The organism is Microbacterium sp. CBA3102 (genome assembly GCF_007954505.1).
GTDB classification, from domain to species: domain Bacteria; phylum Actinomycetota; class Actinomycetes; order Actinomycetales; family Microbacteriaceae; genus Microbacterium; species Microbacterium aurugineum.
The window spans coordinates 390,297-500,973 of record NZ_CP042412.1 but is presented as its reverse complement, the minus strand read 5'-3'; the positions used below and the strand labels follow the sequence as shown (position 1 = coordinate 500,973).

107 protein-coding genes and 1 pseudogene (2 of these 108 only partly in view) are annotated in these 110,677 nt (G+C 69.0%); 58 read left to right on the top strand and 50 right to left on the bottom strand.

All coding sequences use genetic code 11. The features are described from left to right. The 4 genes in view from FGL91_RS02540 to FGL91_RS02525 are tightly spaced (at most 56 nt apart) and all read right to left on the bottom strand, a layout consistent with a single transcriptional unit that may run on beyond the window. Positions 1-46 carry the start of a carbohydrate ABC transporter permease gene (locus FGL91_RS02540; protein WP_197055632.1) on the bottom strand. It extends 875 nt beyond the left edge of the window, so 46 of the gene's 921 nt are visible here — the first part of the coding sequence; it begins with the start codon at positions 44-46; the stop codon falls past the left edge of the window. Then, the gene (locus FGL91_RS02535; RefSeq protein WP_047522105.1) at positions 43-1,008 is read right to left on the bottom strand and encodes a carbohydrate ABC transporter permease; all 966 of its coding nucleotides are present in this window, start codon (positions 1,006-1,008) and stop codon (positions 43-45) included. Before FGL91_RS02535 ends, FGL91_RS02540 begins: the two co-directional genes overlap by 4 nt. A gap of 3 nt (positions 1,009-1,011) precedes the next feature. After that, entirely contained in the window at positions 1,012-2,322 is a 1,311-nt protein-coding gene (locus FGL91_RS02530; RefSeq protein ID WP_047522103.1) for an ABC transporter substrate-binding protein, read from the bottom strand. 56 nt (positions 2,323-2,378) lie between these two features. Then, positions 2,379-3,614 (bottom strand): aminotransferase class V-fold PLP-dependent enzyme, encoded by a 1,236-nt coding sequence (locus tag FGL91_RS02525; RefSeq protein ID WP_153242976.1) that lies wholly within the window; start codon positions 3,612-3,614, stop codon positions 2,379-2,381. Between the two features lie 165 nt (positions 3,615-3,779). Here FGL91_RS02525 and FGL91_RS02520 point away from each other — a divergent pair, with 165 nt between their 5' ends. Next, positions 3,780-4,463 (top strand): FadR/GntR family transcriptional regulator, encoded by a 684-nt coding sequence (locus tag FGL91_RS02520; protein ID WP_134352329.1) that lies wholly within the window; start codon positions 3,780-3,782, stop codon positions 4,461-4,463. Positions 4,464-4,593: 130 nt separating this feature from the next. On the opposite strand, the gene FGL91_RS02515 is transcribed toward FGL91_RS02520, so the two are convergent. Beyond that, complete coding sequence (locus tag FGL91_RS02515) at positions 4,594-5,109, bottom strand: glycine cleavage system protein R (protein WP_153242975.1); 516 nt, start codon at positions 5,107-5,109, stop codon at positions 4,594-4,596. Between the two features lie 109 nt (positions 5,110-5,218). Between FGL91_RS02515 and FGL91_RS02510 the strand changes: the two genes are divergently transcribed. Continuing rightward, positions 5,219-5,743: a DUF1992 domain-containing protein gene (locus FGL91_RS02510; RefSeq protein ID WP_153242974.1), complete on the top strand. Its 525-nt coding sequence runs from the start codon at positions 5,219-5,221 to the stop codon at positions 5,741-5,743. 4 nt (positions 5,744-5,747) lie between these two features. On the opposite strand, the gene FGL91_RS02505 is transcribed toward FGL91_RS02510, so the two are convergent. Genes FGL91_RS02505 through FGL91_RS02490 form a run of 4 tightly spaced genes read right to left on the bottom strand, consistent with a single transcriptional unit; the run spans position 5,748 to position 9,045 of the window. Beyond that, positions 5,748-6,806, bottom strand: coding sequence for a PLP-dependent cysteine synthase family protein (locus tag FGL91_RS02505; RefSeq protein ID WP_153242973.1), 1,059 nt, complete (start codon positions 6,804-6,806; stop codon positions 5,748-5,750). A gap of 22 nt (positions 6,807-6,828) precedes the next feature. Continuing rightward, the gene (locus tag FGL91_RS02500) at positions 6,829-7,641 is read right to left on the bottom strand and encodes a GntR family transcriptional regulator (protein WP_047522094.1); all 813 of its coding nucleotides are present in this window, start codon (positions 7,639-7,641) and stop codon (positions 6,829-6,831) included. After that, on the bottom strand, positions 7,641-8,045 hold the full coding sequence (rbsD, locus tag FGL91_RS02495) for a D-ribose pyranase (protein WP_047522092.1): 405 nt from the start codon (positions 8,043-8,045) through the stop codon (positions 7,641-7,643). Before rbsD ends, FGL91_RS02500 begins: the two co-directional genes overlap by 1 nt. 37 nt (positions 8,046-8,082) lie before the next feature. Beyond that, complete coding sequence (locus tag FGL91_RS02490) at positions 8,083-9,045, bottom strand: ribokinase (RefSeq protein ID WP_153242972.1); 963 nt, start codon at positions 9,043-9,045, stop codon at positions 8,083-8,085. Between the two features lie 118 nt (positions 9,046-9,163). Between FGL91_RS02490 and FGL91_RS02485 the strand changes: the two genes are divergently transcribed. Continuing rightward, positions 9,164-9,826 carry a transaldolase family protein gene (locus tag FGL91_RS02485; RefSeq protein ID WP_153242971.1) on the top strand — a complete coding sequence of 221 codons (663 nt, stop codon included), beginning with the start codon at positions 9,164-9,166 and terminating at the stop codon, positions 9,824-9,826. Between the two features lie 19 nt (positions 9,827-9,845). Here FGL91_RS02485 and FGL91_RS02480 read toward each other — a convergent pair whose 3' ends face one another. After that, positions 9,846-10,523 carry a FadR/GntR family transcriptional regulator gene (locus FGL91_RS02480; protein ID WP_131493407.1) on the bottom strand — a complete coding sequence of 226 codons (678 nt, stop codon included), beginning with the start codon at positions 10,521-10,523 and terminating at the stop codon, positions 9,846-9,848. 47 nt (positions 10,524-10,570) lie between these two features. Between FGL91_RS02480 and FGL91_RS02475 the strand changes: the two genes are divergently transcribed. Continuing rightward, entirely contained in the window at positions 10,571-11,431 is an 861-nt protein-coding gene (locus tag FGL91_RS02475) for an amidohydrolase family protein (protein WP_153242970.1), read from the top strand. A gap of 122 nt (positions 11,432-11,553) precedes the next feature. On the opposite strand, the gene FGL91_RS02470 is transcribed toward FGL91_RS02475, so the two are convergent. Together FGL91_RS02470 and FGL91_RS02465 are read right to left on the bottom strand one after the other, a co-directional pair. Next, positions 11,554-12,303, bottom strand: a complete 750-nt coding sequence (locus tag FGL91_RS02470; protein WP_131493931.1) for an SDR family NAD(P)-dependent oxidoreductase — start codon at positions 12,301-12,303, stop codon at positions 11,554-11,556. Next, positions 12,300-13,160 carry a fumarylacetoacetate hydrolase family protein gene (locus tag FGL91_RS02465; RefSeq protein WP_153242969.1) on the bottom strand — a complete coding sequence of 287 codons (861 nt, stop codon included), beginning with the start codon at positions 13,158-13,160 and terminating at the stop codon, positions 12,300-12,302. The genes FGL91_RS02470 and FGL91_RS02465 overlap by 4 nt, the downstream gene beginning before the upstream one ends. A 124-nt stretch (positions 13,161-13,284) precedes the next feature. Between FGL91_RS02465 and FGL91_RS02460 the strand changes: the two genes are divergently transcribed. Together FGL91_RS02460 and FGL91_RS02455 are read left to right on the top strand one after the other, a co-directional pair. Next, positions 13,285-14,580, top strand: coding sequence for an L-fuconate dehydratase (locus tag FGL91_RS02460; protein WP_153242968.1), 1,296 nt, complete (start codon positions 13,285-13,287; stop codon positions 14,578-14,580). Continuing rightward, positions 14,567-15,553, top strand: coding sequence for an aldo/keto reductase (locus FGL91_RS02455; RefSeq protein WP_153242967.1), 987 nt, complete (start codon positions 14,567-14,569; stop codon positions 15,551-15,553). The genes FGL91_RS02460 and FGL91_RS02455 overlap by 14 nt, the downstream gene beginning before the upstream one ends. Positions 15,554-15,671: 118 nt before the next feature. On the opposite strand, the gene FGL91_RS02450 is transcribed toward FGL91_RS02455, so the two are convergent. Continuing rightward, positions 15,672-16,673, bottom strand: coding sequence for a LacI family DNA-binding transcriptional regulator (locus tag FGL91_RS02450; RefSeq protein WP_047521602.1), 1,002 nt, complete (start codon positions 16,671-16,673; stop codon positions 15,672-15,674). A gap of 195 nt (positions 16,674-16,868) precedes the next feature. Between FGL91_RS02450 and FGL91_RS02445 the strand changes: the two genes are divergently transcribed. The 4 genes from FGL91_RS02445 to FGL91_RS02430 all read left to right on the top strand — a co-directional run bounded on the left by FGL91_RS02445 (position 16,869) and on the right by FGL91_RS02430 (position 21,528). Then, positions 16,869-17,738 carry a sugar phosphate isomerase/epimerase family protein gene (locus FGL91_RS02445; protein ID WP_153242966.1) on the top strand — a complete coding sequence of 290 codons (870 nt, stop codon included), beginning with the start codon at positions 16,869-16,871 and terminating at the stop codon, positions 17,736-17,738. A 189-nt stretch (positions 17,739-17,927) separates the two neighbouring features. Then, positions 17,928-19,430 carry a sugar ABC transporter ATP-binding protein gene (locus tag FGL91_RS02440; protein ID WP_153242965.1) on the top strand — a complete coding sequence of 501 codons (1,503 nt, stop codon included), beginning with the start codon at positions 17,928-17,930 and terminating at the stop codon, positions 19,428-19,430. Then, on the top strand, positions 19,430-20,464 hold the full coding sequence (locus tag FGL91_RS02435) for an ABC transporter permease (RefSeq protein WP_194239293.1): 1,035 nt from the start codon (positions 19,430-19,432) through the stop codon (positions 20,462-20,464). Before FGL91_RS02440 ends, FGL91_RS02435 begins: the two co-directional genes overlap by 1 nt. Before the next feature lie 62 nt (positions 20,465-20,526). Next, the gene (locus tag FGL91_RS02430) at positions 20,527-21,528 is read left to right on the top strand and encodes an ABC transporter substrate-binding protein (protein ID WP_134352317.1); all 1,002 of its coding nucleotides are present in this window, start codon (positions 20,527-20,529) and stop codon (positions 21,526-21,528) included. 172 nt (positions 21,529-21,700) lie between these two features. On the opposite strand, the gene FGL91_RS02425 is transcribed toward FGL91_RS02430, so the two are convergent. From FGL91_RS02425 to FGL91_RS02405, 5 genes are read right to left on the bottom strand one after another with little or no spacing between them, the layout of a single operon-like run. Then, complete coding sequence (locus FGL91_RS02425; protein ID WP_153242964.1) at positions 21,701-22,672, bottom strand: phosphotriesterase family protein; 972 nt, start codon at positions 22,670-22,672, stop codon at positions 21,701-21,703. Continuing rightward, positions 22,672-23,637 (bottom strand): shikimate dehydrogenase, encoded by a 966-nt coding sequence (locus FGL91_RS02420; RefSeq protein ID WP_131493946.1) that lies wholly within the window; start codon positions 23,635-23,637, stop codon positions 22,672-22,674. Before FGL91_RS02420 ends, FGL91_RS02425 begins: the two co-directional genes overlap by 1 nt. Further along, on the bottom strand, positions 23,634-24,629 hold the full coding sequence (locus FGL91_RS02415; RefSeq protein WP_153242963.1) for a phosphoglycerate dehydrogenase: 996 nt from the start codon (positions 24,627-24,629) through the stop codon (positions 23,634-23,636). The genes FGL91_RS02420 and FGL91_RS02415 overlap by 4 nt, the downstream gene beginning before the upstream one ends. After that, the gene (xylB, locus tag FGL91_RS02410; RefSeq protein WP_153242962.1) at positions 24,605-26,095 is read right to left on the bottom strand and encodes a xylulokinase; all 1,491 of its coding nucleotides are present in this window, start codon (positions 26,093-26,095) and stop codon (positions 24,605-24,607) included. The genes FGL91_RS02415 and xylB overlap by 25 nt, the downstream gene beginning before the upstream one ends. 9 nt (positions 26,096-26,104) lie before the next feature. Beyond that, positions 26,105-26,680 carry a glucose-6-phosphate isomerase family protein gene (locus FGL91_RS02405; protein WP_153242961.1) on the bottom strand — a complete coding sequence of 192 codons (576 nt, stop codon included), beginning with the start codon at positions 26,678-26,680 and terminating at the stop codon, positions 26,105-26,107. A 186-nt stretch (positions 26,681-26,866) separates the two neighbouring features. Here FGL91_RS02405 and FGL91_RS02400 point away from each other — a divergent pair, with 186 nt between their 5' ends. The 5 genes from FGL91_RS02400 (at position 26,867) to FGL91_RS02380 (ending at position 32,277) form a co-directional block, all read left to right on the top strand. Then, positions 26,867-27,832, top strand: a complete 966-nt coding sequence (locus FGL91_RS02400; protein ID WP_153242960.1) for an EamA family transporter — start codon at positions 26,867-26,869, stop codon at positions 27,830-27,832. Positions 27,833-27,913: 81 nt separating this feature from the next. After that, on the top strand, positions 27,914-28,600 hold the full coding sequence (locus FGL91_RS02395; RefSeq protein WP_047521621.1) for a GntR family transcriptional regulator: 687 nt from the start codon (positions 27,914-27,916) through the stop codon (positions 28,598-28,600). Continuing rightward, positions 28,597-30,123 carry an MmgE/PrpD family protein gene (locus tag FGL91_RS02390; RefSeq protein WP_153242959.1) on the top strand — a complete coding sequence of 509 codons (1,527 nt, stop codon included), beginning with the start codon at positions 28,597-28,599 and terminating at the stop codon, positions 30,121-30,123. The genes FGL91_RS02395 and FGL91_RS02390 overlap by 4 nt, the downstream gene beginning before the upstream one ends. Before the next feature lie 115 nt (positions 30,124-30,238). Further along, on the top strand, positions 30,239-31,141 hold the full coding sequence (prpB, locus tag FGL91_RS02385; protein ID WP_153242958.1) for a methylisocitrate lyase: 903 nt from the start codon (positions 30,239-30,241) through the stop codon (positions 31,139-31,141). A gap of 2 nt (positions 31,142-31,143) precedes the next feature. Further along, positions 31,144-32,277: a bifunctional 2-methylcitrate synthase/citrate synthase gene (locus tag FGL91_RS02380; RefSeq protein ID WP_047521627.1), complete on the top strand. Its 1,134-nt coding sequence runs from the start codon at positions 31,144-31,146 to the stop codon at positions 32,275-32,277. Positions 32,278-32,314: 37 nt separating this feature from the next. Here FGL91_RS02380 and FGL91_RS02375 read toward each other — a convergent pair whose 3' ends face one another. The 4 genes from FGL91_RS02375 to FGL91_RS02360 all read right to left on the bottom strand — a co-directional run bounded on the left by FGL91_RS02375 (position 32,315) and on the right by FGL91_RS02360 (position 36,640). Next, a complete protein-coding gene (locus tag FGL91_RS02375) occupies positions 32,315-33,364 on the bottom strand; it encodes a LacI family DNA-binding transcriptional regulator (protein WP_153242957.1) in 1,050 nt (349 codons plus the stop codon). A gap of 114 nt (positions 33,365-33,478) precedes the next feature. Then, positions 33,479-34,819 (bottom strand): ABC transporter substrate-binding protein, encoded by a 1,341-nt coding sequence (locus tag FGL91_RS02370; protein WP_227991811.1) that lies wholly within the window; start codon positions 34,817-34,819, stop codon positions 33,479-33,481. 43 nt (positions 34,820-34,862) lie between these two features. Further along, positions 34,863-35,744, bottom strand: a complete 882-nt coding sequence (locus tag FGL91_RS02365; RefSeq protein WP_131493961.1) for a carbohydrate ABC transporter permease — start codon at positions 35,742-35,744, stop codon at positions 34,863-34,865. Beyond that, a complete protein-coding gene (locus FGL91_RS02360) occupies positions 35,741-36,640 on the bottom strand; it encodes a carbohydrate ABC transporter permease (protein ID WP_153242956.1) in 900 nt (299 codons plus the stop codon). Before FGL91_RS02360 ends, FGL91_RS02365 begins: the two co-directional genes overlap by 4 nt. A 328-nt stretch (positions 36,641-36,968) precedes the next feature. Between FGL91_RS02360 and FGL91_RS02355 the strand changes: the two genes are divergently transcribed. Further along, positions 36,969-38,480, top strand: a complete 1,512-nt coding sequence (locus FGL91_RS02355; protein WP_153242955.1) for an alpha-N-arabinofuranosidase — start codon at positions 36,969-36,971, stop codon at positions 38,478-38,480. 58 nt (positions 38,481-38,538) lie between these two features. Here FGL91_RS02355 and FGL91_RS02350 read toward each other — a convergent pair whose 3' ends face one another. Beyond that, positions 38,539-39,123 carry an antibiotic biosynthesis monooxygenase gene (locus FGL91_RS02350; protein ID WP_134352303.1) on the bottom strand — a complete coding sequence of 195 codons (585 nt, stop codon included), beginning with the start codon at positions 39,121-39,123 and terminating at the stop codon, positions 38,539-38,541. 406 nt (positions 39,124-39,529) lie between these two features. On the opposite strand from FGL91_RS02350, the gene FGL91_RS02345 reads away from it, so the two are divergent. The 5 genes from FGL91_RS02345 to FGL91_RS02325 all read left to right on the top strand — a co-directional run bounded on the left by FGL91_RS02345 (position 39,530) and on the right by FGL91_RS02325 (position 44,515). Further along, positions 39,530-41,032: a CoA-acylating methylmalonate-semialdehyde dehydrogenase gene (locus tag FGL91_RS02345; protein ID WP_131493969.1), complete on the top strand. Its 1,503-nt coding sequence runs from the start codon at positions 39,530-39,532 to the stop codon at positions 41,030-41,032. Between the two features lie 39 nt (positions 41,033-41,071). Next, positions 41,072-42,277: an acyl-CoA dehydrogenase family protein gene (locus FGL91_RS02340; RefSeq protein WP_153242954.1), complete on the top strand. Its 1,206-nt coding sequence runs from the start codon at positions 41,072-41,074 to the stop codon at positions 42,275-42,277. Next, positions 42,274-43,161: a 3-hydroxyisobutyrate dehydrogenase gene (gene mmsB / locus FGL91_RS02335; RefSeq protein WP_153242953.1), complete on the top strand. Its 888-nt coding sequence runs from the start codon at positions 42,274-42,276 to the stop codon at positions 43,159-43,161. The genes FGL91_RS02340 and mmsB overlap by 4 nt, the downstream gene beginning before the upstream one ends. A 109-nt stretch (positions 43,162-43,270) precedes the next feature. Continuing rightward, the gene (locus tag FGL91_RS02330) at positions 43,271-44,047 is read left to right on the top strand and encodes an enoyl-CoA hydratase-related protein (RefSeq protein WP_153242952.1); all 777 of its coding nucleotides are present in this window, start codon (positions 43,271-43,273) and stop codon (positions 44,045-44,047) included. 231 nt (positions 44,048-44,278) lie between these two features. Further along, a complete protein-coding gene (locus FGL91_RS02325) occupies positions 44,279-44,515 on the top strand; it encodes a hypothetical protein (RefSeq protein WP_153242951.1) in 237 nt (78 codons plus the stop codon). Between the two features lie 150 nt (positions 44,516-44,665). Here FGL91_RS02325 and FGL91_RS02320 read toward each other — a convergent pair whose 3' ends face one another. The 3 genes from FGL91_RS02320 to FGL91_RS02310 are packed head-to-tail and all read right to left on the bottom strand — an operon-like array spanning position 44,666 to position 46,114. After that, positions 44,666-45,109: a YdeI/OmpD-associated family protein gene (locus FGL91_RS02320; protein ID WP_153242950.1), complete on the bottom strand. Its 444-nt coding sequence runs from the start codon at positions 45,107-45,109 to the stop codon at positions 44,666-44,668. Further along, a complete protein-coding gene (locus FGL91_RS02315; protein ID WP_153242949.1) occupies positions 45,106-45,576 on the bottom strand; it encodes an SRPBCC family protein in 471 nt (156 codons plus the stop codon). Before FGL91_RS02315 ends, FGL91_RS02320 begins: the two co-directional genes overlap by 4 nt. A 1-nt stretch (position 45,577) precedes the next feature. After that, positions 45,578-46,114, bottom strand: coding sequence for a MarR family winged helix-turn-helix transcriptional regulator (locus tag FGL91_RS02310; RefSeq protein ID WP_047522251.1), 537 nt, complete (start codon positions 46,112-46,114; stop codon positions 45,578-45,580). A gap of 177 nt (positions 46,115-46,291) precedes the next feature. Here FGL91_RS02310 and FGL91_RS02305 point away from each other — a divergent pair, with 177 nt between their 5' ends. Genes FGL91_RS02305 through FGL91_RS02290 form a run of 4 tightly spaced genes read left to right on the top strand, consistent with a single transcriptional unit; the run spans position 46,292 to position 50,947 of the window. Next, positions 46,292-47,068: an electron transfer flavoprotein subunit beta/FixA family protein gene (locus tag FGL91_RS02305; RefSeq protein ID WP_153242948.1), complete on the top strand. Its 777-nt coding sequence runs from the start codon at positions 46,292-46,294 to the stop codon at positions 47,066-47,068. Position 47,069: 1 nt separating this feature from the next. Continuing rightward, the gene (locus FGL91_RS02300; RefSeq protein WP_131493985.1) at positions 47,070-48,041 is read left to right on the top strand and encodes an electron transfer flavoprotein subunit alpha/FixB family protein; all 972 of its coding nucleotides are present in this window, start codon (positions 47,070-47,072) and stop codon (positions 48,039-48,041) included. Between the two features lie 2 nt (positions 48,042-48,043). Then, complete coding sequence (locus FGL91_RS02295; protein ID WP_194239292.1) at positions 48,044-49,747, top strand: cytochrome b/b6 domain-containing protein; 1,704 nt, start codon at positions 48,044-48,046, stop codon at positions 49,745-49,747. A 48-nt stretch (positions 49,748-49,795) separates the two neighbouring features. Continuing rightward, complete coding sequence (locus tag FGL91_RS02290) at positions 49,796-50,947, top strand: acetyl-CoA C-acetyltransferase (protein ID WP_131493986.1); 1,152 nt, start codon at positions 49,796-49,798, stop codon at positions 50,945-50,947. A gap of 78 nt (positions 50,948-51,025) precedes the next feature. Here the strand turns inward: FGL91_RS02290 and FGL91_RS02285 are convergent, their stop codons facing one another. Then, positions 51,026-51,535: a GNAT family N-acetyltransferase gene (locus FGL91_RS02285; protein WP_165875492.1), complete on the bottom strand. Its 510-nt coding sequence runs from the start codon at positions 51,533-51,535 to the stop codon at positions 51,026-51,028. Between the two features lie 131 nt (positions 51,536-51,666). On the opposite strand from FGL91_RS02285, the gene FGL91_RS02280 reads away from it, so the two are divergent. The 9 genes from FGL91_RS02280 to rocD all read left to right on the top strand — a co-directional run bounded on the left by FGL91_RS02280 (position 51,667) and on the right by rocD (position 63,242). After that, on the top strand, positions 51,667-52,227 hold the full coding sequence (locus FGL91_RS02280) for an acyl-CoA thioesterase (RefSeq protein ID WP_047523568.1): 561 nt from the start codon (positions 51,667-51,669) through the stop codon (positions 52,225-52,227). A 172-nt stretch (positions 52,228-52,399) separates the two neighbouring features. Beyond that, positions 52,400-53,953, top strand: a complete 1,554-nt coding sequence (locus FGL91_RS02275) for a Re/Si-specific NAD(P)(+) transhydrogenase subunit alpha (RefSeq protein ID WP_153242947.1) — start codon at positions 52,400-52,402, stop codon at positions 53,951-53,953. Then, on the top strand, positions 53,950-55,347 hold the full coding sequence (gene pntB, locus FGL91_RS02270) for a Re/Si-specific NAD(P)(+) transhydrogenase subunit beta (RefSeq protein WP_131493992.1): 1,398 nt from the start codon (positions 53,950-53,952) through the stop codon (positions 55,345-55,347). Before FGL91_RS02275 ends, pntB begins: the two co-directional genes overlap by 4 nt. A 105-nt stretch (positions 55,348-55,452) precedes the next feature. Continuing rightward, a complete protein-coding gene (locus tag FGL91_RS02265) occupies positions 55,453-59,103 on the top strand; it encodes a proline dehydrogenase family protein (protein ID WP_153242946.1) in 3,651 nt (1,216 codons plus the stop codon). A 237-nt stretch (positions 59,104-59,340) separates the two neighbouring features. Continuing rightward, positions 59,341-59,775 carry a hypothetical protein gene (locus tag FGL91_RS02260; protein ID WP_047520337.1) on the top strand — a complete coding sequence of 145 codons (435 nt, stop codon included), beginning with the start codon at positions 59,341-59,343 and terminating at the stop codon, positions 59,773-59,775. Further along, positions 59,775-60,005, top strand: coding sequence for a helix-turn-helix transcriptional regulator (locus FGL91_RS02255; RefSeq protein ID WP_047520335.1), 231 nt, complete (start codon positions 59,775-59,777; stop codon positions 60,003-60,005). Before FGL91_RS02260 ends, FGL91_RS02255 begins: the two co-directional genes overlap by 1 nt. Continuing rightward, entirely contained in the window at positions 60,002-60,997 is a 996-nt protein-coding gene (locus FGL91_RS02250) for an NAD(P)-dependent alcohol dehydrogenase (protein WP_153242945.1), read from the top strand. The genes FGL91_RS02255 and FGL91_RS02250 overlap by 4 nt, the downstream gene beginning before the upstream one ends. A 233-nt stretch (positions 60,998-61,230) precedes the next feature. After that, a complete protein-coding gene (gene ddaH / locus FGL91_RS02245; protein ID WP_153242944.1) occupies positions 61,231-62,043 on the top strand; it encodes a dimethylargininase in 813 nt (270 codons plus the stop codon). Continuing rightward, positions 62,040-63,242: an ornithine--oxo-acid transaminase gene (gene rocD / locus FGL91_RS02240; RefSeq protein ID WP_153242943.1), complete on the top strand. Its 1,203-nt coding sequence runs from the start codon at positions 62,040-62,042 to the stop codon at positions 63,240-63,242. Before ddaH ends, rocD begins: the two co-directional genes overlap by 4 nt. A 13-nt stretch (positions 63,243-63,255) precedes the next feature. Here the strand turns inward: rocD and FGL91_RS02235 are convergent, their stop codons facing one another. From FGL91_RS02235 to FGL91_RS02225, 3 genes are all read right to left on the bottom strand, one after another. Continuing rightward, the gene (locus tag FGL91_RS02235) at positions 63,256-63,543 is read right to left on the bottom strand and encodes a hypothetical protein (protein WP_047520327.1); all 288 of its coding nucleotides are present in this window, start codon (positions 63,541-63,543) and stop codon (positions 63,256-63,258) included. 62 nt (positions 63,544-63,605) lie between these two features. Beyond that, positions 63,606-64,940, bottom strand: a complete 1,335-nt coding sequence (locus FGL91_RS02230) for an MFS transporter (protein WP_052193302.1) — start codon at positions 64,938-64,940, stop codon at positions 63,606-63,608. A 5-nt stretch (positions 64,941-64,945) separates the two neighbouring features. Next, positions 64,946-65,386 (bottom strand): MarR family winged helix-turn-helix transcriptional regulator, encoded by a 441-nt coding sequence (locus FGL91_RS02225; RefSeq protein WP_153242942.1) that lies wholly within the window; start codon positions 65,384-65,386, stop codon positions 64,946-64,948. A 64-nt stretch (positions 65,387-65,450) separates the two neighbouring features. Here FGL91_RS02225 and FGL91_RS02220 point away from each other — a divergent pair, with 64 nt between their 5' ends. The 4 genes from FGL91_RS02220 to FGL91_RS02205 all read left to right on the top strand — a co-directional run bounded on the left by FGL91_RS02220 (position 65,451) and on the right by FGL91_RS02205 (position 69,237). Continuing rightward, entirely contained in the window at positions 65,451-66,188 is a 738-nt protein-coding gene (locus FGL91_RS02220) for a copper homeostasis protein CutC (protein WP_153242941.1), read from the top strand. A gap of 35 nt (positions 66,189-66,223) precedes the next feature. Next, the gene (locus FGL91_RS02215; protein ID WP_131494368.1) at positions 66,224-67,075 is read left to right on the top strand and encodes an alpha/beta fold hydrolase; all 852 of its coding nucleotides are present in this window, start codon (positions 66,224-66,226) and stop codon (positions 67,073-67,075) included. Positions 67,076-67,189: 114 nt separating this feature from the next. Continuing rightward, positions 67,190-68,239, top strand: coding sequence for a lipoate--protein ligase family protein (locus FGL91_RS02210; protein ID WP_153242940.1), 1,050 nt, complete (start codon positions 67,190-67,192; stop codon positions 68,237-68,239). Then, on the top strand, positions 68,218-69,237 hold the full coding sequence (locus FGL91_RS02205; RefSeq protein WP_131494362.1) for a DNA-methyltransferase: 1,020 nt from the start codon (positions 68,218-68,220) through the stop codon (positions 69,235-69,237). Before FGL91_RS02210 ends, FGL91_RS02205 begins: the two co-directional genes overlap by 22 nt. On the opposite strand, the gene FGL91_RS02200 is transcribed toward FGL91_RS02205, so the two are convergent. Beyond that, positions 69,223-69,792, bottom strand: coding sequence for a TetR/AcrR family transcriptional regulator (locus tag FGL91_RS02200; protein ID WP_131494361.1), 570 nt, complete (start codon positions 69,790-69,792; stop codon positions 69,223-69,225). The genes FGL91_RS02205 and FGL91_RS02200 overlap by 15 nt on opposite strands. A 148-nt stretch (positions 69,793-69,940) precedes the next feature. On the opposite strand from FGL91_RS02200, the gene FGL91_RS02195 reads away from it, so the two are divergent. Both FGL91_RS02195 and FGL91_RS02190 read left to right on the top strand, forming a co-directional pair. Then, positions 69,941-71,248 carry an MFS transporter gene (locus FGL91_RS02195; RefSeq protein ID WP_131494360.1) on the top strand — a complete coding sequence of 436 codons (1,308 nt, stop codon included), beginning with the start codon at positions 69,941-69,943 and terminating at the stop codon, positions 71,246-71,248. A 29-nt stretch (positions 71,249-71,277) separates the two neighbouring features. Further along, complete coding sequence (locus FGL91_RS02190) at positions 71,278-72,780, top strand: carboxylesterase/lipase family protein (protein ID WP_153242939.1); 1,503 nt, start codon at positions 71,278-71,280, stop codon at positions 72,778-72,780. Between the two features lie 22 nt (positions 72,781-72,802). Here the strand turns inward: FGL91_RS02190 and FGL91_RS02185 are convergent, their stop codons facing one another. The 3 genes from FGL91_RS02185 to FGL91_RS02175 are packed head-to-tail and all read right to left on the bottom strand — an operon-like array spanning position 72,803 to position 75,046. Continuing rightward, positions 72,803-73,150: a cupin domain-containing protein gene (locus tag FGL91_RS02185; protein WP_153242938.1), complete on the bottom strand. Its 348-nt coding sequence runs from the start codon at positions 73,148-73,150 to the stop codon at positions 72,803-72,805. Beyond that, a complete protein-coding gene (locus FGL91_RS02180) occupies positions 73,147-74,550 on the bottom strand; it encodes an NAD(P)/FAD-dependent oxidoreductase (RefSeq protein WP_153242937.1) in 1,404 nt (467 codons plus the stop codon). Before FGL91_RS02180 ends, FGL91_RS02185 begins: the two co-directional genes overlap by 4 nt. Positions 74,551-74,578: 28 nt before the next feature. Next, entirely contained in the window at positions 74,579-75,046 is a 468-nt protein-coding gene (locus FGL91_RS02175; RefSeq protein WP_047520308.1) for an Lrp/AsnC family transcriptional regulator, read from the bottom strand. Positions 75,047-75,145: 99 nt separating this feature from the next. Here FGL91_RS02175 and FGL91_RS02170 point away from each other — a divergent pair, with 99 nt between their 5' ends. Next, complete coding sequence (locus FGL91_RS02170; RefSeq protein ID WP_153242936.1) at positions 75,146-76,597, top strand: gamma-aminobutyraldehyde dehydrogenase; 1,452 nt, start codon at positions 75,146-75,148, stop codon at positions 76,595-76,597. A 27-nt stretch (positions 76,598-76,624) separates the two neighbouring features. Here the strand turns inward: FGL91_RS02170 and FGL91_RS02165 are convergent, their stop codons facing one another. Then, positions 76,625-77,149, bottom strand: a complete 525-nt coding sequence (locus FGL91_RS02165) for a GNAT family N-acetyltransferase (RefSeq protein WP_131494356.1) — start codon at positions 77,147-77,149, stop codon at positions 76,625-76,627. 50 nt (positions 77,150-77,199) lie between these two features. Continuing rightward, the gene (locus tag FGL91_RS02160; RefSeq protein WP_227991809.1) at positions 77,200-77,892 is read right to left on the bottom strand and encodes a M23 family metallopeptidase; all 693 of its coding nucleotides are present in this window, start codon (positions 77,890-77,892) and stop codon (positions 77,200-77,202) included. 580 nt (positions 77,893-78,472) lie between these two features. On the opposite strand from FGL91_RS02160, the gene FGL91_RS02155 reads away from it, so the two are divergent. From FGL91_RS02155 to FGL91_RS02145, 3 genes are read left to right on the top strand one after another with little or no spacing between them, the layout of a single operon-like run. Beyond that, positions 78,473-79,621, top strand: a complete 1,149-nt coding sequence (locus FGL91_RS02155; protein ID WP_153242934.1) for an ROK family transcriptional regulator — start codon at positions 78,473-78,475, stop codon at positions 79,619-79,621. A gap of 44 nt (positions 79,622-79,665) precedes the next feature. Further along, on the top strand, positions 79,666-80,595 hold the full coding sequence (locus tag FGL91_RS02150; RefSeq protein WP_131494353.1) for a polysaccharide deacetylase family protein: 930 nt from the start codon (positions 79,666-79,668) through the stop codon (positions 80,593-80,595). Then, the gene (locus FGL91_RS02145) at positions 80,592-81,917 is read left to right on the top strand and encodes an MFS transporter (RefSeq protein ID WP_153242933.1); all 1,326 of its coding nucleotides are present in this window, start codon (positions 80,592-80,594) and stop codon (positions 81,915-81,917) included. Before FGL91_RS02150 ends, FGL91_RS02145 begins: the two co-directional genes overlap by 4 nt. Positions 81,918-81,920: 3 nt before the next feature. On the opposite strand, the gene galE is transcribed toward FGL91_RS02145, so the two are convergent. The 3 genes from galE to galT are packed head-to-tail and all read right to left on the bottom strand — an operon-like array spanning position 81,921 to position 85,342. After that, positions 81,921-82,901: a UDP-glucose 4-epimerase GalE gene (gene galE, locus FGL91_RS02140; RefSeq protein WP_153242932.1), complete on the bottom strand. Its 981-nt coding sequence runs from the start codon at positions 82,899-82,901 to the stop codon at positions 81,921-81,923. A gap of 48 nt (positions 82,902-82,949) precedes the next feature. Continuing rightward, positions 82,950-84,143, bottom strand: a complete 1,194-nt coding sequence (gene galK, locus FGL91_RS02135) for a galactokinase (RefSeq protein ID WP_153242931.1) — start codon at positions 84,141-84,143, stop codon at positions 82,950-82,952. Beyond that, on the bottom strand, positions 84,140-85,342 hold the full coding sequence (galT, locus tag FGL91_RS02130; RefSeq protein WP_153242930.1) for a galactose-1-phosphate uridylyltransferase: 1,203 nt from the start codon (positions 85,340-85,342) through the stop codon (positions 84,140-84,142). Before galT ends, galK begins: the two co-directional genes overlap by 4 nt. A 142-nt stretch (positions 85,343-85,484) precedes the next feature. On the opposite strand from galT, the gene FGL91_RS02125 reads away from it, so the two are divergent. The 6 genes and pseudogenes from FGL91_RS02125 (at position 85,485) to FGL91_RS02100 (ending at position 92,353) form a co-directional block, all read left to right on the top strand. Then, a complete protein-coding gene (locus FGL91_RS02125) occupies positions 85,485-86,441 on the top strand; it encodes a LacI family DNA-binding transcriptional regulator (RefSeq protein ID WP_153244646.1) in 957 nt (318 codons plus the stop codon). A 348-nt stretch (positions 86,442-86,789) separates the two neighbouring features. Then, positions 86,790-87,953, top strand: coding sequence for a Gfo/Idh/MocA family protein (locus FGL91_RS02120; protein WP_131492225.1), 1,164 nt, complete (start codon positions 86,790-86,792; stop codon positions 87,951-87,953). Between the two features lie 8 nt (positions 87,954-87,961). After that, positions 87,962-89,143 carry a dihydrodipicolinate synthase family protein gene (locus FGL91_RS02115; protein WP_131492226.1) on the top strand — a complete coding sequence of 394 codons (1,182 nt, stop codon included), beginning with the start codon at positions 87,962-87,964 and terminating at the stop codon, positions 89,141-89,143. Further along, entirely contained in the window at positions 89,140-90,018 is an 879-nt protein-coding gene (locus FGL91_RS02110; RefSeq protein WP_153242929.1) for a sugar phosphate isomerase/epimerase family protein, read from the top strand. Before FGL91_RS02115 ends, FGL91_RS02110 begins: the two co-directional genes overlap by 4 nt. A 159-nt stretch (positions 90,019-90,177) precedes the next feature. Continuing rightward, positions 90,178-91,119: pseudogene (locus tag FGL91_RS02105) on the top strand (LacI family DNA-binding transcriptional regulator); the annotation flags it as partial. Positions 91,120-91,243: 124 nt separating this feature from the next. Beyond that, entirely contained in the window at positions 91,244-92,353 is a 1,110-nt protein-coding gene (locus FGL91_RS02100) for a glycerate kinase (RefSeq protein WP_131492228.1), read from the top strand. Positions 92,354-92,370: 17 nt separating this feature from the next. On the opposite strand, the gene pgm is transcribed toward FGL91_RS02100, so the two are convergent. Next, complete coding sequence (gene pgm / locus FGL91_RS02095; RefSeq protein WP_153242928.1) at positions 92,371-94,014, bottom strand: phosphoglucomutase (alpha-D-glucose-1,6-bisphosphate-dependent); 1,644 nt, start codon at positions 94,012-94,014, stop codon at positions 92,371-92,373. Between the two features lie 45 nt (positions 94,015-94,059). On the opposite strand from pgm, the gene pheA reads away from it, so the two are divergent. Continuing rightward, positions 94,060-95,043, top strand: coding sequence for a prephenate dehydratase (gene pheA / locus FGL91_RS02090; protein WP_052193296.1), 984 nt, complete (start codon positions 94,060-94,062; stop codon positions 95,041-95,043). A 121-nt stretch (positions 95,044-95,164) separates the two neighbouring features. Here the strand turns inward: pheA and FGL91_RS02085 are convergent, their stop codons facing one another. The 3 genes from FGL91_RS02085 to FGL91_RS02075 form a co-directional block, all read right to left on the bottom strand. Continuing rightward, positions 95,165-95,374, bottom strand: a complete 210-nt coding sequence (locus tag FGL91_RS02085; RefSeq protein ID WP_047520283.1) for a hypothetical protein — start codon at positions 95,372-95,374, stop codon at positions 95,165-95,167. 151 nt (positions 95,375-95,525) lie between these two features. Beyond that, on the bottom strand, positions 95,526-96,446 hold the full coding sequence (locus tag FGL91_RS02080) for an endonuclease domain-containing protein (RefSeq protein WP_153242927.1): 921 nt from the start codon (positions 96,444-96,446) through the stop codon (positions 95,526-95,528). Positions 96,447-96,627: 181 nt separating this feature from the next. Further along, a complete protein-coding gene (locus FGL91_RS02075) occupies positions 96,628-97,668 on the bottom strand; it encodes an LLM class flavin-dependent oxidoreductase (RefSeq protein ID WP_131492231.1) in 1,041 nt (346 codons plus the stop codon). A gap of 54 nt (positions 97,669-97,722) precedes the next feature. Here FGL91_RS02075 and FGL91_RS02070 point away from each other — a divergent pair, with 54 nt between their 5' ends. Continuing rightward, the gene (locus tag FGL91_RS02070; RefSeq protein WP_153242926.1) at positions 97,723-99,453 is read left to right on the top strand and encodes a cation:proton antiporter; all 1,731 of its coding nucleotides are present in this window, start codon (positions 97,723-97,725) and stop codon (positions 99,451-99,453) included. 66 nt (positions 99,454-99,519) lie between these two features. Here the strand turns inward: FGL91_RS02070 and FGL91_RS02065 are convergent, their stop codons facing one another. The 6 genes from FGL91_RS02065 to FGL91_RS02040 form a co-directional block, all read right to left on the bottom strand. Continuing rightward, on the bottom strand, positions 99,520-100,959 hold the full coding sequence (locus FGL91_RS02065; protein WP_194239291.1) for a dicarboxylate/amino acid:cation symporter: 1,440 nt from the start codon (positions 100,957-100,959) through the stop codon (positions 99,520-99,522). A gap of 125 nt (positions 100,960-101,084) precedes the next feature. Continuing rightward, complete coding sequence (locus tag FGL91_RS02060) at positions 101,085-101,537, bottom strand: TA system VapC family ribonuclease toxin (RefSeq protein WP_153242925.1); 453 nt, start codon at positions 101,535-101,537, stop codon at positions 101,085-101,087. Then, positions 101,534-101,779 carry a CopG family transcriptional regulator gene (locus tag FGL91_RS02055; protein WP_153242924.1) on the bottom strand — a complete coding sequence of 82 codons (246 nt, stop codon included), beginning with the start codon at positions 101,777-101,779 and terminating at the stop codon, positions 101,534-101,536. Before FGL91_RS02055 ends, FGL91_RS02060 begins: the two co-directional genes overlap by 4 nt. Before the next feature lie 39 nt (positions 101,780-101,818). Further along, entirely contained in the window at positions 101,819-102,055 is a 237-nt protein-coding gene (locus FGL91_RS02050; protein ID WP_131492233.1) for a helix-turn-helix domain-containing protein, read from the bottom strand. Next, on the bottom strand, positions 102,052-102,825 hold the full coding sequence (locus FGL91_RS02045) for a hypothetical protein (RefSeq protein ID WP_131492234.1): 774 nt from the start codon (positions 102,823-102,825) through the stop codon (positions 102,052-102,054). Before FGL91_RS02045 ends, FGL91_RS02050 begins: the two co-directional genes overlap by 4 nt. Further along, positions 102,825-103,448 carry a hypothetical protein gene (locus FGL91_RS02040; RefSeq protein WP_134352261.1) on the bottom strand — a complete coding sequence of 208 codons (624 nt, stop codon included), beginning with the start codon at positions 103,446-103,448 and terminating at the stop codon, positions 102,825-102,827. The genes FGL91_RS02045 and FGL91_RS02040 overlap by 1 nt, the downstream gene beginning before the upstream one ends. 176 nt (positions 103,449-103,624) lie before the next feature. Here FGL91_RS02040 and FGL91_RS02035 point away from each other — a divergent pair, with 176 nt between their 5' ends. From FGL91_RS02035 to FGL91_RS02020, 4 genes are all read left to right on the top strand, one after another. After that, complete coding sequence (locus FGL91_RS02035) at positions 103,625-106,156, top strand: ATP-dependent Clp protease ATP-binding subunit (protein ID WP_047520266.1); 2,532 nt, start codon at positions 103,625-103,627, stop codon at positions 106,154-106,156. A 175-nt stretch (positions 106,157-106,331) separates the two neighbouring features. Next, the gene (locus FGL91_RS02030; protein ID WP_047520264.1) at positions 106,332-106,832 is read left to right on the top strand and encodes an amino-acid N-acetyltransferase; all 501 of its coding nucleotides are present in this window, start codon (positions 106,332-106,334) and stop codon (positions 106,830-106,832) included. A 70-nt stretch (positions 106,833-106,902) separates the two neighbouring features. Next, a complete protein-coding gene (locus FGL91_RS02025; RefSeq protein ID WP_131492236.1) occupies positions 106,903-107,547 on the top strand; it encodes a hypothetical protein in 645 nt (214 codons plus the stop codon). 338 nt (positions 107,548-107,885) lie between these two features. Then, entirely contained in the window at positions 107,886-108,296 is a 411-nt protein-coding gene (locus tag FGL91_RS02020) for a dehydrogenase (RefSeq protein WP_134352260.1), read from the top strand. Positions 108,297-108,353: 57 nt separating this feature from the next. Here the strand turns inward: FGL91_RS02020 and radA are convergent, their stop codons facing one another. Then, complete coding sequence (gene radA / locus FGL91_RS02015; protein ID WP_047520255.1) at positions 108,354-109,721, bottom strand: DNA repair protein RadA; 1,368 nt, start codon at positions 109,719-109,721, stop codon at positions 108,354-108,356. Between the two features lie 101 nt (positions 109,722-109,822). Between radA and FGL91_RS02010 the strand changes: the two genes are divergently transcribed. After that, positions 109,823-110,497, top strand: a complete 675-nt coding sequence (locus FGL91_RS02010; protein WP_047520253.1) for a helix-turn-helix domain-containing protein — start codon at positions 109,823-109,825, stop codon at positions 110,495-110,497. After that, a protein-coding gene (locus FGL91_RS02005) for a cytochrome ubiquinol oxidase subunit I (protein ID WP_134352258.1) crosses the window boundary here: on the top strand, positions 110,484-110,677 show its start. The gene runs 1,222 nt beyond the window's last position; the window shows 194 of its 1,416 coding nt (coding positions 1-194); its start codon is at positions 110,484-110,486; the stop codon falls past the right edge of the window. Before FGL91_RS02010 ends, FGL91_RS02005 begins: the two co-directional genes overlap by 14 nt.

Sequence of the window (110,677 nt, the reverse complement as noted above, 5' to 3'; positions counted from 1 at the left end):
TCTCGGTGACCGAGGAGCCCGTGCGGGAGGTGTCTGTCATGGTCATCGCTGCACTCTCCGCATCGCCATCAGGTAGAACGCGCAGAACACGAACAGGACGGCCATCACGATGAGGCCGATCGCGCTCGCGAAGCCGTAATTGCCCTGCTGGGTGTAGTTGATCATCCAGGTCGTAATGATGTGCGTCTGGTTGGCGGGTCCGCCGTTGGTCATCGCGTAGATGATGTCGGGGAAGTTGAAGATCCAGATCACTCGCAGCAGGATCGTCAGCAGCAGCGTCATCGAGATGTACGGGATGATGATCGAGAAGAGCTGACGGACCTTGCCGGCGCCGTCGAGGCTCGCAGCCTCCAGCATCTCGTCGGGCACCGACTGCAGAGCGGCGAGGATCATGATCGCGAAGAACGTGACCCCGTACCAGACGTTGGCGACGATCACCGCGAACATCGCGAGCTTCGGATCCGCCAGCCAGGGGAGGGGGGCATCGATCAGTCCTGCCTTCATGAGCAGGTCGTTGACCACACCGAACTCCGCGTTGAACATCCACCGGAACAGCATGCCGATCAGGAAGCCGGATACCGCCCAGGGGAAGAACACGAGCGCCTGGTAGACGCCGCGGAACCGGAACCGCTTGCGCAGGGCGAGCGCGATCAGGAATCCGATCACGAGCTGCGGCACGAGCGAGCCGACGACCCAGAGTACGGAGTTCCCTGCCACCGTCGGGAACGCGGGGTCACGGAACACTGCGAGGAAGTTGTCGAAGCCAACGAACGGCGTCGACGTGAGGTCCCAAAGGTTCCAGTCGTGGAAGGCCATGCGCGCGCCCTGCAGCATCGGCCAGTAGGTGAACCAGCACACGAAGACGACTGCGGGGGCGAGGAACGCCAGCAGCGTCCATGCCTGGCGCCCTCGGAACGGACGACGTCGACGCGATGCCGGGGAGGCCCCGACGGCTGCCTGCTGCGAAGCAGTGCCGACGGAGCCTCCCTTCTGAGCGGTGCGGGCCACAGGTCAGCCCTTTTCCGCGGCGTACTTCTCGGTCCAGAACGCGTCCCACGAGGCCAGCAGGTCGCTGGTCGACATGTTGCCCAGCAGCACGTTCTGCACATCCTGGTCGGACTTCTGGATCCACTCGGTCCACCAGCTGACCCCGCGCGGCTGGCGCACGTTGACGTACGTCTCCGGGTCTTCCGTCATGGTGACGTAGCTGGTCCAGGGGCCTGACGAGTAGAAGTCGTCATCCGCTGCAGCCGTGATGATCGGCACCAGGCTGTTGGCCTGGGCGAACTCGGTGGCGGGCTCGGCCGACGAGAGGAACTCGACCAGCTTGACGGCCGCCTCCTTGTTCTCGCTGTTCTCGGCAACACCCCACCCGGCCACGGCGAGCGGCTGCGCGGCCTTGCCCGAGGGGCCGACGAGCAGCGGAGCGGTGTCCCACTGGTCTTCGGTGAGGGAGGAGTCCTGCACGGTCGCGATGACCTCGGGGTCCTGCAGCAGGAACGCGGTGGTGCCGTTCGTGAAGCCGGCGACCATCTCGGGGTAGCCCCACGAGACGGCGGAAGGCGGGGAGGCCTCCGTGAACAGGTCGAAGTAGTCGTCGACGGCATCCTGCGCCTCGGGTGCGGCGAAGATCGTCGAGCCGTCCTCCATCAGGAAGGCGTCCTCGGTGTCGAGACCGTCGATCGTGTAGGCCTCGATGGCCGCGACGACGTTGCTGTTCGCGTTCTGGCCGCCGCGGAACGCGTAGCCGTAGATGTTGTTCGAGGGGTCCTGGATCGCGGACGCCTGCTCGAGCAGGTCCTTCCAGCTGTGCGGGGGTCCGTCGAAGCCGGCGTCCTTCACGAGGTCGGTGCGGTAGAACAGCGACAGCCCGTAGAAGCCGTACGGAACGAAGTAGCTCTTGCCGTCGGCGGCCACGGACGCGGACTGCGCGTTGTCGGTCAGGGCGTCCCAGCCGTCCCACTTCTCGAGGTCGGGGCCGAGGTCGTACAGCCAGCCGTTGTTCGCGAACGGTCCGACGGTGATGTCGCGCACCTCCAGCACGTCCACGCCCTTGCCGGACTGCAGCATCTGCTGGATCTTCGCGTCGGCCTGCTCGGTGGGAGGGGAGACCAGGTTGACCGTGATCTTCGGGTTGTCCTTCTCGAACTCGTCGAGGAGTCCGCGGATGAGCTCGGTGCGGGCCGGGTTGGTCAGGCTCTCGACCATCTGCAGGGTGACCGTGCCGTCGGCCGACGGGCCGGAGCTCGCGGAACAGCCGGTGAGAGCGAGGACGGCGACGGTGCCGAATCCCGCTGCTGTCGTCAAGATCTTGTTCTTCACGAAGTGCCTCTCGGTTGGGGTGGGTGGGTGTTGCGGTCGGGTGAACGGTGGGCGGATCAGGGCAGGACGAGGGAGTCGGCGCGGCGGATGCCCGCACGGCTCAGGATCTGCGGGACACACCGCTCCACGAAGGCCTCGTAGTCGGAGGCCTCGTTGTAGAGGTGCGCAGAGAGTCGGAAGTAGCCGATACCGCGGAAGCTGGTGAAGGCCGTCTCGACGCCGACCTCATCGAGGAGATCCATGCGCAGGGCGTCGGCCTCTTCCCGTGTCGCCCCCAGCCCGAGCGGCAGACGCACGAGTCGCATCGACGGCACAGGGGAGGGGAGCGGGGTGAGCGGGTCCTCGTCGCCGTAGGGGCGCAGGGCTTCCGCGATCAGCTCGGCGCCGGCATCCGCGATCTCCGTCATCGCTGCGCGTGCGGCAGCCCAACCGAACTCGTTTTCGATGAAGTCGATGGCGGTCGGGGTGGCCAGGTAGGTCGTGGCGTCGATCGTGCCCTGGGTGTCGAAGCGGGAGGGGTACGGTTCGCGCGCCGCCCACGAGTCGATGAGTGGCCACAGTTCGTCGCGGTCGGGGGCGGAGGTGACCAGCAGTGCGGAGCCGCGGGGCGCGCAGGGCCACTTGTGGAGGTTTCCGAACCACCAGTCGCCGCCCGCGACGGCAGCCGCGTCCGGGACGAGGCCGGGGGCGTGAGCGCCGTCGACGAGCGTGCGCACCCCGCGCTCGGCCGCCGCCTCGGCGATGCGGCGTGTGGGCAGCATCCGTGCGGTCGGCGACGTGATCTGGTCGACCACGATCAGACGGGTGCGGGGGGAGAGATGATCGGCGAAGAGCTGCACGATCTCGTCGTCGGAGGAGAGCAGCGGGAGGGCGACCGTGCGGACGCGGGCGCCGAACCGGCGGGCGAGGCGCTCGGCCCCCATGGTGATGGCACCGTAGCCCTGGTCGGTGACGAGGATCTCGTCCCCGGCTTCCAACTGCAGCGCGTTGTAGACCACGGTGGCAGCGGCGGAGGCGTTGGGGACGAAGACACTGTCCTCCGTCCGGGCACCCACGAAGGGCGCGGTGCGTTCGCGGGCATCCTGCACACGCTCCGCGATGCGGGGGAACCACTCGACCGGGCTGAGATCCGCGCGGCGGCGAAGAGCGTCCTGATGCGCGACGACGGCGGAGGGGACCGCGCCGAAGGATCCGTGGTTGAGGTGGATCACCGACGGGTCGAGGGGCCAGGCGTCACGGGCGCGCACGCCGGAGTTCAGCGTGAGCGGTGCGGGGAACAACGGTGCGGGCATCAGTCCTCATCGATGAGTGGGGCGAGTTGTTGCACAACTTTGCCACACGAGCGCGAAAACTGCCACGAAAACAGGAAGGATGAAACATAGTTGTCATACGAGTTCCCTGCGAAGGGGAGTTCCGCCAGACTTCACGAGGGGTGGGGAGTGTCAGAGAGGATCACGATGAGCGCACTCGACACGGCGCTGCACGGGTTGCGGGCGCTGATCGCCGACGGTGCGCTGCGGCCGGGGGACCGGCTGCCGAGTGAAGGGGAACTGTGTGAACGGCTCGGTGTCTCCCGCGGCTCTCTCCGCGAGGCGATCCGGATGCTGGCCGCACTCGGTGTGCTCGACACCCGGCACGGATCGGGGAGCTATGTCAGCGAACTGCGCGCGGCCGACCTGATCGGCAGCCTGTCACTCACGGTCGGACTGCTGCCGATGGCGGGGGTGCTCGAACTCACCGAGCTGCGCCGGGTGCTCGAACCGCATGCCGCCGCGCTCGCCGCCGCCCGCATCGACGACGAGACCGTGGAGTCCCTGGACCGCGTGCTCGACGAGATCGAGGCGACCACCGACTTCGAGGTGCAGTCGCGCCTCGACCATGAGTTCCACATGGCGATCTCCGGGGTGGCGGGGAACGAGGCGCTGACCAGCCTGATCGACGTGTTGCGTTCGCGTTCGCGGGCGTATCGCATCTCCGATCCCGAGGATGCGGCCGAGCTCAAGATCCACTCGGATGCGGGGCACCGCGCGATCCTGCGCGGCCTGGCGGCGGCGGATCCTGTCGCCGCGAGCGCCGCGGCCTCGGCGCATGTCGCGTACACGGAGTACTGGGTCCGGCGCTACTCCGGCCTCGAGGACTGAGTCTGCGCGTCGACACCCCCTCTGCGCGTCGAGACCCCGTCTCGGGAGGCCGACACCCCCTCTGCGCGTCGACACCCCCGCGGAGTGACGTGTGCTGGCGGGGGCGTCGGCGAGGTGCGGGGGTCTCGGGTCAGCTGACGGTGATGTCGACCTGGATCTCGGTGGCCAGGCGCTCGAGGTCGGCGCGCAGGACGTCGAGGTCGACGGTCGCGGGGACCTTCGCGACCACCGAGGCTTCGAACAGACGGCCGCCCGCCATCGCGGCATCCCGGGTCTCGGTGGCCAGCTCCTCGATGCTCAGTGCGTGCGTGCTCAACACGGTCGAGATCTCCCGCACGATGCCGGGGCGGTCGTTGCCGAGCACCTGGATCTCGAGCAGCCGATCGTCCGCGGCGACGGTCTCCGGGGTGCCGGTGAGCACGGCCAGGGTCAGCAGCCCCTGACCCTGCAGGCCGCGCAGGGCGGAGGTCAGCTCGGCCTCCTTGTCGTCGGCGACCGAGACCTCGATGACACCGGCGAACGTGCCGGCGAGTTCGGCCAGCGAGCTGTTCTCCCAGTTTCCGCCGTACGCGTCCACGACATCGGCGACGGCGGCGACGAGGCCCGGACGGTCTGCACCCGCGACGGTGAGGATCAGAGTAGTCATGCGGCCAGCGTACGGGGGAGTCCGGGGATGGTCGGCGAACTTACCGAGTGCCCCCGTGATTCGGGTAGCCTCCACAGTGAATCGAGCACGCCATCGAAGGGGGCTGCTGATGCATGACGCCGAGGAAGACGAGGGTGACACCGCCGGTGCCGGGGGCCCGCCGCGATGGTCGACGACCGAGGAACGCTGGGCCGCGGTCGAGCTGAACATCCAGATGGCGATCCGTCGCGGCGAGTTCGACGATCTGCCCGGTGCGGGAAAGCCCATCGAGAATCTCGGCCGCACGCACGACCCCGACTGGTGGATCCGGCAGAAGATCGAGCGGGAGAACCTCACGGGTCTGGCGCCGCCGGTGTTCCAGCTGCGCACGGAGGACGCGAACCTTCGAGCCGTCCTCGACACCTACTCTCAGGAAGAAGACGTGCGTCGGCACGTGGAGGACTTCAACTCCCGCATCCGTGTGGCGCGGATGCAGTTGACGGGCGGGCCCCCGGTCGTCACGCCGCTCCGAGACGTGGATGCGGAGGTCGACGAGTGGCGCCGTCGGCGGCGGAAGCCCGATGGCGCGACCGCGCCGACGCCGTCGACTCCAGCGGCCCCTCGGCGGCGGTGGTGGCGCCGCTCGTCGAGCTGAACCGTCACTCTGCCCAGTCGCCGGTCTCCAGGAAGCCTTCCAGCCGTGCGCGGTGCGGGGCGAGGTCCCACCCCTGCTGCGCCACCCACTCGTCCGAATAGTAGGTGCCGGCGTAGCGGATGCCGCTGTCGCAGATCAGGGTCACGACGCTGCCGGTCTCACCCGCGGCGCGCATCCGGGCGATCAGCTGGAACGCGCCGTAGAGGTTCGTGCCGGTCGACCCGCCCGCCCAGTGCAGGGTGCGCTCGCGCAACAGGCGGATCGCGGCGATCGAGCCGGCATCGGGGACACGGATCATCTCGTCGATCACGGTGGGCACGAACGAGGCCTCTACCCGCGGGCGACCGATCCCCTCGATGCGGCTCGGGCGGCCGGCGGGCGGATCCACGGTGCCGGCCCATCCGTCGTAGAAGGCGGAACCCTCGGGGTCCACGACCGCGACCTTGGTGTCATGCCGACGGTACTTCACGTAGCGTCCGAAGGTCGCGCTCGTGCCGCCGGTGCCTGCACCCGTGACGATCCACGTGGGGATCGGATGCCGCTCCTGGGCGAGCTGGCTGAACACGCTCTCGGCGATGTTGTTGTTGCCGCGCCAGTCGGTCGCGCGCTCGGCGAACGTGAACTGGTCGAGGTAGTGGCCGGTGCAGTCGGACGCGAGGCGCTGCGCCTCGGAAGACATGTCCTCGGCGCGGTCGACGAAGTGGCAGGTGCCGCCGTAGAACTCGATGAGGTCGATCTTCTCCTGCACCGTCGAGCGCGGCACGACCGTGATGAACTTCAGCCCGAGCATCCGAGCGAAGTAGGCCTCGGAGACGGCGGTCGATCCGCTCGAGGACTCCACGAGCGTGGTGTCTTCGCGGATGCGTCCGTTGACCAGGCCGTAGAGGATGAGCGAGCGCGCGAGGCGGTGCTTGAGGGAGCCGGTGGGGTGCACGGACTCATCCTTGAGATACAGGTCGATGCCCCATTCGGGCGGGAGCGGGAAGAGGTGCAGATGCGTGTCGGCGCTGCGGTTGGCATCGGCTTCCAGCAGGGCGATCGCGGTGCTGGTCCAGTCGCTCATGCCCTCGACACTACCGGGCGACTCAGCCCACCGTCCCGGCGCGCGAGGCCCCGCCATCGCCGTCGACGTGCAGCAGGGAGGCCTGCGACTGCTCTTGCTGGAGTTGGAACTCGAAGCGCGACCGATCACCGCGGTGATAGGCGACGAAGTACTCGATCGGTGCACCGTCGGCGCTGCGGCTGATGCTGCGCAGACGCAGCAGGGCCGAGCCGGCGCTGACGCCCAGGAACTGCGCCTGTTCGTGCGTCGCCACCGTCGCCTCCGCCGAGCGCACGCCGTGCGTCGCGACGATGTCGTGTTCGGCGAGGAGCCGGTACAGCGACCCCTCGGTCAGGTCGGCGCCGAGCGTCACGGAGCCCGTGGCCTCCGGCATCCACGTCGTCGACAGCGACCACGGCTCGCCGTCGACGTGCCGCAGGCGCTCCAAGACGACGACGGGGGAGTCGACGGGGAGCTCGAGCGCGAGCGCGACCTCCTCGTCGGCTGTCGTCCGTTCGTGTCGCAGGACGTCGCTGTGCACGTGTCCGCCGCGGCGCTCGACGTCGTCGTACAGGCCCACCAGTGTGTGCACGAGACTCTCGCTCGTGCGAGGGCGGGAGACGAACGTGCCCTTGCCCTTCACGCGCTCCACGAGCCCTTCGTGCTCCAGCTGGGCGAGCGCTTGGCGGACGACGGTGCGCGAGATGCCGTACCGCTCGCAGAGGCGGTGCTCTCCCGGCAGCGGGTCGCCGGGCTGCAGGCCGTCGCGGGCGATGCCGTCGATGATCAGCTGGCGCAGCTGGTCATACATTGGGGCGGCGGAGTGGCGGTCGATCGCGTCGTCGACGGTGACCATCAGTACGCCACCCCCGCGTGCAGGATCACGTTGGCGTAGGGGGTGAACTCCCCGGAGCGCACGAACGCGCGAGCGCCCTGGCTGAGCTTCTTGAACTCGACGTGGGGGATGAGCTCGATCTCGAACCCCATGCCGGCGAACCGCTCCCGCAGTGCGGCCAGCACCTCCGGGCTCTTCTCGGCGACCTCGGCCGAGACCGTCGCCCCCTCGACCACCATCTCGGCGAGCACGGTGTCGAGCACATCGAGGAACTCCGGAGCGCCCGGGCGGTACGCCAGGTCGATGCGCTCGGAGCCGGGAGGGATGGGCAGCCCGGCGTCGGTGACCACGACGAGGTCCGTGTGCCCGGTCTCGCTGATCACGCGGGAGAGCGCGGGATTGATGGTGGTGGCCGTCTTGCGCATGTGTGTCCTCGGTTCTCCGCAGGTCCGGTACAGGAAGTCAGTTCGCGACGGGCGCGGCCAGGCGTGCGGTCAGGAACGCGTCGACCTCGGCACGGTGCGGAAGGCTGGGCGATGCGCCCTGCTTCGTGACCGTCAGCGCACCGGCGGCCGTGGCCAGGCGCACGGCGTCCGCCAGGGTGCTGCCGTTGGCGAGCGCGGCACCGAGGTACCCCGCGTACGCATCTCCCGCCGCGGTCGTGTCGACCGCCTCCACCGGGAACGGCGGGATCACGGACGCGCCTTCCGCGGTGACGACGCACGATCCCTGGCCCGCGAGGGTGATCACCGCCGCGCCGACTCCCTGCGCGAGGAACCAGCGTCCGGCGCGTTCGGCCGATGCGGCATCCGTCACCTCGATGCCGCTGATCAGCGTCGCCTCGGTCTCGTTGGGGGTCACGATGTCGATGCTCCGCCAGATCTCGGCGTCCAGCTCGGCGGCCGGGGCCGGATCGAGGATGACGGTCATGCCGAGTTCACGTCCCCGCGCGGTGATGTGCGCGGTGAGCGCGGAAGGGGTCTCGAGCTGGGTGAGCAGCACCGAGGTCGTGGGGGCGAGAGCCGTGAGGGCCTCGTCGATCTGCGGGGCGCTGAGGGCGGCGTTGGCGAGCGGCACCATCACGATGTCGTTCTGCGCGGAGGAGTCGACACGGATGTGCGCGATGCCGGTGGGGCCGGGAACCGTGCGCAGATGCGTGAGGTCGACCCCGGCCGCGGTGAGCCCGTCGACCACGAGGTCGTGGAACAGGTCGTCTCCGACACAGCCGACGAAGCTCGTGCGCGCACCCGAGCGTCCGGCCGCGACGGCCTGGTTCGCTCCCTTGCCACCCAGCATGAGGGTGAACTCGTCTCCCAGGATCGTCTCGCCCCGTGCGGGCAAGCGCCCGGAGAACGTGGTGACGTCGGCCGTGACGCTGCCGACGATGACGACACCGGAGCGGTCTTCGGAGTGTGCGGGGGTCATCTTGCTCCTGATCTTCCTCGACGGCAGGTGTAGCCGACGCTTTGACAGATCGCGGTGGCTGTCATTACATTAGCCGAATCCGTACCTGTAACGACAGGTTGTCCGCGAGGAGACCCCGATGACCCCGATCGCGCCACGCCTGTACGTCGACAGTGCCGATGTCGACCGCGTCTCCCGGCTGCTCGCCGCGGGCGTGGTGCACGGCGTGACCACGAACCCGACCATCCTGGAACGGGGAGGCCGCACCGCCGCCGAGATCCCCGAGCTCTACGCCCGCTGGGAGTCGGAGGGGGCGAAGGAGATCTTCTTCCAGACCTGGGGCGGCGACACCGCGTCCTTCCTCCGCAACGCCGAGGGTATCCGCGCGCTGGGGGACCGGGTCGCCGTGAAGGTGCCCGCGACGTCTGCGGGGTTCGCCGCGGCATCCGCGCTCGTGCGCGACGGCGCGACCGTTCTGGTGACCGCCGTGTATTCGGTCGCGCAGGCGCTCGCGTGCGCGTCGACCGGGGTGCAGTACATCGCTCCGTACCTCGGACGGATGCGCGATGCCGGGCTCGACGGCGATGCGACGATCGCGCGGATGCAGGAGGTGTGCGCGGGCAGCGACTCGAACGTCCTCGCCGCGTCGCTGCGCTCGCCGGATGACATCACGGGCTTGCGCCTGGCCGGCGTCCCGTACTTCACCGCCGCCCCCGACGTGCTCGACCGCGTGCTCTTCCATGAGGTGAGCGACAGCTCCGCGGCGGAGTTCGACGCCGCGATGGTGCGTCTGGGGGCATGAGCGGCGCCCGCCGCTGCTGTCAGCTCGCCGCGGCCTGACGCAGCCAGCGCTCGACGCCTGCGATGTGCGCGGTGGCCAGCGAGGTCGCGAGAGCCGAGTCGTGCTGGGCGATCGCATCGGCGATGGCCCGGTGCTCCGACAGGGTGCGCTCGACGGCGCCCCCCTCGGTGAGGCCTCGCCACACGCGCGCGCGCACGGTCTGGCTGCTCAGGTGCTCGATGAGGCTCGCGAGGTACGCGTTGCCGGACATCGCGACGATCTCCCGATGGAACCGGATGTCGTGATCGACGAGCGCCTCGATCGTGACCGCCGCATCGACCGAATCGACCTCGGCCTGCAGCTCGGAGATCTTCTCGTCGGTGCCCAGGGTCGCCGCGAGTCCGGTCGCCTGTGACTCCAGCATCCGGCGCACCGCGAAGATCTCGAGCATCGAGTCGTCATCGTGCATGTCGACGACGAACGAGATGGCCTCCAGCAGCAGGTGGGGTTCGAGGCTCGTGACGTAGGTGCCGTCCCCCCGACGCACATCGAGGACGCGGATGACCTCGAGCGCCTTGACCGCTTCGCGCATGGAGTTGCGGGAGAGTCCCAGCCGCTCGGAGAGCTCTTTCTCGGGGGGAAGCCGGTCGCCGGGGGCGAGCTCGCCTGCCACGATCATCGCCTTGATCTTCTCGATCGCCTCGTCGGTGACTGCCATGAGCGTCATCCTAGCGATTGATCGGATGTCTCCGGCAGGATGGAGGCATGCGCGTTCTCGATTCACATCTGCACCTCTGGGATCCCGAGGTTCTGACCTACGCCTGGCTCGAAGGCCCTCTCGCCGGAAGGTTCGGCGGCGGCGAGCTCGAGCGAGCTCGGATCGAGGATGCCTCCGAGGAGACGGCCGTGTTCGTGCAGGCCGGGGCGCGGGAGGACGAGTCCCTCGACGAGGTGCGCTGGGTCGCGGGCCAGGCGGGGGAGCTCGGGGTGGTCGGGATCGTGGCGGGCGTGCGACTGGACGGCGGCACGGACACGACCGTGCACCTGGAGGAACTCTCGTCCGAGCCTCTCGTGGTCGGCGTGCGACACCTCCTGCAGGATGAGCCCGACGGCACGGCCCTGTCCACCGCGTTCGTGACGGGCGCGCGCGAGGTCGCCGCCAGGGGCTGGACCTTCGATGCATGCGTGCGGCACTCGCAGCTCCCGGATGTGGCACGCCTGGCCGGAGCGATCCCGGAACTGCGGATCGTGCTCGACCACCTCGGCAAGCCCGCGGTCGGAACGGCATCGGCTCCGCTCGCGCCGCCGTCGGAGTGGGAGCGGGATCTGGCCGAACTCGCCCGGCATCCCCTCACCTTCTGCAAGATCTCCGGTCTGCCCGCCGAGGCCGGCGGCGAGTGGAGCGCTGAGCAGCTGATCCCGTTCCTGGACGTTGCGGCCGACCTGTTCGGGCCGGAGCGGATGATGTGGGGAAGCGACTGGCCGGTCTCCGCCGTCAGCGGCGCGGGTTACGGATCATCGTCGCGTGCCCGGTGGTTCGACACGGTCGCCGCGTGGGCGCACTCGCGCGGCCTCGACCAGACCGCCCTCTTCCACGACACCGCCGCCGCCTTCTACTCCCTCTGACCCCGCCCCGCCCGCCCCGCCGTCCCGCCCCCGTCCCGCGCGGGGCGGGTGCGGGATCGAAATCGCACCTCCGTGGGCGTGTTCAGGTGCGTTTTTGATCCCGCACGGGAACGAAGGGGGGGCTACTCCGCGCGGAGGCGCAGCTGGGCCATGCCGCCGTCGACCTCGATGAAGGTGCCGGTGGTCGAACCCGCGGCAGGGCTCACGAGGTATGCGACGGCGGCGGCGACTTCCTCGGGGCTCACCAGACGTCCGTGGGGTTGGCGGGCTTCCAGTGCCGCGCGCTCGGCCGCGGGATCGACCGCCGAGTCGAGCAGGCGTCCGACCCACGGGGTGTCGGCGGTGCCCGGGTTGACCGCGTTCACGCGGATGCCCTCGCGCAGGTGGTCGGCGGCCATCGCGCGGGTGAGGGCGGAGACGGCACCCTTCGAGGCGCTGTACAGGGCGCGCTGCGGCAGTCCGGTGGTCGAGGCGATGGATGCCGTGTTGCACACCGAGGCCGACGGGGACTTCCGCAGCCAGGGGAGTGCCGCCGCGGTGACGCGGGCGATGCCGGTGACGTTGACCGAGAGCACGCGGGCCCACTCGTCGTCGTCGTTCGCGGCGATGTCGCCCTGCGCGCCGATCCCGGCGTTGTTGACGACGATGTCGATGCGTCCGAACTCTTCGGCGACGGCGGCCACCGCCGCGTCGACACTCGCTCGATCCGAGACATCGGCCGTGAAGGCGGCGAAGGCGGGGTCAGCCGCCGCGGTGTCCCGGTCGAGGACCGCGATGGTCGCGCCGTCGGCGTGCAGGCGCTGCGCGATCGCCGCGCCGATGCCGGATGCTCCACCGGTGACGATCGCCACCAGTCCGTTCAGTGCACTCATCCCCGGGCCTCCCATGCCACGAACTCCTGCCGTTGGCGGCCGAGGCCGTCGATCTCGATCTCGACCACGTCGCCCGCGGCGAGGTAGGGGTACTTCCCCGAGAGGGCCACGCCCTGCGGGGTGCCGGTGAGGATGAGGTCGCCGGGCTCGAGCGTCACGTACTGCGACAGGTGGTGCACGATGTGCTCGACCGTGAAGATCATGTCGCTCGTGTTCGAGTCCTGCCGCGGCTCGCCGTTCACGAAGCTGCGTAGGCCGAGCGCCTGATGGTCGACCTCGTCGGGAGTGACCAGCCAGGGCCCGGTGGGGTTGAAGCCCGCCGCGATCTTGCCCTTGGACCACTGTCCTCCGGAGACGGTCATCTGGAAGTCGCGCTCGGACACGTCATTCGCTGCGACGAAGCCGGCGACGTGCGTCATGGACTCCTCGGGGCTGTCGAGGTAGGCGGCGCGGGTGCCGATCACGATGCCGAGCTCGACCTCCCAGTCGGTCTTGACGCTGCCGCGGGGGATCGTGACCGTGTCGTTCGGACCGACGACGGTGTTCGGGGTCTTGAGGAAGAGGATCGGGATGGTGGGCGGCTCCGACCCCGACTCCGCCGCGTGGGCGGCGTAGTTCATGCCGATGCAGATCACGGCGCTCGGACGGGCGATCGGGGCGCCGATGCGCATCGACGCGGCGTCCGCGAGTTCGGGGAGCTCACCGGCATCGCGAGCGGCCGCGACGCGGGAGGCGAAGTCGCTCTCGAGGAACGCTCCATCCACATCGGATGTTACGGGGCGGAGGTCGAGGTATCGGTCACCCTCCACCAGGACGGGGATCTCAGTGCCAGGGGTGCCGAGCCGCGCGAACTTCATGTTTCTCCTGATCGGTCGGGAAGCCGCGACAACGCGGCTGGTCTCGTTGACAGTATAGACATCGGATGTTTACACTCCAAGAGATCCGCGCGGAAGAAATCAGCCGCGCATGGAGAGGAATCCCGTGAGCCGTATCGTCGCCCTCGACACCACCGACATCCGCTTCCCCACGTCCCTGAGCCTGGACGGGTCGGATGCGATGAACCCCGACCCGGACTACTCGGCGGCGTACGTCATCGTGCGCACCGATGCCGATGATGACATCGACGGTCATGCCTTCGTCTTCACGATCGGCCGTGGCAACGACGTGCAGGTCGCGGCGATCGATGCGCTCGCCGGGCACCTCGTCGGGCGCGAGATCGAGCCGCTGCTCGATGACATGGGCGGCACCTTCCGCGAGATCATCGGCGACTCGCAGCTGCGCTGGCTCGGGCCCGAGAAGGGCGTCATGCACATGGCGATCGGCGCGGTCATCAACGCGCTGTGGGACATCAAGGCCAAGCGCGCCGGGCTTCCGCTCTGGCAGCTGCTCGCCCGCATGACGCCGGAGGAACTCGTCGATCTCGTCGACTTCCGCTACCTCACCAACGCGCTCACCCGCGAGGACGCCCTCGAGATCCTGCGCGCCGCCGAACCCGGCCGCGCCGAGCGGGAGCAGCAGCTCCTCGCCAGCGGGTACCCGGGCTACACCACGAGCCCCGGATGGCTCGGATACTCCGACGAGAAGCTCGAACGCCTCGCCCGCGAGGCCATGGCCGACGGCTTCACCCAGATCAAGCTCAAGGTCGGCGCCGACCTCGACGACGACATCCGCCGCTTCCGCAAAGCACGCGAGGTGTGCGGGCCCGACTTCCCCATCGCGATCGACGCCAACCAGCGCTGGGAGGTGTCGGAGGCCATCGAATGGGTGAACGCGCTCGCCGAGTTCCACCCCGCCTGGATCGAGGAGCCCACCAGCCCCGACGACGTGCTCGGTCACGCCGAGATCGCCCGGGGCATCGCACCCATCCGGGTCGCCACCGGCGAGCACGCCCAGAACCGCGTGATCTTCAAGCAGCTCCTGCAGGCCGAGGCCATCTCGGTCATGCAGATCGACGCCGTGCGCGTGGCAGGGGTGAACGAGAACATCGCGAACCTCCTGCTCGCCGCGAAGTTCGGCGTGCCGGTCTGTCCGCACGCCGGCGGAGTCGGCCTGTGCGAGGCCGTCCAGCACCTGTCGATGTTCGACTTCGTCGCGGTCACCGGGACCCGCGAGGGCCGCATGATCGAGTTCGTCGACCACCTGCACGAGCACTTCGTCGTGCCCACCGACATCCGCGGCGGCTCGTACATGGCGCCGACCGCGCCGGGAACAGGCATGGAGATGAAGGCCGACAGCATCGCGGCTTACTCTTGGACGGGTGCGCATGTCGGTGCCTGATCCTCTGGCGAGGCCTGACCGCCTGCCCGTTCCCGCCCTCGGGTACGGGGCCGCGAACGTGGGCAACCTGTTCCGACCGCTCAGCGACGAAGAGGCCTGGGCCGTGCTCGATGCGGCGTGGGAGAGCGGCATCCGCTTCTACGACACCGCGCCGCATTACGGTCTGGGGCTCTCAGAGCGCCGGCTCGGAGCCTTCCTGCAGACCAAGCCGCGGGACGAGTTCGTGCTCTCGACGAAGGCGGGGCGTCTGCTGCGACCGAACCCCGACCACGCCGGTGGCCTCGACACCGCCAACGACTTCCACGTGCCCGACGAGCTGCAGCGGGTGTGGGACTTCTCGGAGGCGGGGATCCGTGCGAGCGTCGACGAGTCCCGGGAGCGTCTCGGCATCGAGCGCATCGACCTGCTGTACCTGCACGACCCCGAGCGGCACGACCTCGACCTCGCACTCGCGGAAGCCCTCCCCGCGATGGAGCAGCTGCGGGCCGACGGCGAGGTCTCCGCGATCGGCATCGGCTCGATGGTGTCGGATGCTCTCGCCGCAGCCGTCCGTGCCGCCGACCTCGACCTGATCATGGTGGCCGGCCGGTACACGCTGCTCGAACAGCCCGCCGCGGTCGACGTGCTGCCCGCGTGCCGGGAGACCTCGACCGGGATCGTGGCGGCCTCCGTGTTCAACTCCGGGCTGCTCGCGTCGAACGAGCCGCGCCGCGACGGGCGTTACGAGTACGGGCAGCTTCCGGACGAGCTGTGGGATCGGCTGGTCCGCATCGCCGCCGTGTGCGCCGACCACGGGGTGCCGCTGCCCGCCGCGGCGATCCAGTTCCCGCTGCAGTCCGACGTCGTGCGCTCGGTCGTGGTGGGCGGCAGTCGCCCGGCGCAGCTGCGACAGAACGCGGAGTACGCCGCACTCGACATCCCGACGGCGCTGTGGGCGAGCCTCGCGGAGGAGGGGCTCATCCCCACGGTCTGACCCGACGCCTGTGCCGCGTTCATAACTCCTCAACGATTGCCCAGATCGAGCGTTTGCGGCCGTCGCAGCCCGGTGTGCGGGCAATATCTGAGGAGTTGTGAACGACGCAGGGCCGTGCTCACCGTCCGACCGTGGACTCCCGCACGATGAGTTCAGCGGGGAAGGGGGTGGTCGCGGGCGGCGGTGCCGTGGGGTCGGCGAGCTGCTGCAGGAGAGCGGCTCCGGCGGCGCGGCCGATCTCGTAGCCGGGCTGCCGCACGCTCGTGAGCGGCACGACGCCCTGGTGTGCCTGGGCGACGTCGTCGAAGCCGATGAGGGCGATCTCCTCCGGGACCCGGATGCCATGACGCAGCAGCTGCGTGAGCACCCCGAGTGCCACCATGTCGTTCGCAGCGAACACCGCGTCCGGGCGCTCGGTGACCGGCATCGCGATGATCTGCTCACCCGCACGCAGTCCGTCCTCGATCGCCAGGTGCGACACGTCGATGATCGACAGGTTCGCGTCGGACCCCGAGACGGCCTCACGCAGCCCGGCGAGGCGGTCGTTCGACTGACTCACCGCCGGATTGCCGAGGAAGAGGAGGCGTCGGCGGCCGAGGTCCAGGAGGTGTTCGCCCGCGAGTCGCCCACCGCCGCGGTCGTCGAACAGCACGGACGCGACCTTCGATGATTCCCGGATCGGACCCACCACGACCGAGCGGATACCGCGGTCGGCCAGTCCCTCCAGGCGCGGCACCACGTCGCCGAGCGGATAGATGACGATGCCCTGCACCCGGTGCGCCTCGAACATGTCGAGGTTGCGCCGTTCCTGCGCATCGTCGCGGTCGCTGTTGCTGAAGAACAGCGACCATCCCCCCTCGCGCGCCACGTCTTCGACCCCGCGCGAGAGGTCGTGGAAATAGGGCAGCCAGGCGTCGAGCAGGATCAGCGCGAGGGCCTTGCTCGACCCGGCGCGCAGCTGTCGTGCGGACTCGTTGGGCACGTAGCCGAGCTGTTCGATCGCCGCCCGCACCCGTTCCCGACTCGCGGATCCGAGCACATGCGGGTGGTTGAGGTAGTTCGAGACGGTGGAGGAGGAGACTCCGGCGAGGGCGGCGACGTCCTTGACGCTCGCGGGCATGGAACTCCTTCGTCGGACCGCGTCGATCGGGAACGGCGACCACGTCGGTCGCCTCAGGATAGCGGAGGACTTGCAACGTGCCAAGAAAGTTCTTGACAGCGTCTGGCGGGCGACGTAGCGTGACACGCACACCGGAATTGGCACGTGCCAATTCCGGGACGGCGACGGTGCCGCACACCCGCTGTGAGAGGTCTCATGAACATCGGATGCCACGGGCTCGTCTGGACGGGGAACTTCGATGCCGAGGGCATCCGTCTGGCGGTGCGCAAGACCAAGGGTGCGGGTTTCGACCTCATCGAGTTCCCGTTGATGGATCCGTTCTCGTTCGACGTCGCCGTCGCGAAGGATGCGCTGGAGGAGTACGACCTCGCCGTCAGCGCCTCCCTCGGGCTCTCCGAGGCCACCGATGTCACGAGCTCCGACCCTGCGATCGTCGCGGCCGGCGAAGCCTTGCTGATCAAGGCCGTGGATGTGCTGGCGGACCTCGGGGGCCAGCACTTCTGCGGGGTGATCTACAGCGCCATGAAGAAGTACATGGAGCCGGTGACCACTGCGGGGCTCGCGAGCAGCCGCGCCGTGATCGCACGCGTCGCCGACCACGCCGCCGAGCGCGGCGTCTCGGTCTCGCTCGAGGTCGTGAACCGCTACGAGACCAACGTGCTGAACACGGCGCGACAGGCTCTGGGGTACGTCGCCGAGGTCGATCGGCCGAACCTCGGAATCCACCTCGACACGTACCACATGAACATCGAGGAGTCGGATATGTTCGCGCCGGTCCTCGACGCGGCTCCCGCCCTGCGCTACGTGCACATCGGAGAGAGTCACCGCGGGTACCTCGGCACCGGCACGGTCGACTTCGACACGTTCTTCAAGGCGCTCGGCCGCATCGGCTACGACGGTCCGATCGTCTTCGAGTCGTTCTCCTCGGCGGTCGTCGCTCCCGACCTCAGCCGCATGCTCGGCATCTGGCGGAACCTCTGGAGCGACAACGACGAACTCGGCACCCACGCCAACGCGTACATCCGCGACAAGCTCGTGGCGGTCGACTCGATCCGCCTCCACTGAGCCGGAATCCACCGGCGAGACGATTGGAAGATCAAGATGTCATTACAGGTCTTCCGCATCCGGCCGTCATTAGATACATTTAGATACAACTTGCGCTGCCCGTAGCGTAGGACGCAGAATTGATCCGATGTTTGCGACGGAATGATCCGTCGACGTCGAAGCAGAACCTTCAAGGAAGCAGGTGAGCGCATGAGTGGACCCATCCTCCGGGTCGAGGGGATCAGCAAAGGATTCCCCGGCGTGCAGGCGCTGAAAGACGTGCACCTCGAGGTGCACGCCGGCGAGGTGCTCGTGCTCGTGGGTGAGAACGGTGCCGGCAAGTCGACCCTGATGAAGATCCTCTCCGGGATCTACACCAAGGACGAGGGCACGATCACGTTCGAGGGCCGGGAGGTCGAGCTCACGAGCCCCCTCCAGGCGCAGGAGCTCGGCATCACGATCATCCATCAGGAGCTCAACCTGATGCCCGATCTGACCGTGGCGCAGAACATCTACGTGGGGCGGGAACCCACCACGGGCCCGTTCCTGTCGGAGCGCAAGCTGAACGCGCAGACCGCCGAGCTGCTGCAGCGCCTCGACATCCACCTGAACCCGCGTCAGCTCGTCGGCGAGCTCACGGTGGCCGAGCAGCAGATGGTCGAGATCGCCAAGGCGCTGTCCTTCAATGCCAAGGTGCTCATCATGGACGAGCCGACCTCGGCCCTCACCGACACCGAGGTCGAGACGCTCTTCGTGCTGATCGAGCAGCTCAAGGCGCGCGGCACCGGGATCGTCTACATCTCGCACCGCATGGACGAACTGCGCCGCCTGGCTGATCGGGTGACCGTCCTGCGGGACGGCACATACATCGGATCACTCGACAAGTCCGAGATCACCATCCCGACGATCATCGAGATGATGGTCGGCCGCGTGATCGACGAGGGAACCCGTCCCCAGGCCCGTGAGCACGCGAACGACCCCGTGGTCCTCGAGGTGCAGGGGCTGTCGACCAAGAGCCTTCTGAAAGACGTCTCGTTCCGGTTGCACCGGGGCGAGATCCTCGGCTTCGCCGGCCTCATGGGGGCGGGGCGCACCGAGACCGCCCGAGCCGTGATCGGCGCCGACCACCGCGACAGCGGCACGATCACCATTGATGGTCGCCCGGCGCGGATCTCCCAGCCCGCGGACGCGGTGCATCACGGCCTCGGGTACCTGTCCGAGGACCGGAAGCTCCTCGGCCTCATGCTCGAGCAGGATGTGACGTTCAACACCGTGCTCGCCTCGCTCGGCTCCTACGCCAACGCGATCGGTTGGATGGGCGACAGCAAGGCGAAGAACCGCACCAAGGAATACGTGCAGCAGCTGCGCGTGAAGACGCCCTCGGTCAACCAGGTCGTCAAGCTCCTCTCCGGAGGGAACCAGCAGAAGGTCGTCATCGCCCGCTGGCTGATGCGCGACTGCGACATCCTCATCTTCGACGAGCCGACCCGAGGGATCGACGTCGGCGCGAAAGAGGAGATCTACCGCCTCATGCAGCAGCTCGCTGACGCAGGCAAGTCCATCATCGTCATCTCATCCGAGCTCCCGGAGATCCTCCGCGTGGCGAACCGCATCGCGGTCTTCGCCAACGGTCGCATCACCGGGACGCTCCGCAACGAGGAAGCAAGCCAGGAGAAGATCATGCAACTCGCAGCCCACGGGGAGGAAGACTGATGAGCGCTCCGCAGCAGCCCGGATCGTCGACGACGACGATCATCCAGACCGCCGTGAACGAGGACACCGACAAGAGGGATGTCGTCGGGTTCATCAAGCGGCAGTTCCAGCAGTCGCTGGCCTTCGGCACCTTGATCGTGCTGGTCATCTTCTTCTCGATCGCCAGCCCCAACTTCTTCACTTTCAGCAACATCGCCACGGTGCTGCTGTCGACCGCGGTGATCGGCATCCTCGCCCTCGGTACGACCTTCGTCATCATCACCGGCGGCATCGACCTGTCGATCGGCACCGGCATGGCGCTGTGCGCCGTGATGACCGGGGTCATCGTCACGAACATGGGCCTTCCCGTCTGGGTCGGCGTGATCGGCGGCGTCGCGACAGGTGTGCTGATGGGACTCGTCAACGGCGTGAACATCACGTTCCTGCGACTGCCCCCGTTCATCGCCACGCTCGCGATGATGATGATCGCGGGTGGTCTCGCCCTCGTGATCTCGAACGTCGCACCGATCTACTTCTCGACCTCGGCACCGGACTTCAAGAAGATCGCCCTCGGCGTGATCATCCCCGGCATCCCGAACGCGGTGCTCATCACCGCCGCGCTGGCGATCGTCGCCTGGCTCGTGCTGTCGAAGACCCTGCTCGGCCGCTACACCTTCGCGATCGGCTCGAACGAGGAGGCCACCCGGCTGTCGGGCGTCAACACGCGTCGCTGGACCATCCTCATCTACATGTTCGCGGGTGCGTTCACCGGCGTCGCCGGCATCGTCATCGCCTCGCGCCTCGACTCCGCCCAGCCGCAGATCGGCATGGGGTACGAGCTGCAGGCGATCGCCGCGGTCATCATCGGCGGCACCTCGCTGCTGGGCGGACGCGGATCCATCCTCGGCACCGTGATCGGCGCCCTGATCATGAGCGTGCTCGTGAACGGACTGCGCATCATGTCGATCCAGACCGAGTGGCAGAACATCGTCGTCGGTGTGGTCGTGCTGCTCGCGGTCTTCCTCGACTCGCTCCGCAACCGGCAGCGCACCTGACCCATCCCTGCACCACCCACCATCCCTGCACCACCCACCCACCCACGAACAATGGAGTTTTCATGAAATTCGGGAAGAAGACCGCATTCGCAGCGCTGGTCGCCGCATCCGCCCTGGTGTTCGCCGGCTGTGCCGGCGGCGGCGACGTGATCGAGGAGGGCTCCGGCGGAGACGGCGGCAGCGGCGACGGCGAGATGTACATCGCCATGGTCTCGAAGGGCTTCCAGCACCAGTTCTGGCAGGCCGTCAAGAAGGGCGCCGAGGAGAAGGCCGACGAGCTCGGCGTGAAGATCACGTTCGAGGGCCCCGCGGCCGAGACCGAGATCGCGCAGCAGCTCGAGATGCTGACCGCCGCGATCGACAAGAACCCGGACGCCATCGCCTACGCCGCCCTCGACCCCGAGGCGTGCGTCGCCCCGCTCGAGCAGGCCAAGTCGAAGGACATCCCGGTCGTCTACTTCGACGCCCCCTGCAACGGCGACGTGGGCCTGAGCCTGTCCGCCACCGACAGCAAGGTCGCCGGTGCGCTCGCTGCCGAGCACATGGCCGAGCTGATCGGCGGCGAAGGACAGGTCGCGATCGTCGGCCACTCGCAGATCAACTCGACCGGTGTCGAGCGTCGCGACGGCTTCGTCGACAAGATCGAGGCGGACTACCCCGACATCGAGATCGTCGACATCCAGTACGGTGACGGCGACCACCTCAAGTCGGCCGACATCGCCAAGACCCTGATCGCGGCCCACCCCGACCTCAAGGGCATCTACGGCACCAACGAGGGCTCCGCCATCGGTGTGGTGAACGCCGTGAACGAGCTCGGCCTCGAGAAGGGCAAGATCACCATCGTCGGCTTCGACTCCGGTGCGGCCCAGATCAACGCCATCAAGGACGGCACCATGGCCGGCGCGATCACGCAGGACCCGATCGGCATCGGCGCGCAGGTCGTGCAGGCCGCGTACGACGCCGCCAACGGTGAGTCGGTCGAGAAGTTCTACGACACGGGTTCGTACTGGTACGACAGCACGAACATCGAAGACCCGAAGATCGCGGCCGTCCTCTACGAGTGACACCGCATCCATGAAGAAGCCCCTCGCCTTCGGGCGGGGGGCTTCTTCGTGTCGGGACGGCGTGTCCGCGGAGATGTGTCGGGACGGATGTCGGGAGGTTGCGCGGGTGCAGGAGCGGATGCCGGCGATTCTTCCGACATGCGTGCAGTCTCCCGACAGGTGAGCAGGGGAGTCAGACGGAGAAGGTCAACAGCTGCGCCGGTGTGGTCACGAGCATCCGGTGCACGGCGTCCTCGCCCACAGCCTCGCGGAGGCGGGGGAGGTAACGGTCGCCGAGGTAGGCGAGTCCGGGCATGCCGCCGTACGCGATGTACCGAGTGCGCCGGGCGACATCGCCGCCGAGCACGATCCGGTCGCCGGCGCCGCGCTCGACCACGGCGACGGTCAGGGCGAGGAGCTCGGCATCGGAGCGGGTGCGCGGACGCGCGAAGCCGTCGTAGCCGAGGTGGGCTCCGCGTTCGGCGAGGGACACGTGCAGCCCGGGGTCGGGGTCGCGGTCGGCGTGCGCGAGCACGACCCGGTGGGCAGGCACCCCCTCGGCGGAGAGCAGGTCGAGCACCTCATGGGCCGCCGTGCCGAACTCCAGATGCACCATGACGGGAGCCCCTGTCGCGCGGTGCGCTGCGGCCACGGCGATCAGCGTCGTGCGCTCGAACGGACTGATGCGCCAGTAGTCGGCGCCCCCTTTGAGCAGCCCTGCGCGCACGGGAGCACCGCCCGGTGTGCGTGCGACGGAGATGTCGGGCGTCTCGAAGATCTCGCTGTCGTCCACGGGCATGCCGCGTGTGAGGTCGGCGAGGAAGAGAGCGGCCAGGCGGTCGGCGGTCCACACCTGCATCGGATGGTCCGCGCCGTAATGGGCTTCACGGTGACGGCCGGTCGTCGCCACGATGTGCAGTCCGGTCGTCGCGCTGATCCGTGCCAAAGCCTCCGGGTCCCGGGCGAGTCCGAACGGTGTGGCATCCACCATCGTGTCGAACCCGCTCGCCCGCAGCAGTGCCGCTTCTTTGCCCGACGCGGTCTCATCGTCGAGCTCATCGCCCGGCAGCAGCGGCGACACCTGGAACAGGTGCTCGTGGTAGTTCACTCGTCCGAGCGCCGTCGGCGCGATGTCACCGAGCACCGTGCGGACGACGACGGACATCAGCGCACCGACTCCGCGGCCTCGGCGAGTCGCTCGACGACCTCGGGGGTCAGGTCGAGCTCGAACACGTCGGCCACCACCTGCGACCAGCCGTGGATGAAGTAGCGCCAGCCGTCGATGACGTGGAGCCCGTGCGCGGCCGCCTGCGCCTGCGCCTGATGCAGGAACTCGAGCGAGCCGCGGTAGTTGAACTCCCACGCGTACGCGCCTTCGGGGAACACCGCCGTGTCGCTCAGGGGCGAGCCCGGGCGGTCCTTGCCGAGCCCGGTGGCGTTGGCGATGACGGATCCCGGGGGTGCGGCGGTCACCAGGGCATCGGCCTCTGCAGGGGACGCAGTCACCACGTACTCGATCAGTCCCTCCCGCGTGCCGTGCTGGCGGTGCACCTCGCGCAGGTGGTCGAGCTTGTCCTGTGTGCGGGCCGTCACCGTGATCTTCGAGGGGGCGTCCTCACGCTCGGCCAGCGCCCAGCTCAGTGCGGTGCCCGAACCGCCGGCGCCCAGGATCACGACCGCCGCACCCGTACGTGTGAAGTGATCGGCCGGGAGGAAGTCGTTCAGCGCGAGGTCGACCGTGATCGGATCCTTGGCCCGTCCGGAAAGGACCCGGCCGCGCTTCGAGATGCTGGAGATCTCGGAGCAGGACACCGCGAAGGGATCCAACTCGTTGAACAGGTCGGAGGCCGCGGCGTACACGTTCATCTTGTGCGTGGTCACGAGGGCTCCACGGTGGTGCGGGTCATCGCGGATCTGCTCGACCATCGCGCGGTACTGTGCCGGCTCGGCGTCCATCGGCAGATCGTGGCCGAGCAGGGTGCGCGTCGGGAGACCCAGGATGTCGGCCCACAGCGGGAACACCTTCATGATCGACGACGACGCCGTGGTCACCCCGACGAAACCCATGTAGTCGGCGGATGCAGCAGTGGAGGCCCCGTCGGCGTGGACGGTGTCGGCGGTGGTGGTCATCGGTTCTCCTCGGCGAGCGGGACGGGGACGGGATGGGCGGGATCGCCACCGGCGAGGATCGCGATCACGTCGGCCAGCGAGAGAGCGCCCATGTTGTCGACGGCCTGGGTGGTCTGCGCGCCGAGGTGCGGGGTGACGATCACGCGGTCGGCGAGGTCCGGGGCGAGCAGAGGGCTGTGGTGCGCGGCCGTGTCACCGTCGAGGGTGTCGGCCGCGTAGCCGGCGAGGGTTCCGTCGCGGAGCGCCTGCGCGACGGCTGCCTCGTCGATCAGGTCACCGCGGGCGGTGTTGATCAGCACGGTTCCCGGCCGCATGCCGGTGAGACGGTCGGCGTCGACGAGCTGTTGCCCGCCCGGAGCGTGCAGCGTGATGACGTCGGCGGTGCGGAACAGGTCGTCGAGCGAGACGGGTTCTGCACCCCGGGCCCGCACGACCTCGTCGGGAAGGAACGGATCGGCGGCCAGCACGCGCGGCCCGAAGCCGCTCAGCCGCGCGGCCACACCCTGGCCGATGCGCCCGAAGCCGACGATGCCGACCGTGGCGGCGCCGAGCTCACGTCCGCGCCGCACGCCCCAATCGCCCGTGCGCACGCGGCGATCGCCGTCCGGGATGAACCGCAGCGCGGCGAGCATGAGCCCGATCGCGTGGTCCGCGACCGCGTCGGCGTTGGCGCCGGGGGTGTTGGTCACCGGGATGCCGCGATCGCGCGCCGCGCCCAGATCGACCGACTCGGTGCCGACGCCGTACCGGGCGACCACCTTGAGCTTCGGAGCCGCGGCGAAATGCGCGTCCGTGATCGCCCCGGTGCCCGCGATCCAGGCATCAGCGCCGTGCAGGAGTGATCGCAAGTCCTCGAGGTCATGATGCGCCGGACCGCGGAGGATGCGATGCCCCGCCTGGGCGGCGCGTTCCACCAGGTCGAGGTCGCCGTCCGAGAAGGAGCGGCTGGTGACGAGGATCACGCCCATCAGCGCGGCCGTCCGGCGAACCACGGCGCCAGGGCCGTGTAGGCGTCGGCGAAGCGGGCGTGCCGCTCGGCGTAGACGGCATGGCGCCCGGCATCCGGCGTGAACTCGGCGGTGACCTCGCTCAGGGCGCGGGCGGCCGAGAAGTCCGTGAGCCCGAGCCCGACTGCGGCGGTGACCGCTGCTCCGAGACTGTTCGCCTCCTCCACGATCGTCCGGCGGCGCACCGGCACGCCCCACACATCCGCCAGCACCGAGAGGTACACGTCGCTCTGGGCTCCGCCGCCGACCGCGTCGATGCGGTCGATCACGGCCCCGGACTCACGGAAGGCCTGGATGCAGCTGAGCAGGTTGAACGCCGTACCCTCCAGCACCGCCCGCACGAGGTGGGCTCTGCCGTGGTGGCGGGCGAGGCCGACGAAGGCGCCGCGGGCGTCCGGGTCCCACATCGGGGAGCGCTCGCCGAGGAGGTAGGGGAGGAAGTAGAGGTCGTCGGTGTCGATGTCGGCGGACGCTTCGGCCGTCAGCCGCCCGGTCTCGGGGTGGGCGGGGTCGGGGGAGAGGGCCTCCGAGATCCATTGCACCGAGGCCCCGCCGGCCTGCATGGTGGCGGTCGGCACGAACGAGCCGGGGACCACGTTGTCGAACGTGAAAGTGCGCATCGCGGGGTCGTGCAGCGGGGCATCGGCCGCGAACGAGATCCACGACGAGGTGCCCAGGCACACGTACGCGCCGTCCTCGGGAGCGACGACGCCGGAGCCGACGGCGGCCATCGGACCATCGCCGCCCCCCATCACCACACGGACGCTCGCGGGGAGCCCGAGGGCGTCCGCGGCTGCATCCGTCAGCGTGCCGGCGATCCTGGTCGAGTCGAGGATCTCGGGGAACAGGGCCGGGTCGAGGCGTGCGGCGCGCACGACCTCGTCCGACCAGGTTCCGGCGGCCTGGTCGTAGGCGTTGGTGCCGGAGGCGTCGGAGCGGTCGGTGGCCAGGCGCCCGGTCAGGCGCAGGACGATGAAGTCCTTCGCGACGCACACCCGGCGCACGCGCGCCCACACGTCGGGCTCGTTGTCGCGCACCCACATGATCTTCTCGACCGAGTAGGTGGGGTTGAGGCGATGGCCCAGGATGCCGTAGGCGTGTTCGGCGCCGATCGCGGCCTCGAGCTCGCGCTGCTGGGCGCCCGACCTGGTGTCGGCCCAGATGATCGCCGGGCGTGCGGGTTCGCCGTCGGCGTCGAGCAGCACCGCCCCCATCATCTGGCCGCTCACCACGAGTCCGGCGATGTCGGTCGCGGCCGTTCCGGTGCGGGCGATCAGGTCGCGCGTCGCCTCGACGACCGCGTTCCACCAGTCGGAGGGGTTCTGCTCGGCGATACCGCCCGCGGCGAAGTGCGCGGGGTAGGGGACGGTGACCGAGGCGACGAGACGGCCGTCGTCGTGGTGCAGGGACGCCTTGTTGCCGGTGGTGCCCAGATCGTGCGCGATGATCATGGCCGGAGCCTATTCCGCGTAGGGGCGCAGGTCGACGCCGGAGGCTGCGCGATAGGCGCGTGCGCCCATGCCGTGCTCCAGCACCCAGCCGTAGTCGTGCCCCGCTCCTCCCGGGTAGACCGCGAGGAAGGCGTAGGGCTCGTCGCCGGTGTTGACCGAGCGATGTGCCCAGCCCGGCGGGATGTAGCCGATCGTTCCGGGGAGCATGTCCAGCCACTCGGTGCGCTCGCCGTCGAACATGAGCAGTCCGCCGCGGCCCTTCAATGCCAGGTAGATCTCGCCCTGGTGGTTCGGGTGCTGGTGACCCTTGGTCATCCAGAGCTCACCGGACGTGTCGCCGGGCATGATCGTCGTGATCGACTGCGGCAGCTCGCGGTCGACCTCGGGAACGGGGGAGCTCACCACCGTGTAGACCACGGGGTTCTCGCCGGCGGATGCGTCGGCCCAGGCCTCGGCGTCGAGGAAAAGCCCCTCGAGGTCGGACATCCGCCGGGTGAGGGTCGGCCCTTCGGGCGAGAGAGTCAGCTTCTCGGCGTCGAACGCGATCGCCATCGGAGAGATCGGCGGGGTGTGGAACTCGGGCATCGGTGCTCCTCGTGCGGGCGCTGCGTCGTTGCGCAACCTGTAATGACAGGTTCACTGTACCTGTTATGACAGGTCGCGTCCAGAGTCGCTCTTCTTTCGAATCGCGTGAATGGTCGGATTCGGGGCGGAGAAGCGACCGTTCACGCGATTCGAAACCCGGGGCTGTCGCGAGTAGCGTCAACGACCATGGGCACGGTGAGGACGGATACGGTGGTCGCACCCGCGCGCGACGTGCGCCTCGGGCTGCCACTCGCGATCGCCGCGGCCTTCGCGTTCGGCATGTCGGGAGCATGGGCACGCGGGCTCATCGATGCGGGGTGGACGCCCGGGGCCGCGGTCACCGCTCGCATCTGGGTGGCCGCCCTCGTGCTGCTCCTCCCCGCGATCCTCTCCCTGCGTGGGCGGTGGGGGCTGCTGCGGCGCAATGCGGGGATGATCCTCGCCTACGGTCTGCTCGCGGTCGCGGCGACGCAACTCTTCTACTTCCAGGCCGTCGCCGTCATGGATGTCGGGATCGCCCTGCTCATCGAGTACACCGCTCCGGTCGCGGTGCTGCTGTGGCTCTGGCTGCGCAGGGGGGAGCGTCCGACGCGTCGGAGCATCATCGGCGCGGCCATCGCCTTCGTCGGGCTCGTGCTGATGCTCGACATCCTCACCGGTGCCGACGTGAACGTGGCCGGGATCCTCTGGGCGCTCGGGGCGATGGTGGGGGCGGCGACGTACTTCGTGCTGTCCGCCAAGGCGGACACGGGGCTGCCGCCGATCGCGCTCGCCGGCAGCGGTCTGCTGCTCGGTGCGCTCGGGCTCACCGCCGCCGGGGCCATCGGCGTGCTGCCGATCCGGTGGACCACCGACGACATCGCGTACCGGTTCGGCAGTGTGCCGTGGTTCGTCCCGGTGCTGGCGATGGGTGTCGTCGCGACCGCCCTCGCGTACCTGCTCGGGATCGCGTCGACGCGGATGCTGGGGTCGCGGCTCGCGTCCTTCGTCGCGCTCGCCGAGGTCGTGGCGGCTCTTCTGTTCGGCTGGCTGCTCCTCGGGCAGCTCCCCGATCTGCTGCAGGCGCTGGGTGGGGTGCTCGTGCTCGCCGGCGTCGTCGTGGTCAAGTTGGGGGAGCCGGTCGCCCAGGAGTTCGTCGAACCGGTGCCGTAGCCCTCGCGGGGAATGTATACCGGAAACGAGTCCAGCGAGATCATCGGCCCGCCAGAGCCGCTTTATGTATACACTGAGGGCATGACCCTTCCCGTGGAGCGCACCTCGGCCGGTGACCGTGCGTATGCGGCGCTGCTCGATGACATCCAGTCCGGCGCGCTCGCGGCAGGTTTCGTGCTCGGCGAGGTCGAGCAGGCGGAGCGCCTGGGCGTGAGTCGCACGCCCATGCGCGAAGCGCTGCGCAGGCTCGCCGCCGACGGCCTCGTCGTCCAGCAGTCACCGCGGGTCACGGTCGTCGCCGATCTCGACGCCGACGACATCCGCTCGCTCTTCGAGATCCGCCGTGCGCTCGAGGAGAGCTCGGCACGCCTCGCCGCCACCCGGGGCGATGCCTCCCTGTTCGCCGCGCTCGCCGACGAGTTCGCCCACGTCGACCTCGACGCCGTCGCCGGCCGCGACGCCTACTATGCGCTGATAGCCCGCTTCGACGCCGCCCTCGACGCCGCTGTGGCGAACGACTACATCGCGTCGGCGCTGCGCACGGTGCGCACCCACCTCGTGCGGGTTCGTCGGATGGCGCGGGACAACCCCGCCCGGCTCGCCGCCTCCGCGGGGGAGCACCGCACCATCGCCGCGGCGCTCGCCGCCCGCGACGGAGACCTCGCGGCCCACGCGACGCACGTGCACCTGCACAACGCGCTCACCGGCATCCTCGACTCCCTCCCCGAAGACGTCTCGTCCCCTCCCACGACCGAAGGACTCTCATGACCGTCACCCACCACGTCCGTGTGCACCGCAGCGACGAGAACCTCGCCCGTGAGGATCAGCTCGCCTGGAGGATCGCCGAGGTCGCCGCCGACCCGGTCGAGGTCGAGCAGGATGTCGTCGACATGATCATCAACCGCATCATCGACAACGCCTCCGTCGCCGCGGCCTCCCTGACCCGCGCGCCGATCAACGCGGCCAGGGCGCAGGCGTTCAGCCATCCCGTCTCGACGGGCGGCGTCGGTGCGAACCTCTTCGGTGCCGCCCTCGACCACCGCACCAGCCCCGAGTGGGCCGCCTGGGCGAACGGCGTGGCCGTGCGCGAGCTGGACTACCACGACACGTTCCTCGCGGCGGAGTACTCGCACCCCGGCGACAACATCCCGCCGATCCTCGCGGTCGCCCAGCACACCGGCAAGGACGGCCGCGCCCTCGTGCGCGGTATCGCCACCGGGTATGAGATCCAGATGGATCTGGTACGAGCGATCTGCCTGCACAAGCACAAGATCGACCACGTCGCCCACCTCGGCCCGTCCGCCGCCGCCGGCATCGGAACCCTGCTCGGCCTTGACGTCGAGACCATCTATCAGGCCGTCGGGCAGGGACTGCACACCACGACCGCCACCCGCCAGAGCCGCAAGGGCGAGATCTCGACCTGGAAGGCGCACGCCCCGGCCTTCGCGGGCAAGTTGGCCGTCGAAGCGGTCGACCGGGCGATGCGGGGGCAGACCAGCCCCGCCCCGATCTACGAAGGTGAGGACGGTGTGATCGCCTGGATGCTCGACGGCAAGGATGCCGCGTACGACGTGCCGCTGCCTGCCGCGGGTGAGCCCAAGCGCGCGATCCTCGACTCGTACACGAAGGAGCACTCGGCCGAGTACCAGGCGCAGGCGCTCATCGACCTCGCCCGCAAGCTCGGGATCGAGAACCCGGCGCTGCGTGACCCCGCCAACATCGATCAGATCGTCATCCACACGAGCCACCACACCCACCACGTGATCGGCTCCGGCGCCAACGACCCGCAGAAGTACGACCCGACCGCCTCGCGCGAGACGCTCGACCACTCGGTGCCCTACATCTTCGCGGTGGCGCTGCAGGACGGTGGCTGGCACCACGTCGACTCCTACGCCCCCGAGCGCGCGGGCCGCGCCGACACGGTCGCGCTCTGGCACAAGATCACCACCGCCGAGGACGCCGAGTGGACGCGCCGCTATCACTCCGAGGACCCGGATGAGAAGGCGTTCGGCGGTCGCGTCGAGATCCGCCTCACCGACGGGTCGACCGTGGTGGACGAGATCGCCGTGGCGGACGCCCACCCCCTCGGAGCGCGTCCGTTCGCCCGGGAGAACTACATCGCCAAGTTCCGTCTGCTGGCGGAACCCGTGCTCGAGCCGGCCGAGATCGAGCGGTTCCTTGACCTCGTCCAGCGTCTGCCCGAGCTGACCGCAGCGGAGGTCGGCGAGCTGTCGATCGTCGCGAAGCCGGGAGTGCTCGAGAACGCCGGCGCCCCGAAGGGGCTGTTCTGATGTCCACGCCGTTCACAACTCAGGAGAATGGGGGGCGAATGGCATGCACGCCCGCCCGCTCGGCCCGTTCACGCACATCCTTCCTGAGTTGCGAACACCTCACCGAGGAGCGCTGATGCTGTACTCGACCGTCACCCCGTCGGAGAAGCGGCGCCTGTTCCGCGAGCGGCTCGCGAGCGGGGAGCTGCTCCGCTTCCCCGGTGCGTTCAACCCGCTGAGCGCACGCCTGATCGAGCAGAAGGGCTTCGACGGCGTCTACATCTCCGGCGCCGTGCTCTCGGCCGATCTGGGTCTCCCCGACATCGGCCTCACCACGCTCACCGAGGTCGCCGGTCGGGCGAAGCAGATCGCCCGCATGACCGACCTCCCCGCGATCGTCGATGCCGACACCGGCTTCGGCGAACCGATGAACGTCGCCCGCACGATCCAGGAGCTCGAGGATGCGGGCCTCGCGGGCACGCACATCGAGGACCAGATCAACCCGAAGCGCTGCGGTCACCTCGACGGCAAATCCGTGGTCGACGAGGACACGGCGATCAAGCGCATCCGTGCCGCCGCCGACGCCCGTCGCGACGAGAACTTCCTCCTCATGGCGCGCACCGACATCCGGGCGGTGGAAGGGCTGGACGCGGCGATCGACCGCGCCAAGGCACTGGTGGATGCGGGCGCCGACGCGGTGTTCCCGGAGGCGATGCGCACGCTCGCGGAGTTCGAGGCGATGGCCGAGGCACTCGACGTGCCGATCCTCGCGAACATGACCGAGTTCGGCAAGAGCGAGCTGTTCTCCGTGGATCAGCTGCGCGACGCCGGGGTCAACCTCGTCATCTGGCCGGTGTCGCTGCTGCGCATCTCGATGGGGGCCGCGGGCCGTGCGCTCGATACGCTGAACGAAGAGGGGCACCTGACCTCGAAGATCGGCGAGATGCAGCACCGCGCCGATCTCTACGACCTGATCGACTACGAGTCGTACAACCATTTCGACTCCGGTGTCTTCAACTTCACCATCACGAAGGAGTGACCATGACCGAGCCGGACATCAAGAAGGGCCTCGCGGGGGTCGTCGTCGACACGACCGCGATCTCGAAGGTCAACCCCGAGACGAACAGTCTGCTGTACCGCGGCTATCCGGTGCAGGAGCTCGCGGACACGCAGCCGTTCGAAGCGGTCGCATACCTGCTCTGGAACGGCGAACTGCCGACGCCCGAGGAGCTGGCGGCGTTCCGCGTGGAGGAGCGCAGACACCGCGCGCTCGCCGACAACGTCAAGGCCGCGATCGACCTGGTCCCGCTCGACGCGCACCCGATGGACGAGGTGCGCACCGCGGTGAGCCTGATCGGTGCTTCCGACCCGGGCGCCGGCGGCTCGGTGCTCGACGCCGGGGGCAGCCCGGAGCAGAACCTCGAGCGCAGCATCCGCCTCTTCGCCGCGCTCCCGGCGATCGTCGCCTACGGGCAGCGTCGTCGTCGTGGCCAGGAGCTCATCGCCCCCCGAGACGACCTCGACTACTCCGCGAACTTCCTCTGGATGACGTTCGGCGAGGAAGCGGATGACGTCGTCGTGGATGCGTTCAATCGCTCGATGATCCTGTACGCGGAGCACTCCTTCAACGCCTCGACGTTCACCGCACGCGTGATCACCTCGACCCTGAGCGACATCTACTCCGCGGTCGTCGGAGCCATCGGCGCGCTCAAGGGCCCGCTGCACGGTGGCGCCAACGAAGCGGTCCTGCACATCTTCGACGACATCGGCACCGCAGACAATGTCGTGCCGTGGCTCGACAAGGCACTCGCCGAGAAGCGCAAGATCATGGGCTTCGGGCATCGGGTCTACAAGAAGGGTGATTCCCGGGTGCCGACCATGAAGGCGGCGCTCGACACCCTCGTGGAGCACTACGATCGCGCCGACGTGGCCGAGCTGTACGACACCCTCGAGTCGGAGTTCGTGGCGCGCAAGGGCATCTATCCGAACCTCGACTATCCGTCGGGCCCTGCCTACAACCTGATCGGTTTCGACACGCTCACCTTCACGCCGCTGTTCGTCGCGGCGCGAGTGACGGGCTGGACCGCGCACGTGATCGAGCAGGCGGGATCGAACGCGCTGATCCGTCCGCTGTCGCACTACGACGGCCCGGACGAGCGCCACGTCGAGGGCTGAGAGCCCCCGCCCGCGATTCGAGCTCAGAGGGCGACGGTCACAGGGCGGGATCGGGGTGAGCGGTGCGCCCGGGGAAGCCCGTCGACTCGCGTCTGACGATGCGGAACCCCGGCTTCACCGTGCGCGGCGAGCGACGACCGCCCTTCTCCTCGATGCGCTCGATGAGCAGGTCCACGGCTGCCACCGCGATCTGTGTGCGCCCGGCGTCGACGCTGGACATGGAGGGGATCGAGAACTTGGCCTCGTCGATGTCGTCGAACCCGATCACCGCGACGTCCTCGGGGACGCGCAACCCCGCCTCGCCCAGCGCGCGGAGCGCCCCCAGACCGAGGGCGTCGTTGAGGGCGAAGACCCCGTCGAACGCCACCCCTTCGCTGATCAGCTCGCGGATCGCCAGGAGACCTCCGCTGCGACTCCAGTGCGCGCTCGTGCGGATGAGCCGTGGGTCGACCTCGAAGCCGGCCTCGAGGAACGCCTCCCGATAGCCGGCGAGTCGCAGCTTCGCCGAGCTGGTGCCAGGCGTCTCTTCCTCTTCTGCGCCGACGAGGGCGATGCGCCGGCGCCCGATGTCGAGGAGATGCTCCACCGCAGCTCTGGCTGCGGAGGTGTTGTGCATGGCGACGTGGTCTGTCGGGCCGTCGAAGATGCGCTCACCGAGGAGGACGAGGGGGAAGCCCGTGTCCAGAGCATCGGCATCGGGCTGGCCCAGTGCCACGGGGCTGAACAGCAGTCCGTCGGTGAGACGCAGACGCCCTCCGGTGATCACCTGCAGTTCGCGGTCCCTGTCGCCGCTGGTCTGCTCGACGACGACACCGAGCCCCCGGTCGTCGGCGGCACGGATGACCGCATCCGCCAGCTCGGCGAAGTAGTTCTCGCTCAGAGCGGGAACGGCGAGGCCGATGACACCCGTGCGGCCGGAGCGAAGGCCGCGTGCCGACAGATTCGGCCGGTAGCCCAGTTCATCGATGGCCGTCTGCACACGTTCGCGGGTCTGCGCGCTCACATGCGGATAGTCGTTGATGACGTTCGAGACGGTCTTGATGGAGACTCCGGCGAGGCGCGCGACGTCGTGCATCGTCGGATCCATCGGGCCTCACCAATCGCCGTGTGTCACGCCAGCGCGCTCCCCTCACTCTAACGTCGTGCGCAGAGTGCGGGCGGGAGAGGAATGCTCTCCCGCCCGCACCCGAATCGTCGGCTGCTACTGACCGAGCTCGTTCTGAAGGTCGGTCTGCGCCTGATCGAGAGCCTCCTCCGCGGGCGTGCCGTTCTCGTAGATCTCGTTGAGCGTGACCGTGCGGAACTGGTTGTCGACCGTGGGGAGGGACGGGTTGGAGAACGACTCGAAGTGACCGATCCCGTCCTTCACCGAGTTCAGCACGTCGAACAGGTTCGTCTGGAAGTACTGGTTGAACTTGTTGTCCGGGTTCTTCGTGACCTTCTCGTCTTCCCAGACCGACATGTTCACGGGATCAAAGCCCAGCTCCTCCCACACCTTCACGTTCGCTTCCAGCGACAGCTTGCTGTAGGCCGCGAACTCGCTGGCGATCTCCTTCTTCCCGCTGCCGGCCATCACGGCGGTGCCGGTGCCACCGCCGCCGATGGTCAGCACCTCGGAGCCCTCGATCTGCGGAGCGGGAGCGATCGCGATCTTCCCCGCGAGATCCGGCATGTAGTCGACGAAACGCGAGGTGTACCACGCGGGGTAGACGACGGCGGCGTAGTCGCCGTCGTTGATGGCGCCGAAGGCCTCCTCGCTGTCCGGGCTGCCACCGGGGATCGTCGAGATCGCTCCCGACTCCTTCATGTCCTGGAACATCTCCATCGTGTCGACGACCTCGGGGCTGTTCACGTCGACGTCCCCCCGCCCGTCCTCGGTGAAGAGCTGACCGCCGTTCTGTGCGATCGCGAGCGGCTCGGTGAAGAAGATGCTCGTGCTGGCGACGCCGAACGCCTTCCCGGTCGCCGCGGAGTACTCGGTGCCGGCGGCGGCGAAGTCGTCCCAGGTCTCGATCGTCGTGTAGTCGATCCCGGCGCTCTCGAGGAGTTCGGTGTTGTAGAAGCTCACGAAGGCGCCGACGTGGGTCGGGAAGCCGTAGATCTTGCCGTTCCTGCTGTAGAGGTCGAGCCGGGCCTGCACGATGTCGTCGGTGTAGGGCGCGGCGACCTCCGTCAGATCCGCCAACGGCGGGTTGTCGCCCTTGACGAAATTCGCGAATTTACCGACCTCGATGTCGGCCAGGTCGGGGAGGCCCTCCCCGGAGTTCACGGCGAGCAGGAGCTTGTCGTGCATGTCCTGGTAGGGGTAGACGGTGATGTTCAGGTCGATGGCCTTGTCGGGGTTCTCCTTGTTCCAGCTCTCGGCCATCTGCTCGTAGACCTGGCCGTGGAGCTCGGCGAAGACCCACATGTCCAGTGTGGTGGTGCCGTCGGCGTTCGCGCCGTCGTCCTGCGGGGTGCCGCTCGCGCAGGCGGACAGAGCGCCGACCGTCACTGCTGCCACGGTCGCCGCGGTCAGAATCCTTCGGAATCGCATGGTCATACTCCTGACTGTGTGGGGGATACGGGGAGAGGAAGGTTCGGTGTCAGCCCTTGACCGCACCGGCGGTCATGCCCTGCACGAAGAACCGTTGGAACGCGAGGAAGAGGATGAGGAGGGGGATCAGGGAGAAGAACGAGCCGATGATCAGCAGCTCGTAGTTGTTGCCGTACGGCGTGAGCAGCGTGTTCAGGCCGATGGGCAGGATGAACTTGTCCGGCGAGCGCAGAACCAGCAGCGGCCAGAGGAAGTTGTTCCAGATGATCATGCTGTTGAGGATCGCCATCGCCGCGAACGCCGGTTTGGCGATCGGTGCCACCAGACGGAAGAAGATGCCGAACTCCGACACTCCGTCCATGCGACCGGCCTCGAGGATCTCCTTCGGGATGCCGAGGAAGTACTGCCGGAAGAAGAAGATCGTGACCGCCTGGGCGAGGAACGGGAGGACGACGATCCAGTACTGGTCCGTGGCGCGCATGTCGTTCACCTGGACGTACAGCGGCAGCATGAGCATCTCGAACGGGATCGTCATGAGGATGATCACGAGGATGAAGCCGAGGCTCTTGCCGCGGAACTCGTACATCGCGAACCCGTAGGCGACGAACGAGCTCACGAGGAGAGTGCCCACCAATTGCACGACCGTGAGCACGAGACTGTTCCAGAACCATTGGAAGTACAGGCCGGAATCGGTGAAGAGCATCACGTAGTTGTCGAAGCTCAGTGTCGACCAGTCGGTCGAGAACGAGATCCCGTTGCGGATGACGTCGTTGCCGTCCTGAAAGGTTCCGAAGACGATCGCGAGCACCGGGACGAGCGAGACGAGAGCGATGAGGATCAGGAAGCCGCTCTGTATCAGCCCCGCCGTGCGACGCGACATCCGTGGTCGTGTGCGGGCGGCAGGCGGCGTCGCGGAGGTCTGGTACATCATCGAGCCGACTCCTTCTTCAACGTGCCCGTGGCGATGAGCTGAGTGAGATTGATCGCGAGGACCAGCACGAGGAGCACGACGCCCACGGCGGAGGCGAAGCCGAGGTCATTGTCCTGGATGCCCTTGCGATAGAGGTAGCCGACGATCGTCAGGCCCTGGTTGTTCGGTGAGTTGTTGCCGGCGTAGAGCATGAAGCTCTCGAGGAACATGGCCAGACCGCCGTACACGCTGATCGTGGTGACGTAGACGATGGTGGGCTTCAGCCCCGGCAGGGTGACGTTGAAGAACTGCTGGACCTTGCTCGCACCGTCGATCGACGCCGCCTCGTAGTACTCGGTCGGGATCGCCTGCATGCCGGCGAGGAAGTACATCGTGTTCACGCCGGCCCATCTCCACAGCGCCAGGAGGAGCAGTGCCGCGAGACCGGTGAGGTCTTCGCGCAGCCAGCGGACGGGCCCGAAGCCGAAGAACTCGACGACCTGGTTCATCAGACCCGAGTCGGTCTCGGAGAACATCAGTCGGAAGATGATGCCGGCGACCACGACGGACGTCAGCGCGGGGATGAAGAGCGAGGACTTGAAGAAGTCCTTGATGCGGCTGCTGCCCAGTCGGGAGTTGATGATCGCCGCCAGCACCATCGGGATCGGGACGAGGATGACCAGGGTGAGGAGCATGTAGCGGATGCTGTTGAACATGGCCTTCCAGAACACCTGGTCGCGCCAGAGCCGCTCGTAGTTCTCCGTACCGATGAACGTGGCCTGACCGTAGAGCACCTCCTGGAAGCTCATCGTCACCGATCGGCCGACGGGAACCAGCCAGAACACGAGCACCGTGAGCACGAAGGGCAGGATGAACAGGTAGGGAGCGAGACGCTGGTTGTCGAGCAGTTTCTTCATGCGCCGCGACCCCTTCTCAGCGTTCCAGAATTCACAACGATGTAAACAGGCTGACAGTGCGCCGCGTCACCATGTCGGTGATGCGTCCTCGTGAGGCCGTGGGGGCGTCGCGCTGGTTCTCGATCAGTCATGGCAGCTTTCTTCCTCGAACTCATGCCTGGGTGGCGTTTCTCGCCGGAGCTTCGGGTGGCGCGGAGATGTCGACGCTCCATGAACGGGGTCGTTTGCTCCGCCTCCACCTGTCTTCGCTGAACAGGTTATGCTCCTGCCGACAGATTTACAACGTTGTATATTGGTGACGCACACGTCCTCACTCGGAAGAGCACCCATGCCATCGGCCCATCTGACCATCGACCCGCACTTCGTGACCGGGCGCATTCAGCGTCGACTGTTCGGCGGCTTCGTCGAACATCTCGGCCGCCACGTCTACGACGGAATCTATGAACCCGGTCATGAGGCCGCGGATGCGGAGGGGTTCCGCCGTGATGTCATCGACCTCGTCCGAGAACTCGGCGTCTCGACCATCCGCTATCCCGGCGGCAACTTCGTTTCGGGGTTCCGATGGGAAGACTCGGTCGGCCCTCGTGAACAGCGGCCCCGGCGCCTCGACCTCGCCTGGCACTCGACCGAGACGAACGAGGTCGGGCTCCATGAGTTCGCCTCGTGGCTCGACAAGGTGGGCAGCGACCTCATGATGGCGGTCAACCTCGGCACCCGGGGGACGCTGGAGGCACTGGATCTTCTCGAGTACGCGAACATCCGAGGAGGGACGGCGTTGAGTGAGCGGCGTCGAGAGAACGGGCGTGACGAGCCGTTCGGTGTCGAGATGTGGTGCCTGGGCAACGAGATGGACGGTCCGTGGCAGCTCGGCCATCGCTCTGCGGACGACTACGGCAAGGTCGCCTCGCAGGCGGCCAAGGCCATGCGACAGATGGACCCCGATGTCACGCTCGTCGTCTGCGGGTCATCGAGCCGGCACATGCCCACGTTCGGTGAATGGGAGCGCGTCGTGCTCGGGCACACCTACGACGACGTCGACTACATCTCCTGCCACGCCTACTACGAGGAGAAGGACGGAGACCTCGACTCGTTCCTCGCGTCCGCCGTCGATATGGATCGCTTCATCGAGTCGGTGGTGGCGACGGCTGATCACGTCGGGGCCGTACGGGGCAGCACGAAGAAGATCGATCTCTCCTTCGACGAGTGGAACGTCTGGTACCTCGACCGGTTCCGCGACGTGGACAAGATCTCCGGCATCGACAACTGGCCGATCGCTCCGCGTCTGCTGGAGAACGTGTACTCGGTCGTCGACGCGGTCGTCTTCGGCAACCTCCTCATCTCGCTGATCAAGCATGCCGATCGGGTCACGAGCGCATCGCTGGCGCAGTTGGTGAATGTGATCGCGCCCATCATGACCGAGCCGGGCGGGCCCGCGTGGAGGCAGACCACGTTCTACCCCTTCTCGATCACGTCGCGCCTGGCCCAGGGGGACGCGCTCGAGCTCAAGCTCGACGCGCCCTCCTACCGCACCGCGCTGTATGGCGAAGTGCCACTCGTCGACGCGGTGGCGACGCACGAGTCCGAGACCGGGCGCTCTGCCGTCTTCCTGGTGAATCGGAGCACGACGGAGGCGATCACGGTCACCGTGGACATCGCTGGACTCGGCGACGTCGGGGTGTGCGAGGCCCACACCCTGAGCGATGACGACGTGTACGCCGTGAACACGCTCGCCGACCCGGAGCGCGTCACCGTCCGCGACAACGACACGGTCGCCCTCGAAGGAGGACTGCTCACGGTGACTCTGCCGCCCGTGTCCTGGTCCGCCATCGCTCTGGGCTGAGCTCGCCGGCCCGACGTCCGAGACGGGGTGATCGCGTTCCGAGTGCGCAGGGGTCTCGTCAGCGTGTGAGCCAGCTCCGCAGGGACCGCGTCACGAAGGGCAGCACCCAGTACGCCATGATCGGGGTGAGGACGAGAGTCGTGACGAGCACCCTCAGCCAGATCGGGAGACCGTCCCAGCCGGGAACGGGACTCAGGGCGTAGGTGAAGGCCAGGTTGACCGGGAAGAAGCCCAGCCAGATCGAGGTCGCCTGCTTCCACCGCGGAGGCGCGGGCGCGACGGTGACCGTGGCGGTGCCGCCCTCGGAGGACGGGAGCGTGATGGTCCCGGTGGTCGGCTCGTCGAACCAGCCCTCGATGCCGGTACGCCGTTTCGAACGCTCGCTCCGCACGAAGCCCTCGCCCATCGACAGCCACCAGGTGCGTTCGGCCGACTGCTCCCACGCGACCAGCGACTCCTCGCTCGCGAAGCGGTAGAGCATGTGCCACACCTGCGAGTCCTCGCCGGCGCGCACCCAGCCGGAGCCGAGGAAGCCCGGATACTTCGTCGCGAGGTTCACCCCCGTCTGCACCCAGGCGGTCGCCTCGGTGATGCGGCCGGGGTCGACCTCGCGGCGGATGGACACGGTGACGGGCTCGGACATGATGCGGTCCTCGGAGAACGGACGCCCGGGGTCGGGGCGTCGAAGCGGATGCGCAAGGGGTGGCAGCGCACGGTCGATTCTAGGTCGAACGCCCCAGGGATGCCGCCTCCACGAAGAGGACCCCCGCCGACCCGATTCGGCGGGGGTCTCGCGGCGTGGGAGCCGCGACGGGAGCGAGAGTGCTCACCGTGCGCGCGGTAGACGTGACACCCGATCCGGTCTGAGTCTCTGTCCGCGCATCTGCAGTTGTACCCGGGGGAGATGGCCGGCCGGTGAACGCGGTGCGAACAACCCCGACGGATGAGAAGACCCACGCGGGAGAAAATGCTAGGATGTCCTAGTAAATCTCCGGAGGCCAGAGTAAACTCCTCAATGTGCCAATGTCGGCACGGAGGGATGTCACACAATGACTCGTACCATCGCCCACTTCGTAGGCGGATCGCTTCTCACTCCCGACTCCGGTCGCTTCGCCGATGTGTTCGATCCGAGCACCGGTGCCGTGCAGGCGCGGGTGCCGCTGGCGTCGGCCGAGGAGGTCCGCCGGGTGATCGCCAACGCCGAGGAGGCCCAGGTCGCCTGGGCCGCGACCAACCCGCAGAAGCGTGCGCGGGTGCTGCTGCGCTTCCTCGACCTGGTGCAGCGCGAGATGACGCCGCTCGCCGAGCTCCTCGCGAGCGAACACGGCAAGACGGTCGACGATGCCAAGGGCGACATCCAGCGCGGTCTCGAAGTCATCGAGTTCTCCGCCGGGGCTCCGCACCTGCTCAAGGGTGAGTACTCCACGGGCGCGGGGACCGGAATCGACGTCTACTCGATGCGGCAGCCCCTGGGCGTGGTCGCCGCGATCACCCCTTTCAACTTCCCCGCCATGATCCCCCTGTGGAAAGCGGGGCCCGCGCTCGCGGCGGGGAACGCCGTCGTGCTCAAGCCCAGCGAGCGCGATCCCTCGGTGCCGGTGCGCCTCGCCGAGCTCTTCCTCGAAGCGGGACTTCCCGCCGGGGTGCTCAACGTCGTGCACGGTGACAAGGAGGCGGTCGACGCGCTGCTCACCGATGACCGCATCCGGGCCGTCGGGTTCGTCGGGTCCACACCGATCGCCGAGTACATCTATGGCACCGCGACGGCTCACGGCAAGCGGGCGCAGTGCTTCGGCGGAGCCAAGAACCACATGATCGTGATGCCGGACGCCGACCTCGACCAGGCGGTGGATGCGCTCATCGGTGCGGGCTACGGTTCGGCCGGAGAGCGCTGCATGGCGATCTCGGTGGCCGTTCCGGTCGGACAGGAGACGGCCGACGCCCTCGCCGCCAAACTCACCGAACGGGTCGCCCAGCTGCGGGTCGGGCCCTCTCTCGCGGCGGACGTCGACTACGGGCCGCTGGTCACCCGCGCAGCGGTGGAACGGGTCGAGGGGTACATCCAGCAGGGCGTCGACGAAGGAGCGACCCTCCTCGCCGACGGCCGCGGCTTCACCGTTCCCGGTCACGAAGAGGGGTTCTACCTCGGACCGACCCTGTTCGACCACGTCACGACCGAGATGGCGATCTATCGGGAAGAGATCTTCGGCCCGGTGCTCGTGATCGCCCGTGCTGCCGACTACGAAGAGGCGCTGCGCATGGCCTCGGAGCACGAGTACGGCAACGGCGTCGCGATCTTCACGCGCGACGGTGACGCCGCACGCGACTTCGCCGCCCGCGTCGAGGTCGGGATGGTCGGCGTGAACGTGCCGATCCCGGTGCCGATCGCGTACTACACGTTCGGCGGCTGGAAGCGCAGCGGGTTCGGCGACCTCAACCAGCACGGCACCGACGCCTTCCGGTTCTACACGAAGACCAAGACGGTGACGAGCCGCTGGCCTGCGGCGGGCATCCGTGACGGCGCCAGCTTCGTCATCCCCACCATGCACTGATCCGTACCGTCCGGCACGAAACTCCCACAAGGAACCATGATGACCATGACCACCGTCACCACCACAGCCGAAGAGCGCGAGGCGATCATCGGCGCCGTCCGCGAGTTCGCGGAGACCGAGCTCGCCCCGCACGCCGCGGAGCGCGACGAGAAGCACCTGTTCCCCCGCGAATCGCTGAACCGTGCCGGTGAGCTCGGCCTCGGCGGCATCTACGTGGACGAGGAGTTCGGCGGCACCGGCCTCAGCCGCCTCGACACCGTCGCGATCTTCGAGGAGCTCGCGAAGGGCGATCCTGCGGTCGCGGCCTACATCTCCATCCACAACATGGTCGTGTGGATGATCGACACGTACGGCGACGATGCGCAGCGTGGGCAGTGGCTGCCGGCGCTCACCTCTATGGCCGAGTTCGGCGGGTACTGCCTGACGGAGCCGGGTGCGGGATCGGACGCCGCGAACATCGCGACGAGCGCGGTCCGAGACGGCGACGACTTCGTACTCACCGGCGTCAAGCAGTTCATCTCGGGCGCGGGCGAGGCCGCCGTCTACGTCGTCATGGCACGTACCGGAGAGCCGGGCGCGCGGGGGATCAGCGCGTTCCTGGTGCCGGGCGACGCCGAGGCGTTGAGCTTCGGGGCGCCGGAGAAGAAGATGGGCTGGCATGCGCAGCCGACCCGCCAGGTGATCCTCGACGGCGTGCGGGTTCCGGCCTCCGCCATGCTCGGCGACGAAGGGCGTGGGTTCGCCATCGCGATGTCGGCCCTCAACGGAGGTCGGCTCAACATCGCGGCCTGTTCGCTGGGCGGCGCGCAATGGGCGCTCGACAAGGCCGTGCAGTACGTGCACGAGCGGATGGCCTTCGGAGAGCCGCTCGCCGAGAAGCAGGCGATCCTGTTCGCGATCGCCGACATGCGCACCGACCTGCACGCCGCACGCCTCATGGTGCGCGACGGCGCGCAGGCGGTCGATGAGCATGCACCCGACGCGACGATGCGCTGTGCGATGGCCAAGCGCTTCGCGACCGATGCAGGATTCGACGTCGCGAACCGGGCACTGCAGCTCCACGGCGGCTACGGGTATCTGCAGGACTACGGCATCGAGAAGGTGGTCCGTGACCTGCGCGTGCATCAGATCCTGGAAGGGACCAACGAGATCATGCGGCTCATCGTCGGTCGCGAGATGCTGCGACCTGCGGGTTCCGCCTCCCTCCAGCGCGGCGGCGGAGACCAGATGCGGAGCGGGTCATGACTCGCGTAGCCTTCCTCGGTCTCGGGCACATGGGCCTCCCCATGGCCAGGAACCTCGTCGCCGCCGGTCATGAGGTGCACGGCTTCGACCTGGTGCCCGCCGCCGTCGAGACGGCGCAGGCGGCGGGGATCCCGGTTGCGGCGAGTGGAGCGGATGCGGTGGCCGAAGCGGACGTCGTCATCACGATGTTCCCTGCCGGAAAGCACGTGATCGAGGCGTATCGCACCGAACTGCTCGCCGCTGCGCGTCCGGGTACTCTCTTCATCGAGTCGTCCACGATCGCCGTCGATGAGGCGAGAGCGGCCCACGCGCTCGCGCTCGCCGCGGGGCACCGCAACATCGATGCCCCGGTCTCGGGAGGTGTGGTGGGTGCCGAGAACGGCACGCTCGCCTTCATGGTCGGTGGCTCGGACGAGGACTTCGCCGCAGCGCTGCCGCTGCTGGAGGTCATGGGCAAGCGCATCGTGCACTGCGGCGGGCCCGGGCTGGGCCAGGCGGCGAAGGTCTGCAACAACATGGTGCTCGCGGTCTCGCAGATCGCGGTGGCCGAGGCGTTCGTGCTGGGGGAGCGACTGGGCCTCGAGCACCAAGCGCTGTTCGACGTCGTGTCGCAGGCATCCGGCCAGTGCTGGTCGATCACGACGAACTGCCCCGTTCCCGGCCCGGTTCCCACGAGTCCGGCCAACCGGGACTATCAGCCGGGCTTCGCCGGGGCGCTGATGGCGAAGGACCTCGGCCTCGCGCTGCAGGCGATCGAACAGACATCGACCGACGCCAAGATGGGCCGTCTGGCGCAGGAGCTCTATGCCGCCTTCGCCGCCGGTGACGGTGCGACGCGGGACTTCTCGGGCATCATCACGGATATTCGCGACGATCGCGTGTGAGCACTGCGTTCGAATCGCGCAACTGGTTCCAGTCGCGGTGCGCACGGAGTCATTTGCGTGATTCGAAGGCCAGGGTGAATGCTGAAAGAGATCCGACGGAGAGGGCGACATGACCGAATACGAGACGATCCTGGTCGAGCAGCGCGGACGAGTGGGGTGGATCACCCTGAACCGACCCGGCGCGCTGAACGCGTTGAACAGCCGACTCGCGGAGGAGGTCACCGCGGCCGCCGTCGCCTTCGACACGGACGACGCTGTCGGCGCCATCGTGGTGACCGGGTCCGAGAAGGCGTTCGCGGCCGGCGCCGACATCAAGGAGATGGAGAGCATGTCCGCGGCGGAGATGCTCGAGACCGACCACTTCGGCGCCTGGCATGACTTCGCCGCGGTGCGCACCCCCGTGATCGCGGCGGTCTCCGGCTTCGCCCTGGGCGGTGGCTGCGAGCTCGCGATGATGTGCGACATCATTCTCGCCGCGGACAACGCGAAGTTCGGCCAACCGGAGATCAACCTCGGCGTCATCCCCGGGATGGGCGGTACGCAGCGCCTGATCCGTGCGGTCGGCTACTACAAGGCGGCCGAGCTGGTGCTTTCCGGACGTTTCATGGGGGCGGAGGAAGCCGAGCGCGCAGGTCTCGTGTCGCGCGTCGTTCCGGCATCCGAGCTCCTCGCCGAGGCGGCGACGCTCGCCGACTCCATCGCCGCGAAGTCGCTGCCGTCCGTCTATGCGGCGAAGGCCGCGCTGGATGCGGCGATGGAGACGACCCTCGCCGACGGCCTCGCGCACGAGAAGCAGGCCTTCGCCGCGCTGTTCGACACCGCCGACCAGAAGGAAGGGATGTCGGCGTTCCGGGAGAAGCGCTCGCCGGACTTCCAGAACCGCTAGGTGCTCGTTCGCAACTCCTCAGAAAGGAGTGCGTCGCGCGGGAAACGCCGCTTCGCGCGGTGCTCGTCGGAGATTCCTGAGGAGTTGTGAACGCCCTCAGCCGGAGAGGGCGTCGAGGACCTTCGCGATCCGACCCTTGGCTGTTGGACGTGTGCAAGGCTGCAAGTGGAAATGACGCGATCTGCATCAGTATCTTCGTCGTCGGCGGAGTCGCATGCTGGGGGTAATGACATGGGATTGAAACAGAACATCCGCGATACTCGTACCCGTTGGCTCACACTCGGCACACTTGCTTCCTCGGCGCTCACATTCCTCGGAGTGGTGCTCGCGATCACCACCATCATCGTCGGGCCGGGGGACGCAAACTCCCTGACAACCCTCGCGACCGTGCTGATCGTGATCGGAAGCATCGGTAGCGTCCTCGGCGCCATCATGCTCAACCATCGCTCCATGAGCATCCGCCCGTAGCGCTCGGTCACGGTCGGCCGACCGTCACCGACTCGCGTTGCCCCGCCCCGGGACGGCGGGGATCGCAACTCCTCAGAAAGGAGTGCGTCGCGCGGGAAACGCCGCTTCGCGCGGTGCTCGTCGGAGATTCCTGAGGAGTTGTGAACGCCCTCAGCCGGAGAGGGCGTCGAGGACCTTCGCGATCCGGCGTTCGCGCGTCGCGTCCTGTTTGGCCTCGGACACGCTCCGCGCGTGCTCCTTGCGTACGGAGTACGACAGTGCGTCGAAGCGTGCCCGCGCGGCAGGGTCGGCGTCCAGGGCTGCAGCGAGTTCGGTGGGGATGTCGACGGTGCGCTCGGCTGAATCCACCCGGATCACGGCATCGATCTCCTGCCCGATCTCCAGCCCGAGTTCGGTGCGGACGGCCTTGCTGAACCCGATCAGGTTCTCGTCGCCCATCCGCGCCAGTCGCAGGCGGGCGGTGCGTCCGTCGATGGTGACGGCGACCGGGAAGGTCTTCCCGGCACCGAACGACGCGACCTGCTCGTCCGTGAGCAGGATCGCCGCGGCGGGGCCGCGGCCGGTGAGGACGGTGTGCAGACGCAGTTCGCTCATGCCGACAGGGTACGCCCCGGGTCCTCGATCTCGGCGGCCAGAATCGTGTTGCGTTCGCTGATCAGGCGGCGCATGTACGCGCCGAGGAACAGGGCGTCGACGATCCGGCCGAGCGGACCGAAGGGCGACCGGAACGTCACCGTGTCCCGCATGAGCGTGCCGGACGGATGCGCAACGAACCGGTGCTCGTGCAGGAACGCCGCGAACGGGCCGGCGATCTGCCGGTCCGAGAAGCCGTGGGGCGGATCGATGTCGAACACGACGGAACGCAACCGGAACGGGACGCCGAAATGACGTGCCCGCCACGTCACGGTCGACTCCTCCGTGAACGATCCCCCCGCCGGTGCCTCCACCATCGACTCGCCGTGTCGAGCCATCGAGCGGACGTGCAGCTCAGGGTCCAGCGATGCGGCGAACACGGCAGCGGGTGGTGCGGCGATGAGCGTCTCGAGGACGAACCGGGGCATGTCAGAGCGGCTCGGGATGCGGGCGAGGGTCCGCGAAGTCGCCTGCGGCTTTGCGGAGCCGTGCGACGATCGCGACGAGTTCCGCGGCGTCGTCTCCGCTCATGCCGGGATCGACGAAGACCTCGGAGTTCAGGGACCGGGTGGCGCGTTCGACCAGTTCCCGCCCGGCATCCGTGAGGGCGAGGAGCGCGGCCCGACCGTCGTGCGGGTGCGGCTCCCGCACCACGAGCCCATCGCGGACCAGTCGCTCCGCCGTGCTCGTGACCGTGGTCGGGTGCACCTGAAGGCGAGCGACGACACTCGACAGGGGGAGGCGTCCGGCGCGGCTGAACGCGAGCAGGCGCAGCACCTCGAACCGGGCGAAGCTGAGTGCGAACGGCTTGAGCGCCGCATCGACGCGGGCGAGCAGGAGCTGTTGGGCCCGCATGACCGAGGTGACGACAGCCATGCCGTCGGCGGCATCCGTCCACCCGTGCGCGATCCACTGCCGCTTGGCCTCGGCGAGCGGGTCAACGGGGAGCGGGCGGGGTCGGGTCACCTCTCTACGGTACCGGCGGCGGCGTGCGGCGGACGGAGCGTGGGGGGATACCGCAGCCCGAGTGTGGGGTATGTATACATTGTCGGGGCAATTCTGGGGTCCTGGCCGTGGTTTCCTCCGCTTTTGGCTACATAGAGACCCATGCGGATAGACTCAGCGTGTCGTGAGGAGCAATCGATGAAGATCTTCGTCTTGGTCAAAGAGGTGCCCGACACCTATGGCGATCGCAAACTGAATCTCGAGACCGGGCTCGCTGATCGCGCCGCCGGAGATGTCGTCCTGGACGAGATCACCGAGCGTGCTCTCGAGGTCGCCCTCAGTTACGCCGACAAGAACGACGGGACCGAGGTCGTCGCCCTCTCGATGGCTCCGGCCGGCTCGACCGCCTCCGTGCGTCGGGCGCTCGCGATCGGCGCCTCGTCGGCAGTGCACATCGCCGATGAGGAACTCGTGGGTGCCGATCTCGGCCTCACCGCCGAAGTGCTGGCCGCCGCGATCCGCCGCGGGAGCCCCGACCTGGTGATCACCGGGAACCTGTCGACCGACGGCTCGGGCGGTGTCATCCCGGCCATGCTCGCCGAGCACCTCGGGTTCGCGCAGGCCACCGCTCTCACGTCGGTCGAGATCACCGAGGACGGCGTCTCCGGGGTCCGCGGTGCGGATGCCGGCAGTCAGCCGATCACGGCGTCGCTGCCCGCAGTGATCTCGATCACCGAGGCGCTCCCCGACGCGCGCTTCCCCAACTTCAAGGGCATCATGGCGGCGAAGAAGAAGCCGCTGGAGGTGCTCTCGCTCGCCGACCTCGAGGTCTCGGCGGATCCGTCCGCAGCGCCGCGAACCATCATGACCGCGGTGTCGGAGAAGCCTCCGCGCGCGGCCGGCGTGAAGATCACCGATGAAGGCGATGCCGCCGACAAGCTCGTCGACTATCTCGTGCAGAACAGGTTGGTGTGAGATGACTTCTTCCGAGAACCCGATCCTCGTCCTCGTCGACGTCGACCCCTCCGGCTACGTCGCGACCAGCACAGCCGCGCTGATCGGTGCCGCGTCGACGGTCGGTACGCCCGTGGCCCTGATCGTCGGCGGCAGCCCTGCGGCGGTCGATCAGGCCGCCGCGGCCGGAGCATCCGTGGTGCTGACGGCCGACGGAGACCCCACCGCGCTGACGGTCCCGATCGTGGACGCGTTGCAGGCTGCGGCAGCCCAGGTGCGACCCGATGCTGTGCTCATCTCGAACTCGATCTCCGGTCGAGACGTGGCGGGACGATTCGCGGTGCGCACGAAGAGCGCGCTGTCGGTCGACGCGGTCGGTGTCTCCCGCGACGAGGAGGGTGTCGTCGCGCACCACTCGGTCTACGGCGGCGCGTATCTGGTCGACTCCGCTCCGACATTCGGAACCCCGGTGATCACGGTGCGTCAGGGCGCGGTCGATGCGCGTGCCGAGGCGGTGCCGTCGCACTCGGTCGAGGTACTCGATGTCACCCCGTCCGGGGTTGTTGCCGCGACGGCAGGTCCGGTCGAAGCGGTCGAGGTCGCCTCCTCCCGCCCTGAGCTGAGGGGTGCCACCCGTGTCGTCTCGGGCGGACGCGGACTCGCCTCCAAGGAGAAGTTCGTGCTCGTCGAGGAGCTCGCCGACGCGCTCGGAGCGGCGGTCGGTGCCTCCCGGGCCGCCGTCGACGCCGGATACATCCCGCAGTCGCACCAGGTCGGACAGACGGGCGTCTCGGTCTCTCCGCAGCTGTATGTCGCTCTCGGCATATCCGGAGCGATCCAGCACCGTGCGGGCATGCAGACGTCGAAGAACATCGTCGCGATCAACAAGGACCCCGAGGCGCCGATCTTCGAGGTCGCGGACTTCGGCATCGTCGGCGACGTGTTCACCGTGGTGCCCCAGGTGATCGCGGCGCTCGAGGCGCGGAAGAACTAGTCATGGCCACGCGGATGCTGCGACGCGGTCTGCCGCGCGTGCCGGGCGGTGACCCCTGGCCCCCTGCGGATGCTGCGGTCGTGGAAGCGGCCGATGCTTCCGGGCCTTCAGGCGGGTCGCTGCCGGAGGCGGCCGTGCCGGTCGCTGAACCCGTCGCGGCCGAGGTCGCGCCGGAGGCGGACGCGCTCGCACCGCGTGCGGGGTCCGTGAACGGAGCCGTCGCGGCGACGACGGGTGTGGTCGCCTCCTCCACCGCGGGCATCCGGCGAGGGCTCCCGCGCGTGCCCGGGGGTGAGCCGTGGCCGCCGGTCAGTGGTGCGCAGGCTCCCGTCGCGGACGAACCAGCCGCGGAGGCGGTGCCCACGCCGGCATCCTCGGTCGCGGCATCCTCGCCTGCGGCATCCGCCTCGGCTGCGGCATCCTCGGCTGCGGCATCCTCGGCTGCGGCATCCGCCCCGGTCGTGTCGGACACCGTGGGCGCTGCTGCTTCGGTGTCGACGCCCGCGCCCGCCGCGAGGCCGGAGACGCACGCCTCCTCTGCGACCGGCGTTCGACGTGGGCTGCCTCGTGTCGTCGGTGGTGAGCCCTGGCCGCCCGCCGGCATCACTCCGATCGTCCCCGCAGCCGCGGCCCCTGTCGACGCTGCTGCCACCGCTTCCGCGCGTCCTGTCGCTGCCGAGCCCCCTGCCTCCGCGGCCGTGCCGGTCCCGGCCACTGCTGTCGCCACCGTCGATACGCCGCTGGCGTGGAAGCGCACGGTGTGGGACGGCCGTGCACCGCGGCACGTGGCTGCGGCCCCGGAGCCCGCACGTCGTCGTCCGACCTGGACCCAGGCGATCGCCGTCCTGTTCGGGGCCGCTGCGCTCGGAGTGCTCGCCGGAGCCGCGATCGCGCTGGTGCGCACGCTCCTGAGCTTCCCGTTCATGCAGGACTTCCTCGCGGCCTTCCCCGGTGAGTACGAGCCGGCTATCGAGGTCGCGCCCGGATTCGCACCGTGGGTGAACTGGGCGCACTTCTTCAACATGTTCCTGATGGTGCTCATCATCCGCTCCGGACTGCAGGTGCGCACGGAGAAGCGTCCGACGGTCTTCTGGACGCCCCGCGGCAATGCGAAGGGCAAGATCAGCCTGAACCTGTGGTTCCACCAGGCGCTCGACATCCTGTGGCTCGTGAACGGCGTCATCTTCGTGGTGCTGCTGTTCGTCACCGGGCACTGGGTGCGCATCGTGCCGACGAGCTGGGAGGTCTTCCCGAACGCACTGTCGGCGGCCCTGCAGTATGTCTCCTTCGACTGGCCGCATGAGAACGGCTGGAACAACTACAACAGCCTGCAACAGCTCGCGTACTTCGCGACCGTGTTCATCGCGGCTCCCCTCGCGGCGATCACCGGTTTCCGGATGTCGGGGCTGTGGCCGAAGAAGGCCGAGAAGCTGTCGAAGGCATATCCGGTCGAATGGGCTCGTGCCCTGCACTTCCCGATCATGCTGTACTTCGTGGCGTTCATCATCGCGCACGTGGCGCTGGTGATGCTGACCGGATTCCTGCGCAACCTGAACCACATGTTCGCCGCGCAGGATGCCGCCACCTGGACGGGATTCTGGGTCTTCGTCGTCTCGATCGTCGTGATCGCCATCGGCTGGGCGGCCGCTCGTCCGCTGGTGCTCGCTCCGATCGCGAAGGTCTTCGGAAAGGTCTCGGGGCGCTGACACGACGAGGTTGACGCAGCGGCGTCGCCGCACGACGGAAGGAGATCCATGGCAGAGGCATTCATCGTCGATGCGGTCCGCTCGCCTGTCGGTCGGCGCGGGGGATCGCTCGCCGGAATCCACCCGGCGGATCTGGGCGCACACAGTCTGACCGCGCTGGTAGAACGCACGGGCATCGACCCCGGCGCGATCGATGACGTCGTGCTCGGTGCGATCGATGCGATCGGCGGGCAGTCGGGGAACGTGGCGCGCACGGCCGCCCTGGTCGCCGGATTCCCTGAGCACGTGCCCGGGGTCACGATCGATCGCCAGTGCGGCTCGAGCCAGCAGGCTGTGCACTTCGCGGCGCAGGCCGTGATGAGCGGGATGAGCGACCTCGTGGTCGCCGGCGGCTTGCAGAACATGTCGCAGGTGCCTCTGACCGCCGCGGCGACCGTGGGTGAGGCGTACGGCTTCACGACGCCGTACGCGGAGTCCCCCGGGTGGCGGGCGCGCTACGGCGATCAGGAGATCTCGCAGTTCGCCGGTGCGGAGCTGATCGCCGAGCAATGGGACATCTCCCGCGAGGAGATGGAACAGTTCGCCCTCGAGAGCCACCGTCGCGCAGCCGTCGCGCAGGACGAGGGTCGCTTCGCGAATGAGATCACGCCGTTGAACGGGCTCGACCACGACGAGGGCGTGCGCCGGGACACGAGTCTGGAGCGGATGGCCGGACTCGCTCCGTTGCGGGAGGGCGGGCGGATCACCGCTGCTGTCTCATCACAGATCAGCGATGCTTCCAGCGCCGTACTCATCGCGAGCGAGCGTGCGGTCCGCGAACACGGGCTCACACCTCGCGCGCGCATCCATCAGATGACGGTGCGGGGCGCGAGCCCCGTGCTCATGCTCACCGCGCCCATCCCGGCGACCCGGAGAGCTCTGGAGCGTGCGGGCCTCGGCGTCGCCGATATCGACCTGTTCGAGGTGAACGAGGCATTCGCCCCCGTGGTGCTCGCCTGGATGCGTGAGCTGGAGGCTCCGCATGAGAGGGTCAACGTCAACGGGGGAGCCATCGCGCTCGGTCATCCGATCGGGGCGACCGGCACGAGGCTGTTGACGACACTTCTGAACGAGCTCGAGCGCACCGGTGGGCGGTACGGCGTGCAGGCGATGTGCGAGGGCGGTGGCGTCGCCAACGTGACCATCATCGAGCGCCTCTGACGTGGTGCATGCGGGATCAAGAACGTGCCTGCGAGGGATGTGCGAGGTGCGAAATCGATCCCGCACGGGCGCGCCGCGTCAGGGTCGGACGAAGCGGACCTCGGTCAGCGTCTCACCGAGGAACGGCTCGGTGTGCGATGCGCCGTCGAGGTGGAAGCCGTTGCGCGTGTAGAAGCGGTGAGCGCGGGGGTTGTCCTCCGCGACCCACAGGTACAGCGGCTCGTCCTTCTCGACGGCGGCGTCGAACAGCTTCTGGCCGATACCGGTCGAGTGCCAGGCGTCGAGCAGGTAGATGAAGTAGAGCTCGCGGAACGCCGGAGCATCCTTGTCGCGGGCCGGTCCCGAACCGACGAAGCCGACGATCTCGCCGTCGACGAGCGCGGCGTTCATCTTGAAGTCGGGGCCTTGCGAGGCCCAGTGCGTCCAGAGCTCGGCCATCCGCCGCGGCGAGACCTTCTCGAGCGCTGCCTTGCTGATCAGGTGGTCGTAGGTCTCGTGCCAGCACTGGGCGTGCACGCGACCGAGGGCTTCCGCATCCACATCACGGACCGGACGGACGATGACTTCAGGCTGGGCTTCGGCGCTCATGTTCGTGACTCTACGCGCGGCGTCCGCGAACAGGAAATCGAGCGGAGGCCCACGGAGACGGGGCGTCACGGGATGGAGGGTTCGCACAACGATGTTCGTGATTCGTGCGCGTCTGGCTACGATCGATCCTCGTGAACGTGATCTGGCGGACCCTCCTGGTGATCCTCGGCGCTCGCCGCCGCGTGCGACGGGGGAAGACCCTCGACCCGACGGCGGTGGGCAGCATCACCCTGACGACGCTGCCGACCGACCTCGACATCCTGCGCCATATGAACAACGGTCGCTACCTGTCGCTGTTCGACCTCGGGCGCTGGGACCAGCTGATCCGCACCGGACTGTTCGACGCCATGAAGGACCGCGGCTGGTACGCGGTCGTCTCCAGCGAGACGGTCACGTTCCGCAAGTCGCTGCAGCTCTGGCAGCGGTTCGAGGTGCAGTCGCGCTTCATCGGGCACGACGACAAGGCCCTCTTCCTGGAGCACCGGGCCGTGGTCGACGGCGAGGTCTACGCCCGCGCGATCGTGCGCGCCCGGATGCTGCGTCGCACCGGGGGCACCGTCAGCAACGAAGAGCTCTTCGCCGCGGTCGGCAAGCCCGACGGTGTGCCGGAGATCGACGCCTGGGTGCACGACTGGGCCGCGGCATCCGCCCTCCCGCCCGTGCGCGTGAAGGCTCCGAGCGTCTGGGGCTGAGCCGCTCTCGCCGCGATCTCCTCCTCTGCTTTCCGTAAGAACCTCGCTTCTTTCCCCGGCACAGAGCCGAAAGAGGGCTGTTCCCGACGGCCCTCTCAGTACTCTGAGCGGGAAGTCAGGGGCGCGGACGCCCCGGTGATCCCGTCGACGCAGACGGGTGGAGGAGGAAGCAGTGGCAGTCATCGGCATCGTGCGGGAGCCCGCGGGCGAAGCACGGGTCTCGGCCACCCCGGCGACCATCGCGTCGCTCGGCAGGCTGGGACACACGGTCAGGGTCGAACGAGGAGCAGGAGCGGCAGCGTCGTTCCCCGATGCGGACTATGAAGCCGCCGGTGCCGTGCTCGTGGACAGGGCGGAGGCGTGGGGGAGCGAGATCGTGCTCGCGATCACGGCGCCCGGACCGGAGGAGATCGCCCTCCTCGCCGACGGGGCGACCCTCATCGCGCTGCTGTCGCCGGCACTGCGTCCCGACCTGGTCGAGGCTCTCGCCCAGCGCAGGATCACCGCGGTCGCTCTCGATGCGGTGCCCCGCATCTCACGGGCGCAGTCCATGGACGTGCTCAGCTCGATGGCGAACATCGCCGGTTATCGGGCGGTCGTCGAAGCCGCCCACGAGTTCGGCCGCTTCTTCACGGGCCAGGTGACCGCCGCCGGCAAGGTGCCTCCGGCGAAGGTGCTCGTCGCGGGAGCCGGAGTCGCGGGGCTCGCGGCCATCGGTGCGGCGTCGAGCCTCGGAGCCGTCGTCCGCGCCACCGATCCGCGCCCCGAAGTCGCCGACCAGGTGACCTCGATCGGGGGGACGTACCTCCCGGTCGACGTCGAGGTCGCCGCGTCCACCGACGGCTATGCGAAGGCGACGAGCGCGGACTACGACCGACGGGCCGCCGAGATCTACACCGAGCAGGCGGCCGACGTCGACATCATCATCACGACCGCCCTCATCCCCGGGCATGCGGCACCGCGCCTGATCACGGCGTCCGATGTCGCCCGGATGAAGCCCGGCAGCGTGATCGTCGACATGGCCGCGGGGCAGGGCGGCAACGTCGAAGGGTCCGTCGCGGGCGAACGCATCGTCACCGACAACGGCGTGATCATCCTGGGGTACACCGATCTGGCGTCACGCCTGGCCTCCCAGGCATCACAGCTCTACGGCACGAACCTGGCGAACCTGGTCGCCCTGCTGACGCCCGCGAAGGACGGACGGCTCGTGATCGACTTCGACGACGTGGTGCAGCGTTCGGTCACCGTCGTCCGCGACGGGGAGGTCACCTGGCCGCCGCCCGCCGTGCAGGTCGCCGCCGCGCCGGCTGCGAGAGCCGCCGCGGATCCCGTCGAGGTCGCCCCTCCGAAGAAGATGTCGACGGCGCGCCGGGTGACCCTGATCGTGCTGGGCATCGCCGCCCTCTTCGCCGTGAACGCGTTCGCACCCGCGCCGCTTCCGCAGCACTTCACCGTGCTCGTGCTCTCGGTCGTGATCGGCTTCTCCGTGATCGGCAAGGTGCACCACGCGCTGCACACCCCGCTCATGTCGGTGACGAACGCGATCTCCGGCGTCATCGTCGTCGGCGCGATGCTGCAGGTCACGTCACCGATCCCGGTCGTGCAGGTGCTCGCGACGATCGCCGTGCTGCTGGCATCCATCAACATCTTCGGAGGATTCGCGGTCACCCGCCGGATGCTCGCGATGTTCACCCTCGGGAACTCCGCGAAGGGTGGCCGGAAATGACCATCGACGCGTTCGTCGGAGCGGCGTACATCGTCGCCGCCCTGCTGTTCATCCTGAGTCTCGCCAGCCTCAGCCGCCACGAGTCGGCACGCGCGGGGGTGGTGTACGGCATCGCCGGCATGACCATCGCGCTCGTCGCGACCGTCGCCCTCACCGTCGCCGACGCCTGGAGCACCGGTGCGTTCCTCGGTCTCGGCCTGCTGGTGGCCGCCGTGCTGGTCGGTGCAGCCATCGGGCTCTGGCGGGCCAGGGTCGTCGAGATGACGGGGATGCCCGAGCTCATCGCGCTCTTGCACAGCTTCGTCGGTCTGGCAGCCGTGCTCGTCGGCTGGAACGGTTACCTCGCGCACCCGGAGCTCGCCCCCGAGCTCGTCGGCATCCACAACGCCGAGGTCTTCATCGGGATCTTCATCGGCGGCGTCACCTTCACCGGATCGATCGTCGCCTACCTCAAGCTGTCGGCCAGGATGTCGTCCGCGCCGCTCATGCTCCCCGGCAAGAACGGCCTGAACGTCGGCGCGCTCGTCGCCTTCGTCGCGCTCACCGTGTGGTTCGTGAACGACCAGCAGCTCTGGCTCCTGATCGCGGTCACCGTGCTCGCGTTCGCCCTCGGCTGGCATCTGGTCGCTTCGATCGGCGGTGGCGACATGCCGGTCGTCGTCTCGATGCTCAACAGCTACTCGGGTTGGGCGGCCGCCGCGGCGGGTTTCCTCCTCAACAACGACCTGCTGATCGTCACGGGTGCGCTGGTCGGCTCGTCGGGTGCCTACCTGTCGTACGTGATGTGCAAGGCCATGAACCGCTCGTTCCTCTCCGTCATCGCGGGCGGTTTCGGGATCGCCGCGCCGTCCGCGGACGACACCGAGTACGGTGAGCACCGCGAGATCACCGCCGAGGGGGCGGCCGAGATGCTCGTCGCCGCAGGCAGCGTCGTGATCACGCCCGGCTACGGCATGGCCGTCGCTCAGGCGCAGTACCCGGTGGCCGATCTGGTCCACAGGCTCCGCGAACGCGGGGTGGACGTGCGGTTCGGCATCCACCCGGTGGCCGGGCGTCTTCCCGGTCACATGAACGTGCTGCTGGCCGAGGCCAAGGTCCCGTACGACATCGTTCTCAGCATGGACGAGATCAACGACGACCTCGCGTCGACCTCGGTGGTGCTGGTGATCGGGGCGAACGACACCGTGAACCCGGCTGCGGCCGAGGACCCGGGCAGCCCCATCGCCGGGATGCCGGTGCTCAAGGTGTGGGAGGCCGAGAACGTCATCGTGTTCAAGCGCTCGATGGCCGCCGGCTACGCGGGGGTGCAGAATCCACTGTTCTTCCGCGACAACGCCTCGATGCTGTTCGGTGATGCCAAGCAGCGGGTGGAGGACATCATCGCGGCGCTGTGACCTCGGTTCCGAATCGCGCGATCGACGCCATCCGAGAGGGAAAAAGCGACCGATTGCGCGATTCGAACGGCCGAGGGATCCTGCTCCCGACCTAGGCTGAAATCCATGGCCGACACCCCGCCGGATGCCGTGGCATCCGCACCCCTCGCAGACCGCGCCGTCGAGCTCGCTCGGCGGTGGGCGATCGAGGCCGCGGCCGTCGAACCCGACCCCGCGGCCGCCCGGCTCGCGGGGGTGTTGCAGGACGCGAACGGCCTCCCGTTCACGCTCGGCTTCGTCGACGGCGTGATGCGCCCCGAAAGCCTGACCGCTGCCGCCTCGCAGTTGCGCCGGATCGCTCCGATCGTGCCCGAGTTCCTCCCGTGGTACCTGCGTTCCGTGGTGCGCCTCGGCGGAGGAGTGGCCCCCCTCCTCCCCGCACCCGTCGTGCCGATCGCCCGCAGGGTGCTGCGCGACATGGTCGGGCACCTCGTCGTCGACGCCCGCCCCGCGAAGCTCGGCGCCGCCATCGAGCGGATCGCCGCGGACGGTTCCCGGCTCAACCTCAACCTGCTCGGCGAGGCGGTTCTGGGCGAAGCGGAGGCGCGGCGTCGCCTCGACGGCATCCACGAGCTCATCCAGCGACCGGACGTCGACTATGTCTCGGTCAAGGTGTCCGCCATCGTCAGCCACCTGTCGATGTGGGCGTTCGACGAGGTCGTCGACGAGGTCGTCGAACGGCTTCTGCCGCTGTACCTCACGGCCGCGGGGGACGGCACGTTCATCAACCTCGACATGGAGGAGTACCGCGACCTCGATCTGACCATCGCGGTGTTCACGCGCCTCCTGGAAGATCCGCGTCTGGCCGGACTCGAAGCCGGGATCGTGTTGCAGGCCTACCTCCCCGATGCACTGCCCGCCCTGCAGGAGCTCACCGCCTGGGCGCAGGATCGCGTCGCGCACGGCGGGGCCCGCATCAAGGTGCGGCTCGTCAAGGGTGCGAACCTCGCGATGGAGCGGGTCGAGGCGCGGATGCATGGATGGGAACCCGCGACCTACGACACGAAGCTCGACACCGATGCGAACCACCTGCGCTGTCTGGACTGGGCACTGCGACCCGAGCACACGGCGGCGGTGAAGATCGGCGTCGCCGGACACAACCTCTTCGGCATCGCTTACGCCTGGCTCCTCGCCGGTGAGCGCGGTGTCCGGGAGGCCGTCGAGTTCGAGATGCTCCTCGGGATGGCGCAGGGGCAGGTGCAGGCCGTTTCCCGCGAAGTCGGTCCGGTGCTGCTCTACGTGCCCGTGGTGGAGCCCGCCGAGTTCGACGTCGCGATCAGCTACCTGGTGCGGAGGCTGGAGGAGAACGCCTCTGCGGAGAACTTCCTCTCCGCGGCGCTCCGGCTCGGCGAGGACGAGTCGCTGTTCGTGCGCGAGCAGGACCGGTTCCTCGATGCACTCGATCGCGCCGCCGATCCGACTCTCCGCACCGGACCGCGTCGCACCCAGGACCGGCACGCCCCCGTGCACGAGTCCGTGCGGCCCGTCCCGTCGGCTCCCGCCCCGGAGACCGACCTCACCAAGGCGGTGCTCGGCATCTCCCGCGGATCCGACGACGGCGGACGGGAGGCCTTCCTCGAGACGGCCGTGTACTCCGCCCGCGAACTGGAGCACGACGCGGGCGGCGCTCCGGGGTTCGTCAACACGGCCGACACCGACCCCGCCCTCCCCGCGAACCGCGACTGGGCGCGCGAGGTGCGCGAGCGCATCCCCGGGTCCGATCTCGGCGCCGCGACGGTCGCTGCCGGGCGGGTCGACGATGCCGCGGCGTTGGACCGGATCGTGCAGGGCGTCCGCCGCGCCGCTCCCGCCTGGGGCGGACGACCCGCTGCGGAGCGGGCCGAGGTGCTGCTCCGCGCGGCGGCAGCGCTCGAAGGGCGGCGGGCGGATCTCATCGAGGTCGCTGCCTCGGAGACCGGAAAGGTCTTCGCGGAGGCCGACGTGGAGGTGAGCGAGGCGGTCGACTTCGCCCGCTACTACGCCGCGAAGGCACGCGAGCTCGACGCGATCGCCGGGGCCGTCTTCGTGCCGTCATCCGTGACCGTGGTCACCCCGCCGTGGAACTTCCCCCTCGCGATCCCGGCGGGCGGGGTGCTCGCCGCGCTCGCGGCCGGTTCCGGCGTGGTCTTCAAGCCCGCCCCGCAGGCACGTCGTTGCGCCGCCGTCATCGCGGAGACGCTGTGGCAGGCCGGCATCCCTCGTGATCTGCTCGCGCTGGTCGACGTCGAAGAGGGCGATCTGGGTCGCGACCTCATCACGCACGAGGCGGTCGATCGCGTGATCCTCACGGGGGCGTGGGACACGGCGGCGCTGTTCCGCTCCTGGCGTCCGGACCTCCCGCTGCTCGCGGAGACCAGTGGCAAGAACGCGATGATCATCACCCCGTCCGCCGACCTCGATCTCGCGGTCGCCGATCTCGTCAAGAGTGCCTTCGGCCACGCCGGTCAGAAGTGCTCCGCCGCCTCGCTGGCGATCCTGGTGGGCCCGGTCGGCCGGTCCCCGCGGTTCGCGCGCCAGCTCGCGGATGCCGTGCGCTCGCTGCACATCGGTCCGCCGACCGATCCGCTGGCCGAGGTCGGGCCGGTGATCGAGCGACCCCACGGCAAGCTCGCCTGGGCGCTGAGCGAGCTCGAGGGGGAGGAGCAGTGGCTGATCGAGCCTGCGCTCGCCGAGGGCGATGACGGCAGCGGACGACTGTGGCGACCCGGTATCCGCGTCGGAGTGCAGCCGGGGTCACGCTTCCACACGGAGGAGTTCTTCGGCCCGGTGCTGGGGGTCATGCATGCCCCCACCCTCGCGAAGGCCATCGAGATGCAGAACGCGGTCGCCTACGGCCTCACCGCCGGGCTGTACACGCAGGACCCGGACGATCTCGCCCTGTGGCTCGATCGGGTCGAGGCGGGGAACCTGTACGTGAACCGCGGCATCACGGGCGCGATCGTGCAACGGCAGCCGTTCGGTGGGTGGAAACGGTCTTCGGTCGGTCCCGGCGCGAAAGCGGGCGGGCCGAACTACCTGATCGGACTGGGGTCGTGGCGCTCGCAGGCGGGCGGCCCGGCGTCCAGCACGCTGCACCTGCGCGGACTGGACTCCCGCATCACGGCTCTGATCGAGTCGGCGCAGTCCTCGCTCGCCTACGAGTCGTTCGAGTGGCTGCGTCGATCGGCGCTGTCCGATGCGCTGGCCTGGGACCGCGAGTTCGGGCAGGTGCGCGACGTGTCGCACCTCGATGTCGAGCGGAACCTGTTCCGCTACCGTCCGGTGCCGGTCGAGGTCCGCGCGACGGCGGATGCGGGACTGCAGGAGCTGCTGCGCGTCGTCATCGCCGGTGTGCGCGCCGGAGCGGCGTTCGTCCTCTCGACTCCGGTCGGGCTGCCCGCCGATGTGCGTCGCGCGCTCGGCGATCTCGACGCCCCCGTGTTCCTGGAGAGCGACGACGAGTGGCTGCAGCGCCTGCAGCGGCAGGACGCTGGTCCCGAGGGCGTCGCGCTTCCGGTGGCCGACCGCGTGCGGCTGGTCGGCGGTCGTGAAGGGGTGGCCGCGCTGCGCGCGAAGCTCGCCACTGCCTCCGCCGGCGATCCCGACCTCGCGGTGTACGACGGCGAGGTGACGGGCGCGGCCCGCATCGAGCTGCTGCCGTTCGTGCACGAGCAGTCGATCTCGATCACCGCACACCGCTACGGCAACCTCGACCCGTGGAGCAGCGACGTGATCTGACGCGTCTCACGCCCCATCCGTCCCTCCGGTCCCGTGGCGTCCCTCCGTTCCCGTGGCGTCCCTCCGTTCCGGTGGCGTTCCTCCGTTCCGGTCGCGATATGGCACCCGTTTCCCTCGAATAGGGCGCCATATCGCGACCGGAACGGGGGAGAACACTCCGGATGTAAAGAATTCTTGACACACGCATACCGCGGACGTACGCTGAGTGTGTCAAGAATCTTTTACATCGGAGGCGTCATGGTCTACGAAGAACGCAATGCCTGGTCGGGGCTCATCGTCAGCCCGATCGTGATGGTCGTGTACGTCGTGCTGGTGCTTCAGCAGGCCGGGGGAGGACCGCTCACCGACGTCGACTGGTTCCCGCTCATGCTGTGGGTGATCGGTGGCGGCATCGTCGCGACCATCGTCCTCAGCATCGTCTGGGGGATCATCGCCGGGATGACGGATCCGGACGGGGTGGGTCGCTCGGACATCCGCGACCGCGACATCAGCCGCATGGGCGGACGGGTCGAGCAGGCCTTCGTCGTGGTCGCGGGACTCGGAGTCATCGCGCTGTGCGCCGTCGGAGCCGACGTCTTCTGGATCGCGAACACCATGTTCGCGGGCTTCGCGGTGTCGGCGCTCGTCGGCGGCATCGCGCGGGTGATCGCCTACCGGCGAGGACTCGTCTGATGGTCAAGCCCACCCGCGTCTCGAACACCATCCGTGTGCACCGCGAACAGGCAGGACTCACCCAGGCCGAACTCGCACGCACGGTCGGTGTGACGCGCCAGACGCTCATCGCGATCGAGCAGCAGAAGTACTCGCCGACGCTCGAGCTCGCCTTCCAGATCGCCCGCGCGTTCGGTGTGGGCCTCGACGACATCTTCGAGTATCCCGACACGTCAGGAGCATCCGCATGAACCGGTCGATGCAGGCATGGTCCCGGGAGACCTACGGGGCGGCCGACGGCGTGACGCTGCAGAGCATCCCCGTCCCGACGCCCGGTCGGGGGGAGGTGCTGCTGCGGGTGCGCGCCACAGCCCTGAACGCGGGCGATGTGCGTCTCCTCCTCGGTGATCCGCTGCTCGTCCGGCCGGTGTACGGCCTGACCCGTCCGAAGCATCCGGTGCGCGGTATGGAGGTCGCCGGCACCGTGGTCGCACTCGGGCCCGATGTCGTGGGCGCGGAGCTGGGGGAGGACGTCGTCGGAGAGCTCGTCGGCGGCGGAGGCCTCGGCGAATACGTGAGCGTGCCGGCCTCACGGCTCGTGCCGATCCCGCCCGACATCGCGCCCGAGTCCGCCGCGTGCCTTCCGGTGGCCGGGGGGACTGCGTGGCAGGCGCTCGACCTCGCCGGGGTGGGGCTCGCGCATGCCGGGACGCCGCGCGTCCTCATCATCGGCGCCTCGGGTGGTGTCGGTACCTTCGCCGTGCAGCTCGCGGCGCTCCGTGGCGCCGAGGTCTGGGCGACCTGCCGTGCCCGCAACGCACCGCTGGTCGAGCGGCTGGGCGCCGTCCGCACCTTCGATCACCGGGAGTCCCCGCTGGCCGACCTCCCCGCCGGACGGTTCGACGCGATCGTCGACATCGCCGGGGGGATGCCGCTGCGGGAGCTGAAGCGCCTCGTCGCTCCCGGCGGCACCGTGGTGCTGGTCACGGGAGACGGCGGACACGTGCTGGGCCCGATCCCCCGGATGCTGCGCGCGGTGTTCCTGTCGATCGGATCGCGGAGCATCCGTCCCCTCGCCGCGACTCCGCGTCCGGAAGTGCTCGCGAAGCTCCTCGAACTCGTGGCCGACGGACGTGTGGTTCCCGTGGTCGAACAGGAGTACCCCTTCTCGGAGGCCGCCACCGCCCTGTCCCGCATCGCGGCCGGTCATACGGTCGGCAAGCTTGTCGTCACCGGCTCCTGAACCGACCCGCGCGGTGCTCTGGCGGCATACAGGCGGCGGGTGACACAATGGACCCCGGCGTGCCCGAGTCGCATCTTCCCCGACGCCCGCTCTGAACGAGCGAAGGGTCGAAGGACCGCCGGGCCCCTGGACAGCGTCCGCCGCGCCCGTCCTCCGAGGAGAGCACCCATGTCGACGCCTGAAGCCGCCGTCTCCCCGCCCCCGCCCGCACCGCGCACCACCGCCGCTACCTGATGTGCAAGCCGGAGCACTTCACGGTCAACTACTCGATCAACCCGTGGATGGAGCCGACCAGGCCGACCGACACCGCCAACGCGGTCGCGCAGTGGCAGAAGCTCCACGATCTGTACATCGAGCTGGGCCACGAGGTCGAGCTCATCGATCCGCTCCCCGGATACCCCGACATGGTCTACACGGCCAACGGCGGGTTCCTCATCGACGGTCGCGCCTACGTGCCCGAGTTCCGCTTCGTCGAGCGTCAGGGCGAGTCCCCGGCCTTCGCCGACTGGTTCCGTGCCGCGGGCTTCGACACCGTGATGCCGAAGGAGGTCAACGAGGGTGAGGGCGATTTCCTCCTCGTCGGCGACGTGATCCTGGCCGGCACCGGCTTCCGGTCGACGGGAGACAGCCACCGTGAGGTCGGCGAGGTCTTCGGCCGCGAGGTCGTCTCGCTCACCCTGGTCGACCCGCGCTTCTACCACCTCGACACCGCCATCGCCGTGCTCGATCCGGTGCAGGGCGCGGAGAACGGCGGCCCCGAGCGCGCGAACATCGCGTACCTTCCCGGTGCCTTCGACGACGCCAGCCGCGCGATCCTCGAAGAGCGATTCCCCGACGCGATCCTCGTCTCGGATGAGGACGGTTCGGTGTTCGGCCTCAACTCGGCGAGCGACGGCTACAACGTGGTCATCTCGCCGCGTGCGAAGGGCTTCGAGAAGCAGCTGCGTGAGCGCGGGTACAACCCGATCCTGATCGACCTCTCCGAGCTGCTCCTCGGCGGTGGCGGGATCAAGTGCTGCACGCTCGAGCTGCGGGGTGCGAAGTGACCGCCCTCGACGAGACCACCACCGCGGGCACCGAGCCGCACGTCGCGCACAACTATCACCCGCTGCCCGTGAACATCGCCCGCGCCGAGGGTGCCTGGGTGACGGATGTGGAGGGCAAGCGCTACCTCGACCTGCTCGCTGCGTACTCCGCCGTGAACTTCGGCCACCGGCATCCGGCCCTCGTCGCGGCGCTCACCGAACAGCTCGGACGCGTCACGCTCGTCAGCCGCGCGTTCCAGAGCGACCGGCTCGAACCGTTCGCCGCGGCACTCGCCGAACTCGCGGGCAAAGACCTCGTGCTGCCGATGAACACCGGGGCCGAAGCCGTGGAGACCGGCATCAAGGTCGCCCGCGCCTGGGGATACCGCGTCAAGGGCATCGCCGAGGGCAAGGCGCGCATCATCGTCGCGGCCGGGAACTTCCACGGTCGCACGACCACCATCGTCAGCTTCAGCGACGACGAGACGGCTCGCGACGACTTCGGTCCGTACACGCCCGGTTTCGACGTCGTGCCCTACGGGGACGCGGACGCGATCGCCGCGGCCATCACCGACGAGACGGCGGCCGTGCTCGTGGAGCCGATCCAGGGCGAGGCGGGTGTCGTGATCCCGCCGGAGGGCTACCTGCGCCGCATCCGTGAGATCTGCGACGAGAAGAACGTGCTGTTCATCGCCGACGAGATCCAGGCGGGCCTGGGACGGGTGGGGGAGACCTTCGCGTGCGACCGGGAAGGTGTCGTCCCCGACCTGTACCTGCTCGGCAAGGCCCTCGGCGGCGGCCTGCTTCCGGTCTCGGCCGTGGTCGGCGACGCCGACGTGCTCGGCGTGATCCGGCCCGGCGAGCACGGCTCGACCTTCGGCGGGAATCCGCTCGCCGCGGCCGTGGGCCTGCGCGTGGTCGAGATGCTGCAGACCGGCGAGTTCCAGGAGCGGGCGCGTGCGCTCGGCGCTCACCTGGATCAGGCGCTTCAGCCGCTGATCGGCCACGGTGTGACGGCCGTGCGCATCGCGGGGCTCTGGGCAGGCGTCGACATCGACCCGGCGAAGGGTACCGGACGCGAGATCGCCGAGAAGCTGCTCGAGCGGGGTGTGCTCGTCAAGGACACGCACGGGCAGACCATCCGCATCGCGCCGCCGCTCGTGATCCGCGCGACCGAGCTCGACTGGGCGGTGGAGCAGCTCAAGCTCGTGCTGGCCTGAGCCCCTGCCACGCTCAGGCGGGCGGGGAGTCCGGGTCGAGCGTCTTCAGCGAGTCCTCCTCGGCCTCGTTGTCCGCGTCGAGCTGCTCCTCGGTGTTCTCGTCACCGCCGAGCGCCGAGCGATGGCCCTGACCTGCGTCGCCTTGGATGGCGCCACCGGTCGACTCGCCCCGGGAGCTGTCGCCCTGGATCGCTCCGCCGGTGCCGTCGCCCTGGCCCGAGTCCTCGTCCGGGACGGCGGTTTCCGGTGCGCCCTCTGCCGGGTCCGTCGAGTGGGGGGTGCGTTCCGTGTTCTCATCCATGCGACGACGATACGTACGGCCGGGGCAGCCGTGGAGGGCGTTGACAAACCCGGCGCGGAGGGTCAGCGATCGTCGTCGCGGTTCTTCGGGCTGCGGATCGGCGTGGTCACGGCGGCTTCGTCGCTGAACTCGATCGGGTCCACCTCGACGACCCGCAGCGGACGGGTCTCGTCGAGGGTGAGCAGGAATCGACGGTTCTCGGCGCGACGCAGGCGCCCCGAGGTCGCGACCCAGATGACGCCGATCGCGCACGCGACGAATCCGGCTGTGCCACCGAGCATGATGGCCGCGCGCGGTCCGAAGACGTCGGCGACCCACCCGGCGATCGGCGCGCCCACGGGCGTCGATCCCATGATCACAGCCATGTAGAGGGCGAGCACCCGTCCGCGCAGGGTCGGTTCGGTCGTGATCTGCACGTAGCCGTTCGCGGTCGTCAGCAGGGTCACGATCATGAACCCGGTGAACGTCAAGGTGACGGCATAGGACGCGTAGGTCGGCATCGCGGAGGAGACGAACGCGGCGATGCCGAACCCTCCGGCCGCGAGGATGACGACCCGCACCCTGGCCCTGTCGCGGCGCGCCGCCAGCAGCGCGCCGATGAGGGAGCCGATCGCGAGAACGGAACTGAGGACGCCGTAGCCGTCGGCCCCGGCGCCGAACTCGAGCGCCATGGTCGAGGCGAAGATCGGGAAGTTCATGCCGAACGCGCCGATCAGGAACACCGTGACGAACACCACGCGCAGATCGCTGCGGCCCCATACGTATCGGAAGCCGTCGGCGAGGCCGCCGCGACTGCGGCTCTTGAGGCGGGGCGCGAGGAGGCCCGTGCGCAGCATCGACAGGGCGAGGATCATCGCGAGGAAGGTCGCGGCGTTCACGATGAAGACCCAGCCGGAACCGATCGCGACGATCAGCAGACCGCCGACCGCCGGGCCGATCATCCGCGCCAGGTTGAACGACGCCGAGTTCAGGGCGACCGCGTTGGAGGTGTCGCCGGTCGAGACCATGTCGGAGACGAAGGCCTGTCGGGCGGGAGCGTCGAAAGCGTTCACGATGCCGAACCCGAGGGCGAAGCCGAACATCATCGGCAGCGTCATCAGGCCGTTCAGCAGCAGCACGCCGACCGCGACGGCCAGGGCGAGCAGCGCCGACTGCGTGGCGAACAGGATGTGTCGTCGGTCGAACCGGTCGGCCACCCAGCCGGTGAGGCTCACCAGCACGAGCGGCGGCCCGAACTGCAGGGCCATCGTGACGCCCATCGCGGTCGCGTCGTTGTCGGTCAGCTCGGTCAGCACGACCCAGTCCTGGGCTGTCGCCTGCATCCAGCCGCCGACGTTGGAGACCAGGGCTCCGGCGAACCAGATCCGGTAGTTGATGTTCGCGAAGGAACGGAACATCGCGCTCATCGCTCCACCACCCGTCGCATCAACGCGCTCGCTTCGCGCAGCGTGGTGAGTTCGTCCTCGGTGTAGTCCACCTCGCGCAGCATGTCGGCCAGCAGCTCGTCGCGCCGCCGGATGGTCTCGGCGACGATCTCGATGCCGGCGTCGGTGATGTCGACCTGCACGCGTCGACGGTCGTCTTCGTCGGGGGTGCGCACGACGAAGCCCTGTTCCTCGAGGCCGTTGATCGTGCTGGTCATCGAGGGCGCCGTCACCCGCTCGCGCTCGGCGAGGGTCGAGATCGTGCGGCGACCGTTCATGCGCAGGTCGGCGAGCACCGCGAGCTGCGCGTCGCCCATCGAGTCCGCGGCCCGTGCGCACCGGAGGCGCCGAGCCAGGCGGAAGGTGGCCATACGCAGGTCTGTGGCGGTGAGGTGGAGGGATTCATCGGACGCAGACATTACTTAGATAGCCTATCTAATTTTCTGGCGCTCTGGTGCGGCCGAGGCCGGGCACAATGGAGGGGTGACCCGAACGATCGCTCTCGAAATCGCCGTGCAGGACCCCGCAGGAGTGCGCATCGCCGCAGAAGTCGGCGCCGACCGCGTCGAGCTTGCGACGGCCCTCGCCCTCGGTGGGCTGACCCCGTCGCCCGCGACCGTCGAGCTGTCGGTCGAGGCGGCCGGACAGACCGGCCCCGAGGTGCATGTGCTGATCCGGCCGCGCGCCGGCGGCTTCCACTACTCCGAGGATGAACTCGCCGTCTCCGAGCGCGACGTCCGTCACGCGATCAGCGCCGGTGCGAGCGGGGTGGTCATCGGCGCGCTCGACGCCGAGGGACGCCTCGACCTGTTCGCCATGGCACGGCTTCGTGACGCGGCCGGGGGAGCCCCCGTCACGCTGCACCGTGCCATCGACATGACCGCGGACCCGGTCGCGACGCTGCGCAGCGCCCGCGAGCTCGGTCTGCGCCGAGTGCTCACCTCGGGCGGCGCGTCCGCCGCGATCGACGGCATCGGCACTCTGCGTGCTCTCGTCGCCGCAGCCGAGGGGGAGATCGAGGTCATGGCAGGCAGCGGGGTCGACGTCGACAGCGCCCCCGTGCTCGCGGGCGCCGGCGTCGACGCGCTCCACTTCTCCGCCAAGCGGGCCGTGCTCGAAGACGGCGGCGTGCGGATGGGATCGGCCTCCGATGGGGTCGGCGGCTACGAGGTGACCGACCGCGACACCGCGTTCGCGATCCGGGATGCGCTCGCGCGGTAGCCGCTCCTCCGTGCTCTCGATAGGCTCGCACCGTGATGGATACCCGCGAGTTCACCGATGCCTATGGCGTCGACATCGTCTATGACGTCCATCCTGCGGACGGGACGCCCCGCGGAGTCGTGCAGCTTCTGCACGGCGTCGGGGAGCACGCCGGGAGATACGGCGCCCTGATCGGGGCTCTCACCACCGCCGGCTTCCACGTGTACGCCGATGACCACCGGGGCCACGGCCGCACCGGCATCCGTCAGCACGGCGGCCCCGAGAAGCTCGGACGCCTGGGCAAGGGCGGGTTGCGCGCGGCCGAGGAGGCCGTCTGGCAGCTGACGGGCATCATCCGTGCGGAGAACCCCGATCTGCCGCTCGTGCTGCTCGGGCATTCCTGGGGCTCGTTCCTGGCGCAGATGCTCGTCAACGACCATCCCGAAGCCTGGGACGCCGTCATCCTCTCGGGGTCCGCACTGCGGATGCCGGGGTCGCTCAACGCAGCGCCCCTGAACGCGCGGTGGGCCGGCGAGGGGGCCACCGGCCTCGAATGGCTCAGCCGTGACCCGGCCGTGTGGGCCGCTTTCGACGAGGATCCGCTGACCACCGACGTTCCGCTCCTCAAGCTCTTCGGTCCGATCGAGGCGGCGAAGCTCTACGGCCGGCCCGCGAAAGACCTCGGCCACGACATCCCGATGCTGCTGCTGGTCGGGCGCGACGACCCGGTGGGCGGCCCCCGCAGCGTGCACAAGCTCGCCGACGAGTACCGCAACCGGTCCGGACTCACCGACGTCACGACGCTGGTCTATCCGGACGCGCGCCACGAGATCTTCGCGGAACTGCAGCAGGACGAGGTGCGAGCCGACGTGCTCTCCTGGCTCGACAAGCACATCCCCGCGCGCTGACGGCTTCTTCCCCGGCGGTGCGGGATCGAAAACGCGCCTGAGGGGTGGGTGCGAGGCGCGAAATCCATCCCGCACGGGCCCCGCGGGCGGAGTTCCGCGCCTTAAGCTGGAACCGTGCACGGTGAATACAAGGTTCCAGGCGGAAAGCTCGTCGTCGTCGACCTCGAGATCGAGGATGACCGGATCTCTCGCTTCCGCCTCGCCGGCGACTTCTTCCTCGAGCCGGACTCGGCGCTGGACGACATCGACGCCGCCGTCAACGGGATGCCCGCCGAGTCGGATGCCTCGGCCATCGCCGCCGCCGTCCGCGGAGCCCTGCCCGACGGTGCACAGCTGCTCGGATTCACCCCCGAGGCCGTCGGCACCGCGGTGCGCCGCGCGCTCGTGACCGCTCCGGGATGGCGTGACTTCGACTGGGAGATCGTGCACGACGCGGCCGTGTCGCCCCGGATGAACCTGGCGCTCGACGAGGTTCTGACCTCACGCGTCGGCGAGGGACGACGTCGTCCGACTCTGCGCATCTGGGAATGGGACGAATCGGCCGTCGTGATCGGGTCGTTCCAGTCCTACCGGAACGAGGTCGATCCGGAAGGCGCTGCGAAGCACGGGTTCGACGTCGTCCGCCGCATCTCCGGTGGCGGGGCGATGCTCATGGCCGCCGGGCAGATCATCACCTACTCGCTCTACGTGCCGGCGTCCCTCGTCGCGGGCATGACGTTCGCCGACTCCTACGCGTTCCTCGACGACTGGGTGCTGCAGGCCCTGCGGTCGCTGGGCATCGACGCGGTCTACCAGCCGCTCAACGACATCGCGAGCCCGACCGGCAAGATCGGGGGTGCCGCGCAGAAGCGACTCGCGAACGGGGGAGTGCTGCACCACGCCACCCTCTCCTACGACATCGACGGTCAGATGATGACCGAGGTCCTGCGCATCGGGCGCGAGAAGCTCAGCGACAAGGGCACCACGTCGGCGGCCAAGCGGGTCGATCCGCTGCGCACGCAGACCGGGCTCGAGCGTGCGGAGATCATCGAGCGCTTCAAGGACACCTTCCGCTCGCTGACCGACGCGGAGACCGGATCGGTGACGGCGGACGAGTACGCCGATGCCGAGGCCCTCGTCGCTTCGAAGTTCGCCACCGAGGCATGGCTGCATCGGGTGCCGTGACGGCTCCGGAGCCTGACCTCCCGACCCCGATCACCGGTGCGGTCACGATCATCGAGGGCGACAACCTCGTGGTCGCGGCCACTCTGCCGTCGGCGTCCTTCACGCTCGTGTACCTCGATCCGCCGTTCAACACCGGTCGCACGCAGGAGCGCCAGGTCGTGACCGCGCGACGCTCGTTCACAACTCCGCAGGAATCCGTGGCGGTCGCGGAGCCCGGTCCGGAATCCGGCGGTGCCGAGGGTGTGAGCAGTGCAGAACTGAGGAGTTCTGAACCGGGGCCCGCCGTGCCCGAGACCGAGGTGCGCCACGGATTCCACGGCCATGCCTACGAGCGGGTGCGCGGAATCCTCCGTGCCTACGACGACCGCTTCGACGACTACGGTGCCTTCCTGATGCCGCGGCTCGAGGAGGCGTGGCGACTGCTCGCCGACGACGGCACCCTCTACCTGCACCTCGACTACCGGGAGGCGCACTACGCGAAGGTGATGCTCGACGCGGTGTTCGGGCGCGACTGCTTCCTGAACGAGCTGATCTGGGCGTACGACTACGGCGCGAAGTCGCGCAGTCGCTGGCCGACCAAGCACGACACGATCCTGGTCTACGTGAAGAACCCTCGGGCGTACGTCTTCAACTCGGACGAGGTCGACCGCGAGCCGTACATGGCCCCCGGGCTCGTGACTCCCGAGAAGGCGGCTCGCGGCAAGCTCCCCACCGACGTGTGGTGGCACACGATCGTGCCGACGACCGGGCGCGAGAAGACCGGCTATCCGACGCAGAAGCCCGAAGGGATCCTCCGGCGGATCGTGACGGCCTCGAGCCGCCCGGGCGATCGGGTGCTCGATCTGTTCGCGGGCAGCGGGACGACCGGCGCGGTGGCATCGGCGCTCGGTCGCGATGCCGTGCTCGTCGATGACAACCCCGAGGCGATCGGGATCATGAGGGCGCGGATGCCGCACGCCGAGGTGACACCCCTCGACGCGGGATCACACCGGGCGTAGCAGCACGAGGAACTGTTCGATCTCGGCGGCCATGTCGAGGGAGGGATCGAGCATCCACGCGGTCTGGAGCCCGTCGGCCAGGGCATGCAGCGAGCGGACGACCCAGGCCGGATCGAGGTCGGCTCGGAGGAGGCCGGCTTCCTGGTCGGCGGCGACCTGCGCGCGCGTGAAGGCTTCGATGCGGTCGGTGCGCTCACGGAAGTAGGCATGCGCGGGGTGCGAGGGGTCTCCGGCCTCCGCGGCCAGCTGGGCATACAGCTGGACGAGGCCCGGCACGGATGCGTTGTGACGCATGATCGCGAGGAAAGCTGCGGAGGCGTCTTCGGCCGCGTACTGCTGCTGGTCCCGGTCGTCTCGGGCGCGCAGGATCGCGACGAACAGCTCTTCCTTGGAGCCGAAGTAGTGCAGGAGTCCGGCGGGGCTGAGTCCCGCTGCATCCGCGATCTCGCGGACGGAAGCCTTCCGGTATCCGTGTTCGGCGACGACGGCGAGCGCCGCGTCGAGGATCTCCTCGCGCTTCGCCACGCCCTTGGCGTAGGCCCCTCGTGTCGACATGGCCCCAGGGTATCCGTCGTGTCCGGATCACGAAAACCAAACATCGTTCGTGAATGTCTTGCGGCAGGGGCTGCCGATCTGCCAGCATGTCCGATGAATACCGAACATTGTTTGGTATTCATACGCAACCGCTCAACGAGGAGCCGACATGTCCCTTCCCCCTCTCGACCCGGCCGCCGAACTCGCCCCGACCGGCACGATCCGCTCAGCCCCGCCCGCAGCCGGAGAACCGGCGGCGAGCCCGCCCGCGAACCGGCGACTGCTGCCCAGCCTGCTGATCGCCTCGCTCACCCTGTTCGCCACCTATGGCGGTCTCATCGCGATCCTCCTGCCCAGCCAGGTGCTGATGATCGACGAGGCGAACAAGGTCGGCAACCTCGCCGTCGTCACGACGATCTCCTTCGTGTTCACGCTGTTCGCGCAGCCGATCGTCGGCGCCTTGAGCGACCGCACGCGCTCGCGCTTCGGGCGCCGCGTGCCGTGGATGGTGCTCGGCGCCATCGTCGGCGGTGTCTTCCTGTTCGGCATGGGGTCCCTGACGGACATCCTCTGGATCACGGTGTTCTGGGTGATCATCCAGGTGGCGTTGAACTTCTTCCAGGCGCCCCTCACCGCGATCACCGCCGACCGCTTCCCGCGCTCGAAGCGCGGCGGAGCGAGCGCGATGATCGGACTCGGCACGCAGGTCGGCATGACGGTCGGCGTCATGCTCGCCGGTGCCTTCGCCGCGCAGATCGGCGTCGGCTACGCGGTGTTCGGCGGAGCCGTGATCGTGGTGGCGCTGCTGTTCGCGTTCGTGAACCGGGACTGGTCCTCGCAGCACGCTTCGGTCGATCCGTTCCGCTGGAGTGCGTTCTTCAGGGGCTTCTGGATCGATCCACGCCGTCACCCGGACTTCGCGTGGGCGTTCACGGCTCGCTTCCTGCTGATCCTCGGCTACTTCGTCGTCAGCGCCTACCAGCTCTACATGCTCACCGACTACATCGGGCTGCCGCTCGCGGATGCGCAGGGCGCCGTCGTCACCCTGACCCTCGTGGCCTTCGTCCCGACGCTGATCGCGATCGGCCTGTCCGGATGGTGGAGCGACAAGGTCGGTCGTCGCAAGGTGTTCATCTACGTCGCCTCCGCGGTGATGGTGGTGGGTCTGGCGATGCCCGTGCTGCAGCCGAACATGACGGGGATGATCCTGATGAGCGTCATCAACGGCATCGGGTTCGGTCTGTACATGTCGGTGGATGCCGCGCTGATGACCGAAGTGCTGCCGAACGAGGGGGTGTCGGCGGGCAAGGATCTCGGCATCCTCAACGTCGCGACCAACGTGCCGCAGGCGCTGAGCCCGGCGATCGGCGGAGTCATCATCACGTCCCTCGGGGGCTATGCGATGCTCTTCGTCTTCGCGATCGTGTTCGTGATCCTCGCCGCCGTCGCGACCGCACCGATCAAGGGAGTGCGCTGATGACCAGGAATGACCGGGAGAATGCTGTGATGACCGATACCGAGTTCGAGACGGCCGCCGATTTCGTCGAGGTGGACACCACCGCAGGACGGGTGCGTGGTCGCTGGCGCCCGACCACGGGAGGGCGGGGCAACCCGCGGACGGCGGCCTTCCTCGGCATCCCCTTCGCAGAGGCACCGACCGGCCCGTTGCGCTTCCAGGCTCCGGTGCCCAAGGCGCCGTGGGACGGCGTGCGGGACGCGCTCGAGTTCCCCGCCACCGCACAGCGCGGCGACCCAGGGGTGACGCTCATTCCCGAGCCGAGCATCGAGGGCGACTCCACGCTCAACGTGAACGTCTTCACCCCGAGCCCGGAGACCACTGAGCAGGTGACCGGTCTTCCGGTGCTCGTCTGGATCCACGGCGGCGGCTACTTCGCGGGCTCCCCGGCGAGCCCCTGGTACGACGGCCGGAACTTCAACCGCGACGGCGTGGTGACCGTGTCGCTCTCGTACCGTCTGGGATTCGACGGCTTCGGGTGGATCGAGGATGCGCCGTCGAACCGCGGTGTGCGCGACTGGCTGCTCGCCCTGGAGTGGGTGCAGCAGAACATCGCCCGGTTCGGCGGGGATCCGTCGCGGGTCACGATCGCCGGGCAGTCCGCCGGGGGTGGGGCCGTGCTGACCCTGCTCGGCATGGAGAAGGCGCAGCACCTGTTCCACGGGGTCTACGCGATCTCCGGAGCCCTCGCCGATGTGGCTCCGGCGCGCGCGGAGGAGTTCGGTCGGGGGCTCGCCGCGTCCGCCGGGGTGGAACCGACCGTGGCCGGGTTCTCGTCCCTCGCCGAAGACCGCATCCTCGAACTGCAGAAGAAGGCGACCGAGCTCGGCCCCGATGCTCTCGGCAGCGTGGTGGAGGACGGCCTCCCGCTCGGCCCGGCCGTCGACGGCGATCTGCTCGTGCGTCCTACCCGGGAGTCGATCGCCGCGGGTGTCGGCGCGGATAAACCTCTCGTGCTCGGCGCGACCGATGACGAGTTCACCATGGTGTTCGCGGGGGCCGAGAAGAAGCTGCGCTGGGTGCCGCGGTCGCTTCTGTTGAGGCGGCTCGGGCTGCCGAAGAGCGCGCGGCGGGCGTACCTGGCCGCCAACGCCGACATCACCGGACTCGGCAATGCCCGCGTGGGCGGTCGGCTGCTGACCGACCGCATGTTCCGCACGGCGCTGCTCAAGGTCGTGGCCGACCGCGGTGACGCGCCGACCTGGCTGTACCGGTTCTCCTGGCCGTCCGGACACTTCGGCTTCGCCGAGCACTGCCTCGACGTGCCGTTCTTCTTCGACTGCCTCGACGGTCCGGCCATGGAGCCGCTCGCCGGACCGAACCCTCCGCAGGAGCTGGCCGATGAGGTGCACGGGGCCGCCGTCGCCTTCATCACCACCGGCGACCCGGGCTGGCCGCGCCATCACGGGGCCGCGGGCATCGCGCGGGTCTACGACGTCCCCACGCGCGACGTCGCCGACGCCTATGCCTCCGTGCGACCGCTGCTCGGCTGACATCGGCCGACGCACCGGGGTGTCAGGCGACGTAGACCTTGCGCAGCGTCTCGGTGACGGTCCAGGTGGTGCGCATGCCGTCCGCGAGGCGCACCACCGAGCCGGGGCCGACCTCGAGGTCGGGCAGCCCGGACGAGGCGAACGCGATCGTGGCACGGCCCGTCAGCACGACGAAGACCTCGTCGGTCTCGGTGTCCGTGGCGGTGCCCGGCGTCATCTCCCAGATGCCCACCTCGACACCGCCGAGGGTCGCGAGCTCGTGCACGGCGGTGGTCGGAGCTCCGGCGATCACCTCGTCCGCGGGCAGAGGAGCATGCGCGAGGTCCAGGGTGATGGCATCCACTCCGCCGCCCGCAGCGAGGCCGCTCATGAGTCGAAGCCCATGCCGAGGGCGTCGAGCGTCTTGAGGAAGAGGTTGCGCTTGCCCTCGTTGTGGTCGGCTCGATCCATCGCCGCGCGCACCAGGTTGACGCCGATCGAGGCGGCGGGCTCGGGCGGGAACGGAATGGGCTTCTCCCGCACCATCCGCAGCTCGGTGCGCTCGGTCTCCTCGCCCGCGAGCTTGTCGAGCATCACGTCGGCGGCGAAGCGCGCCGCGCCCACGCCGAGACCCGTGAAGCCGGTGGCATAGGCCACGCGTCCCTTGCGCGCGGTGCCGAAGAACGCGCAGAACCGACTGGACGAGTCGATCGCGCCCGCCCACCGGTGCGTGAAGCGCAGGCCCGCGAGCTGCGGGAACGTGGTGAAGAAGTGCGAGGCGAGCCGGCGGTGGCTCTCGATGCGGTCCTCGTACTCCGGGCGCACTTTGCCGCCGAAGTGGTAGATCGCGTCGTAGCCGCCGAACAGGATGCGGTTGTCGGCGGTGAGGCGGTAGTAGTGGAACTGGTTCGCGCTGTCGGCGAGGCCCTGTCGGTTCGACCAGCCGATCGCGGCGAGCTGTTCCGTGGAGAGCGGCTCGGTCATCAGCACGTAGTCGTACACGGGCACGGTCATCAGACGGTTGCGCTTGAGGAGGGAAGGGAAGACGTTCGTGCCGAGCGCGACCGCATCGGCGACCACCCGGCCGTTCGGGGTGACGAGGGCGATGGGGCTGGACCCGTCGCCCTCGATCGCACGCACCAGGCTGTGCTCGTAGATCTCGACGCCGAGGTCGGCAGCCACACGTGCCAGCTCGACGCCGAGCTTCGCGGGGTGCACCATCGCACATCCTTCGCGGTCCCAGTCGCCGGCGAGGAACGTCTCCGAGTGCACCTCCGCCTGCACCGCCTCGCGGTCGAGGAATCCGGGTTCCTCGCGGAACCAGTCGACCTGGTGCGGTTCGACGGCGACGGCGAGCTGTCCGGTGCGCTCGAACTCGGCGTCCATGCCGTAGCGCGCGATCGTCTCCTCGATGCCGTCGAGGTTGGCGTGCCCCAGCTCTTCGAGCCGGTCGATCTCCTCCGGCCAGCGGTTCACACCGTTCTCGTGGCCGTGCGTCAGGCTCGACTCGCAGAAGCCCCCGTTGCGGCCGGACGCGGCCCACGCGATCCGCGACGCCTCCAGCAGGACGACGCGTCGTCCGGGGTCGCGCTCCTTGGCGCGCACGGCCGTCCACAGGCCGGCGTACCCACCGCCGACGATCGCGAGATCCGCGCGGACCGTCCCGTTCAGGGAGGGATGCGTCGGCCGATCGACGTCGTCGAGCCAGAACACGCGGAGAGCCGTCTCGCGCAGGGAGTCGTCGACGATTCCCTGCGGCGGACGTCGGCGTTCGAAGACGGTGGTGCCCATGTTCACTCCGATGTGAGGGGGGTGCGCCTCAGCGCGTTCCCCAGTTGTAGAGGTCTTTGTAGAGGCCCGCGTAGAGCAGGCTCTCGGTGTGCGCGATGCCGGGGATGGTCCGGATGCGGGTCGCGATCAGGTCGATCAGGTGCTCGTCGTCCTCACACACGGCTTCAACGAGGATGTCGAACGTCCCGAGCGTGACCACGACGTAAGCCAGTTCCGGGATGGTCGTGAGTTCTTCGGCGATGGTGCGGGGGTCGCCCGACACGCGGATGCCGATCATCGACATGCGCCGGAAGCCGAGCTGCATCGGATCGGTGACCGCGACGATCTGGATGACACCCGCCTCGGTCATCCGCTGCACGCGCTGCCGTGCGGCGGCCTCGCTCAGTCCGACCTCGCGTGCGATCTCCGCGTAGGGACGGCGGCCGTCCTCCTGCAACAGTTCGACGATGCGCTTGGAGATGTCATCCAGTGCGGGCTGGGCAGGCTTCGAGCTCATGTGTCGATATTGTCAGCTATGACGCTGATCTGCAACTGATTCAGTTGAAATATCGGTCCACATCTTCAGATTCCGCACCCGACGCGCTAGCATGACGCCATGCCCAGCACTCTTCTGAAGACCTCCGCTCCCTTGCAGAACTTCATCGGCGGACACTTCGTGCCCGCGAACGGCTCGGGGCGGATGCCGCTCATCGATCCTGCCACCGAGGAGATCTACGGGGAGTCGCCCGTCTCGGCCGCGGCCGACGTCGACGCCGCCTACGCCGCGGCGTCCGCGGCCTTCCCGCTCTGGCGCGACACGACGCCCGCCGACCGACAGCTCGCGCTGTTCCGCATCGCCGACGAGATGGAAGCCCGCGCGGAGGAGTTCGCCGACCTCGAATCGCAGGACACCGGCAAGCCGCGGGCGAGCCTCGTGGCCGACGAGATCATGCAGTCGGTCGATCAGCTGCGCTTCTTCGCAGGGGCCGCTCGGAGTCTCGAAGGACGAGCCGCAGCGGAGTACCTCGCCGGCCACACGTCGTTCGTCCGCCGCGAGCCCGTCGGTGTGATCGGGCAGGTGACGCCCTGGAACTACCCGCTGAACATGGCCGTGTGGAAGATCGCCCCTGCGCTCGCCGCCGGCAACACCGTCGTGCTGAAGCCCGCTGAGTCCACTCCGCTGACGACGTTGCTGCTGGCGGAGATCGTCGCCCGGCACACGCCGGCCGGCACGTTGAACGTCGTGCTGGGCGATCGCGACACGGGTGTCGCGCTGGTGGAGCACCCGACCCCGCAGATGGTCGCGATCACCGGCTCGGTGCGTGCGGGGATGGCGGTCGCGCGGTCGGCGGCGAGCGACGTCAAGCGCGTGCACCTCGAACTCGGCGGGAAGGCGCCCGCGATCGTGTTCGCGGATGCGTCCCTCGAGAAGGCCGTGGAGGGCATCATCACGGGCGCCTTCTTCAACGCCGGACAGGACTGCACGGCCGCGACCCGCGTGCTGGTGCATGAGTCACGGCATGACGAGCTCATCGAGGCGCTCGTCGCGCGCGCGCGCAGCCATGCGCGCACGGGCGGTCCGAGGGAGGACGGCGTCCTCTACGGCCCGTTGAGCAGTGCCGCACAGCTCGCGCAGGTGCAGGGCTTCATCGACCGCCTCCCCGCGCACGCGAAGATCGAGACCGGTGGTCGCCGTCAGGGGGAACAGGGCTACTTCTGGGAGGCCACGATCGTGTCGGGCGTGCGGCAGGACGATGAGGTGGTCCAGGGGGAGGTCTTCGGGCCGGTCCTCACGGTGCAGTCGTTCTCGGAGGAGAGCGAGGCGTTGGAGATGGCGAACGATGTGCCGTACGCGCTCGCGTCCTCGGTGTGGACGACGGATCACGCCCGCGCGATGCGCTTCTCGCGCGACCTCGACTTCGGCTGCGTGTGGATCAACACCCACATCCCGTTCGTGTCGGACATGCCGCACGGAGGGTTCAAGCACTCGGGCTACGGCAAGGACCTCTCCCAGTACGGCTTCGACGACTACACCCGCATCAAGCACGTGATGAGCGCCCTCGACTGACGCCCACCCGCGCCGGAGGCCCTGCGATCAGGGTGCCAGCAGCTTCACGCGGCGGTGCTCACAGAGGGTGAACTCGGGGCGCTCCTCGATCTTGATGGCGCCGTCTTCGATCCAGCCGTGGCGCGCGTAGAACGTGTCGGCACGCACGTTCCCGTCGAGCACCCACAGGTAGGCGCGCGCGTGTCCGGCGTCGGCCATGCGCTGTTCGGCGGCGTCGAGGAGCGCGTGTCCCGCGCCCGTCGACCAGGCATCGGGATCCGCGTAGATCCCGTACACCTCGGCGTCGGCCAAGCCGTCGGGGTCGCGGCCGGAGCCGAACGACGTCCACCCGACGATGCGGTCGTCGCGTTCGGCGACCAGGAGCCCGAGAGTCGTGGGCAGCGGATCTGTGATGAGGCGACGCCAGCCCGTCGCGCGTTCGGCGATGGAGAGCCCGTCGAGCACGGACTGGTCGATGAGCCCGCGGTAGGCAGCCTGCCAGGACCGCACGTGCACGCGGGCCACCTCGTCGGCGTCGTCGACGCCCGCTTCCCGGACCACCAGCGGACTCATCCGTCCACCCTAGGGGAGGGGCGAAAGGCTTTTCGCGGCAGGGGTGCGCCTCAGCTCACGTTCTTCTCGAGCCACGGCATGGGATCCACCGCGACCGTGTTGATGTGGACTTCGAAGTGCAGGCAGGAGCCGAACACGTACCCGGTCGATCCGACGTCGCCGATGTACTGACCGGCCTCGACGCAGTCGCCGACCTCGACCGCGCGGGTGCCGTAGTTCAGGTGCGAGTAGACGGTGCTCACGGCCTGGCCGTCGACGATGCTCTCGATCTGGATCGTCACTCCGTAGCCCTGATAGCTCTCGGTGGAGCGGGAGACGCAGCCCGTCATCGCGGCGTTGATCGGCGTGCCGACCCCCGCGGCGAAGTCCTGGCCGAGGTGCGACCGGCCGGGGCGGGAGGCGCCGAAGCCGTCGGTGAACGTGTAGGTCCCGTCGGCCATCGGCATCACGACGCGGTCGGCGACGGGGATCTCCATGGCACTTCCGAGAGGCATGCCGGCGGCGATCGCGGCGGCGACGGCACGCGAACGCGTTTCCTTGATCTCCTCCGGCGTCGTCGCGGCGAAGTTCCCTCGAGGCGCGATCTCCGCGCGGATCTCGTCCGTCGAGGTGTACGACTGCGCGAAGTCGCTCGCGGCGGTCGTGACTTCGGCGGAGGCGGCGGCGACCGAAGTGATCTCCGGGTTGAACGCGGGCAGTGCTGCCCCGGTGATCATCGCGCCGACCGCGAGTGTGGCTCCCACCGCCTTGGCCTTCGCCCACGGGCGCGTCGCTCGGCGGGGACGGATCCGCGGGGCCGAGGCCTTCCGCCGACGGTTCCGCGTCGCGCTCGGGGGCTGCTCAGTCGGTTCCGGGGATGGCGTCGGGGGCTGCGTCGGTTCCGGGGATGGCGTCGGGGGCTGCTCGCGGGCGGCGCGCCGGCGGGACTCGGCCGGCGATGCCGGGGGCGATGACGGGCGAGGGGTGTCCGTGTGCGGCGTGCTCGCGGTGCGGGTTGGCTGCTGTGCGGCGTTCGCGGAACGGCGCAGGTCGCGCCGCAGAAGCGGTCGAGGCGTGCCGGAGGTTTCTGTGGGGGCTTCCGAGGCGTCGTGAGCGCTCTCGGGCGGCAGGGAATTCGTGACGGGATCCTTCCGGAGGGGAGGTGTGCGTGGCGGGCGATCCCCCCGGATGCCGCCGTTACCGATCTGTAATCTAAGCGGCGAACCCCGAGAGCGTCAAATCGAGGGCGGAAAGGAGCGGCGAACCATCGACGAGTGCGACGCGATGTGGCATGCTTGCGGACACCGCGTCGAGGACGCGCGAGCGAGGGAGACGCCGGAACGCATGTCCAGACCACTCGCGGGACCGCAGGGCCTGCTCCGCACGCTCAACGGCCGCGCGATCCTGGAGGCCCTGGCGCGCAGTGGGCCGCAGACCCGCGCGGAGCTGATGTCGACGACCGGTCTCTCCCGCACCGCCGTCACCCAGGTGCTGCGGATGCTCGAAGGGGTAGGAGCCGTCGCCGCGGCCGGCGTGGATCGAGAGACCCGCGGACCCGCAGCCGGACGGGTCGCCCTGCATCCGCGACTCGGCTTCGCCGCCGCCGTGCACATCGACCACCACGCAGCGCATGTCGTCCTGGTCGACGCGAGCGGGACCGTGCGCGCCGAGCAGCACGCTGCGCTCACGTCCACCGAAGAGCGCGTCGCGCACATCGTCGACCTCGTCGACCGCTGCCGTCGTGCGGTCAAGGCGACGAAGGACGCCGTCCACCTCGCTGTCGTCGGCGTCCCCGGCATCGTCACCTCCGATGGCGGCATCCGGGATGACCTCGGCCCTGACGGCGGCGCCTTCCGCACCGCGCTCGCCACGGCCCTCGACTGCCCGGTCCGGATCGAGAACGACGTCAACCTCGCAGCCCTCGCCGAGCTCACCGCCGGTGCGGGTGGCGATCTCGCCAGCTTCGCGCTGCTCCTCCTCGACGACGGACTGGGAGCGGGCATCGTGGTCGACGGATCGTTGCACCGCGGATTCTCCGGTGTGGCGGGCGAGGTCATGTACCTGCCGCAGCCCCCGCTCCCGATCGGTGCACCCATCGTGAGCGATGCCGTCGTCCGCGATCTCGCTCTCAACGAGGGGTGCGACCCCGACGCCTCCCTGGCGGACCACCTCGAGGCCGCTGCGCGCGGGGACGCGGCCTCGGCCCGGGTCGTGGAGGAGATCGGACGACGCATCGTGCTCGTGGCCGGCAGCGTGGGCCTGGTGCTCGACCCCGAAGCGTTCATCCTGAGCGGCCGGGCAGCACACCCCGCGCTCGTGGCGGCGATCGAGCGCATCGCCGAGGAATACGCTGCGCAGCTCCCACTGCGATTCCTCGTCTCCTCGTTCGGGCCCGAGGCGCCGCTCGTCGGTGCCGTCGGCGAGGCGGCGTCCGCTCTCCGCGGCACCCTGTTCACCCGCATCCTCACGCCGGCCGCGAAGCCCGGACGCTGAGGATCGCCGCCCCTCCCCACCGCCCCTTTCCGACAGGATCACCGATGACCCTTCCCTCCGACCTCGCCGACCGTCTCGGCCTCGCCCCCGGCGCACGAGCGATCATCCTGAACGCGGATGACTTCGGCATGTGCCATGCGGCGAACACCGCCATCGTCGACCTCCTGGACGCCGGCCGGATCGACTCGGCGACCGTGATGGTGCCATGCTCGTGGTCCCCGGAGGCGCTCGCCTTCGCCGCCTCCCGCCCTGACCTCGACATCGGTGTACATCTCGTGCTCACGAGCGAATGGTCTCGCTACCGGTGGCGGCCGCTCACCGGCACGGACACGAGCCTGGTCGACGCGGCGGGCTTCTTCCCGATGGACGTCGCGTCCGTCGAGCAGGCGGCGTCGGAGGAGGACGTGGCAGTCGAGCTCGCCGCCCAGCTGCAGGCCGCGCTCGATGCCGGCGTCGATGTGACGCACCTCGACAATCACATGGGCTCCGTCTACGGACTCGTGACCGGACGCGACTTCCTCCGTCCGGTGTTCGAGCTCGCCGCGCGTCACGGGCTTCCGTTCCGGTTGCCGCGCAGCATGGACGGCGTGGGCGAGGACGCGGCCCTGCAGGCGACGCTCGATGCCGCAGCTGCCGCGGCCGATGCATCCGGCGTCGTGATCATCGACAGGTTGTGGTCGCATCCCTTCCCGCTCCTCGGGGAGGGCACGCCGGAGGAGGAGACCTACGAGCAGGTGCGGGACGGCTTCATCGCCCTGTTGCGCGCCGTTCCGGCCGGCGTGACCGAGATCTACCTGCATCCGATGGTCGACGACGAGGAGCTGCGGTCAGCGGTCGACTTCAGCGCGACGAAGCGCGGCTATGAGCTGAGACTGCTCCGCGACCCCGCGGTGCTGCAGGCGATCGAGGATGAGGCGCTCGTGCGCGTCGGCTGGCGCGCCCTGCGTGACGTTCAGCGGGCAGGCGTCCGATGACCTCGGTGGGCGAGCGCCTGCGCGACCGCCGTCTCGAGGCGGCTCCGACCCGACGGCAGGCGATCGCGTTCGGAGCCTCCGGCTTCCCGACGCAGCTCATGGCGCAGACCTTCTCCGCGTTCGTCGTCTACTTCTACGTCTCGCACCTCGCGGTGCCGGCAGGGTGGGTGGCCGTGGCGATGATCGCCCACGGCATCCTGAACGCTGTGTTGAACCCCGTCGTGGGGGCGATCTCCGACCGGCTGCGCACCCCCTGGGGCCGTCGCATCCCGTGGATCGGGCTGGGCATCGTGCCGCTCGTCGTCGCGTTCACGCTGGTGTGGATGCCGCCCGAACTTCCCGTCGCCGGTCTCATCGTCTGGTTCCTCGTCGTCGTGGCCGTGTACGACATCGCCTTCGTCGTCGTGGTGCTGAACATCTCGGCACTGTTCCCCGAGATCTTCCGCACCACGGAGGAGCGCGCCCGCGGCAACGTCCCCCGGCAGATCTTCGCGATCCTCGGCATGGTCCTCGGCACGGCCGGCGCCCCCGCCCTGTACGGGGCTCTCGGATGGCCGGGTATGGCGCTCGTGCTCGGCGCGGTCTGCCTGGTGCTGCTCGCGTGGTCGTTCTTCGGCGGGATGATCGAGCGCCGGGTGCCCGAGGCGGCGTCGGAAGCCATGCGGTGGAAGGATCAGCTGACCTACACCTTCCGCAACCGGGCATTCGTCCCCTACGTGCTGGGCTCGCTGTTCGTCCAGACCTCGATCGCGGTCATCCTGGCCGCGGTCCCCTTCTACGTGCGGTACTCGCTGCGCGCCGAGGAAGGGGAGGGGAGCCTGCTCCTCGGGGCGATCTTCGTCACGGCGATCCCCTCGATCGTGCTGTGGAGCGCGGTCGTCCGTCGCACGTCACCGCGCACCGCCGTGCTGTGGAGCGTCGCGGTGTTCGGCGTCGCCGTGCTCGGCTACCTCGCGCCGTCGACCGTGCTCGGGGCGTCGCTGGTCGGAGTCGCCGTGGGGGTCGGCGTCGGCGGACTGCTGCAGCTGCTCGAGGTGATGCTCGCGCAGATCATCGATGACGATGCCGTGCGCACCGGGCACCGACGGGAGGGCGCCTACTTCGGAGTGAACGGTTTCGTGGTGCGCGGTTCGGTCGTACTGCAGGCGGTCGTGGCCGCGGTGGTGCTGACGGTTTCGGGGTTCGACGCCACGCTCGGCGATGCCCAGCCCGAAAGCGTCGACGGGGGTATCCGTCTGATGCTCGCGGTCATCCCGCTCGGGTTCACCGCCCTCGCGTGGCTGTGCTTCTGGCTCTATCCGATCCGCACCCGCGACCTCTGAGCCCTAGAGGGACGCCGCCTTCCGCGCCTCCCAGCCCGTGCGCACCATCTCGTCGACGGTGTATCGCATGGTCCAGTCGAGGTCGCGCGCGGCGAGCTCCCCGGTGGCCACGATGCGGTCGGGGTCGCCAGGACGGCGGGGTCCGATCTCGGGGGTGAAGTCGATGCCGGTGACTCGGGCGACCGCATCCATGATCTGCGTGACGCTGAGTCCGTCGCCGGATCCGAGGTTGTATGCGGTCTCGATCGGTCGTCCGTCGGCGAGGCGCTGGGCGGCGGCGACGTGCGCTGCCGCGATGTCGCCGACGTGCACGTAGTCGCGCACGTTGGTGCCGTCCTCGGTGTCGTAGTCGTCGCCGAAGATCTTCGGCGTCCTGCCCTCGAGCAGTGCTTCGAACACGATCGGGAAGAGGTTGTGCGGGCTCACGTCGTAGACCGTGGGGTCGGCCGAGCCCACGACGTTGAAGTACCGCAGCGAGGTGTGGCGCAGCGGGTGTGCGGAGTCGGCCGTCGCGATCGCCTGGTCGCGCAGCAGCCATTCCCCGATGAGCTTCGACTCTCCGTACGGACTGGCGGGCTTCTTCGCCGTGTCCTCGACGACCAGCGCGACATCAGGAGTGCCGAACACAGCGGCCGAGGAGGAGAACACGATGTTCGAGACGCCCGCGGCCTCCATGGCCTCGAGGATGATCCGGGTTCCCTCGACGTTCTGGGCATAGGTGTGCAGGGGGCGCTGCACCGACACGCCCGCGTACTTGTACCCGGCGACGTGGATCACGCCTTCCGCGTCGTGGTCGCGCAGCGCTTTCTCGACGAGCGCGCGGTCGAGGATGCTGCCCCGCACGAACGGGACGCCCTCGGGCACGAACGGTGCGACCCCGCTGGACAGGTCGTCGAGGACGACGGGGGTCATCCCGGCGCTCGCGAGGGCGCGGACGACGTGGGCACCGATGTAGCCGGCACCGCCGGTGACGATCCAGGACACTGCATTCCTCTCCTGCCGCGAATCCTCGCGGCCCGATGGATCATTCTGTCAGGCGTCGCGGTGAGGTCCCGCAGAAGGGGTGACGGTGAACAGGTGCGGTGCCGCGAACCGGGCCGCGACGAAGGCCGCGTTCACCGCTGCGGACACGGTCTCGACGGCATCCTTTTCGATCAACGCGATCGCCGCACCGCCGAAGCCGCCGCCGGTCATCCGCGCCCCCAGTGCCCCCGCCGCGAGTGCGGTGTCGACCGCGGTGTCGAGCTCGGGGGTCGAGATCTCGAAGTCGTCACGCATCGACGCGTGCGAGGCGATGAGCAGGTCGCCGATGGCCCGCGCGCCGTCCGTGCGGAGCGTGTGCACCGTGTCGACCACGCGCTGGTTCTCCGTCACGACGTGCCGCACACGGCGGAAGGTCTCCTCGTCCAGCCGTTCGCGGGCGCGGGGCAGGTCGGCGATCGACACGTCGCGCAGTGCGGGCACCCCCAGGGCTGCGGCTCCGCGCTCGCAGGAGGCGCGACGATCGCGGTAGCCACCGGTGGAGTGGGCGTGTTTCACGCGGGTGTCGATCACGAGGATGGCGAGGCCTGCCTCGGCGATGCCGAGCGGCACGAGTTCAGTCTCGAGCGAACGGCAGTCGAGGAAGAGAGCGGTGTCGGGTGCTCCCAGCATGGACGCCATCTGGTCCATGATCCCGGTGGGTGCGCCGACGGCTTCGTTCTCCGCCCGTCGTCCGATCCGGGCGAGGGCTCTGCCGTCGAGGCCCGTGCCCCACAGCTCGTCGAGCGCGGAGGCCGTCGCTCCCTCGATCGCCGCGGAAGAAGAGAGTCCGGCTCCCACCGGCACATCGGAGGCGATCGCGATGTCGACACCACGGAACGGGCCGTCACCGGGCGCGGCCTGGCGCAGCGCCCACGCGACGCCGAGCGGGTAGGCCGCCCATTCGGGAACGGCAGGAGACGCGCCGGGCGCGGTCGGGAAGAGCCGGTCGAGTTCGTCGAGGCCGACCTCGACCGGATCGGAGGCGAAACGGGAGCTGACCCGCACGCGGCCACGGTCGTCGTCGCGGCGGCCGACCGCGGCGAAGGTTCTCTGCGGGATGGCGAACGGCAGGACGAAGCCGTCGTTGTAGTCGGTGTGCTCGCCGATGAGGTTCACGCGGCCGGGCGCGGACCAGACGCCGTCCGGTCTCCGTCCCGTGAGCTCGGTGTAGAGCGCTCGCGCGTCGTCGTGGGCCGTGGTCATGCGGATGCTCCTTCTCCCGTGGTGGTCGGCGACGCGCGCTCGATGGCCTCGCGCAGGCGAGCGGCCCCTACTTCCGGCGGGACTTCGGCGGCCCAGGCCCACATCGCGGCCTCGGAGCCGGCCAGGAATTTCAGTTTGTCGGCGGCGCGGCGCGGACTCGTGAGCTGCAGGTGCAGGCGCACGGTGTCGCGTCCGACGTGCACCGGTGCCTGATGCCAGGCGGCGATGTAGGGGGTGGGGGAGTCGTAGAGGGCGTCGACGCCGCGCAGCAGGCGCAGGTAGAGCGGAGCCAGCTCGTCGCGCTCGGCCGCGGTCGTCTCGGCGAGGTCGGGAACGTGGCGGTGCGGCATCAGATGCACCTCGAGCGGCCAGCGGGCGGCGAACGGCACGAAGGCGGTCCAGTGCTCGCCGCGGAGGACGACGCGCTCCGACGCCTGCTCGGATTCGAGGATGTGCTGGAACAGGTCGGGGGCCGTCCGGTCGATCGACTCCAGGACGCGGGTCGTGCGGGGAGTCACGTACGGGTACGCGTAGATCTGGCCGTGCGGGTGCGGCAGGGTCACGCCGATCGCTTCGCCGCGGTTCTCGAAGGGGAAGATCTGCTCGATGCCGGGCAGTGTCGACAGGGCAGCGGTGCGGTCCGCCCAGGCCTCGATCACGGTGCGGGCGCGGGTCTCGGACTGCGTGCCGAAGGAGCCGGAGTGCTCGGGGCTGAAGCACACGACCTCGCAGCGTCCGACGGCGGCACGGGTGCGGCCGAGGCCCAGCGCGGAGAGGTCGTCCCGTCCGCGCGGTGCATTGGGCGCCTGGGGGGCACCGCCGACGGCTTCGCTGAGCGCGGGGCCGAACGCGGGGGAGCGGTTCTCGAACACCGCGACGTCGTATCGCGAAGGGACCTCGGACGGGTTCCCGGGGGTCTGCGGTGCCAGGGGGTCGGCGTCGGCGCCGGGCATCATCACGCGGTTCTGTCGATTCGCGGCCACCGTGATCCAGTCGCCGGTGAGCACGTCGAGGCGCATGGTCGCGGTGTCGGGGCGCGGGTCGAGCACGCGGGCGTCGACCGCCCGCTCGGCGCCCAGAGTCGTGCCGGGTTCGTCGTAGTAGAAGAGGTCGCGGCCGTCGGCGAGGGTGGTGGTGCGTTTGACGACGCCGGCGCCGAGGGCCTCGGTGCGCAACTCAGGAAGATCGTGCGTGTTCACGTAAACATGGTACGCACAGGGCCGTGATAACGTCAACATGACGGAGTTGTGAACCGGTGGACGGAGCGACAGGGTGAGCGAGCGCGGCGAGGTCGAGGGCCTCAGGGCCGATCGGCGGCGCCCCTCCACGGGGCGCGTGTCGATGGCCATGGTCGCCGTCCGCGCCGGGGTCTCGGGACAGACTGTCTCGCGCGTCGTCAACGGCAGCCCGCGGGTCGACCCCGACACCCGTACCCGCGTTGAGCGTGCGATGGCGGAACTCGGCTATCGACCCCACCGCGCCGCTCGGGCGTTGCGCACCGGCCGTTCGCAGACCATCGGACTCGTCGTCACCACCCTCGCCACGGTCGGCAACTCACGGATGCTGCAGGCCACCGCCGAAGCCGCGGCCGAACGCGGGTACGCCCTCACGCTCGTGACCGCTGCCGCCGGCGTCGCCGAAGCCTTCGATCGACTCGCCGAGCAGGAGGTCGACGGTGCGATCGTGCTGAACGAGGCCTCGGCGCTCGTCCCCGGTGCGCAGCCGCCCGAGGGACTGCGCCTGGTCGTGGTGGACGCCCCGACCGAAGCCGGGTTCGCGTCGGTGCACAGCGATCATGCCGGTGGTGCCTCCGCGGCCACGGCCCGACTGCTCGCTCTCGGCCACGACACGGTGCACCACCTCGCGGGACCAGCCGATTCCTTCGCCGCAATCGAGCGTGAGCGCGGATGGCGCGAGACCCTCGTGACCGCCGGTGTCCGCCCGCCCCCGGTGGTCCGCGGCGACTGGAGTGCGGACTCGGGGTATGCGGCGGGCGGGGAGTTGCGGGCGGCGTCCGCCGTCTTCTGCGCCAACGATCAGATGGCGCTCGGTCTGTTGCGCGCGCTCGCCGAAGCGGGGCGACGGGTGCCGGACGACGTCGGGGTCATCGGATTCGACGATGTGCCGGAGGCGGCGAACTACCGTCCTCCGCTGACCACGATCCGCCAGGACTTCGCGGTTCTCGCACACCGGGCCGTGTCGTCGCTCGTCGCGGCGATCGAGGGTGCTGCGGGAGATGCGGTGTCCGTCGTCGTCCCGACGGAGCTCGTCGAGCGCGCCAGCACATCCTCGCGCTGACGCGTCCCCGCTTCTTTCTCCCACCCCTTCCCCCCCGCTCCCTCCTCCCGACGCCCCTCCTGTGTCGAGACCCCCTCCTGTCGTCGACGCCCCCTCCTGACGTCGTGCGCGCGAGGGGGTCTCGGCGCGCACGGGGGGCGTCGACGGAAGTGGTGAGGCTGGATCGGGATCCCGGACTCCCGGGCCGGATCGAGGCGCCGGACTCCCGGACCGGATCGGGGCGCGGGGCCGCGGGGTCGGATTGCGTGGTTGCACTCGGACGGACGCTCATGACATGATCTCGGAAAGCGCTTTCCGGTCCTGCGGATCGGAACCACGACCAGCCGCCCGAGACAGAAACGGAACACCATGGCACAGGCGAACACCCGCGAGATCGGGATCATCATGAACGGCGTCTCGGGGCGCATGGGCTATCGGCAGCACCTCGTGCGCTCGATCCTCGCGATCCGCGATCAGGGCGGCATCGAGTTGTCCGACGGCTCCCGCATCACCGTGAAGCCGATCCTCGTCGGCCGCAACGAGTCCAAGCTCGCCGAGCTCGCCGCGAAGCACGGCATCGAGGACTGGACGACCGACCTCGACGCCGCGCTCGCTGACCCCCGGTGGGAGATCTACGCCGACTTCCTGGTCACCAAGGCCCGTGCCACCGCGATCCGCAAGGCCATCGCCGCGGGCAAGGCGATCTACACCGAGAAGCCCACCGCCGAGTCGCTCGAGGAGGCACTCGAACTCGCGCGCCTCGCGAAGGAAGCCGGCGTGAAGACCGGGGTCGTGCATGACAAGCTCTACCTGCCGGGCCTGCAGAAGCTCAAGCGCCTGATCGACTCGGGCTTCTTCGGTCGCATCCTCTCGGTGCGCGGCGAGTTCGGGTACTGGGTCTTCGAGGGCGACTGGCAGCCCGCGCAGCGCCCGAGCTGGAACTACCGCACGGAAGACGGTGGCGGCATCATCACCGACATGTTCCCGCACTGGAACTACGTGCTGGAGAATCTCTTCGGCGAGGTCAAGAGCGTCTACGCGCAGGCGGCCGTGCACATCGCCGACCGCTGGGACGAGCAGGGCGAGCACTACACGGCGACGGCCGAGGACGCGGCCTACGGCATCTTCGAGATCGAGGGCGGCGTGATCGCCGAGATCAACTCCTCCTGGACCGTGCGCGTGAACCGGGACGAGCTCGTCGAGTTCCAGGTCGACGGCACCCACGGATCCGCGGTGGTCGGGCTGTTCGGCGCGAAGATCCAGCCCCGAAACGCCACCCCCAAGCCGGTGTGGAACCCTGATCTCGAAGACACCCGCGACTACGACGCGGACTGGCAACAGGTGCCGACCAACGATGTCTTCCTCAACGGCTTCCGCCAGCAGTGGGAGGAGTATCTGGTGTCGTACGTCGAGGGCACCGACTACCCGTTCGACCTGCTCGCGGGCGCCCGTGGAGTGCAGTTCGCCGAGGCCGGTCTGACCTCCAGCGCCGAGGGCCGCAAGATCGCCCTCGAGTCGTTGACCCTGGATTGAGGCGCACGATGGCCACGCTCCGACTCCTGCACCCGACAGGCGCGACCACCGACGTCGCTCTCAACGATGTCGGTGCCTGCACGCGTCCGACCGCACCGCTGCGGAGCCGCGTCGCATACGCCGCCGCACACGTCGTGCCCAAGGTGCACGCCGACAACACCCCCGGGCAGCCCGCCGACATCGACTGGGACGCCACGCTCGCGTTCCGCCGCAACGTGTTCTCCTGGGGGCTCGGCGTCGCCGATGCGATGGACACCGCGCAGCGCAACATGGGCTTGGATGCCGCGGCCACGCGGGAACTGATCGCTCGCAGCGCTGAAGTCGCCCGCGAGGAAGGCGGCTCGGTGGTGGTCGGCGTCAACACCGACCACATCGCCGAGTCGGAGATCTCCCTCGACCAGGTGATCACGGCCTACACCGAACAGCTGCACTTCGCAGAGGAGCACGGGGCCGGTCCTGTGCTGATGGCGTCCCGGCACCTCGCCCGCGCGGCGACGGATGCCGCGGACTACCGTCGCGTCTACCGCGAGGTGCTGTCCCGAGCGACGACCCCCGTCGTGCTGCATTGGCTCGGAACCGCCTTCGACCCTGCGCTCGCCGGCTACTTCGGGGCAGACGGCTGGCAGGAGGCATCCGAGGTGCTGCTGCAGATCATCGCCGAGAATCCGGGGAAGATCGCGGGAGTGAAGATGAGTCTGTTGAACGCCGAGTCCGAGATCTCGGTGCGCGCACGGCTTCCCGAAGGCGTGCGGATGTTCACGGGCGACGACTTCAACTACGTCCGTCTGATCGGGGGCACAGCGGAAGGGATGACGCCGGGCGATGACATGCACTCCGACGCCCTCCTCGGCGCGTTCGCGGCGATCACCCCGGTGGCTTCGGCGGCGATCCAGGCTCTGGACGCCGGTGACCAGGAGGAGTATCTGCGCATCCTGGGCCCGACCGAAGCGCTCAGCCGGCAGGTCTTCGCCGCCCCCACGTTCTATTACAAGACGGGCGTGGCCTTCCTCGCCTGGCTGAACGGGCATCAGCCCGCGTTCCAGATGGTCGGTGGCCTGCATTCCGCACGCAGCCTGCCGCATCTGAGTCGCATCGTCGAGCTTGCGAACACCTCGCTCGCGCTGGAGCAGCCCGACCTCGCACAGCAACGGTGGCACCGCATGCTGCGCGTGAACGGAGTGGACGCATGAGCCCTTCTTCGCAGATCCCCGACCCGCGGCTGTCGATCAACCAGGCGACGATCAAGCATGCCGATCTCGCCACCGCGCTGCGGGTCACGGCAGACGCGGGAGTGCGATCGATCGGCCTCTGGCGGGAGCCCGTGCATGCGGTCGGCCTCGACGTCGCTGCGCGGATGCTGTCCGACTCGGGTCTGCGCTTCTCGACGCACTGCCGGGGCGGCTTCTTCACCCTGCCGGCCGGTGCGGACCGGGAAACGGCGTTGGATGACAACCGCAGGGCGATCGAGGAGACCGCGACGCTGGCCGCGGCCGGTGCGGAAGGCTCGACCGCCGTGCTCGTGCTCGTCGCGGGCGGATTGCCTGCGGGATCACGCGACCTGATCGGAGCGCGGGAGCGGGTGCGCGATGCGATCGGTGTCCTCGCTCCCGAGGCGGAGGCGGCGGGGGTGACGCTCGCGATCGAGCCGCTGCATCCGATGTACGCGTCGGACCGCGCCGTCATCTCGACGCTCGGGCACGCACTCGACATCGCCGCTGACTTCGCGCCCGAGGTGGTCGGGGCCGCCGTCGATACGTTCCACATCTGGTGGGATCCGCAGGTGCTCGAACAGATCGCGCGGGCGGGCAGGGAGAACCGGATCGCGACCTATCAGGTGTGCGACTGGAAGACACCCCTCGCCGCCGACGTGCTGCTCTCCCGGCACTACACAGGAGACGGGGTGATCGACTTCGGCTCACTCACCCGTGCGGTCGTCGCGACCGGGTACGACCGCGACATCGAGGTCGAGATCTTCAACGCCGAGATCTGGGCGGATACCCCGGAGAGCGTCGTACGCCGCACGGCGGAGACGTTCGCGGCCGCCGTCTCTCCGCACCTCGCATGAGGTCCGATCCGGAGGTTCGGCGTACCATCTGTCGGGAGCGCGCACGGATGCAGGGCGCACGGGCGGCTTTCCGTCCGACATCCATGCATCGGCCCGACATCCGTGCATGGGGCGTCGGTGCGTCGGCGGGCCGCGGGGCGGGGAAGTAGGATCTGGGGCATGACAGAGCCCGCATCGTCGGCGGAGCGGCCGGCGCCGACCAGGGCCCAGCGTCACACGCGGGGACCCGCACCCACCCTGCACGACGTGGCTCGCGAGGCCGGCGTATCGCTTGCGACCGCCTCCCGTGTGCTCAACGGATCGGAGCGCAAGGTCGCCGAGTCGTTCCGAGAGCGTGTCGAAGCGGCGGCCGCGGAACTGGGCTACACCGCGAACGTCTCCGCCCAGGCGACCGCGCGTGGCACCTCGCCCGTCATCGCCCTGCTCGTCGCCGACATCGCCGACCCCTACTTCGGTCTGATCGCCTCGGGGGTGGCGCGCGGTGCCGACGAGCACGGGCTCGTCGTCACGGTCGCCATCACCGACCGTGATCCGGCCCGGAAGGCGCGCATCGTCCGAGCTCTGCGGGGTCAGCGGCCGCGGGGCCTGATCCTCGCCGCCTCCGGCACGCAGGACCCGATCGAGGCCGATGTCGCCCACGACCTCGCCGAGTTCTCGCGTCTGGGCGGCAGGGTGGTCGCCTTCGGGCCAGGCTCCGGCGTGGAGCGGAGTATCGAGATCGACAACCGCTCCGGAGCCGAGGCACTGGGACGACGGATGGCCGAGCGGGGGTATCGCTCGGCGATCGCGCTCGGTGCCGCCGAGGGCGTGTGGACCTCGGATGATCGTCTGGCCGGGTTCCGCGCCGGATTCGAGGCTTCAGGAGGAGCTGTCGTGCGCACGCTGCGTGGCGGCTTCCTCCGTGAATCAGGCGCGGAGAGTATGGCCGCGGCGCTCGCCGATGGTGTGCCCACCGGCACCCTGGTCTTCGCGATCACCGATGTCGTCGCGATCGGCGCGATGTCCGCGATCCGCGATGCCGGTCGGGAGATCGGCGCCGACATCGCGGTCTGCGGCTTCGACGACGTGCCCGCGAGCAGCGACGTCTCCCCGGCACTGACGACGGTGCGTGTGCCGCTGAGCGAGGTCGGCTACCAGGCCTTCCGTGCGACGGTGGATGCGGACTGGGAGCAGGCGCCGCTGCCGCTCGACGTGGTCGTGCGCGCGAGCACCCCGGGGTCCCGCGGTGACCCGGGTCGTGCTGGCACCGGACAGCTTCAAGGGCACGATCACGGCAGCCGATGCCGCGGCGGCGCTCGCCGAAGGATGGGCGTCCGTCGACCCCGCGGCGGAGTTCGTGCACCGGCCCATGGCGGACGGCGGCGAGGGCACCGTGTCGGCGTTCGAGGCCGCGGTTCCGGGGGCCGTGCGGATGCCGGTCACGGTCGACGGGCCTGCGGGGCACCGGATCGATACCTCCTGGCTGCTGCTTCCCCCGACCGAGGATGCTCCCGCAGGGACGGCTGTCGTCGACCTCGGCTCGACATCGGGCATCGAGTTGCTGACGGAGCTGCGCCCCTGGGACGCCGACACCGCCGGGTTCGGGCAGGCCATGGCCGCCGCACTCGATCACGGGGTCTCGCGCCTCGTCGTCGGGATCGGCTCGAGCGCATCGACCGACGGCGGCACCGGCATGCTGTCGGCACTGGGGGCGCGGTTCCTCGATGCCGCGGGCGCTCTTGTCGCTCCGGGCGCACGGGGACTCGGAGACATCGCCGCGGTCGACCTCTCCGGACTGCGCCCGGCTCCGGAGGTGCGCGTGCTCACCGACGTGACGAACCCGCTCGTCGGTCCGCGCGGGGCCGCCGCGGTGTTCGGCCCGCAGAAGGGACTGCGCACCCTCGACGACATCGCCCTCGTCGACGACGGGCTGCGCCGGCTCGCCGCACTGCTCGGCGTCGATCCGGACGGCGCGGGGAACGGCGCGGCCGGAGGGACCGGTGCCGCCCTGGTGGTGTGGGGCGGAATCCTCGCTCCCGGCGCATCCGAGGTCGCGGAACTCATCGGGTTGGCCGAGGCGATCGCCGATGCCGATGTGGTCATCACCGGGGAGGGGTCCTACGACGGGCAGTCCGGCGACGGCAAGGTGCCCTCCTACCTCGCGGGTCTCGCCGCTGAGGCCGGGACGCGCGCGATGGTCGCGGCCGGTCGCATCACCGAGGATGCGGATACCGCGCTGTTCGCGGCATCCGCCTCACTCACCGAGCTGGCAGGCTCCCCCGACGCGGCGCTCGCCGAACCGGCGCGCTGGCTGCGCGAGGCCGGCGCCGTGCTGGCCCGTTCCGCCGCAGCCTGAGACGTCGCCCGCGTGGGTCAGTCGCCGAGTGCGGCCGACACGACAGCGCGTGCCTCCGCCTGGACCTCCGCGAGGTGCTCGGGGCCGCGCAGGCTCTCGGCGTAGAGCTTGTAGACGTCTTCCGTGCCGGACGGGCGCGCCGCGAACCAGGCGTGCTCCGTCTGCACCTTGAGACCTCCGATCGCCGCACCGTTGCCGGGCGCGTGTGAGAGCTTCGCCGTGACCTCCTCGCCGGCGAGGGTGGTGGCCGTCACCGACTCGGGGGCGAGCTTTCCGAGCGTCGCCTTCTGCTCCGGTGTCGCGGGGGCATCGACCCGCTGGTAGGCCGAGGCGCCGAAGGCCTCCTCCAGCTCGGCGTACCGCTCCGAGGGCGTCTTGCCCGTGACGGCGATGATCTCGGCGGCCAGCAGGCACAGCAGGATGCCGTCCTTGTCGGTCGACCACACGGAGCCGTCCTTGCGGAGGAAGGACGCCCCGGCCGACTCCTCGCCGCCGAACGCGACCGAGCCGTCGAGGAGTCCGGGGACGAACCACTTGAACCCGACCGGGACTTCCAGCAGGCGGCGACCGAGCGATTCGGCGACGCGGTCGATGATCATCGACGACACGAGCGTCTTCCCGATCGCGGCATCGCGGGGCCAGTCCTGCCGATGCGAGAACAGGTAGTCGATCGCGACGGCCAGGTAGTGGTTCGGGTTCATCAGCCCGGCGTCCGGGGTGACGATGCCGTGCCGGTCGGCATCCGCGTCGTTCCCGGTCAGTACGTCGTAGTCGCCCTTCTTCGCGACCAGCGACGCCATGGCCGAGGGCGACGACGGATCCATCCGGATCTTCTCGTCCCAGTCCAGGGTCATGAAGCGCCAGGTCGGGTCGACCTCGGGGTTCACCACGTCCAGGTCGAGGTCGTGCATCTCGGCGATGAGTTCCCAGTACTCCACGGACGCTCCGCCCAGAGGGTCGGCGCCGATGCGCACCCCGGCCGTGCGGATCGCGTCGAGGTCGATGATGGACGGCAGATCCCGCACATACTCCTCGCGGAAGTCGTAGCCGGTGAGGGCATCCCAGTCGATGTCGGCGAAGCGCTCGAGCTTCACTCCCTCGAGCCCCGCGGCGATCAGGGCGTTCGCGCGGTCGGCGATCCATCCGGTGGCGTCGGTGTCGGCGGGTCCTCCGTGCGGCGGGTTGTACTTGAAGCCGCCGTCGCGGGGCGGGTTGTGCGACGGGGTCACGACGATGCCGTCCGCACGACCGGGGTCGTCGTCTGCGCGTCCACGGTTGTAGGTCAGGATCGCGTGGCTGAGCGCGGGGGTCGGCACCCACGAGTCGCGGGCATCGACCCTCACATCCACACCGTTCGCGAGCAGCACCTCGATGGCGCTGCGCTCGGCGGGCAGGGAGAGTGCGTGCGTGTCCCGACCGAGGAACAGCGGACCCGTGATGCCCTGGGCTGCGCGATAGTCCACGATCGCCTGCGTCGTGGCGAGGATGTGGTTCTCGTTGAAGCTGTTCGACAGGGAGGAACCGCGATGGCCGCTGGTCCCGAAGACGACCCGCTCGGCCGCGACCTCGGGGTTCGGTGTGCGGTCGTAGTAGGCGGCGATCAGTTCGTCGACGTCGATCAGGTCACTTTCCTCCGCAGGGAGGCCGGCACGGCTGGTCATCCTCTCAGTCTGCCCCCTGATGGGCGGGATCGCACCCGAGAAGTCATGCGTATCTCCGTCGTCGCGCCGAGGGCTAAGGTGAAACCCGTGACTGAACGCCGCACCTACAGCTATCTCGGCCCGGCCGGAACCTTCACGGAGGCGGCGCTCGATCAGGTGGCGGAGGCTCGCGGCCAGACGTGGCGCCCCGTGCACAACGTGGGTGAGGCGCTGGCCGACGTGCTCGAGGGCCGCAGCGATGCCGCCATGATCGCGATCGAGAACTCCATCGAGGGCGGTGTCTCCACCACGCAGGATGCACTGGCGACCCTGCCGGGCCTGCGCATCATCGGTGAGTACCTGGTGCGGGTGAACTTCGTGCTCGTCGCCCCGCGTGGCACGACGCTCGATCAGGTCGAGGTGATCGCGGCGCACCCCGTCGCCTATGCGCAGTGTCATGGCTGGCTCGGTGAGCATCTGCCCTCGCACTCGCACGTGCCGGCCTCGAGCAACGTGGCGTCGGCGATCGGCGTCCTCGACGGCACCCTCGCCGCGCAGGCGGCCATCGCCGCCCCGGGCATCGTGAGCCACTACGACGTCGACGTGCTCGCGGAGGGCATCGGCGACAATGCGCAGGCCGTGACCCGCTTCGTGCTGGTCACCCGGACGACCCGTTCCCCCGAGCCCACCGGCGCTGACAAGACCTCCCTGATCGTCGAGCTCCCGCACGATCACCCCGGTTCGCTCCTCGAGATGCTGGAGCAGTTCTCGACCCGCGGGATCAACCTCTCGCTCATCGAGTCGCGGCCGATCGGCGACGAACTCGGTCGCTACCGGTTCGTTATCGACGCGGACGGACACATCGAGCACGAGCGCATGGCCGACGCGCTGCTCGGCATCCGCCGCTTCAGCCCGCGCGTGGTGTTCCTCGGCTCCTACCCGCGTGCGGATCGCCAGATCGTGCAGTACCCCGACCGCTACTCGGACGACGTGTTCGTCGAGGCGCGCGACTGGCTGCGCGGCATCCTCTCCGGCGAGCCCGAGGTCTGACCCCCGCCCCGCCCCGCCCCGGTGCGGCCGGTGCGGGCGGTGCGGCCGGTGCGGGATCGAAAACGCGCCTCCGGGACGTCACGGAGGCGCGTTTTTCATCCCGCACGAGCGGGACTCGGGGTCAATGCTCCTGGAAGCGCGGCCAGTCGCTGCCGGGAGCCATGCGCGCGTGCAGGGCACCCTTCGCGGAAGCGAGGCTGGGATAGGTGCTGGCTTCGGCATCCGCTTCCGCCATCGTGACGTGGTATCCGTCGTCGTCGTGCCGGATGCTGCCGACCACTCCGTTGCGTCCGTAAGCGACCCAGAGTGCGAGCGTCTTGGTGGTGCTCATCTTCGGACCCCCTTTCTGCCGTCGAGGGTACGCCGATCTGTGTGTTGTCGACACCCCTTGACGGGATCCGCGGCGCGGTTGCGGGATCGACAACGCACCTCCGCTGGCCGGGCGAGGATCGTTTCTGATCCCGCACCGAAGGACGCAGGTGTCAGCGCGAGGAGATCACCCGGCGGATGAGGGAGACGAGGGCGGAGCCGCCGTCGCGCAGGTCGAGCTCGGTGACGCGGATCACGATCCATCCGGCGGCTTCGAGGTCGCGCTGTCGACGGATGTCGGTGCGCCACTGCTCGCGGCTCGTGCGGTGTCCGTCCCCTTCGTACTCGATCGCGATGCGCCACTGCGGATAGGCGAGGTCGACGCGGGCGATCGCCCGTCCGGCGGCCCGGACGACGTGCTGGATCTCCGGCTCGGGAAGCCCTGCGTCGACCAGCAGCATCCTGGTCTCGGTCTCCTTCGGTGACTCGACTCCTCCGCGCACTCGGGGGAGAGCCCTGCGGATGCGCCCGCACCCGGGGAAGCGCCCCCACTCGAGGAGCCGCTGTTCGATCCTCTCGACGTCCACCGAAGGTCTGCCCTCGTGGAGGCCGGGGTAGTTGTCGGCCGCGGTGATCAGGGCTTCCAGGGCGACGGTCATCGGCACACGGGTCAGCTCCGCGGCGCAGAGGAAGAACGCAGCCACGGGGTCGACCACCGGTACCCTTCCGATCTCCCAGGAGTGTGCTCGCCCCGACGCGATGCAACGACCACGGATGCCGACCGTGCGTGGGGGAGAGTGGCCCGTGTCCACTGCGATGTCCAAGGGTTCGGCCGTCGTCCAGCGAACCGGGAAGGGGATTCCCCAGAGCCGCAGCGCCGTCCGTCCGGCGAAACGCTGGCCCGGTCGCAACCGCGGCACGTAGCACTCCACGTGCTCGATGAAGCTGGCGGGCGCCTCCGCGGCGCGGACACCTGCATACGGCCGGATGAGATCGCGCGCGGAGTGCCGCTTGCGCCCGACTCCGGACGCTTCGGCATCGCGGACGGAGAAGTGCGTGCCGAGCTCGGCGGGGAGGGGGATCCGGTGTCGCATCCGCCCATGGTCGCTCGCGAGCTTCCGCTCCGTCCCGCCCTCCAGCCTCGTGCTCCGGCATCTGTGGACAACTGTCGCCTGTGGAGAGCGCCCGCTCGGGTCGCGGGATCAAAAACGCGCCTCCGGGTGCCCGGGAAGGCGCGTTTTTGATCCCGCAACCGAGCGGGGAGCGGGACCGCGGTCAGAGGGCGGCGGCGATGAGTTCCAGGGACTGGGCTCGGCCGAGGGGGGAGTCCTTCGGCTCGGACTCGTACGCACCGGCGACCGGGGACAGCATGACCTCGTCGACACCGTGGCGCTCGGCGAAGCCGCGGACCTCTGCGGCCACGCTCTCTCCGGTGCCGACGAACCAGCGGGAGCGGGCGGCCTGGACGACCTCATCCGTGGTGGCGTCCGTCTCCGCGGCGAGTGCCTCCTCGACGGTCTCGAGCGCTCCCAGCGGCTGGTTCAGCCGCAGCCGTGCCATCATCCGCAGTTGCGGGAGCGCACGAGCTTCCGCTTCCTCCGTGGTGGGCGCGGCGACCGCGTTCACCGTGAGGAAGGTTCGGGGCTCCGGGTGCTCCTCGCTCGGACGGTAACCCGTGCGGTACAGGTCGAGCGCGCGCTCGAGTCCCTGTCCTGAGAAGTGGTTCGCGAAGACGTAGGGGAGTCCGTGGGAGGCCGCGAGCTGGGCGGAGTAGTCGCTCGATCCGAGCAGCCACACCTCGGGGGACCCGGTCGCCGCCGGGGTCGCGCGCACGGTGTACTCGCCGCCCGAGGTGAACCGCACGGTGGCGCCGTCGCCCGAGAGGAGCGCGGCGATGTCCTGGACGTGACGGGGGAACTGCTCGACGTCACTCGTGGTGCCGGAGCCGCGGAGCAATTGCGTGATCACGGGGTCGCTGCCGGGGGCGCGACCGAGGCCGAGGTCGATGCGTCCCGGGGCGATGGCCTCGAGCGCCGCGAACTGCTCAGCCACGATGAGGGGCGCGTGGTTGGGCAGCATCACACCACCGGATCCGAGTCGCAGGCGCGTCGTGCGCGTCGCCGCAGCGGCGATCAGCACCGGGGGTGTGGTGGACGCGACGGCCGGCATGTTGTGGTGCTCGGCGAACCAGTAGCGGCGGTAGCCGAGGCGGTCGGCGGTCTCGGCGAGGGACAGGGAGGAGGCGATGGCCTCGGCGCTCGTCTGGCCGGTGCGCACCGGGACGAGATCGAGGACGGAGAGAGCTGTAGCGGACATCCTCTCCTGCAACGTCTCGCGGGGTGGCGTCATTCCCCCCGGTAGCGTTGCCGTATGGAAGCAGGCATCTTCTACGTCCTCGTCGGTTCCGTCGCCGTGGCCGCGTTCGCGCGTTGGAGAGGATGGCCGGCGCCGCTGCTCGTGACCGTCGTGGCGCTCGCCGCGTCGTTCCTGCCGTTCGTGCCCGAGCTGGACATCGACGGACACCTGCTGCTCAGCCTGGTGCTGCCGCCACTGCTGTACTCAGCCGCGCTCGACGTGTCGTTCGTCGGCTTCCGGCGCAGCCTGCCGCAGATCCGTCGGCTCGGGATCTGGCTCGTGCTGCTCACCGCGGTCGCCGTGGGGTTCGTGGCGTGGTGGCTCCTGCCCTCGCTCACCCTTCCCGGCGCGCTGCTGCTCGGTGCGATCGTGGCCCCGCCGGATGCGGTGTCGGCCGCGGCGATCGGCCGTCGCCTCGGACTGCCCCGGCGCATCATGACCGTGCTCTCCGGCGAGAGCCTGATCAACGACGCGACCTCCCTCACGCTCTACCGGGTGTTCGCGGCCATCCTCGCCGGTGCGACGCTGACGGTCTGGGACGGCATCTGGCAGTTCCTCCTGGCGGTCGGCGTCGGCGTCGGCGTCGGTCTGGTGTTCGGAGTCGTCCTGCACCAACTGCGCACCCGCATCAGCGACCCGGTGGTGATCGGCACATTCGGGCTCCTCGCCCCGTTCGGTGCCTACGCGATCGCCGAGCACCTGCTCGGATCCGGGGTGCTCGCGGTCGTGGCGATGGGGCTCTACGTCGGCTACAACTCGCCGCGCACCGACTACACCACGCGGCAGCAGGAGAAGCCGCTGTGGCTCTCGGCCGACCTGCTGCTGGAGAGCTTCGTGTTCGCCTACATCGGTCTGCAGTTCCCGCGTGTGCTCAACGACCTGGGCAGCGAGTCGGTCGGGCGGATCCTGCTCCTGTCGGGAGCGGTGTTGCTCGTGGTGCTGATCGTGCGACCGCTCTACATCTATCCGACCAGCGCATGGGCGAACTTCCAGGATCGCCGACGGCTCGAACGCTGGGATCGCGGCGTCGAGACCGAGCAGTTCGAGAAACGACACAAGAAGTCCCGGCGCTGGGGGGACTACTCCCCCGACGAGTTGCGCAGCCATATCGTGCGCGAGCGGATGGCAGGGCTGCAGCTCAGCTGGAAGGACAGCGCCGTCATCTCCTGGGCGGGGATGCGCGGTGTGGTGACCCTCGCGATCGCGGTCGCCGCCGCCGACCTCGCGACCCTCGACACCGAGGCGTCGCATGCCATCGTCGTCGTCGCCTTCATCGTGACCGTCGGCACGCTGCTGATCCAGGGGCTCACCCTCCCGCTGCTGATCCGCGGTCTCGGGATCGCGAGCGACGTCGACGAGGAAGAGGACCGGGAGGCGCTCGCCGCCGTCCGGGAGAAGAGTCGCGAGGCCGGCAAGGCCTACCTGGCGACGAAGCGTGTCGAATGGGAGGCGAAGTACGGCGAGGTCGACCTCGGGATCTTCGACGCGTTCACCAAGCGGATGACCCGGGTCGAGAAGGACACGGACGAGGTGCAGAAGGTGGAGGATGCCGCGAGCCGGCCCTCGTACGAGGACCTCGTCGCCCTGACGAAGGGCTGGTTGCAGGTGCGGCGCGAGATCCTGCTCGCCGAGCGGGATGCGGGCAACCTCGACGAGGAGGTCATGCGCGAGCTGATCGCCGCGATGGATGCCGAGGAGCTCGCGCTCGACACCCGGGGTGCCACGCGTCCGCAGAGCCGCGCCTGAGTGCCGGACGACGGAGCGCCCCGTCCCGGAGGGGGACGGGGCGCTCTGCGTGAGGCGGAACCGCGGTCAGCGGGCGCCGACCGGCTCCTTGTCGGAGGAGGTGTCCGCTTCCGGGGCGCCCTCGTCGTCTCCGGAGTCGTCTCCGGAGTCGTCGGCGAAGGGGAGGCCTTCGCGCGGAGCGTTGTAGAGCTCCTCGTTCAGGATGCCCTCGCGCTTGGCGACGATCGTCGGGATCAGTGCCTGGCCGGCCACGTTGACCGCGGTGCGGCCCATGTCGAGGATCGGGTCGATCGCGAGCAGGAGTCCGACGCCCTCGAGCGGCAGGCCGAGAGTCGACAGTGTCAGGGTGAGCATCACGACGGCGCCCGTGGTGCCGGCGGTGGCTGCGGAGCCGACGACCGAGACGATCACGATCAGCAGGTACTGCACGAAGTTCAGCTCGATGCCGAAGAACTGGGCGACGAAGATCGCGGCGATGGCGGGGTAGATCGCCGCGCAGCCGTCCATCTTGGTGGTCGCACCGAGCGGGACGGCGAACGACGCGTACGAGCGGGGGACGCCGAGGTTGCGCTCGGTGACGCGCTCGGTGAGGGGCAGCGTGCCGATCGACGAGCGGCTGACGAAGGCGAGCTGCACGGCCGGCCAGACACCGGAGAAGTACTGCTTGATCGACAGGCCGTGCGTGCGCACCAGGACCGGGTAGACGACGAAGAGCACCAGCGCGAGGCCGATGTAGACCGCAGCCGCGAACCAGCCGAGGGAGGCCAGCTTCTCCCAGCCGTACTTGATCACGGCCGAGCCGATGAGGCCGAAGGTGCCGATCGGGGCGATGCGGATGATCCACCACAGCACGCGCTGGATGACCTTCAGCAGCGACTCGGTGAAGATCAGGAACGGCTCGGCCTTCTTGCCGGCCTTGAGAGCGGCGATGCCGACGACGGCCGCCACCACGATGACCTGCAGGATGTTGAAGCCGACGTTGGACGAGAAGGTGCCCTCGACAGCACCGGGCGAGGTGCTGACGGTGAGGCCGAGGAAGTTCTGCGGGATCAGGCCGAGGAGGAAGTTCCACCAGGTGCCGACCGTGTACGGGTCGCCGGGCTCGAGGCCGTCACCGGCGCGGTTACCGGGCTGGATCACGAGGCCGAGGACGATACCGATGATGACGGCGATGAAGGCGGTGATCGCGAACCAGAGGATCGTCTGACCGGCCAGGCGGGCAGCGTTCTGCACCCGGCGCAGGTTCGAGATGCTGGCGACGATCGCCGTGAAGATCAGCGGGACGACGGCGGCACGCAGCAGCGTGACGTACGAGCTGCCGATCGTGTCGAGGGTCGCGGACAAGCCGGTCGGGTTCTCGGCGGTGGCGCCGAGTTGGCGGCCGATCAGACCGGCGGCGATGCCGAGGACGAGGGCGGCGAGGATCTGGAAGCCGAACGACGTCAGCAGCTTCCGGACCGGTCCGCGGGTGTCAGGCGCCTTCTGCGCGCGTGCGGTGGTGCTCATGGGGTGGGGACTCCAGGATCGCGGTGCGCCGGGTGCGCGCCATGAGGCTCAACGCTAGGACTCCCTGGGAATTCCCTGGGTGGATATGACGAAGGATGACGTGGTTCCTTCCGATGATCGTCGGCTCAGCGGGGACCGTCGGCACGCGCGTCCGTCGCCGGATCGAACCACCTGAGGTCGGGGAACCGGCCGAATCCGCGATCACGCGTGGCTAGGCGTGCACCGTTCGCCAGAGTCAACGCGGCGATATACGCGTCGGGGACGAGGTTCCCTCGGATGCCCTGGTCGACCGCGGTGAGAGTTTCGAGCCGGTTCCAGGACGGTGCCCCGGCCGTGAGCCAGTGGGTGCGCGGAGCGGCGACGAGGCTGTGGGCGAAGGCCATCGCGGCGTCGATCGGCGCGGGCACGGTGGTGATCCGGGGGTGGGTGACGATGCGGACGAATCCGCTGAGGATCGTGTCGGAGACGCCGATCGCTTCGCGGGTCAGGGTCTGGTTGAGCCAGGGCGCGTAGGTCTGATGCTCTACGGAGTCGGCGCGGAATGCGTAGACGAGGATGTTGACGTCGGGAACGATCATCGGGTCGAGGTCTCTTCCAGTGCGTCCCACAGGGCGTCACGGTCGTCGATGTTGACGAGGAACCGTGATGTGCGCGGGTCGCCGAAGGTTGGCAGGGGCTCGCTGGGCGCAGGGGATGGATGCTTCGCCAGGTGCTCGCGGAGGGCCTCTTCGATGAAGCTCGTGAAGGTCAGGCCCTCTGCGGCTGCGCGTGCCTTGGCCTCGGTCGCGAGTGCGTCGGAGAGATTCAACGTGGTGCGCATACAGATGAGCATACGCGCGTGCGCAGACATCTGCTCGGGTCAACGGGAGGCGAGCACCAACAGGTCGCCGACCTCGCAGTCGAGCGCTTCGCAGATCGCCCGCAGGGTCGAGTAGCGGATGGCGCGGGCGCGGTCGTTCTTGAGCACCGACAGGTTCACGATGCTCACCCCGACCGTGGCGCTGAGCTCCGTGAGGGTCATTCCTCTCTCAGCGAGCAGCTCGTCGAGCCGGCAGTGGATGCCGGTGAACTCGTCGTCGCTCTCGGCCGGGCTCACACCAGGCCCTCCGTCTCCTTCTGGAGCGCCGCCTTCTCCTGTTGGAGACGGATGCGTTCCTGCTCGAGGCGTGTGCCTTGACGGAACACAGCAGCGAGGGCCAGCAGCCCGAGCGCGCCGACGAACGGGAGCGGCGTGACGGTCAGCTGGTAGAACGATGGATACCACTCGCTGTCCGGTGAGAAGGCCTCGCGAAGGCCGGCCGTCGCCGCGATCCCGCTCAGGAGGTCGGCCGTCACGCCGAACACGAGCACGGCGATCGCTCCGCCGGTGAGGCCACGCGTCACGGAGCGCGAGAATGCCCGCCCCCGCAGCGTCTGGAAGCAGACGATCGCCACGATGACCGCGGGCATGGTGGTCAGAGCAAGGCTGCCCAGTTGTGCGGACATCGCGAGCAGCCGGAGCCCGAGCGACGCCTGGCCGACAGTGAAGTCCGAGAGCTGCTCACTGCCGCAGGTCAGCATCGTCGTGGCGCTGTCGCCGAACTCCGAGCAGGGGAGACCGGCCGGCCAATCGAGATACACCTGAGTCTGGCCGTCGAACTCCGCCCAGGGGACGGAGAACGCCTTGATGATGATGACCACAGCTCCCACCGCGGACATCAGGATCCACCATCCGGAGAGCGTGAGTGCGGCATCCAGAGCGATCGTGCGGCTGCCGCTTCGGCGTCCTTTCCACACGACGAAACCGAGGATGACCGCGATCACCGCGAGTGCGATCCCGATGTAGAGCAGGGAAGGCCATACCTCGGCCGAACCGAAACTGAGCATCAGACGAGTCCTTCCGTGTCACGTTCGAGGCGCCGACCGATCTCGAAGACACCGGCGATGAGGGCGAGGGCGAACGCCCAGCCGACCGGGGCGAGGTCGAACTGAACCAGCAGGGTCCACAGCACGTCCTCGACGCCGGGATCCGCGGCGGCCAGGTCCTGGACGACCATCGCCCGCCCGATCCCGCCGGCCAGCTGCCCGAGGAGCGCTCCGGCGAGCATCAGGCAGGCGGCGAGGCCGAAGATCCACCCGAGCGACGCACGGAAAGGTCGCGAGCGGATGAGGGACACCCCCAGCCACCAGACGCCCGCGCACAGTGCCATCGTGGCGAGTGCCGGGAGTGCGACCTCGAGGAGCAGCATCCAGCGGGCGCCGGTGGTCATCGTCGAGAACGTGACGAGGGCGGAGTCGACCGTTGCCGCGCTCACACCGGAGACGTCATCGAGTGCGGTCAGGTCGACGTCGTGAACCGGCATGAGCACCGCAGGCGCCGCGCCGAACATCTCGAACGCGGCGGAGGCGACCGCGAAGATCGCGCCGATCCCGACGCTCACGGCGCCGGTGGCGATGAGTCCGAGGGCGATCCCGTCGGCGAGTGAGGGGCGTCCTTGTCTGGTGAGCATCGCTGTCTCCTTGACGTTGGTTGTTATCGACATTCGTTAACATAACGACTGTCGATAACTCGGTCAACCCCCGGTATGCCCACGGCGAACACGGGCATACGTGCCCGATGTGGTGGTTACTCTCGATGTACAAGCGCTTCACGCGTCTTCGCCCCGTGCGAATAAGGAGTCACAGCATGTTCGAGAGATTCACGGACCGAGCCCGTCGAGTGGTCGTCCTCGCCCAAGAAGAGGCGAAGATGCTCAACCACAACTACATCGGGACCGAGCACATCCTGCTCGGCCTCATCCACGAGGGTGAAGGCGTCGCCGCCAAGGCCCTCGAGAGCCTCGGCATCTCCCTCGACGCCGTGCGCGAGCAGGTGCAGGACATCATCGGCCAGGGTCAGCAGCAGCCGACCGGGCACATCCCGTTCACCCCTCGTGCCAAGAAGGTGCTCGAGCTCAGCCTCCGCGAGGCCCTGCAGCTCGGCCACAACTACATCGGCACGGAGCACATCCTGCTCGGTCTCATCCGCGAGGGCGAGGGCGTCGCCGCTCAGGTGCTCGTCAAGCTCGGTGCCGACCTCAACAAGGTCCGCCAGCAGGTGATCCAGCTGCTCTCCGGTGCCCCCGGGCGCGAGCCGGCTTCCGTCGGCGCGCAGACGAACGACTCGCCGGCCGGTGCCCAGGGCGGCTCCGCCGTGCTCGACCAGTTCGGACGCAACCTCACGCAGGCCGCGCGCGACAACAAGCTCGACCCGGTCATCGGGCGCGAGAAGGAGGCGGAGCGGGTCATGCAGATCCTCTCCCGGCGCTCCAAGAACAACCCCGTCCTGATCGGTGAGCCCGGCGTCGGCAAGACCGCCGTCGTCGAGGGCCTGGCTCAGGCGATCGTCAAGGGCGATGTGCCCGAGACGCTGAAGGACAAGCAGCTCTATTCGCTCGACCTCGGCTCGCTCATCGCCGGTTCCCGCTACCGCGGTGACTTCGAGGAGCGCCTGAAGAAGGTCACCAAGGAGATCCGCACGCGTGGCGACATCATCGTCTTCATCGACGAGATCCACACCCTCGTGGGTGCGGGTGCCGCCGAAGGCGCGATCGACGCGGCCAGCATCCTGAAGCCGCTCCTCGCCCGTGGCGAGCTGCAGACGATCGGTGCCACGACGCTCGACGAGTACCGCAAGCACTTCGAGAAGGATGCCGCGCTCGAGCGCCGCTTCCAGCCGGTGCAGGTCAACGAGCCGACACTGCCGCACGCGATCAACATCCTCAAGGGGCTGCGCGACCGCTACGAGGCGCACCACAAGGTGCAGATCACCGACGGTGCCATCGTGGCCGCGGCGAACCTCGCCGACCGCTACGTCTCTGACCGCTTCCTTCCGGACAAGGCCATCGACCTGATCGACGAGGCCGGCGCACGCCTACGTCTGTCGATCCTGTCGAGCCCGCCCGAGCTGCGGGAGTTCGACGAGAAGATCGCCGCCGTGCGCGAGCAGAAGGAGATCGCGTCCGAGGAGCAGGACTTCGAGAAGGCCGCCTCCCTGCGCGATGAGGAGAAGAGCCTCCTCGCGGAGCGTCTCCGCCTCGAGAAGCAGTGGCGTGCAGGCGACGTCGCGACCTCCGCGGTCGTCGACGAGGGTCTGATCGCCGAGGTGCTCGCTCAGGCCACCGGCATCCCCGTCTTCAAGCTCACGGAGGAGGAGTCCAGCCGACTCGTCTTCATGGAGAAGGCCCTGCACCAGCGCGTCATCGGTCAGGAGGAGGCGATCGCCGCTCTCTCCAAGACGATCCGTCGTCAGCGTGCCGGTCTCAAGGACCCGAAGCGTCCTTCGGGCTCGTTCATCTTCGCCGGCCCCACGGGTGTCGGAAAGACCGAGCTCGCCAAGGCCCTCGCCGAGTTCCTGTTCGACGACGAGGCGGCGCTGATCTCCCTCGACATGAGCGAGTTCGGTGAGAAGCACACCGTCTCGCGTCTGTTCGGTGCCCCTCCCGGGTTCGTCGGATTCGAAGAGGGCGGCCAGCTCACCGAGAAGGTGCGGCGCAAGCCGTTCAGCGTGGTGCTCTTCGATGAGATCGAGAAGGCCCACCCCGACATCTTCAACTCGCTGCTGCAGATCCTCGAAGAGGGTCGGCTCACCGACGGTCAGGGTCGGATCGTGGACTTCAAGAACACGGTCATCATCATGACCACCAACCTCGGTGCCCGTGACATCGCAGGCGGCCCCGTCGGCTTCCAGATCGAGGGCAACGACTCGACCAGCTACGACCGGATGAAGGGCAAGGTGAACGAAGAGCTCAAGCGGCACTTCAAGCCCGAGTTCCTGAACCGTGTCGACGACATCATCGTGTTCCCGCAGCTCTCGAAGGAGGAGCTGGTGCAGATCGTGGATCTGTTCACCAAGCGCCTCGGCGAGCGTCTGCTGGACCGCGACATGACGATCGAGCTGTCGCAGGCCGCCAAGGAGCGGCTGATCGAGATCGGCTTCGACCCGGCGCTCGGCGCCCGACCGCTGCGTCGCGCGATGCAGCACGAGGTCGAGGACCGTCTGTCCGAGAAGATCCTCCACGGCGAGCTCAACTCGGGTGACCACGTGAAGGTCGATGCGAAGGACGGGCAGTTCCTGTTCGAGCACGGCCCGCGCGGCGAGAAGGTCGCGGTCGGCGTCAACACCGGTGGCGGTGCGATCGCCGGCACTCCCGACCTGGCGGTCGCCAGCGGCGAGTAAGTCAGACAGAACCACGAAGGGGCGGATGCTGCGGCATCCGCCCCTTCTGTGTCCCGGTCCCTCCTGCGAAAACCCAGACGGGATGCGATCGCCCGGGCGCGTCATACTCACGACGCGCCGCACCGCGAGCGAACCGTCTGGGTTTTCGCAGGGGCATGGGTCATAGGCTTGTGCCGTGAGCGAGTACATCGTCCGACCGGCGCGCAGCGCCGACGTCATCGGCATCCGCAACCTCCTGCAGCCCCTCGTGGAGCAGCGCATCCTGCTCGGCAAGGACCTCGCGGTACTCTACGGATCCGTGCAGGAGTTCGTCGTGGCGGAGGCGGACGGGGTGCTGATCGGCTGCGGTGCGCTGCACGTGATCTGGGAGGATCTGGGCGAGGTGCGCACCCTGCTCGTGCGCGACGACTGGTTGCATCACGGAGTCGGTCGGGCCATCGTCGACCGGCTGGAGGAGACGGCGCGGATGCTCGGGCTCTCCCGCCTGTTCTGCCTCACCTTCGAGGTCGAGTTCTTCAGCCGTCGGGGCTTCACACCCATCGGGGAGCAGGTCGTCGACCCCGACGTCTACTCCCAACTGCTGCGCAGCGGTGACGCCGGTGTCGAGGAGTTCCTCGACCTTGCCCACGTCAAGCCCAACACGCTCGGCAACACACGCATGCTCAAAGTGCTCTGAGGTGCGTCCTGCTCGACGACCGTCCGTCGGCCTCCCGGGTTGCGCAGGTGCGATCGCTTAGCCTGGAGACATGCCCCGTCGTTCCGCCGCCGTCTACCGCCGTCGGCGACTGGTCGTCATCGGCGGGCTCGTCCTGCTCCTCGCGGCCATCGGTGTCGGGGTGTGGCTGCTGATCGCGAAGCCGTGGGCTTCCGCCGAGACCGGTCCGAAGCCGTCGGCGTCCTCATCGGAGACCTCCACGCCCTCACCGTCGCCCGGGACGGCGTCTCCTTCTCCGGATCCATCGGCCTCGCAGACACCCGCGATCGTCGCCTGTGAGGCGAAGGATGTCGAAGTCGCCGCGGTGGCCGATGCGGAGACCTATGCCGCCGGAGTCCTGCCGAAACTCTCGATCTCCTTGACCAACAAGAGCACGAAGGACTGCACGATCGACGTCGGATCGACGACGCAGGTGTTCACTGTGTCCAGCGGTTCGGATGTGTGGTGGCGCTCGACCGACTGCCAGAAGGACCCGAGCAGCATGATCGCGACGCTCACCGCCGGGACGACCGTCACGAGCAAGGATCCGGTGACGTGGGATCGGACGCGTTCGAGCGTCGAGACCTGTGACCAGGAGAATCGTCAGCGCGCGCCCGGCGGGGGAGCCTCGTACCATGTCGAGGTGTCGATCGGCGGCTTCACGAGCCCCAGCACCGTGCAGATCCTGCTGTATTAGCGGCCTCCGTCTTCGAAGCGACGGTGACAGGAAGCATTCGAAATGCGTCGTCATCTGCCCTGTGGGGTGCGAATCGCGGCGATGTGAGCATCGTTCGCCGCATGATGCTGACAGGTGCTCATCTTTGGGATACCATTGAGATGACTCTCCGCATCATGCGGCACAAGCCATCCCCAGTGGCGTCGAACTACAGCGTCCCCAGCGCTTCGACATCGCCGCTCGAGAGTCCGAGGGCCCTCTCGAGTACCCCAGTCCCCAATGTGGGACTCGAGAGGGCCCCAATCGTCTCCGCGGTCGATTCCGCGCGCCGCGCCCTCCTCCGTGAATAAGCTGGAGACATGGCAGCGAAGAAGGCGAAGACCTCGAAGAAGAAGCCCGCACCCGAGGACTTCCGCTCGGATGCCCTGGCTCAGGCTCTCGAGAAGCAGGATGTCGCTGCGGTCGCTCTCGCTCTGCGCCACGGCACCACGGTCGTGCCGCTGATCACCCCCGGCGCGCGCGATAACCCGCTCGACAGCGGCGAGGTCTGGACGTACCGCGACCCGAAGACGGGTGATCTGGCCCTGCTGCTGTTCAGCGATGCGAAGAACAAGCCGGCCAACCTGCCGCCCGGCGTCGGGATCTACACCGCGGACTGGCTGCGCAAGTTCCTCTCCGCGCACCCGATCACGACGGTGTTCCTGGACATCGCCGGCCCGCACCCCATGCAGGCCGATCCCGCCGAGCTGCTCAAGGCGCTCGACGCCTGAGACGGTCTGCGGCAGGCCCAGCGGCTCCCGCGCGGACCAGAACGGCTCCCGGGCGGATCAGAACGGCGGGATGTCGCGGTCGGATCGGCGTGAGGTGTTGCGCGCCCGCACATCGCCGAGCGCGGCACGGAGGGTCTTCGAACGGTCGTCGACGACCTGTTCGTATCCGAGTCGCGCCGCCTCGGACCGCCGCTGCGCGGCCTGGGTCACCGGACGGATCTCGCCCGCGAGGCTGAGTTCACCGACCGCTGCGACGGTGCGCGGCACCGCGATCTGCTGGATGGAGCCGGCGACGGCGATCGCGATGGCGAGATCGGCCGCGGGCTCGGTGAAGCGCACGCCTCCGACGGTCGACACATAGACGTCGAGAGTCCCGGTGGGGATTCCGGCGCGGCGTTCGAGGATGGCCAGCACCATCGCCACGCGCGAGGAGTCGAGGCCGTGCACGATGCGGCGCGGATTCGGAGCGTTGCTGGGCACGGTGAGGGCCTGCACCTCGACGGGGAGCGCGCGGCGGCCCTCGAGCGAGATCGCGACGCAGGTTCCGGGTTCGGTCGCGCCCTGAGAGAGGAAGAGCCCCGAGGGATCGGGGACCTCGGCGATGCCGTCGCCCGTCATCTCGAAGCAGCCGACCTCGTCGGTGGGACCGAAGCGGTTCTTGAGAGCGCGGATGAAGCGCAGCGACGTCTGCCGATCGCCTTCGAAGTGGCAGACGACGTCGACCAGATGTTCGAGGACCCGGGGGCCGGCGACCTGGCCGTCTTTCGTGACGTGACCGACGATGATGATCGGCAGATCGCGGTCCTTCGCCACGCGGATCAGCGTCGCGGCGACCTCGCGGACTTGGCTCGGCTGACCGGCCGCACCGTCGATCAGCGACGAGGAGACGGTCTGCACGGAGTCGACGATCACCAACTGCGGCTTGACCTCGTCGATGTGCCCCAGGATGGTCGCCAGGTCGGTCTCGCTCGCCAGGTACAGCTCGTCGTGCAACGCTCCGGTTCGCTCGGCGCGCAGGCGGACCTGCCCCGGAGATTCCTCGGCGCTCGCATACAGGACCCGTCGCCCGCCGCGGGCGGCTTGGGCGGCCACCTCCAGCAGCAGCGTGGACTTGCCCACACCGGGCTCACCGCTGAGCAGGATCGCGGCGCCGGGGACCACGCCACCCCCGAGCACGCGGTCGAACTCCCCGACCCCGCTCGAGCGCCGCGGTGCGTCCTGCGTCGTGATCTGCGTGATCGGTCGTGCCGTCCGCTCGGCGCTCGGTGCGACCGGACCCACGCGGCGGAGGATGCCGGTCTGCGCCGCCTGTTCCTGCACCGTGCCCCACTGCTGGCACTCCCCGCAGCGCCCGACCCACTTCGCGGTCGTCCAGCCGCATTCCGTGCAGACGTAGGCAGGAGGAGCGGGTTTTCGGGTGGCCATGCTCTCAGGCTATCGGCGGGATCGGACATCCCTATCGGCCAGGTGTTTATTCACGGCCCGTACCTCTGGGTAAACCCGCGATCTCACGGAATACTGGTGACATGGCCAACGGCGGGCCCGTCTGCGGGCCGATCTCGAGCTACTCCCGGGTGCAGATCCTGCACTTGCTCTTCGAAGCGGGAAGTTCGCAGACCCGAGCCGCCGTGTCGATCGCGGAGCTGTGCGAGGCGACCGGACTCCACGCGAACACGGTCCGTGAGCACCTGCAGCGCCTGATCGAAGGCGGGTACGTGATCCCGACGATCGAGCACCGCACTACGCGGGGGCGTCCGCGCACGCTGTACAGTGCGGCCACCGGAGCTCCGGGTGCCTCCAGCCCGGTCGCGCGCGACAAGGCCAAGGCGGCTGCTCGTCGGGGCGACCTGATGCGCAGCATGCTGCCGGATTCGGCGCCCGACCTCGGCCGTGAAGCCACCTATCAGCTCGACGCGCTCGTGGAGCACCTGGAGGAGAGCGGCTTCGAGCCCGTGGTCGACGACCGCCGGCTCACGGTCGACCTCAGCCCGTGCCCGCACGCGGCGGGCCGTTCCGAAGACCGCCCGATGCTCTGCCGTGTGCACCTCGAGCTCATGCAGAGCGTGTTGAACGAGGCCGGCGGACCCCTCGAAGCCGAGTGCGTCCGCGATGCCGTCCTCGCATCGGACTGCACCGTCCAGCTGCGTGACAGCACGAGGCAGCGGCAGCACAGAACAGGAGTCGTGCATGGAATGGCTTGATCCGCTCGCGCTCGCCCGATGGCAATTCGGGTTGACCACGGTCTATCACTACCTCTTCGTCCCCCTGACGATCGGCATGGCGCTGGTCGCCGCGATCTTCCAGACCGCGTGGGTGCGCACCGGCAAGGTCCAGTACCTGCACCTGACCCGCTTCTTCGGCAAGATCTTCCTCATCAACTT

Excerpts from the sequence above, each read along its gene's own strand:
- FGL91_RS02525 (WP_153242976.1), bottom strand. The coding sequence starts at position 3,614 with ATGCCCGCACCGTTGTTCCCCGCACCGCTCACGCTGAACTCCGGCGTG.
- FGL91_RS02465 (WP_153242969.1), bottom strand. The coding sequence starts at position 13,160 with ATGAAGTTCGCGCGGCTCGGCACCCCTGGCACTGAGATCCCCGTCCTG.
- FGL91_RS02305 (WP_153242948.1), top strand. The coding sequence starts at position 46,292 with ATGAAGATCTTCGTCTTGGTCAAAGAGGTGCCCGACACCTATGGCGAT.
- FGL91_RS02330 (WP_153242952.1), top strand. The coding sequence starts at position 43,271 with ATGACCGAATACGAGACGATCCTGGTCGAGCAGCGCGGACGAGTGGGG.
- FGL91_RS02010 (WP_047520253.1), top strand. The coding sequence starts at position 109,823 with ATGGCCAACGGCGGGCCCGTCTGCGGGCCGATCTCGAGCTACTCCCGG.
- FGL91_RS02265 (WP_153242946.1), top strand. The coding sequence starts at position 55,453 with ATGGCCGACACCCCGCCGGATGCCGTGGCATCCGCACCCCTCGCAGAC.
- FGL91_RS02300 (WP_131493985.1), top strand. The coding sequence starts at position 47,070 with ATGACTTCTTCCGAGAACCCGATCCTCGTCCTCGTCGACGTCGACCCC.
- FGL91_RS02175 (WP_047520308.1), bottom strand. The coding sequence starts at position 75,046 with ATGAGCTCGAAGCCTGCCCAGCCCGCACTGGATGACATCTCCAAGCGC.
- FGL91_RS02435 (WP_194239293.1), top strand. The coding sequence starts at position 19,430 with ATGAGCGCTCCGCAGCAGCCCGGATCGTCGACGACGACGATCATCCAG.
- FGL91_RS02145 (WP_153242933.1), top strand. The coding sequence starts at position 80,592 with ATGACCTCGGTGGGCGAGCGCCTGCGCGACCGCCGTCTCGAGGCGGCT.
- FGL91_RS02350 (WP_134352303.1), bottom strand. The coding sequence starts at position 39,123 with ATGTCCGAGCCCGTCACCGTGTCCATCCGCCGCGAGGTCGACCCCGGC.
- FGL91_RS02170 (WP_153242936.1), top strand. The coding sequence starts at position 75,146 with ATGCCCAGCACTCTTCTGAAGACCTCCGCTCCCTTGCAGAACTTCATC.
- rbsD (WP_047522092.1), bottom strand. The coding sequence starts at position 8,045 with ATGCGCAAGACGGCCACCACCATCAATCCCGCGCTCTCCCGCGTGATC.
- FGL91_RS02075 (WP_131492231.1), bottom strand. The coding sequence starts at position 97,668 with ATGTCCGCTACAGCTCTCTCCGTCCTCGATCTCGTCCCGGTGCGCACC.
- FGL91_RS02455 (WP_153242967.1), top strand. The coding sequence starts at position 14,567 with ATGTCGGTGCCTGATCCTCTGGCGAGGCCTGACCGCCTGCCCGTTCCC.
- FGL91_RS02195 (WP_131494360.1), top strand. The coding sequence starts at position 69,941 with ATGTCCCTTCCCCCTCTCGACCCGGCCGCCGAACTCGCCCCGACCGGC.
- FGL91_RS02115 (WP_131492226.1), top strand. The coding sequence starts at position 87,962 with ATGGCCACGCTCCGACTCCTGCACCCGACAGGCGCGACCACCGACGTC.
- FGL91_RS02110 (WP_153242929.1), top strand. The coding sequence starts at position 89,140 with ATGAGCCCTTCTTCGCAGATCCCCGACCCGCGGCTGTCGATCAACCAG.
- FGL91_RS02320 (WP_153242950.1), bottom strand. The coding sequence starts at position 45,109 with ATGAGCGAACTGCGTCTGCACACCGTCCTCACCGGCCGCGGCCCCGCC.
- FGL91_RS02205 (WP_131494362.1), top strand. The coding sequence starts at position 68,218 with ATGGCTGCATCGGGTGCCGTGACGGCTCCGGAGCCTGACCTCCCGACC.
- ddaH (WP_153242944.1), top strand. The coding sequence starts at position 61,231 with ATGTGCAAGCCGGAGCACTTCACGGTCAACTACTCGATCAACCCGTGG.
- FGL91_RS02360 (WP_153242956.1), bottom strand. The coding sequence starts at position 36,640 with ATGAAGAAACTGCTCGACAACCAGCGTCTCGCTCCCTACCTGTTCATC.
- FGL91_RS02380 (WP_047521627.1), top strand. The coding sequence starts at position 31,144 with ATGACCGAGCCGGACATCAAGAAGGGCCTCGCGGGGGTCGTCGTCGAC.
- FGL91_RS02165 (WP_131494356.1), bottom strand. The coding sequence starts at position 77,149 with ATGAGTCCGCTGGTGGTCCGGGAAGCGGGCGTCGACGACGCCGACGAG.
- FGL91_RS02485 (WP_153242971.1), top strand. The coding sequence starts at position 9,164 with ATGACCCCGATCGCGCCACGCCTGTACGTCGACAGTGCCGATGTCGAC.
- pntB (WP_131493992.1), top strand. The coding sequence starts at position 53,950 with ATGACCATCGACGCGTTCGTCGGAGCGGCGTACATCGTCGCCGCCCTG.
- FGL91_RS02150 (WP_131494353.1), top strand. The coding sequence starts at position 79,666 with ATGACCCTTCCCTCCGACCTCGCCGACCGTCTCGGCCTCGCCCCCGGC.
- FGL91_RS02365 (WP_131493961.1), bottom strand. The coding sequence starts at position 35,744 with ATGATGTACCAGACCTCCGCGACGCCGCCTGCCGCCCGCACACGACCA.
- FGL91_RS02295 (WP_194239292.1), top strand. The coding sequence starts at position 48,044 with ATGGCCACGCGGATGCTGCGACGCGGTCTGCCGCGCGTGCCGGGCGGT.
- FGL91_RS02070 (WP_153242926.1), top strand. The coding sequence starts at position 97,723 with ATGGAAGCAGGCATCTTCTACGTCCTCGTCGGTTCCGTCGCCGTGGCC.
- FGL91_RS02340 (WP_153242954.1), top strand. The coding sequence starts at position 41,072 with ATGACCATGACCACCGTCACCACCACAGCCGAAGAGCGCGAGGCGATC.
- FGL91_RS02085 (WP_047520283.1), bottom strand. The coding sequence starts at position 95,374 with ATGAGCACCACCAAGACGCTCGCACTCTGGGTCGCTTACGGACGCAAC.
- FGL91_RS02125 (WP_153244646.1), top strand. The coding sequence starts at position 85,485 with ATGGCCATGGTCGCCGTCCGCGCCGGGGTCTCGGGACAGACTGTCTCG.
- FGL91_RS02480 (WP_131493407.1), bottom strand. The coding sequence starts at position 10,523 with ATGGCAGTCACCGACGAGGCGATCGAGAAGATCAAGGCGATGATCGTG.
- FGL91_RS02260 (WP_047520337.1), top strand. The coding sequence starts at position 59,341 with ATGGTCTACGAAGAACGCAATGCCTGGTCGGGGCTCATCGTCAGCCCG.
- FGL91_RS02420 (WP_131493946.1), bottom strand. The coding sequence starts at position 23,637 with ATGACCACCACCGCCGACACCGTCCACGCCGACGGGGCCTCCACTGCT.
- FGL91_RS02405 (WP_153242961.1), bottom strand. The coding sequence starts at position 26,680 with ATGCCCGAGTTCCACACCCCGCCGATCTCTCCGATGGCGATCGCGTTC.
- FGL91_RS02185 (WP_153242938.1), bottom strand. The coding sequence starts at position 73,150 with ATGAGCGGCCTCGCTGCGGGCGGCGGAGTGGATGCCATCACCCTGGAC.
- FGL91_RS02510 (WP_153242974.1), top strand. The coding sequence starts at position 5,219 with ATGCATGACGCCGAGGAAGACGAGGGTGACACCGCCGGTGCCGGGGGC.
- FGL91_RS02065 (WP_194239291.1), bottom strand. The coding sequence starts at position 100,959 with ATGAGCACCACCGCACGCGCGCAGAAGGCGCCTGACACCCGCGGACCG.
- FGL91_RS02515 (WP_153242975.1), bottom strand. The coding sequence starts at position 5,109 with ATGACTACTCTGATCCTCACCGTCGCGGGTGCAGACCGTCCGGGCCTC.
- FGL91_RS02400 (WP_153242960.1), top strand. The coding sequence starts at position 26,867 with ATGGGCACGGTGAGGACGGATACGGTGGTCGCACCCGCGCGCGACGTG.
- FGL91_RS02230 (WP_052193302.1), bottom strand. The coding sequence starts at position 64,940 with ATGTTCCGTTCCTTCGCGAACATCAACTACCGGATCTGGTTCGCCGGA.
- FGL91_RS02255 (WP_047520335.1), top strand. The coding sequence starts at position 59,775 with ATGGTCAAGCCCACCCGCGTCTCGAACACCATCCGTGTGCACCGCGAA.
- FGL91_RS02290 (WP_131493986.1), top strand. The coding sequence starts at position 49,796 with ATGGCAGAGGCATTCATCGTCGATGCGGTCCGCTCGCCTGTCGGTCGG.
- FGL91_RS02285 (WP_165875492.1), bottom strand. The coding sequence starts at position 51,535 with ATGAGCGCCGAAGCCCAGCCTGAAGTCATCGTCCGTCCGGTCCGTGAT.
- mmsB (WP_153242953.1), top strand. The coding sequence starts at position 42,274 with ATGACTCGCGTAGCCTTCCTCGGTCTCGGGCACATGGGCCTCCCCATG.
- FGL91_RS02250 (WP_153242945.1), top strand. The coding sequence starts at position 60,002 with ATGAACCGGTCGATGCAGGCATGGTCCCGGGAGACCTACGGGGCGGCC.
- FGL91_RS02450 (WP_047521602.1), bottom strand. The coding sequence starts at position 16,673 with ATGCCCGCGAGCGTCAAGGACGTCGCCGCCCTCGCCGGAGTCTCCTCC.
- FGL91_RS02225 (WP_153242942.1), bottom strand. The coding sequence starts at position 65,386 with ATGTCTGCGTCCGATGAATCCCTCCACCTCACCGCCACAGACCTGCGT.
- pgm (WP_153242928.1), bottom strand. The coding sequence starts at position 94,014 with ATGACCAGCCGTGCCGGCCTCCCTGCGGAGGAAAGTGACCTGATCGAC.
- FGL91_RS02430 (WP_134352317.1), top strand. The coding sequence starts at position 20,527 with ATGAAATTCGGGAAGAAGACCGCATTCGCAGCGCTGGTCGCCGCATCC.
- FGL91_RS02060 (WP_153242925.1), bottom strand. The coding sequence starts at position 101,537 with ATGATCGTTCCCGACGTCAACATCCTCGTCTACGCATTCCGCGCCGAC.
- FGL91_RS02490 (WP_153242972.1), bottom strand. The coding sequence starts at position 9,045 with ATGACCCCCGCACACTCCGAAGACCGCTCCGGTGTCGTCATCGTCGGC.
- FGL91_RS02325 (WP_153242951.1), top strand. The coding sequence starts at position 44,279 with ATGGGATTGAAACAGAACATCCGCGATACTCGTACCCGTTGGCTCACA.
- FGL91_RS02155 (WP_153242934.1), top strand. The coding sequence starts at position 78,473 with ATGTCCAGACCACTCGCGGGACCGCAGGGCCTGCTCCGCACGCTCAAC.
- FGL91_RS02445 (WP_153242966.1), top strand. The coding sequence starts at position 16,869 with ATGAACATCGGATGCCACGGGCTCGTCTGGACGGGGAACTTCGATGCC.
- FGL91_RS02500 (WP_047522094.1), bottom strand. The coding sequence starts at position 7,641 with ATGGTCACCGTCGACGACGCGATCGACCGCCACTCCGCCGCCCCAATG.
- FGL91_RS02035 (WP_047520266.1), top strand. The coding sequence starts at position 103,625 with ATGTTCGAGAGATTCACGGACCGAGCCCGTCGAGTGGTCGTCCTCGCC.
- FGL91_RS02470 (WP_131493931.1), bottom strand. The coding sequence starts at position 12,303 with ATGAGTGCACTGAACGGACTGGTGGCGATCGTCACCGGTGGAGCATCC.
- prpB (WP_153242958.1), top strand. The coding sequence starts at position 30,239 with ATGCTGTACTCGACCGTCACCCCGTCGGAGAAGCGGCGCCTGTTCCGC.
- FGL91_RS02055 (WP_153242924.1), bottom strand. The coding sequence starts at position 101,779 with ATGCGCACCACGTTGAATCTCTCCGACGCACTCGCGACCGAGGCCAAG.
- FGL91_RS02475 (WP_153242970.1), top strand. The coding sequence starts at position 10,571 with ATGCGCGTTCTCGATTCACATCTGCACCTCTGGGATCCCGAGGTTCTG.
- xylB (WP_153242962.1), bottom strand. The coding sequence starts at position 26,095 with ATGATCATCGCGCACGATCTGGGCACCACCGGCAACAAGGCGTCCCTG.
- FGL91_RS02045 (WP_131492234.1), bottom strand. The coding sequence starts at position 102,825 with ATGCTCAGTTTCGGTTCGGCCGAGGTATGGCCTTCCCTGCTCTACATC.
- FGL91_RS02080 (WP_153242927.1), bottom strand. The coding sequence starts at position 96,446 with ATGCGACACCGGATCCCCCTCCCCGCCGAGCTCGGCACGCACTTCTCC.
- FGL91_RS02025 (WP_131492236.1), top strand. The coding sequence starts at position 106,903 with ATGCCCCGTCGTTCCGCCGCCGTCTACCGCCGTCGGCGACTGGTCGTC.
- FGL91_RS02180 (WP_153242937.1), bottom strand. The coding sequence starts at position 74,550 with ATGGGCACCACCGTCTTCGAACGCCGACGTCCGCCGCAGGGAATCGTC.
- FGL91_RS02040 (WP_134352261.1), bottom strand. The coding sequence starts at position 103,448 with ATGCTCACCAGACAAGGACGCCCCTCACTCGCCGACGGGATCGCCCTC.
- FGL91_RS02190 (WP_153242939.1), top strand. The coding sequence starts at position 71,278 with ATGACCGATACCGAGTTCGAGACGGCCGCCGATTTCGTCGAGGTGGAC.
- radA (WP_047520255.1), bottom strand. The coding sequence starts at position 109,721 with ATGGCCACCCGAAAACCCGCTCCTCCTGCCTACGTCTGCACGGAATGC.
- FGL91_RS02345 (WP_131493969.1), top strand. The coding sequence starts at position 39,530 with ATGACTCGTACCATCGCCCACTTCGTAGGCGGATCGCTTCTCACTCCC.
- FGL91_RS02395 (WP_047521621.1), top strand. The coding sequence starts at position 27,914 with ATGACCCTTCCCGTGGAGCGCACCTCGGCCGGTGACCGTGCGTATGCG.
- FGL91_RS02520 (WP_134352329.1), top strand. The coding sequence starts at position 3,780 with ATGAGCGCACTCGACACGGCGCTGCACGGGTTGCGGGCGCTGATCGCC.
- FGL91_RS02440 (WP_153242965.1), top strand. The coding sequence starts at position 17,928 with ATGAGTGGACCCATCCTCCGGGTCGAGGGGATCAGCAAAGGATTCCCC.
- pheA (WP_052193296.1), top strand. The coding sequence starts at position 94,060 with ATGCGTATCTCCGTCGTCGCGCCGAGGGCTAAGGTGAAACCCGTGACT.
- FGL91_RS02370 (WP_227991811.1), bottom strand. The coding sequence starts at position 34,819 with ATGACCATGCGATTCCGAAGGATTCTGACCGCGGCGACCGTGGCAGCA.
- FGL91_RS02215 (WP_131494368.1), top strand. The coding sequence starts at position 66,224 with ATGGATACCCGCGAGTTCACCGATGCCTATGGCGTCGACATCGTCTAT.
- FGL91_RS02120 (WP_131492225.1), top strand. The coding sequence starts at position 86,790 with ATGGCACAGGCGAACACCCGCGAGATCGGGATCATCATGAACGGCGTC.
- FGL91_RS02315 (WP_153242949.1), bottom strand. The coding sequence starts at position 45,576 with ATGCCCCGGTTCGTCCTCGAGACGCTCATCGCCGCACCACCCGCTGCC.
- FGL91_RS02375 (WP_153242957.1), bottom strand. The coding sequence starts at position 33,364 with ATGGATCCGACGATGCACGACGTCGCGCGCCTCGCCGGAGTCTCCATC.
- FGL91_RS02355 (WP_153242955.1), top strand. The coding sequence starts at position 36,969 with ATGCCATCGGCCCATCTGACCATCGACCCGCACTTCGTGACCGGGCGC.
- FGL91_RS02235 (WP_047520327.1), bottom strand. The coding sequence starts at position 63,543 with ATGGATGAGAACACGGAACGCACCCCCCACTCGACGGACCCGGCAGAG.
- FGL91_RS02200 (WP_131494361.1), bottom strand. The coding sequence starts at position 69,792 with ATGTCGACACGAGGGGCCTACGCCAAGGGCGTGGCGAAGCGCGAGGAG.
- FGL91_RS02020 (WP_134352260.1), top strand. The coding sequence starts at position 107,886 with ATGGCAGCGAAGAAGGCGAAGACCTCGAAGAAGAAGCCCGCACCCGAG.
- FGL91_RS02505 (WP_153242973.1), bottom strand. The coding sequence starts at position 6,806 with ATGAGCGACTGGACCAGCACCGCGATCGCCCTGCTGGAAGCCGATGCC.
- FGL91_RS02425 (WP_153242964.1), bottom strand. The coding sequence starts at position 22,672 with ATGTCCGTCGTCGTCCGCACGGTGCTCGGTGACATCGCGCCGACGGCG.
- FGL91_RS02390 (WP_153242959.1), top strand. The coding sequence starts at position 28,597 with ATGACCGTCACCCACCACGTCCGTGTGCACCGCAGCGACGAGAACCTC.
- galK (WP_153242931.1), bottom strand. The coding sequence starts at position 84,143 with ATGACCACGGCCCACGACGACGCGCGAGCGCTCTACACCGAGCTCACG.